General features: G+C 71.8%; 104 protein-coding genes, 4 tRNA genes and 1 pseudogene (1 of these 109 cut by a window edge). 51 read left to right on the forward strand and 58 right to left on the reverse strand.

Features of this window, described 5'->3' with window-relative positions:
- Window positions 1-49: 49 nt before the first annotated feature.
- Window positions 50-520 (reverse strand): hypothetical protein, encoded by a 471-nt coding sequence (locus AB0K10_RS08250; RefSeq protein WP_363681155.1) that lies wholly within the window; start codon window positions 518-520, stop codon window positions 50-52.
- A 126-nt stretch (window positions 521-646) separates the two neighbouring features.
- Between AB0K10_RS08250 and AB0K10_RS08255 the strand changes: the two genes are divergently transcribed.
- Entirely contained in the window at window positions 647-1,351 is a 705-nt protein-coding gene (locus AB0K10_RS08255) for a DUF2786 domain-containing protein (RefSeq protein ID WP_363681157.1), read from the forward strand.
- 43 nt (window positions 1,352-1,394) lie between these two features.
- Here the strand turns inward: AB0K10_RS08255 and AB0K10_RS08260 are convergent, their stop codons facing one another.
- From AB0K10_RS08260 to AB0K10_RS08305, 10 genes are all read right to left on the reverse strand, one after another.
- Complete coding sequence (locus AB0K10_RS08260; RefSeq protein WP_363681159.1) at window positions 1,395-1,922, reverse strand: SRPBCC family protein; 528 nt, start codon at window positions 1,920-1,922, stop codon at window positions 1,395-1,397.
- A 400-nt stretch (window positions 1,923-2,322) separates the two neighbouring features.
- Window positions 2,323-3,537: a hypothetical protein gene (locus tag AB0K10_RS08265; RefSeq protein WP_363681161.1), complete on the reverse strand. Its 1,215-nt coding sequence runs from the start codon at window positions 3,535-3,537 to the stop codon at window positions 2,323-2,325.
- Between the two features lie 232 nt (window positions 3,538-3,769).
- A tRNA-Phe gene (locus AB0K10_RS08270) sits at window positions 3,770-3,843 on the reverse strand.
- Window positions 3,844-3,942: 99 nt separating this feature from the next.
- Window positions 3,943-4,016: transfer RNA gene (locus tag AB0K10_RS08275), tRNA-Asp, on the reverse strand.
- A 31-nt stretch (window positions 4,017-4,047) separates the two neighbouring features.
- A tRNA-Glu gene (locus AB0K10_RS08280) sits at window positions 4,048-4,120 on the reverse strand.
- A 154-nt stretch (window positions 4,121-4,274) separates the two neighbouring features.
- Window positions 4,275-5,066, reverse strand: a complete 792-nt coding sequence (locus tag AB0K10_RS08285; RefSeq protein WP_363681163.1) for a polysaccharide deacetylase family protein — start codon at window positions 5,064-5,066, stop codon at window positions 4,275-4,277.
- A 75-nt stretch (window positions 5,067-5,141) separates the two neighbouring features.
- Window positions 5,142-6,086 carry a MerR family transcriptional regulator gene (locus AB0K10_RS08290; protein ID WP_363681431.1) on the reverse strand — a complete coding sequence of 315 codons (945 nt, stop codon included), beginning with the start codon at window positions 6,084-6,086 and terminating at the stop codon, window positions 5,142-5,144.
- Entirely contained in the window at window positions 6,076-6,696 is a 621-nt protein-coding gene (gene idi / locus AB0K10_RS08295; RefSeq protein ID WP_363681165.1) for an isopentenyl-diphosphate Delta-isomerase, read from the reverse strand. The genes AB0K10_RS08290 and idi overlap by 11 nt, the downstream gene beginning before the upstream one ends.
- On the reverse strand, window positions 6,693-8,174 hold the full coding sequence (gene crtI, locus AB0K10_RS08300) for a phytoene desaturase family protein (RefSeq protein WP_266247882.1): 1,482 nt from the start codon (window positions 8,172-8,174) through the stop codon (window positions 6,693-6,695). Before crtI ends, idi begins: the two co-directional genes overlap by 4 nt.
- Before the next feature lie 28 nt (window positions 8,175-8,202).
- Window positions 8,203-9,345, reverse strand: a complete 1,143-nt coding sequence (locus tag AB0K10_RS08305) for a polyprenyl synthetase family protein (protein ID WP_363681167.1) — start codon at window positions 9,343-9,345, stop codon at window positions 8,203-8,205.
- Between the two features lie 64 nt (window positions 9,346-9,409).
- Between AB0K10_RS08305 and AB0K10_RS08310 the strand changes: the two genes are divergently transcribed.
- Window positions 9,410-10,333: a phytoene/squalene synthase family protein gene (locus tag AB0K10_RS08310; protein WP_363681169.1), complete on the forward strand. Its 924-nt coding sequence runs from the start codon at window positions 9,410-9,412 to the stop codon at window positions 10,331-10,333.
- A complete protein-coding gene (locus AB0K10_RS08315; protein WP_363681171.1) occupies window positions 10,330-11,655 on the forward strand; it encodes a deoxyribodipyrimidine photo-lyase in 1,326 nt (441 codons plus the stop codon). The genes AB0K10_RS08310 and AB0K10_RS08315 overlap by 4 nt, the downstream gene beginning before the upstream one ends.
- On the opposite strand, the gene AB0K10_RS08320 is transcribed toward AB0K10_RS08315, so the two are convergent.
- Window positions 11,656-12,732 carry a serine hydrolase domain-containing protein gene (locus AB0K10_RS08320; protein ID WP_363681173.1) on the reverse strand — a complete coding sequence of 359 codons (1,077 nt, stop codon included), beginning with the start codon at window positions 12,730-12,732 and terminating at the stop codon, window positions 11,656-11,658.
- A 90-nt stretch (window positions 12,733-12,822) separates the two neighbouring features.
- Between AB0K10_RS08320 and AB0K10_RS08325 the strand changes: the two genes are divergently transcribed.
- From AB0K10_RS08325 to AB0K10_RS08360, 8 genes are all read left to right on the forward strand, one after another.
- Complete coding sequence (locus tag AB0K10_RS08325) at window positions 12,823-14,298, forward strand: FAD-dependent oxidoreductase (protein WP_363681175.1); 1,476 nt, start codon at window positions 12,823-12,825, stop codon at window positions 14,296-14,298.
- 95 nt (window positions 14,299-14,393) lie between these two features.
- Window positions 14,394-15,398, forward strand: a complete 1,005-nt coding sequence (locus AB0K10_RS08330; RefSeq protein ID WP_363681177.1) for a LacI family DNA-binding transcriptional regulator — start codon at window positions 14,394-14,396, stop codon at window positions 15,396-15,398.
- A 335-nt stretch (window positions 15,399-15,733) separates the two neighbouring features.
- Entirely contained in the window at window positions 15,734-17,113 is a 1,380-nt protein-coding gene (locus AB0K10_RS08335; RefSeq protein ID WP_363681179.1) for an extracellular solute-binding protein, read from the forward strand.
- 81 nt (window positions 17,114-17,194) lie between these two features.
- Window positions 17,195-18,151, forward strand: a complete 957-nt coding sequence (locus AB0K10_RS08340; protein WP_358097000.1) for a sugar ABC transporter permease — start codon at window positions 17,195-17,197, stop codon at window positions 18,149-18,151.
- An 11-nt stretch (window positions 18,152-18,162) separates the two neighbouring features.
- Entirely contained in the window at window positions 18,163-19,050 is an 888-nt protein-coding gene (locus AB0K10_RS08345) for a carbohydrate ABC transporter permease (protein WP_007454379.1), read from the forward strand.
- A gap of 142 nt (window positions 19,051-19,192) precedes the next feature.
- Entirely contained in the window at window positions 19,193-20,818 is a 1,626-nt protein-coding gene (locus AB0K10_RS08350) for a glycoside hydrolase family 13 protein (protein ID WP_363681181.1), read from the forward strand.
- Between the two features lie 160 nt (window positions 20,819-20,978).
- Entirely contained in the window at window positions 20,979-23,885 is a 2,907-nt protein-coding gene (locus AB0K10_RS08355) for a discoidin domain-containing protein (protein WP_363681183.1), read from the forward strand.
- Window positions 23,886-24,071: 186 nt separating this feature from the next.
- Entirely contained in the window at window positions 24,072-27,788 is a 3,717-nt protein-coding gene (locus AB0K10_RS08360; protein WP_363681185.1) for a discoidin domain-containing protein, read from the forward strand.
- A 30-nt stretch (window positions 27,789-27,818) separates the two neighbouring features.
- Here the strand turns inward: AB0K10_RS08360 and AB0K10_RS08365 are convergent, their stop codons facing one another.
- Window positions 27,819-28,589 carry a crotonase/enoyl-CoA hydratase family protein gene (locus tag AB0K10_RS08365; protein WP_363681187.1) on the reverse strand — a complete coding sequence of 257 codons (771 nt, stop codon included), beginning with the start codon at window positions 28,587-28,589 and terminating at the stop codon, window positions 27,819-27,821.
- 185 nt (window positions 28,590-28,774) lie between these two features.
- Between AB0K10_RS08365 and AB0K10_RS08370 the strand changes: the two genes are divergently transcribed.
- Window positions 28,775-29,629 carry a DUF2231 domain-containing protein gene (locus tag AB0K10_RS08370; RefSeq protein ID WP_363681189.1) on the forward strand — a complete coding sequence of 285 codons (855 nt, stop codon included), beginning with the start codon at window positions 28,775-28,777 and terminating at the stop codon, window positions 29,627-29,629.
- 593 nt (window positions 29,630-30,222) lie between these two features.
- Here the strand turns inward: AB0K10_RS08370 and AB0K10_RS08375 are convergent.
- From AB0K10_RS08375 to AB0K10_RS08430, 12 genes and pseudogenes are all read right to left on the reverse strand, one after another.
- Window positions 30,223-31,245: pseudogene (locus tag AB0K10_RS08375) on the reverse strand (LysM domain-containing protein); the annotation flags it as partial.
- Between the two features lie 14 nt (window positions 31,246-31,259).
- Window positions 31,260-31,694 carry a pilus assembly protein TadG-related protein gene (locus tag AB0K10_RS08380; RefSeq protein WP_363681191.1) on the reverse strand — a complete coding sequence of 145 codons (435 nt, stop codon included), beginning with the start codon at window positions 31,692-31,694 and terminating at the stop codon, window positions 31,260-31,262.
- Entirely contained in the window at window positions 31,691-32,158 is a 468-nt protein-coding gene (locus AB0K10_RS08385) for a TadE/TadG family type IV pilus assembly protein (RefSeq protein ID WP_363681192.1), read from the reverse strand. Before AB0K10_RS08385 ends, AB0K10_RS08380 begins: the two co-directional genes overlap by 4 nt.
- Window positions 32,155-32,607 (reverse strand): TadE/TadG family type IV pilus assembly protein, encoded by a 453-nt coding sequence (locus AB0K10_RS08390; RefSeq protein WP_363681194.1) that lies wholly within the window; start codon window positions 32,605-32,607, stop codon window positions 32,155-32,157. The genes AB0K10_RS08385 and AB0K10_RS08390 overlap by 4 nt, the downstream gene beginning before the upstream one ends.
- Window positions 32,608-32,612: 5 nt before the next feature.
- Complete coding sequence (locus AB0K10_RS08395) at window positions 32,613-32,819, reverse strand: hypothetical protein (protein WP_363681196.1); 207 nt, start codon at window positions 32,817-32,819, stop codon at window positions 32,613-32,615.
- 24 nt (window positions 32,820-32,843) lie between these two features.
- Complete coding sequence (locus AB0K10_RS08400) at window positions 32,844-33,713, reverse strand: type II secretion system F family protein (RefSeq protein WP_363681433.1); 870 nt, start codon at window positions 33,711-33,713, stop codon at window positions 32,844-32,846.
- Window positions 33,714-33,759: 46 nt separating this feature from the next.
- The gene (locus AB0K10_RS08405; protein ID WP_363681198.1) at window positions 33,760-34,662 is read right to left on the reverse strand and encodes a type II secretion system F family protein; all 903 of its coding nucleotides are present in this window, start codon (window positions 34,660-34,662) and stop codon (window positions 33,760-33,762) included.
- Window positions 34,663-34,666: 4 nt separating this feature from the next.
- On the reverse strand, window positions 34,667-36,208 hold the full coding sequence (locus AB0K10_RS08410; RefSeq protein WP_363681200.1) for a CpaF/VirB11 family protein: 1,542 nt from the start codon (window positions 36,206-36,208) through the stop codon (window positions 34,667-34,669).
- A complete protein-coding gene (locus tag AB0K10_RS08415; protein WP_363681202.1) occupies window positions 36,198-36,998 on the reverse strand; it encodes a ParA family protein in 801 nt (266 codons plus the stop codon). The genes AB0K10_RS08410 and AB0K10_RS08415 overlap by 11 nt, the downstream gene beginning before the upstream one ends.
- A 2-nt stretch (window positions 36,999-37,000) precedes the next feature.
- Window positions 37,001-37,660: an SAF domain-containing protein gene (locus AB0K10_RS08420; protein ID WP_363681204.1), complete on the reverse strand. Its 660-nt coding sequence runs from the start codon at window positions 37,658-37,660 to the stop codon at window positions 37,001-37,003.
- Window positions 37,661-37,706: 46 nt separating this feature from the next.
- Complete coding sequence (locus tag AB0K10_RS08425) at window positions 37,707-38,609, reverse strand: hypothetical protein (protein ID WP_363681435.1); 903 nt, start codon at window positions 38,607-38,609, stop codon at window positions 37,707-37,709.
- Window positions 38,610-38,656: 47 nt separating this feature from the next.
- The gene (locus AB0K10_RS08430; protein ID WP_363681206.1) at window positions 38,657-39,223 is read right to left on the reverse strand and encodes a hypothetical protein; all 567 of its coding nucleotides are present in this window, start codon (window positions 39,221-39,223) and stop codon (window positions 38,657-38,659) included.
- A 723-nt stretch (window positions 39,224-39,946) separates the two neighbouring features.
- Between AB0K10_RS08430 and AB0K10_RS08435 the strand changes: the two genes are divergently transcribed.
- Window positions 39,947-40,672: an A24 family peptidase gene (locus tag AB0K10_RS08435; protein ID WP_363681437.1), complete on the forward strand. Its 726-nt coding sequence runs from the start codon at window positions 39,947-39,949 to the stop codon at window positions 40,670-40,672.
- A 66-nt stretch (window positions 40,673-40,738) separates the two neighbouring features.
- On the opposite strand, the gene AB0K10_RS08440 is transcribed toward AB0K10_RS08435, so the two are convergent.
- Window positions 40,739-41,365 (reverse strand): phosphatase PAP2 family protein, encoded by a 627-nt coding sequence (locus AB0K10_RS08440; RefSeq protein ID WP_363681208.1) that lies wholly within the window; start codon window positions 41,363-41,365, stop codon window positions 40,739-40,741.
- A 169-nt stretch (window positions 41,366-41,534) separates the two neighbouring features.
- On the opposite strand from AB0K10_RS08440, the gene AB0K10_RS08445 reads away from it, so the two are divergent.
- Window positions 41,535-43,934, forward strand: a complete 2,400-nt coding sequence (locus tag AB0K10_RS08445; protein ID WP_363681210.1) for a glycosyl hydrolase family 65 protein — start codon at window positions 41,535-41,537, stop codon at window positions 43,932-43,934.
- Between the two features lie 15 nt (window positions 43,935-43,949).
- Here AB0K10_RS08445 and AB0K10_RS08450 read toward each other — a convergent pair whose 3' ends face one another.
- Window positions 43,950-44,417 (reverse strand): hypothetical protein, encoded by a 468-nt coding sequence (locus AB0K10_RS08450; RefSeq protein WP_363681212.1) that lies wholly within the window; start codon window positions 44,415-44,417, stop codon window positions 43,950-43,952.
- A 144-nt stretch (window positions 44,418-44,561) separates the two neighbouring features.
- Here AB0K10_RS08450 and AB0K10_RS08455 point away from each other — a divergent pair, with 144 nt between their 5' ends.
- Window positions 44,562-45,359, forward strand: coding sequence for an SAM-dependent methyltransferase (locus AB0K10_RS08455; RefSeq protein ID WP_363681214.1), 798 nt, complete (start codon window positions 44,562-44,564; stop codon window positions 45,357-45,359).
- A gap of 72 nt (window positions 45,360-45,431) precedes the next feature.
- On the forward strand, window positions 45,432-46,595 hold the full coding sequence (locus AB0K10_RS08460; RefSeq protein ID WP_363681216.1) for a low temperature requirement protein A: 1,164 nt from the start codon (window positions 45,432-45,434) through the stop codon (window positions 46,593-46,595).
- Window positions 46,596-46,609: 14 nt separating this feature from the next.
- Here the strand turns inward: AB0K10_RS08460 and AB0K10_RS08465 are convergent, their stop codons facing one another.
- The 3 genes from AB0K10_RS08465 to AB0K10_RS08475 all read right to left on the reverse strand — a co-directional run bounded on the left by AB0K10_RS08465 (window position 46,610) and on the right by AB0K10_RS08475 (window position 51,245).
- Window positions 46,610-48,646 (reverse strand): ABC transporter permease subunit, encoded by a 2,037-nt coding sequence (locus AB0K10_RS08465; protein WP_363681218.1) that lies wholly within the window; start codon window positions 48,644-48,646, stop codon window positions 46,610-46,612.
- On the reverse strand, window positions 48,643-50,073 hold the full coding sequence (locus AB0K10_RS08470; RefSeq protein WP_363681220.1) for an extracellular solute-binding protein: 1,431 nt from the start codon (window positions 50,071-50,073) through the stop codon (window positions 48,643-48,645). The genes AB0K10_RS08465 and AB0K10_RS08470 overlap by 4 nt, the downstream gene beginning before the upstream one ends.
- A gap of 401 nt (window positions 50,074-50,474) precedes the next feature.
- A complete protein-coding gene (locus AB0K10_RS08475; RefSeq protein ID WP_363681222.1) occupies window positions 50,475-51,245 on the reverse strand; it encodes an IclR family transcriptional regulator in 771 nt (256 codons plus the stop codon).
- A gap of 256 nt (window positions 51,246-51,501) precedes the next feature.
- Here AB0K10_RS08475 and AB0K10_RS08480 point away from each other — a divergent pair, with 256 nt between their 5' ends.
- From AB0K10_RS08480 to AB0K10_RS08505, 6 genes are all read left to right on the forward strand, one after another.
- Entirely contained in the window at window positions 51,502-52,113 is a 612-nt protein-coding gene (locus tag AB0K10_RS08480; RefSeq protein WP_363681224.1) for a dihydrofolate reductase family protein, read from the forward strand.
- Window positions 52,114-52,316: 203 nt separating this feature from the next.
- Window positions 52,317-52,868, forward strand: a complete 552-nt coding sequence (locus AB0K10_RS08485; RefSeq protein ID WP_363681226.1) for a sigma-70 family RNA polymerase sigma factor — start codon at window positions 52,317-52,319, stop codon at window positions 52,866-52,868.
- Window positions 52,865-53,671, forward strand: coding sequence for a zf-HC2 domain-containing protein (locus tag AB0K10_RS08490; RefSeq protein ID WP_363681227.1), 807 nt, complete (start codon window positions 52,865-52,867; stop codon window positions 53,669-53,671). The genes AB0K10_RS08485 and AB0K10_RS08490 overlap by 4 nt, the downstream gene beginning before the upstream one ends.
- Window positions 53,672-53,682: 11 nt before the next feature.
- Window positions 53,683-54,483, forward strand: coding sequence for an ATP-binding cassette domain-containing protein (locus AB0K10_RS08495; protein WP_363681229.1), 801 nt, complete (start codon window positions 53,683-53,685; stop codon window positions 54,481-54,483).
- On the forward strand, window positions 54,480-55,802 hold the full coding sequence (locus tag AB0K10_RS08500; protein WP_363681231.1) for a hypothetical protein: 1,323 nt from the start codon (window positions 54,480-54,482) through the stop codon (window positions 55,800-55,802). Before AB0K10_RS08495 ends, AB0K10_RS08500 begins: the two co-directional genes overlap by 4 nt.
- Window positions 55,799-56,371, forward strand: a complete 573-nt coding sequence (locus AB0K10_RS08505; protein WP_363681233.1) for a hypothetical protein — start codon at window positions 55,799-55,801, stop codon at window positions 56,369-56,371. Before AB0K10_RS08500 ends, AB0K10_RS08505 begins: the two co-directional genes overlap by 4 nt.
- A gap of 13 nt (window positions 56,372-56,384) precedes the next feature.
- Here the strand turns inward: AB0K10_RS08505 and AB0K10_RS08510 are convergent, their stop codons facing one another.
- Window positions 56,385-57,359 carry a hypothetical protein gene (locus AB0K10_RS08510; RefSeq protein WP_363681235.1) on the reverse strand — a complete coding sequence of 325 codons (975 nt, stop codon included), beginning with the start codon at window positions 57,357-57,359 and terminating at the stop codon, window positions 56,385-56,387.
- A gap of 267 nt (window positions 57,360-57,626) precedes the next feature.
- On the opposite strand from AB0K10_RS08510, the gene AB0K10_RS08515 reads away from it, so the two are divergent.
- Window positions 57,627-57,701 (forward strand) — tRNA-Lys (locus AB0K10_RS08515).
- Window positions 57,702-57,781: 80 nt separating this feature from the next.
- Here AB0K10_RS08515 and AB0K10_RS08520 read toward each other — a convergent pair.
- The 3 genes from AB0K10_RS08520 to AB0K10_RS08530 form a co-directional block, all read right to left on the reverse strand.
- Window positions 57,782-58,288 (reverse strand): cupin domain-containing protein, encoded by a 507-nt coding sequence (locus AB0K10_RS08520; RefSeq protein WP_363681237.1) that lies wholly within the window; start codon window positions 58,286-58,288, stop codon window positions 57,782-57,784.
- A gap of 176 nt (window positions 58,289-58,464) precedes the next feature.
- Window positions 58,465-59,409: an NADP-dependent oxidoreductase gene (locus AB0K10_RS08525; protein WP_363681239.1), complete on the reverse strand. Its 945-nt coding sequence runs from the start codon at window positions 59,407-59,409 to the stop codon at window positions 58,465-58,467.
- Window positions 59,410-59,526: 117 nt separating this feature from the next.
- On the reverse strand, window positions 59,527-60,381 hold the full coding sequence (locus AB0K10_RS08530; RefSeq protein WP_363681241.1) for a helix-turn-helix transcriptional regulator: 855 nt from the start codon (window positions 60,379-60,381) through the stop codon (window positions 59,527-59,529).
- Between the two features lie 220 nt (window positions 60,382-60,601).
- Between AB0K10_RS08530 and AB0K10_RS08535 the strand changes: the two genes are divergently transcribed.
- Window positions 60,602-61,684, forward strand: coding sequence for an NAD-dependent epimerase/dehydratase family protein (locus AB0K10_RS08535; protein ID WP_363681243.1), 1,083 nt, complete (start codon window positions 60,602-60,604; stop codon window positions 61,682-61,684).
- A 92-nt stretch (window positions 61,685-61,776) separates the two neighbouring features.
- Here AB0K10_RS08535 and AB0K10_RS08540 read toward each other — a convergent pair whose 3' ends face one another.
- The 7 genes from AB0K10_RS08540 to AB0K10_RS08570 form a co-directional block, all read right to left on the reverse strand.
- On the reverse strand, window positions 61,777-62,973 hold the full coding sequence (locus AB0K10_RS08540; protein ID WP_363681439.1) for a hypothetical protein: 1,197 nt from the start codon (window positions 62,971-62,973) through the stop codon (window positions 61,777-61,779).
- Window positions 62,974-63,087: 114 nt separating this feature from the next.
- Entirely contained in the window at window positions 63,088-63,837 is a 750-nt protein-coding gene (locus AB0K10_RS08545; protein WP_363681245.1) for a ZIP family zinc transporter, read from the reverse strand.
- A 54-nt stretch (window positions 63,838-63,891) separates the two neighbouring features.
- Entirely contained in the window at window positions 63,892-65,082 is a 1,191-nt protein-coding gene (locus tag AB0K10_RS08550) for a GNAT family N-acetyltransferase (protein WP_363681247.1), read from the reverse strand.
- 92 nt (window positions 65,083-65,174) lie between these two features.
- Window positions 65,175-65,867 carry a hypothetical protein gene (locus AB0K10_RS08555; protein WP_363681249.1) on the reverse strand — a complete coding sequence of 231 codons (693 nt, stop codon included), beginning with the start codon at window positions 65,865-65,867 and terminating at the stop codon, window positions 65,175-65,177.
- Window positions 65,864-66,709 carry an ATP-binding cassette domain-containing protein gene (locus AB0K10_RS08560; RefSeq protein WP_363681251.1) on the reverse strand — a complete coding sequence of 282 codons (846 nt, stop codon included), beginning with the start codon at window positions 66,707-66,709 and terminating at the stop codon, window positions 65,864-65,866. Before AB0K10_RS08560 ends, AB0K10_RS08555 begins: the two co-directional genes overlap by 4 nt.
- Window positions 66,706-67,044 (reverse strand): PadR family transcriptional regulator, encoded by a 339-nt coding sequence (locus tag AB0K10_RS08565; protein WP_363681253.1) that lies wholly within the window; start codon window positions 67,042-67,044, stop codon window positions 66,706-66,708. The genes AB0K10_RS08560 and AB0K10_RS08565 overlap by 4 nt, the downstream gene beginning before the upstream one ends.
- Window positions 67,045-67,145: 101 nt before the next feature.
- Window positions 67,146-67,865, reverse strand: coding sequence for a protein phosphatase 2C domain-containing protein (locus AB0K10_RS08570; RefSeq protein ID WP_363681255.1), 720 nt, complete (start codon window positions 67,863-67,865; stop codon window positions 67,146-67,148).
- Between the two features lie 62 nt (window positions 67,866-67,927).
- Between AB0K10_RS08570 and AB0K10_RS08575 the strand changes: the two genes are divergently transcribed.
- On the forward strand, window positions 67,928-69,001 hold the full coding sequence (locus AB0K10_RS08575; protein ID WP_363681257.1) for an AAA family ATPase: 1,074 nt from the start codon (window positions 67,928-67,930) through the stop codon (window positions 68,999-69,001).
- Between the two features lie 7 nt (window positions 69,002-69,008).
- Here the strand turns inward: AB0K10_RS08575 and AB0K10_RS08580 are convergent, their stop codons facing one another.
- On the reverse strand, window positions 69,009-69,569 hold the full coding sequence (locus AB0K10_RS08580; protein ID WP_363681259.1) for an XRE family transcriptional regulator: 561 nt from the start codon (window positions 69,567-69,569) through the stop codon (window positions 69,009-69,011).
- Window positions 69,570-69,624: 55 nt separating this feature from the next.
- Between AB0K10_RS08580 and AB0K10_RS08585 the strand changes: the two genes are divergently transcribed.
- Window positions 69,625-70,863, forward strand: coding sequence for a benzoate/H(+) symporter BenE family transporter (locus AB0K10_RS08585; protein WP_363681261.1), 1,239 nt, complete (start codon window positions 69,625-69,627; stop codon window positions 70,861-70,863).
- Here AB0K10_RS08585 and AB0K10_RS08590 read toward each other — a convergent pair.
- The 5 genes from AB0K10_RS08590 to AB0K10_RS08610 form a co-directional block, all read right to left on the reverse strand.
- Entirely contained in the window at window positions 70,857-71,426 is a 570-nt protein-coding gene (locus tag AB0K10_RS08590) for a GNAT family N-acetyltransferase (RefSeq protein ID WP_363681263.1), read from the reverse strand. The genes AB0K10_RS08585 and AB0K10_RS08590 overlap by 7 nt on opposite strands.
- A gap of 141 nt (window positions 71,427-71,567) precedes the next feature.
- On the reverse strand, window positions 71,568-71,939 hold the full coding sequence (locus tag AB0K10_RS08595) for a hypothetical protein (protein WP_363681265.1): 372 nt from the start codon (window positions 71,937-71,939) through the stop codon (window positions 71,568-71,570).
- Between the two features lie 114 nt (window positions 71,940-72,053).
- Window positions 72,054-72,305 carry a hypothetical protein gene (locus AB0K10_RS08600; protein WP_007454456.1) on the reverse strand — a complete coding sequence of 84 codons (252 nt, stop codon included), beginning with the start codon at window positions 72,303-72,305 and terminating at the stop codon, window positions 72,054-72,056.
- Between the two features lie 81 nt (window positions 72,306-72,386).
- Window positions 72,387-72,848, reverse strand: a complete 462-nt coding sequence (gene mscL / locus AB0K10_RS08605; RefSeq protein ID WP_363681267.1) for a large conductance mechanosensitive channel protein MscL — start codon at window positions 72,846-72,848, stop codon at window positions 72,387-72,389.
- Between the two features lie 48 nt (window positions 72,849-72,896).
- Window positions 72,897-73,571: an FCD domain-containing protein gene (locus AB0K10_RS08610; RefSeq protein WP_363681269.1), complete on the reverse strand. Its 675-nt coding sequence runs from the start codon at window positions 73,569-73,571 to the stop codon at window positions 72,897-72,899.
- A gap of 176 nt (window positions 73,572-73,747) precedes the next feature.
- On the opposite strand from AB0K10_RS08610, the gene AB0K10_RS08615 reads away from it, so the two are divergent.
- Complete coding sequence (locus AB0K10_RS08615) at window positions 73,748-74,905, forward strand: MFS transporter (protein ID WP_363681441.1); 1,158 nt, start codon at window positions 73,748-73,750, stop codon at window positions 74,903-74,905.
- A gap of 13 nt (window positions 74,906-74,918) precedes the next feature.
- Here AB0K10_RS08615 and AB0K10_RS08620 read toward each other — a convergent pair whose 3' ends face one another.
- Window positions 74,919-75,275, reverse strand: a complete 357-nt coding sequence (locus AB0K10_RS08620; protein ID WP_196920593.1) for an STAS domain-containing protein — start codon at window positions 75,273-75,275, stop codon at window positions 74,919-74,921.
- A 165-nt stretch (window positions 75,276-75,440) separates the two neighbouring features.
- On the opposite strand from AB0K10_RS08620, the gene AB0K10_RS08625 reads away from it, so the two are divergent.
- Genes AB0K10_RS08625 through AB0K10_RS08650 form a run of 6 tightly spaced genes read left to right on the forward strand, consistent with a single transcriptional unit; the run spans window position 75,441 to window position 81,033 of the window.
- Entirely contained in the window at window positions 75,441-76,301 is an 861-nt protein-coding gene (locus AB0K10_RS08625) for an STAS domain-containing protein (protein WP_363681271.1), read from the forward strand.
- A complete protein-coding gene (locus tag AB0K10_RS08630) occupies window positions 76,301-76,711 on the forward strand; it encodes an STAS domain-containing protein (protein WP_363681273.1) in 411 nt (136 codons plus the stop codon). The genes AB0K10_RS08625 and AB0K10_RS08630 overlap by 1 nt, the downstream gene beginning before the upstream one ends.
- A complete protein-coding gene (locus tag AB0K10_RS08635) occupies window positions 76,708-77,127 on the forward strand; it encodes an anti-sigma regulatory factor (RefSeq protein WP_363681275.1) in 420 nt (139 codons plus the stop codon). The genes AB0K10_RS08630 and AB0K10_RS08635 overlap by 4 nt, the downstream gene beginning before the upstream one ends.
- Window positions 77,124-78,131: a SpoIIE family protein phosphatase gene (locus AB0K10_RS08640; RefSeq protein WP_363681443.1), complete on the forward strand. Its 1,008-nt coding sequence runs from the start codon at window positions 77,124-77,126 to the stop codon at window positions 78,129-78,131. Before AB0K10_RS08635 ends, AB0K10_RS08640 begins: the two co-directional genes overlap by 4 nt.
- Window positions 78,128-79,489, forward strand: a complete 1,362-nt coding sequence (locus AB0K10_RS08645) for a sensor histidine kinase (RefSeq protein WP_363681277.1) — start codon at window positions 78,128-78,130, stop codon at window positions 79,487-79,489. Before AB0K10_RS08640 ends, AB0K10_RS08645 begins: the two co-directional genes overlap by 4 nt.
- The gene (locus tag AB0K10_RS08650; protein WP_363681279.1) at window positions 79,486-81,033 is read left to right on the forward strand and encodes a SpoIIE family protein phosphatase; all 1,548 of its coding nucleotides are present in this window, start codon (window positions 79,486-79,488) and stop codon (window positions 81,031-81,033) included. The genes AB0K10_RS08645 and AB0K10_RS08650 overlap by 4 nt, the downstream gene beginning before the upstream one ends.
- 20 nt (window positions 81,034-81,053) lie before the next feature.
- Here the strand turns inward: AB0K10_RS08650 and AB0K10_RS08655 are convergent, their stop codons facing one another.
- Entirely contained in the window at window positions 81,054-81,920 is an 867-nt protein-coding gene (locus AB0K10_RS08655) for an AraC family transcriptional regulator (RefSeq protein ID WP_363681281.1), read from the reverse strand.
- A 31-nt stretch (window positions 81,921-81,951) separates the two neighbouring features.
- Here AB0K10_RS08655 and AB0K10_RS08660 point away from each other — a divergent pair, with 31 nt between their 5' ends.
- The 4 genes from AB0K10_RS08660 (at window position 81,952) to AB0K10_RS08675 (ending at window position 85,492) form a co-directional block, all read left to right on the forward strand.
- Window positions 81,952-82,536 carry a TIGR03086 family metal-binding protein gene (locus tag AB0K10_RS08660; protein ID WP_363681283.1) on the forward strand — a complete coding sequence of 195 codons (585 nt, stop codon included), beginning with the start codon at window positions 81,952-81,954 and terminating at the stop codon, window positions 82,534-82,536.
- A 201-nt stretch (window positions 82,537-82,737) separates the two neighbouring features.
- Window positions 82,738-83,274 carry a PadR family transcriptional regulator gene (locus AB0K10_RS08665; protein ID WP_363681285.1) on the forward strand — a complete coding sequence of 179 codons (537 nt, stop codon included), beginning with the start codon at window positions 82,738-82,740 and terminating at the stop codon, window positions 83,272-83,274.
- On the forward strand, window positions 83,271-83,972 hold the full coding sequence (locus tag AB0K10_RS08670) for an ABC transporter ATP-binding protein (RefSeq protein WP_358096848.1): 702 nt from the start codon (window positions 83,271-83,273) through the stop codon (window positions 83,970-83,972). Before AB0K10_RS08665 ends, AB0K10_RS08670 begins: the two co-directional genes overlap by 4 nt.
- Complete coding sequence (locus tag AB0K10_RS08675) at window positions 83,969-85,492, forward strand: FtsX-like permease family protein (RefSeq protein WP_363681287.1); 1,524 nt, start codon at window positions 83,969-83,971, stop codon at window positions 85,490-85,492. Before AB0K10_RS08670 ends, AB0K10_RS08675 begins: the two co-directional genes overlap by 4 nt.
- 19 nt (window positions 85,493-85,511) lie before the next feature.
- Here AB0K10_RS08675 and AB0K10_RS08680 read toward each other — a convergent pair whose 3' ends face one another.
- Together AB0K10_RS08680 and AB0K10_RS08685 are read right to left on the reverse strand one after the other, a co-directional pair.
- A complete protein-coding gene (locus AB0K10_RS08680; protein WP_363681289.1) occupies window positions 85,512-85,697 on the reverse strand; it encodes a hypothetical protein in 186 nt (61 codons plus the stop codon).
- 114 nt (window positions 85,698-85,811) lie between these two features.
- Complete coding sequence (locus tag AB0K10_RS08685; protein ID WP_363681291.1) at window positions 85,812-87,908, reverse strand: S9 family peptidase; 2,097 nt, start codon at window positions 87,906-87,908, stop codon at window positions 85,812-85,814.
- 95 nt (window positions 87,909-88,003) lie between these two features.
- Between AB0K10_RS08685 and AB0K10_RS08690 the strand changes: the two genes are divergently transcribed.
- A complete protein-coding gene (locus tag AB0K10_RS08690; RefSeq protein ID WP_363681293.1) occupies window positions 88,004-89,362 on the forward strand; it encodes an FAD-binding oxidoreductase in 1,359 nt (452 codons plus the stop codon).
- A gap of 19 nt (window positions 89,363-89,381) precedes the next feature.
- Here AB0K10_RS08690 and AB0K10_RS08695 read toward each other — a convergent pair whose 3' ends face one another.
- On the reverse strand, window positions 89,382-91,451 hold the full coding sequence (locus tag AB0K10_RS08695; RefSeq protein ID WP_363681295.1) for a SpoIIE family protein phosphatase: 2,070 nt from the start codon (window positions 91,449-91,451) through the stop codon (window positions 89,382-89,384).
- 327 nt (window positions 91,452-91,778) lie between these two features.
- On the opposite strand from AB0K10_RS08695, the gene AB0K10_RS08700 reads away from it, so the two are divergent.
- The gene (locus AB0K10_RS08700; RefSeq protein WP_363681297.1) at window positions 91,779-96,146 is read left to right on the forward strand and encodes a HAMP domain-containing protein; all 4,368 of its coding nucleotides are present in this window, start codon (window positions 91,779-91,781) and stop codon (window positions 96,144-96,146) included.
- Window positions 96,143-96,697, forward strand: coding sequence for a response regulator (locus AB0K10_RS08705; protein ID WP_363681299.1), 555 nt, complete (start codon window positions 96,143-96,145; stop codon window positions 96,695-96,697). Before AB0K10_RS08700 ends, AB0K10_RS08705 begins: the two co-directional genes overlap by 4 nt.
- Window positions 96,698-96,706: 9 nt before the next feature.
- Here the strand turns inward: AB0K10_RS08705 and AB0K10_RS08710 are convergent, their stop codons facing one another.
- The gene (locus AB0K10_RS08710) at window positions 96,707-97,204 is read right to left on the reverse strand and encodes a helix-turn-helix domain-containing protein (protein WP_363681301.1); all 498 of its coding nucleotides are present in this window, start codon (window positions 97,202-97,204) and stop codon (window positions 96,707-96,709) included.
- A 92-nt stretch (window positions 97,205-97,296) separates the two neighbouring features.
- Here AB0K10_RS08710 and AB0K10_RS08715 point away from each other — a divergent pair, with 92 nt between their 5' ends.
- The gene (locus tag AB0K10_RS08715) at window positions 97,297-98,193 is read left to right on the forward strand and encodes an ABC transporter ATP-binding protein (protein WP_363681303.1); all 897 of its coding nucleotides are present in this window, start codon (window positions 97,297-97,299) and stop codon (window positions 98,191-98,193) included.
- Complete coding sequence (locus AB0K10_RS08720) at window positions 98,190-99,803, forward strand: ABC transporter permease (protein ID WP_363681305.1); 1,614 nt, start codon at window positions 98,190-98,192, stop codon at window positions 99,801-99,803. Before AB0K10_RS08715 ends, AB0K10_RS08720 begins: the two co-directional genes overlap by 4 nt.
- A gap of 162 nt (window positions 99,804-99,965) precedes the next feature.
- On the opposite strand, the gene AB0K10_RS08725 is transcribed toward AB0K10_RS08720, so the two are convergent.
- Complete coding sequence (locus AB0K10_RS08725; protein WP_007454492.1) at window positions 99,966-100,301, reverse strand: STAS domain-containing protein; 336 nt, start codon at window positions 100,299-100,301, stop codon at window positions 99,966-99,968.
- 164 nt (window positions 100,302-100,465) lie between these two features.
- On the opposite strand from AB0K10_RS08725, the gene hemL reads away from it, so the two are divergent.
- From hemL to ccsB, 6 genes are read left to right on the forward strand one after another with little or no spacing between them, the layout of a single operon-like run.
- Window positions 100,466-101,821 carry a glutamate-1-semialdehyde 2,1-aminomutase gene (gene hemL, locus AB0K10_RS08730; RefSeq protein ID WP_363681307.1) on the forward strand — a complete coding sequence of 452 codons (1,356 nt, stop codon included), beginning with the start codon at window positions 100,466-100,468 and terminating at the stop codon, window positions 101,819-101,821.
- 45 nt (window positions 101,822-101,866) lie between these two features.
- Window positions 101,867-102,514 carry a histidine phosphatase family protein gene (locus AB0K10_RS08735; RefSeq protein ID WP_363681309.1) on the forward strand — a complete coding sequence of 216 codons (648 nt, stop codon included), beginning with the start codon at window positions 101,867-101,869 and terminating at the stop codon, window positions 102,512-102,514.
- Complete coding sequence (locus tag AB0K10_RS08740) at window positions 102,514-103,080, forward strand: TlpA disulfide reductase family protein (protein WP_363681311.1); 567 nt, start codon at window positions 102,514-102,516, stop codon at window positions 103,078-103,080. The genes AB0K10_RS08735 and AB0K10_RS08740 overlap by 1 nt, the downstream gene beginning before the upstream one ends.
- A complete protein-coding gene (locus AB0K10_RS08745; protein ID WP_363681313.1) occupies window positions 103,080-103,895 on the forward strand; it encodes a cytochrome c biogenesis protein CcdA in 816 nt (271 codons plus the stop codon). Before AB0K10_RS08740 ends, AB0K10_RS08745 begins: the two co-directional genes overlap by 1 nt.
- Window positions 103,895-105,550 carry a cytochrome c biogenesis protein ResB gene (locus AB0K10_RS08750; RefSeq protein WP_363681315.1) on the forward strand — a complete coding sequence of 552 codons (1,656 nt, stop codon included), beginning with the start codon at window positions 103,895-103,897 and terminating at the stop codon, window positions 105,548-105,550. Before AB0K10_RS08745 ends, AB0K10_RS08750 begins: the two co-directional genes overlap by 1 nt.
- Window positions 105,550-106,527, forward strand: coding sequence for a c-type cytochrome biogenesis protein CcsB (ccsB, locus tag AB0K10_RS08755; protein WP_363681317.1), 978 nt, complete (start codon window positions 105,550-105,552; stop codon window positions 106,525-106,527). The genes AB0K10_RS08750 and ccsB overlap by 1 nt, the downstream gene beginning before the upstream one ends.
- 70 nt (window positions 106,528-106,597) lie before the next feature.
- Here ccsB and AB0K10_RS08760 read toward each other — a convergent pair whose 3' ends face one another.
- From AB0K10_RS08760 to AB0K10_RS08770, 3 genes are all read right to left on the reverse strand, one after another.
- Complete coding sequence (locus tag AB0K10_RS08760; RefSeq protein WP_363681319.1) at window positions 106,598-107,956, reverse strand: hypothetical protein; 1,359 nt, start codon at window positions 107,954-107,956, stop codon at window positions 106,598-106,600.
- A 104-nt stretch (window positions 107,957-108,060) separates the two neighbouring features.
- Complete coding sequence (locus tag AB0K10_RS08765; RefSeq protein WP_363681321.1) at window positions 108,061-108,309, reverse strand: hypothetical protein; 249 nt, start codon at window positions 108,307-108,309, stop codon at window positions 108,061-108,063.
- 559 nt (window positions 108,310-108,868) lie between these two features.
- The gene (locus AB0K10_RS08770) at window positions 108,869-109,345 is read right to left on the reverse strand and encodes a MarR family winged helix-turn-helix transcriptional regulator (protein ID WP_363681323.1); all 477 of its coding nucleotides are present in this window, start codon (window positions 109,343-109,345) and stop codon (window positions 108,869-108,871) included.
- A 97-nt stretch (window positions 109,346-109,442) separates the two neighbouring features.
- On the opposite strand from AB0K10_RS08770, the gene AB0K10_RS08775 reads away from it, so the two are divergent.
- Entirely contained in the window at window positions 109,443-109,997 is a 555-nt protein-coding gene (locus AB0K10_RS08775) for a carboxymuconolactone decarboxylase family protein (protein WP_363681325.1), read from the forward strand.
- A gap of 124 nt (window positions 109,998-110,121) precedes the next feature.
- Here AB0K10_RS08775 and AB0K10_RS08780 read toward each other — a convergent pair whose 3' ends face one another.
- Window positions 110,122-110,997: an alpha/beta hydrolase gene (locus AB0K10_RS08780; RefSeq protein WP_363681327.1), complete on the reverse strand. Its 876-nt coding sequence runs from the start codon at window positions 110,995-110,997 to the stop codon at window positions 110,122-110,124.
- Window positions 110,998-111,220: 223 nt separating this feature from the next.
- Here AB0K10_RS08780 and AB0K10_RS08785 point away from each other — a divergent pair, with 223 nt between their 5' ends.
- Entirely contained in the window at window positions 111,221-112,681 is a 1,461-nt protein-coding gene (locus AB0K10_RS08785; RefSeq protein ID WP_363681328.1) for a menaquinone biosynthesis decarboxylase, read from the forward strand.
- On the forward strand, window positions 112,681-113,449 hold the 5' portion of the coding sequence (gene mqnP, locus AB0K10_RS08790; RefSeq protein WP_363681330.1) for a menaquinone biosynthesis prenyltransferase MqnP. It continues 143 nt past the right edge of the window; the window shows 769 of its 912 coding nt (coding positions 1-769); the start codon lies at window positions 112,681-112,683; its stop codon lies off the right edge, out of view. The genes AB0K10_RS08785 and mqnP overlap by 1 nt, the downstream gene beginning before the upstream one ends.

A 113,449-nucleotide genomic window follows, 5' to 3' on the forward strand; every position in this document is an offset into this window, starting at 1 on the left:
CCTCGGCGGGCGCGGCGCCCCGGCGGGGTGCCGCGCCCGCACGGACAGCTCAGAAGGCGTGGTACGCGACCAGCGGCTCGTACTCGTAGCGGACGGTTTCGAAGCGGACCCGGAAGTTGACCCCGTCCCGGACGTTCGTCGCCACGGTGATCCAGCCGGAGTTGGCCGGCAGGTAGGTCCAGTAGTTGCAGTTGCCGGTCTTGTCGATGAAGATCACGCAGGCGTCGGTGCCGTACGCGCTGGCGTTGCGCACGTTGATGTCGCGGCACCGGCTGGTGGTGCGGTACGGGCCGGCCTGGCCGCCGTAGCCGCCGGTCTGGAAGAACGAGCGCACCGCCCCGCCGTAACAGGTGGCGAGCGGGGCGAAGAGGTTCGGCCCCGAGGTGAAGTCGGTGGAGTCGGCGGCCTGCGCGGCCGGTGCGGCGGCCTGAGTGGCCTGAGCCGCCTGGGCGGGTGCGCCGGTTGCGAGCAGCGCGGCGGCAGTGGCGACGGCGAGCAGGCGGGCGGTCGGGGATGACATGCGTGCCTCCGGAAACGGTTAACTGACAGTCCGTATTGGACGGTCGAGCTGGCCGTGACGATGATACTGATCGATCAATGTGGCCGTGGTCCCAGATCGTCCGCCGTGTGTGATAGCTCTGTGGGCATGTCCGAGGCCATGCTCAGCAAGGTGCGCAAGCTGCTCGCCCAGGCCGAGGACCCGGCCTGCACGCCCGCCGAGTCGGCGGCCTTCACCGCCAAGGCGACGGAGTTGATCGCCCGCTACGGCGTCGACAGGGCGTTGCTCGCCGTACGGGACCCGACCACCGACCCGGTCGGCGACCGGGTGCTCGACATCGTCGCCCCGTACGCCCGGGACAAGGTAGGCCTGCTCGCCGCCGTCGCCGAACCGCTGCGATGCCGCTGCGTCCGTCGCCGGCAGGGCAACGGGTTCGCGGTGCACCTCTTCGGCTTCGCCAGCGACCTGGAACGGGTGGACCTGCTCTTCACCTCACTGCTCGTGCAGGCCGCGCACGGTCTGGCGGCCACGGCGGTGCCCGCCGACGACCATCCGGCCGCCTTCCGGCGGTCCTGGCTCGCCGGCTTCGCGGAGGTGATCGGGGGTCGGCTCTGGGCGGCCGAGACGGCGGCGGCCGGCGAGTCGGGTGGCCCGTCGGTGGCGCTGGTGCTGGCCGACCGCTCCGACCGGGTGCAGCGGCGACTCACCGAGGAGTACCCGCGACTGCGAACCGCACCGGCGCGCCGGCTCGGCGGCACGGGCTTCGGCTCCGGGGCGGAGGCCGGGAGCCGCGCGCAGCTGGGCGGTCGGGGCCTGGATGGCAGCCGGGCCGGTCGACAACTCGACCGCTGACCGCTGACTGCCGCTCGGGATCGGGATCGGGCCCGGGCGACGCTCAGGCCGGATCGGCGGGATAGGGGCGGGACACCGTCGTGAGGTAGCGGGTGAGCAACTCGTGCCAACCCGCCGTGAGCGCCTTGCGGTATCCCTCGGCCGCTTCTCCGTGCCGATCGAAGTGTCGGTGCTCCAGTTCGACGCGGGTCCGTTCGGGCCCGTCGGGAAGGAACAGCACCTCGACCTCGCTCGCCTTCGCCGGGTCCGGCACCGGCACCCGGTCCGGACCGATCTGCCAGGCGAAGACCAGCCGTCGCGGCGGATCCCACGTGAGCACGCGTCCCCAGTCGGCGCGGAAGCCGTACGGGCCGATCTCGTAGAGCATGCCGCCGGCCCGTGGCTCCATGCCCAGCTCGGCGAGGGCCTCCGGACCGGACCACGTGTACTCGGTGACCCACCAGTCGGTCAGCTCATCGGTGAAGACCGCGAACGCCCGCTCGGCGGGACCCGGGGCGAGGAGACTGCACCGCAAGGAGAACCGCTCCAGGTCCTGCCGGATGTCGGCCGGATCAGCCATCCCCTGTCCCATAGGCCCGGACCATACCGGCTGATGCCTCGGTGTGCAGCTTCGCGAGGTGCTCTGTTCCAGACAGTGGGTTGCCGAGCCGTCACGGACGGGATGCCCCGCCGGAAAGCGGGTAACCGCGCCGAACGGCCCGGAGGACCGGGTCCGCGTACGGGAGCGGGAGAGCATGAGCGAGAACGCGCAGCAGCGGAGTCCGAACCGGGACGTCGACGCCGGGGATCCGGACGTCCTGCTCGACATCCCGAACGTCTCGGTCGACTCGATCCGACTCGCCGTGGACGGGCTCGACGCCGACATCTCGCTGCGCGTCCGGTTGGCCAACCTGCTCCAGCTCGACGCCGGCGTACGGGTCCACCTGCACGGCGTCGAGTTGGACATCGACGGGGTGCACGCCGAGGCGCAGCTACGGGTACGGCTGGAGTCGTTGGTGGCACTCCTGGGCCGGGCACTTGACACGATCGACAACAACCCGCAGGTCATCGAATCCCTGTCCCGAGCTGCCAGCGGCGCGCTCGAGGACGTCAATCGCGGTACCGAGCAGTTGACCGCCGCCGGCGCCGCCGGGGTCACCGCCCTGGCACAGCACTCCGGGGTACGCGACGAACTGGCCCGACAGGCGGGCCTGCCAGGCGAACTCGGCGACCAGACGCGAGCGCAGCGCGCCCGCCCGGCGGAGTCCCGGCCGGCGGAGGGGCAGCCGCCGGAGTCGCGTCTGAAGGGCCGGTGGCCTGTCGATCGGGGCTCCGCGCAGGCGCACCCGAACTCGGCGGGGCAGGGGTCCGAGGGGCAACGGCCGCCTGAGGCCCAGGGCCGGCAGCAACCGGAAGGCGGTCCGCGGCAAGACCGGCCCGCACCGGCTGGTTCGTCGACCGGTAAGCCCGCCGATCAGCAGGGTGGCTCGCCACCCTCCGGTCCTGGCGGGTCCCGGGGTCCCGCCAGCGAGGGTCAGGGCGGTCAGGGCGGCGGTGGTGGCAGGCCTGCCGGACAAGCCGCCGGCGGTCACGGCAGCGGCAACCGGGCTGGCGGCAGCGACCAGGGCGAGGCCCGTCAGGCCGGTGGTGCTCGGGGCGGTGGTGGTCAGGCCGGTGGTGGTCAGGCTGGCGGTGCTCAGGCTGGCGGTGCTCAGGCCGGTGGTGCTCAGGCCGGTGGTGGTCAGGCCAGTGGTGGTCAGGCCGGTAGTGGTCAGGCCGGTAGTGGTCAGGCCGGCAGTGGTCAGGCTGGCGGTGCTCAGGCCGGTGGTGGTCAGGCTGGCAGTGGTCAGGGCGGTGGTGGTCAGGGCGGTGGTGGTCAGGCCGGCAGCGGTCAAGGCCGTGGTGGGCAGAGTGGCGACGGTCAGGGCGGCATTGGTCAGGCCCGTGGTGGTCAGGCCGGCAGCGGTCAAGGCCGTGGCGGGCAGAGTGGCGACGGTCAGGGCGGTGGTGGTCAGGCCGGCAGCGGTCCAGGCCAGGGCGGCGGTGGCCAGGGCGAGGGTGACCAGGGCGGCGGTGGTGTGTCGGGTGGGGCGTATGCCGCAGCTCAGAGCGCGGCGCAACTCGCCGAGCAGGCCGGGGAGACCCTGCGGCAGGCGGGACGCAGCGTGTGGGAGGCGATCCAGGGCGGGATGGCCCAGCACCGTCACCAGGGCCGCCGCGATCAGTGATCACGGCCGGCGCAGGCCGTCGTACGCCTTGGGCTGCGGTGATCGACTCGAGTTCGGCGATATCGCGGTATCCCGGTCGCTGCGATACCGCAATATCGCCGAAACCGAGTGGATCAAGGACGGGCCGGGCGATCACGGCGCGGGCAGAAAAAGCAGAACGCCGACCGCGTTTCCGCTGGTCGGCGCTCCTGTAGCCCGGCGAAAGGCTATGTGGCCAGGGGCGGGGTCGAACCGCCGACCTTCCGATTTTCAGTCGGACGCTCGTACCAACTGAGCTACCTGGCCGTGTTGCTCGGCTCATGCTACCTGCCAACCGGACGAACCGCCGGCAGGGTCACCTGCTCCGATACGCAGAACGCCGCGCAAGGCGCGGCGTCAGCGCTGCGGTCCTGACGGGACTTGAACCCGCGACCTCCGCCTTGACAGGGCGGCGAGCACTCCAACTGCTCCACAGGACCTAGCTTGTGTTGCTCCGGCTTGCGCCGGTCGTGCCCCCAACGGGATTCGAACCCGTGCTACCGCCTTGAAAGGGCGGCGTCCTGGGCCGCTAGACGATGAGGGCGGCCCCGCCATCATTGCACATTCGCAACTTCAAGCGGACTTGCTCCCATCCGGCCCCGCCGGAGGCTTGGAAAGCATACGTGATGCCTGGCGGGACGACAAAATCGGTATCGCTGAAGCCGTTGTGAACCGCATAACCGCAGGTCAGGCCCAATCTAGCGGAGTCGGGTGATCCCGAAGCGGTGCTTCAGGTCGGCGATCAGGCGCGGGCAGGCGGCGAGGGTCGCGCCCCGGTTACCGCCCCCGTCGTGCAGCAGCACGACGGAACCGGGACGCGCGGCGTTGTGGACCCGCCTGGCGATCGTGTCGGCGGTCGGCTTGTCCCAGTCCTGCGGGTCGACGGCCCAGTGCAGCGGGTGCATGCCGAGATCCTTCGCAACGGCCAGGACCTCGGGCGTCCACCGACCACCGGGCTGCCGGTAGAAGGACACCGGCGTGCCCGGGGAGGCCGTCTGGATGGCCTTGTTGGTGCGGGCCAGGTCGGCCCGGATCTCGGCCTCCGGTCGGCGGGCGAGGTCGAGGTCGTGCCGCCAACTGTGGTTGCAGAGCTGATGGCCTTCCCGGACGATCCGCCGGATCAGCTCCGGGTGCCGCTGGGCCTCGAAACCGATCACGCAGAAGGTGGCCGTCACGTGGGCCGCCCGCAGCTGGTCGAGCACCTTCGGCGTCCAGGCCGGGCTGGGCCCGTCGTCGAAGGTCAGCGCGACGGGACGTACGCCTGTGTTGCGCCGTAGCCCGGCCGGGAGCTTCGCCGGCAGCGGTCGCAACGGCGGCTTCGGTGGCTTCGTGCGGGTGGGCTTCGGCGTCGGGGTGGGCGGGGTGGGCGGGGTGGTCGACTCGACGGGTTGCGGCCCGCCAGCGGCGTGGACGGTGCTGTCTGGCTGAGCGCAACCGGACAAGACCAGCACCACGGCGAGGACGGACGCCAGGGCGGCGCGGGCTTGCATCTGTTCGCTCCCGGGGGTCTGGGCAGGCGGACTTCCTCGACGGTAGTGGAAGCGGCCCGGGGACCGACAGGCCGGTCACGCCTCCCGCGACTGGTCCAGCGAGTCACGGACCGCCACCGCGAGGGAGACCGCCTCGGCCAGGTCGACAGGCCGGACCACCCCGGCGGGGAGCGTGTCGGCCCGCCAGCCCGGGCCGGCGGCGAGGATCAGCAGCGGGCGGCGGGGTGCCGCGAGCAGCGCGCTGAGCTGGGCCGGGTCGGCGGTGGGTCGGGTGTGGGACCAGAGCACCACGGCCGCCGGACCGGTGCGGTTGACCGCCTCGACGAGGGCGGCCACCGGCACGCGGGCACCCAGCATCCGGTAGCTCACCCCGGCCTCGGCGAGCGCGGCGGCCAACGCTTCCAGGGGGAGGGTGTGCTGCTCCTCGTCGGAGCAGGAGAGCAGGATCCGGGCGGGGCCGCTGGGCGCTTTGGCCTGGCTGGCTGCGGCGAAGGCCTCCGACACGCAACGGGAGACCAGGTGTTCGACCTCGATCAGGCCGGCGGTGGTGGCGTGCCGGTCACCGATGCCGGCGAGTACGGGGCGCAGCAGGGTCTCCCAGGTGGCGACGACGCCGCTGGCGGCGATCGTGTGCGCGATGGTCTCGTTGATCGCCGCCGCGTCCAGGCGCATGGCGGCGCGGGCCAGGCCTCGGGCGGCCGGGCCGGCGCGGCCCACCGGGATGGCGCCCCCGCCGTCGCGTCCGGGCGGGCGGATCCGGCTCCGGGCGACGGCGTCCACGGACGTACGGTCCGGTGCCTGCCGCGCCCACCGGGCCGCCTCGGCGGGGCTCACGCCCTCGGCGGTCAACCGCCGCATGGTTTCGAGGCGGGCCAGGTCGGCCGGGGTGTAGCGGCGGTGGTGGCCGGGCACGTGCTCGCTGGGCCCGAGCCCGTAGCGCTGGTGCCAGGTACGCAGCGTGGTGACCGCGACCCCCAGCCGGCGCGCGACGGCGCCCGCGCTCAGCGCCTCATCGGCCACCCGACCGCTCCGCCGCGTCATCCGCCGACGATCCGGACGGGATCATGGTCGAGCCGGGGGCGCCCGACGGAGCACCCGAGGGGCGCAGCAGACGGTTCACCACCCCGCCCAGCCAGGGTGCGTACGACCGGGGGTCGCGGTCGAGTTCGGCCTCCAGGGCGGCCGGGTCGGCCCAGCGCAGCTCGGCCACCTCGTCCGGGTCGGGGCGCAGCGGCGCGGCGGGCAGAAACTCGCCGCGCAGCACGTGGTCGTACTCGAACTCGACCCGCCCTGTGGTCGGGTCCTCGGCGTAGTAGACGTAGACGCCGACCTCGGTCAGCTCGACCGGGCCGGTGCCCAGCTCCTCCTTCAGCCGTCGGTTGGCCGCTTCGGCAAGCGATTCGCCGGGTCGGGGGTGGCCGCAGCAGGAGTTGGCCCAGCGCAACGGGAAACGGGTCTTGACCGCCGCCCGTCGTTGCAGCAGCACCTGGCCGTCCGGGTCCATCAGCAGCACCGAGAAGGCCCGGTGCAGTTGCCCGGGCGGTTGGTGGGCGGCGGCGACCGTGGTGTCGCCGTGGGCTCGTCCGGCGTCGTCGACCAGCTCGACGAGGTGATCCTCGCGACTGGTCATCGGCCTTCTCCGGTGATCCGGCCGGCGGCCAGCTTGCCGGAGATCAACACCATCGGTACGCCCACACCCGGCTGGGTGCCGGAGCCGACGAAGACGACGTTCGACAGGTCGCGGTGCAGGTTCGACGGGCGGAACGGCCCGGTCTGGAAGAGGGTGTGCGCGGCGGCGAACGGGGTGCCGGCGGCCATCCCCTGCTCGGCCCACTCGGCGGGGGTGATCGCCTGCAACACCTCGACCCCGGCGCCGAAGCCGACGTACCCGCGCTCCTCCAGAGTGCCGATCAGTTGATCGCCGTAGCGCCTGGTCAGGTCGCCCCGCCACTCGAACGGTGCCCGGTCGAGATTGGGCACGGGTGCGAGCACGTAGTAGGTGTGCCGATCGGGTGGGGCCACCGACGGGTCGGTCCGGCTGGGGTTGGTCACCAGCAGCGACGGATCGGTCATCAGCTCGCCCCTGCGGATGACCTCATCGAAGGTGCCCTTCCACGCGCGTCCGAAGTGGATGTTGTGGTGGGCGATCTTCGCATATCCCTGCCGCGAGCCGACGTGCAGGACGACACAGGAGGGTGAGTAGGTGAGGCGTCGCGCGGGCGCGGCGGGGAGCAGGTCCCGGTAGGCGACCGGTAGGTCCGGGTTGAGTACCACGACGTCCGCGGGCACGAGCTCGCCGTCGGCGGTGAGCACGCCGGTGGCCCGGCCGTTCGCGGTCTGGACCCGGGTCACTGTCGTGTCGTACCGGATCTGCACGCCGTGCTTCTCGGCCGCGCCGGCCATGGCCCGGGAGACCGCGTGGATGCCGCCGCGCGGGAAGTAGACCCCGGCCACCGAGTCGAGGTACGCGATGACCGCGTAGATGGCCAGCGCGTCGTGCGGGGCGAGCCCGGCGTACATCGCCTGGAAGGAGAAGATCCGCTGGGTGCGCGGGTCCCGGAAGAACTGGTTGATCTTCGTCTGGAGGCGGCGGAAGGCCCCACCGGTGAGCAGCTTCAGCAGGTTGCCGGTGATGAGGTCGGTGGGCGCGTCCAGGTTGCGCTCGATGAAGTCGGCCCGTTCCAGCCGCCACAGCTCCCGGGCGTAGTCGACGAAGCGCAGATAGCCGTCGGCCTCCCGTGGCCCGCAGACCCGGGAGATCTCGGCCGCCATCCGCGTGGTGTCGGTGAGCACGTCGAGGGTCGAGCCGTCCGGGTAGTACGCCCGGTAGGCCGGGTCGAGCGGCGTGAGGTCGAGCCAGTCGTGCAGCTCCTCGCCGACCGCCCCGAGCGCCTCGGCGATGAGGTCGGGCATCGTGAGCACCGTCGGGCCGGTGTCGAACTCGTACCCGTCCACGGAGAGCCGGCCCGCGCGCCCGCCGGGGACCGGCTCGCGCTCCAGCACGGTCACCTGGCGGCCACTGCCGGCCAGGTGCAGTGCGCAGGCGAGCCCACCAAGCCCGGCGCCGACGACCACCACCCGGTCCGTCCGTCCCGTCACCGTCCGCACGTGACCACCTCCTCGAGAAGATCGCTCATCAGGCCCGCCGGCTGGTGGCGGCGGTGGCCAACCCGGTCAGCGCGGTGCGCGCCGTCCGGTCCACGGGTGCGCTGTCGAGCGCGGCCAGGGCGTCACCCACCCGCTCGGCGATCATCCGCTCCACCCGGGCCACCGCGCCGGTCTCGGCGACCAGGTCGGCGAGCCGGTCGATCGGCTCGCCGTCGGCCTGCTCCAGGGCCTTGAGCTGGCCGGGCGTGGCCAGTTGCCGCGCCAGCATGAGCAGCGTGGTCGGCTTGCCGGTGCGCAGGTCGTCGCCGGCCGGCTTGCCGGTCGCCGCCGGGTCGCCGTAGACGCCGAGCAGGTCGTCGCGGAGTTGGAACGCCTCGCCGACGGCCAGGCCATAGCGGGTGTACGCGGTGACGAGCGCGGCGTCCGCGGTCACCCCGGCCAGGAAGGCGCCGAAGAGCAGCGGTCGCTGCACCGTGTAGCTGGCGGTCTTGTAGCGGGCCACGCGCAGCGCCCGGTCGACGGACCAGCTGGTCGGGTCGTTCTCGCCGAGCACGTCCAGGTACTGACCGGCGACGGTCTCGACGCGCATCTGGTCGTAGCAGCGGCGGACCTCGAACAGCCGGGCCGGGGTGATGGTGGCGCGGGCGAGCAGCTTGTCGGCCCAGACCATGCAGAGGTCGCCGATGAGGACGGCGCCTGCCTCGCCGAAGCGGCCGGGGTCGCCCCGGTGGCCGGCGGCGACGTGCTGCGCGGCGAGCGCGACGTGTGCCGTGGGCCGGCCGCGGCGGGTGGTGGAGGCGTCCATCACGTCGTCGTGCACCAGCGCGAAGGTGTGCAGCAGTTCGAGCGCGGCCAGCGCGGGCAGAACCGGTGGGAGGGGCTCGGTGCCGCCGACAGCTCCGCGCCAGCCCCAGTAGGCGAACGTGGAGCGGATCCGCTTGCCGCCGACCAGCACGGCCTCGCGTGCGGCGGACGCGAAGCCGCCCATGGCCGCGTCGATCTCGGTGAGTGCGTCGACCTCGGCGGTGAGGAAGGTGGAGAGGGTCTCGTCGACCGCCGTGATCAGGTCCTGGGTGTACGCGGCCAGGACGGCGCGGACGGGATCGTCCCTGTCGCCCTGGGCCGCCGGCGCCACACGGGTCGCGTTGCCCGCAACTGCGTCGTTGGCCATGTGGGCGAGCGTACCCTAGGGTACGAGTTGCGTCGATTGGTGCGTCGATAATTGAGGAGGGCCGGTGGACACGGATCTCACCGCTGCCTATGACCGGTGTCGTGAGCTGCACAAACGGCACGGGCGTACCTACTATCTCGCCACCCGGCTCCTTCCCGCGTGGAAACGACGACATGTGCACGCCCTCTACGGATTCACGCGGTACGCCGACGAGATCGTCGATCGCACCGAGGACCTGCCACCGGCCGAGCGGGCCGCTCGTCTCGACGACTGGGCCAGCCGTTTCGTGGCCGGTCTGCGCGGCGCGCCTGTCGACGACCCGCTGCTGCCGGCGGTGCTGCACACGATCGCCGTCTTCGATCTCGACCGGGACGACTTTGCGTCGTTTCTGAAGAGCATGGCGATGGACCTGACCGTCACCTCGTACGCGACCTACGACCACCTGCTCGACTACATGGAGGGCTCGGCGGCGGTGATCGGCACGATGATGCTGCCGATCCTGGGCAGCAGCGATCCGTCGGCGGCCCGTGAGCCGGCCCGGCAGCTCGGCTTCGCCTTCCAGCTCACCAACTTCATCCGCGACGTTGCCGAGGACCTGGACCGGGGCCGCACCTACCTGCCCGACGAGGACCTGGCGAAGTTCGGCGTCACCCGCGACGAGCTGGCTGAGGCCAGCGCCCGCGGGCGCGGGACGCCCCGGACGCGCGAGCTGATCGAGTACGAGGTGACCCGGGCCCAGGCGCACTACGCCGCCGCCGCGCCCGGCATCACCATGCTCGCGCCGGCGTCGCAGGCGTGCATGCGCACGGCGTACGCGCTCTACGGCGGCATCCTCGACGAGGTGGCAGCGCAGGACTACGACGTCTTCACCCGCCGGGCCCTGGTGCCGCAGCGGCGGCGGATGGCGGTGGCCGCCCGCGCTCTGCTCACCTCGACGGGTACCCCGGTCATGATCCCCGGGCCGACGGTCCAGCCGGCGGCCCGGTGACGGCGGGCACCGCGATCGTGCTCTTCACCCGCGACCTGCGGGTGCACGACCACCCGGCGCTGGCCACCACCTGCGCGGCGTTCGACCGGGTGGTGCCGCTGTACGTGCTCGACCCGGCGCTGGCCGGGTTGTCGGCCAATCGCACCCGGTTCCTGCACCAGGCGCTCGCCGACCTGCGCGACGCGCTGCGCGAGCGCGGCGGTGACCTGGTGGTGCGGCGCGGCGACCCGGTGGCCGAGACGATCCGGCTTGCCGGTGAGGTCGGCGCGACAGCCGTGGCGCTCTCCGCCGACGTCAGCCGCTACGCCGCCCGGCGGGAGCGGCGACTGCGCGCCGAGTGTGAGCGGCACCGGCTGCGCCTGCGGCTCTTTCCGGGGCTGACGGTGGTCGAGCCGGGCGCGTTGCGTCCCGGGGGCGGAGGCGACCACTATCGCGTGTTCAGCCCGTATCACCGGGCGTGGGCTGCCACGAAGTGGCGCGACGAGTTGGCAGCGCCCCGCCGGATCGCGCTGCCCGACGGGGTGCGCGTGGGTCGGGTGCCGACGCCGCCGGCCGGGGAGTCACCGGACGCGGCCACCGGTGGCGAGCGGGTCGCCCGCCAGCGGCTCACCGACTGGCTGCCCGAGCTGGGCCGGTACGACGACCAGCACGACGACATGGCCGGCGACGACACCTCCCGACTCAGCCCGTACCTGCGTTTCGGCTGCGTGTCCCCGCTGTCGGTGGCCAACCGTGCCGGCGACCGGTCCGGGCCCTTCGTTCGGCAGGTCTGCTGGCGCGACTTCTACTACCAGGTCACCGCCGCGTTTCCGGAGATCTCGACGGCCGCCTACCGCCGGGGCGCCACCGAGCAGTGGCGCTACGACGACGATGCCCTGGCGGCCTGGGCCGAGGGGCGGACCGGGATGCCTGTCGTCGACGCCGGGATGCGGCAGATGCGGGCGCAGGGTTGGCAGCACAACCGGGCGCGACTCATCACCGCCGGCTACCTGACCAAGCACCTGGGCCAGGACTGGCGGGGCGGTGTCGCTGTCTTCTTCCGCTGGCTGCTCGACGGGGACGTGGCCAACAACTCGGGCAACTGGCAGTGGGTCGCCGGCACCGGCAACGACACCAAGCCGTACCGGGGTTTCAACCCGGTCCGGCAGGCCGAGCGGTACGACCCGGCCGGCGACTACGTGCGCCGCTGGGTCCCGGAGCTGTCGACGGTGTCGGGAAAGGCGATCCACCAGCCGTGGAAGCTGCCCGAGGCCGTCCGCCGCACGCTCGACTATCCGCCGCCGCTCGCCGTGCCCGGCACCGACCCGGTCTGGCTGCGCTGATCAGAGGCAGGAGTGGACCACCTCGGCCAGTTCCTCGACGCGGTCGTGGTCGGCGAGCCGCGCCGTGACGTACGCGAGGGTGTAGCCGCGTCCGGGGTCGGCCCACGCGCTGCTGCCGCCGAGCCCACCCATGCCCCAACTGCCGTCCGGCTCCCACTGCATGCCCAGCGTCCACCGGACCTGGCGGTCCAGCAGCACGTCCGTCCCGTCGTACTGGACCCGTGTCGCCTCGGCCACCAGTTCGGGGCTGAACAGCCGTACGCCGTCGAGGACGCCACCGGCGAGCAGGCCGGCGTAGAGCCGGGCCAGGCCGCCGGCGGTGGCGTGCAGGTTGACCGCCGGCATCTCGGCGCCGCGCCAGAGCGGGCTGTTCAGCACTGCCAGGTCCAGCCCGCCGGCCGGATTGCCCATCGCCCGTGCCCGCAGCGAGCCGGGCTCGCCGAGCTTCCGGATCGGCCACTGCGGGTCGCCGTAGCGCAGGTCCGCGCAGCGGCGCTGGTCGGCGTCGGCCAGTCCGAAGCCGAGGTCGAGCTGCCACGGACCGGCGATCTCGTCGGCCAGGAAGCGGCCCACGCCGCGGCCGTCTACCCGGCGGACCAGCTCGCCCACCAGGTGCCCGTACGTCCAGGCGTGCTCCGCGGCAAGCGACCCCGGCGTCCACTCGGGGTCGGCGGCCGCCAGGTCGCCGGCGAGCAGCGCCCAGTCGGCGACCGCGGTGGCCGGCCGGGGCACCGGGAAGGCCGGTAGCCCGGCGGTGTGCGACAGGACCTGCCGCACGGTGGCCGGGGTGCGGAACTCCGGCCAGTACCTCTCGACCGGCGAGTCGAGGTCGACCCGCCCCCGGTCGACGAGCAGCAGCAGGCAGAGCGCGACCACCGGCTTGCTCACCGAGTAGACGTTGACAAGCGTGTCCGGCCGCCACGGTTGGGCCAAGGGCCCGTCGCCGGTCCGGGAGCCGCCGACCAGGTCGAGCACGGGCCGGCCGTCGTACCAGACGGTCAGGCTGGCGCCGGACTCCCGGCCGGTGGCGAGCAGGTCGTGGAAGTGGTCCCGGACGGGTTCGAAGCGTGCGTGCATCCGATCACCGTAGGCGGTGGGGCGCGCTGACCGTGCCGACTTTTCCGGACCCCGGTGGTCGGGGCGAGGCCGCTGGGGGATGCTGGTCCGATGGCGGAGCCGGAGCTGGTGGATGTGGTCGTGGTGGGGCTCGGGGTCGGTGGCGAGGAGGTGGCCGGGCGGCTCGCCGAGGCCGGCCTGAGCGTCGTCGGCATCGAACGGGACCTCGTCGGTGGCGAGTGCCCGTACTGGGGCTGCATCCCGAGCAAGATGATGATCAGGGCGGCGAACGCGCTGGCCGAGGCGCGTCGGGTCGACGGGCTCGCGGGCACGGCGCAGGTCCGTCCGGACTGGGCGCCGGTGGCGAAGCGGATCCGCGAGGAGGCCACCGACACCTGGGACGACAAGGTCGCGGTCGAGCGGTTCACCGGCAAGGGCGGCCGGTTCGTCCGGGGCAGTGGTCGGCTCGACGGCCCGGGGCGCGTCCGCGTCGGTGACCAGGTGTTCCAGGCCCGGCACGGCATCGTCCTGGGCACCGGCACCCGGGCGTCGGTGCCGCCGATCGACGGCCTGGCCGGCACGCCGTACTGGACCAACCACCAGGCGATCGAGGTCGAGCAGCTGCCCGAGTCGTTGCTGGTGCTCGGCGGCGGCGCGATCGGGCTGGAGCTGGCCCAGGTCTTCGCGCGCTTCGGCGTCCGCGTCACTGTGGTGGAGGCGCTGGACCGGGTGCTGGCCGTCGAGGAGCCGGAGGCGTCCGAGGTGGCCGCCGCGGCGCTGCGCGCCGACGACGTTGAGATCCACACCGGTGTACGCGCCGAACGCGTCGCGTACGACGGCGACCGGTTCACGCTGCACGGCGTCGGGGGCGCGCAGTTCACCGCCGAGCGACTGCTCGTGGTGACCGGCCGTCGGGCGCACCTGGAGGAGTTGGGGCTGGACACCGTAGGTGTGGACGCCAGCCAGCGTTACCTGCCGGTCGACGACCGGCTGCACGTCACGGACGGGATCTGGGCGGTGGGTGACCTGACGGGGCAGGGCGCGTTCACCCACATCGCCATGTACCAGGCGGGAATCGTGGTGGCCGACCTGCTGGCCCACGCTCGGGAGGCGACGGCGGGGGCCGACGCCAGCGGGACCGCGAGCGTCGTCGGTGGTGCGATGGGCGCTTCCAGCTCGCTGGCCGCCAGCGGGTCGAGTGGGTCGGCCGGCACCGTGCCGCGCGCCGACTACCGCGCGCTGCCCCGGGTGACCTTCACCGATCCCGAGGTCGGGGCGGTCGGGCTGACCGAGCAGCAGGCCCGTGAGCGCGGCATCAACGTGCAGGTCGGTTTCACCAAGCTTGGCAGTTCGACGCGGGGGTGGATTCACCGCGTCGGTGACGAGGGGTTCATCAAGCTCGTCGCGGACGCCGACCAGGGCGTGCTGATCGGCGCGACGTCGGTCGGCCCGGCCGGCGGTGAGGTGTTGTCCGCGCTGGTGGTGGCGGTGCACGCGGCCGTGCCACTGAGTCAACTGCGACACATGATCTACGCGTACCCGACGTTCCACCGTGCCATCGAGGACGCGCTGCGCAACCTGTCCTGACGACGTGGAACGGCGACAAGCCACGACAATCTGACAGCAAGATTTGCCCGTCCGACTGTTCAATTCTTTCATTACGGTGACGTACGATTGCGGCCGTGACCAAGAGGTTGACCGAAGTTGCCAAGAAGGCGGGCGTCAGCGAGGCCACCGTCAGCCGGGTGCTCAACGGCCGGGACGGTGTCTCCGAGACGACCCGGACAGCGGTGCTCACCGCGCTGGACGTGCTCGGCTACGAGCGGCCGACAAAGCTGCGCGGCGAGCGTGCCCGGCTGGTCGGGCTGGTGCTGCCGGAGCTGCAGAACCCGATCTTCCCGGCGCTCGCCGAGGTGGTCACCGGCACCCTCGCCCAGCGGGGCTACACCCCGGCGCTCTGCGCCCGCACCATCGGCGGCGTGTCCGAGATGGACTACGTGGAGATGCTGCTCGACCACCAGGTGTCCGGCGTGATCTTCGCGGGTGGCTCGTACGCGCTCACCGACGCGCGGCACGACCACTACCGGCGGTTGACCGACCGGGGCCTTCCCGTGGTCCTGGTCAACGCAGGCGTGGACGAGTTGGGCTTTCCGCGGGTCTCCACCGACGACGCGGTGGCGGTGGAGCAGGCGTACGGGCACCTGCGGTCGCTCGGCCACGAGCGGATCGGGATGGTGCTCGGCCCGGAGGGGCACGTGCCGTCCCGTCGCAAGCTGGACGCCATGGTCCAGGTCGCGGGCTGGGGCGAGGCCGACGCCGAGTGCGTCGAGCGTTCGAGCTTCTCGATGGAGGGCGCGCGGGTCGCCGCGACGAAGCTGGTCGAGCGTGGGGTTACCGGCATCATCTGCGCCAGTGACGTGCTGGCCCTGGGGACCATCCGGGCCGCCCGGCGGCTCGGGCGCGCGGTGCCGACGGACATCTCGGTGGTGGGCTTCGACGACTCCGCGTTCATGACCTGCACCGACCCGCCGCTGACCACCGTGCGGCAGCCGATCGAGACGATGGGGCAGGCCGCGGTGGACCTGCTGGTCACCCAGATCGAGGGTGCCGGCGTCCTGCAGGACGAGCTGCTGTTCGAGCCGGAGCTGGTGGTACGCGGCTCCACGGCGCCCGCGCCCGGCCGCTGAGCGCGCCCCTGCCGTACTGACCGACCGCCTCCACCGGCCGTCGACCGCTTCCCGCGGTCGGCGGCCGGTTTTTCGTGGTCGCTCACCGTGCGCCGCCACCGCCGGACCAGATGGGACCGAAGGCCGGCAAAACGGGCCTAAAACACGTTCCTGTCGGTGTCTGTCGTAAGGATGTCGAGTCTTTTCAGAACACAGTCGACACCTTGCTGAAATGAGTCGTCCTCGTTACAGTGACTCCACTCACACCTGGCTCCGGCGCAGCTACTGGGCGTCAGGTCGCATCACCGCAGATCAGCGCATCTCATGGAGACACCCGTTCCCGAAGGGATGGACAGATGTCCGTACCGCAATACCGAAGGGCTGCGGCGCTGGCGCTCGTGGCCGGCCTGGGGTTCAGCCTCACGGCATGCTCCACGAAGAGCGACGACAAGGGCGCGACCGCCGGCGGCAAGGTCACCATCACGGTCGACTGCCAGCCGGTCGGCGCCCAGAAAGAGCTGTTGAAGAACTGGAACGACGACGTCGTCGAGTTCCAGAAGCAGAACCCCGACATCGTCGTCAAGAGCGTGAGCGTCGGCGAGCAGTGCAACAACCCGCCGGACTTCACCGCCCGCCTCGCCGGCGGCACCGTGACCGACGTGTTCTACGGGTACATGACCGATCTCCAGCAGGTGCTCGACTCCGGTCAGGCGATGGACATCACCGGGGTCGTCAACAAGGACACCATCCCCACCTGGGACAGCGTCGACCCGGCGCTCAAGGAGGCATTCACCGACGGTGGCAAGCTCTACGCCGTCCCGGTGAAGAACTACTCGATGGGCCTGGTCTACAACAAGGTCCTGTTCCAGAAGGCCGGGCTCGACGTCAACAACCCGCCCAAGACCTGGGCCGAAGTCCGGGCCGCCGCCAAGAAGATCTCCGCCCTCGGCAACGGCATCGCCGGCTACTCCGAGTACAGCGCCGGCAACACCGGCGGCTGGCACTTCACCTCGCTGCTCTACTCGCAGGGTGGCCAGGTGCTGACCCCGGACGGCAAGAAGGCCGACTTCAACAACGCGACCGGCAAGCAGGTCCTGCAGAACATCAAGGACATGCGGTACGGCGACAACAGCATGGGCTCCCGCCAGCTGCTGCAGTGGGGTGACCTGCTGACCAACGCCGGCGCGGGCAAGGTCGGCATGTTCATCGGCGCGCCGGACGCCACCCAGGCGATCGTCAGCCAGTTCCAGGGCAAGTTCCAGGACTGGGCGATGGCCCCGCTGCCCGGCCAGGACGGTCCGGCGAAGGGCACGCTCGGCGGCGGCGAGGGCTACTTCTTCAAGAAGGACCTCTCTCCGGAGCAGGTCAAGGCCGGCCTGAAGTGGATCGCGTACCAGAAGCTCACGCCGGGCAAGGGCCAGTTCGACTACGTCCGGGCCAAGCCGCAGAACTACCCGGTGGGTCTGCCCCAGCCGCTGCTGTTCGCCAACGGCAGCGAGGCGCAGAAGCAGGAACTCGAGCTGCGCAAGGCGAACGCGAACGTCGACACCGCCAACTTCGCGATCTTCGAGGCGACCCCGGTGCCGATCAAGGGTGAGCCGCGCAACGCGCAGGCGATCTACGCGGTCCTCGACGCCGCGATGTCCGGGGTACTGACGAACCCGAACGCCAACATCGACGCGCTGCTCAAGACGGCCGAAGAGAAGGTCAACCAGCTCCTGGCCGCCGAGAAATGACCGGCAGGTGTGGGGGCCGACCCGACGGCCCCCACACCCCGCGCCGCACCGTCCGCGTCACTGACTTCCGCAGGAGTTGCCTTGGCGATCACCGCCGTCCCGCAGGCCCCCAGGAAACCGGGTCGCCCGATGTCGCCGTACGCGACAGGGCCGCAGCGCACGAGCCTCGGCCGCAAGGTACGGGACAACCTCACCGGGCACGCGTTCCTGATCGGCGCCGTGCTCTGCTTCGTGGTCTTCTCCTGGTACCCGATGATCCGCGGCATCGTCATGAGCTTCCAGCGGACCAGGCGCGGCGAGACGACCTGGGTCGGCTGGGACAACTACTCCCGTCTCATCGCCGACCCCAGCTTCTGGCCCGCCTGGAAGAACACGCTCTACTTCACGGTGCTCGCGCTCGTGCTCGGGTACGCGGTGCCGTTCTTCGTGGCGATCCTGCTCAACGAGTTCCGCCACGCCAAGGGCTACCTGCGCGTCCTGGTCTACCTGCCGGTCATGCTGCCGCCGGCCTCGGCGCTGTTCCTCTTCAAGTTCTACGCGTACGACCCCAGCGAGGCCGGGCTGTTCAACGCCGTCCTCAAGGCGCTGCACCTGCCCACGTCGCAGTGGATGCAGTCGCCGGACATGACGATGCCGGCCATGGTGATCGCGTCCACCTGGATGAACATGGGTGGCGCCGTGCTGATCTACCTGGCGTCGTTGCAGAACATTCCCGGCGAGCTGTACGAGGCTGCTGAGCTCGACGGCGCGGGGATCTGGCGGCGGATCCGCCACGTGACGATCCCGCAGACCCGGCTGATCCTCGCGCTTTTGGCGATGCTGCAGATCGTCGCCACGATGCAGCTCTTCATCGAGCCGCTGATCCTCGCCAACGGCGCGGGCGCGGAGGATTCCGCGACCTCGGTGGCGTACCTCATCTACCAGCACGGGTTCTTCCAGAACGACCTCAACGGCGCCGCCGCGCTCGGCGTGATCATGCTCGTCGTGCTGGCCGGCTTCTCCGCCGTGTACGTGCGGCTGACTGCGAAACAGGACTAGGACGGCGAGGAATGGCACAGGATTCCGGAACCCGGACCCTCATCTCCCACTCCCAGCTCAGCAGGGGGCGCGGCAAGGTCATCTACTGGACGCTGCTGATCGTCGTCGTCACCGGCTTCACGCTCGTCTTCCTCGGGCCGCTCTACTGGATGGTCACCGGCGCGCTCAAGTCCGGTCAGGAGATCGCGCAGACCCCGCCTTCGCTGTTCCCGAAGGACCCGCAGCCGCAGAACTACATCGACGCGTGGAACAACCTGGCCCTCGCCAAGCTGCTGTTCAACACGTTCTACTACGCCATCGGGGCCGTGCTGTTCCAACTCGTCCTCGACAGCGCGGCCGCGTACTCGCTGTCCAAGCTGCGACCGATCTTCGGCAACGTGATCCTCGGCCTGATGCTGGGCACCCTGATGATCCCGGCGATGGTCCTCATCGTTCCGCAGTACGTGACGGTGCTCGACCTGCCGATCCTGCACATCAACCTGCTCGACTCGCCGTTCGCCATCTGGCTGCCGATGGTCGCGAACGCGTTCAACATCTTCCTGTTGAAGCGGTTCTTCGACTCGATCCCGGAGGAGCTGATGGCCGCTGCCCTGATGGACGGGGCGTCGTCGCTGCGCACGCTCTGGTCGATCATCCTGCCGCTGTCGCGTCCCATCCTCGGCGTCGTGTCGATCTTCGCGGTGACGGCGGTCTGGAAGGACTTCCTCTGGCCCAAGCTGGTCATGCCGTCGCCGGAGACCCGGACGGTGAGCGTCGGCATCTACACCTTCGCGGGTGGCACCCCGATGAACGTGGTGATCGCCGCGTCGGTCATCGCCGCCATCCCGACTGTCATCATCTTCCTGATCTTCCAGCGGAACATCATGTCCGGTCTGACCACGGGCAGCATCAAGGGATAGCCCACGACCGCAGTCAACCGCGCGGCGAACAACGACCGTTCGCCCCGACACATAACCAGGTCCGGCGAACCCGCCGACGTACTGACGCAGAAAGCAGGTGCTCGTGTCCACAGCTGACAGAAGTCCGTGGTGGCGTGGAGCCGTGATCTACCAGGTGTATCCCCGGAGCTTCGCCGACGGTAACGGCGACGGCATCGGTGACATCGCCGGCATCCGGTCCCGGCTGAACCACCTGTCCGCGCTCGGCGTCGACGCGATCTGGTTCAGTCCCTGGTACCCGTCGCCGATGGCCGACGCCGGCTACGACGTCTCCGACTATCGCGACATCGACCCGGTCTTCGGCACCCTGGCCGAGGTCGAGGCGCTGATCGCGGAGGCGCACGACCTCGGCATCCGGACCATCGTCGACGTGGTACCCAACCACTGCTCCGACGCGCACCCGTGGTTCCAGGCCGCGCTGGCCGGTGGCCCGGGAGCTCCCGAGCGGGACCTGTTCTGGTTCCGTCCCGGCCGGGGCCCGAACGGCGACGAACGACCCACCGACTGGATCGGCGAGTTCGGCGGCGAGACCTGGACCCGCACCACCAACCCGGACGGCACGCCCGGCGACTGGTACCTGCACCTGTTCGCTCCGCAGCAGCCCGACTTCAACTGGGAACACCCCCGGGTACGGGCCGAATTCGAGGACATCCTGCGGTTCTGGTTCGACAGGGGCGTGGACGGCATCCGGATCGACTCCGCCGGTCTGCTGGTGAAGGACGGAGAGCTGCCGGAGGTTCGACCGGACCACCAGCACCCGTTCCACGACCTCGACGGGGTGCACGACATCTACCGGGGCTGGCGGCGGGTTGCCGACTCCTACCCGGGCGAGCGTGCGCTGATCGGTGAGGTGTGGTTGCCGGACCGGCAGCGGTTCGCCAACTACCTGCGCCCGGACGAGCTGCACGCCGCGTTCAACTTCGACTTCCTCGGCTGCGCGTGGGACGCCGCGGCGCTGCGGGAGAGCATCGACGGCACGTTGAGCGCGCACGCGCCGGTCGGCGCGCCGGCCACCTGGGTGCTCTCCAACCACGACGTCACCCGGCACGTCACCCGCTACGGCAGGGCGGACACCACGTTCAGCTTCGCCGCCAAGCGCGAGGGGATCCCCACCGACCTGGAGCTGGGCACCCGCCGGGCGCGGGCCGCCGCGCTGCTGTCGCTGTCGCTGCCCGGCGCCGCCTACGTCTACCAGGGCGAGGAGCTGGGGCTCTGGGAGGTGGAAGACATCCCGTACGCGCTGCGCCAGGACCCGATGTGGGAGCGTTCCGGCCGGGTCGATCCCGGTCGCGACGGCTGCCGCGTGCCGCTGCCGTGGGCCGGTGAGGAGCCGCCGTTCGGGTTCAGCCCCGACGGCGCGGCGGCGCCCTGGCTGCCGCAGCCTGCCGACTGGAAGGACCGGACGGCGCTGGCGCAGACCGGCGACGCGGCCTCGATGCTGGAGCTGTACCGCGCGGCGATCCACCTCCGGCGGGCCGAGTCCGCACTCGGTGACGGCGAGCTGAGCTGGCTGCCCGCCCCGGACGGCGTGCTTGCCTTCAGCCGTGGCGGTGGCTTCCGCTGCCTGGTCAACCTCACCGACGCGGCGGTGCCGCTGCCCGCCGACGGGGAGTTGCTGCTGGCCAGTGGCCCACTCGACGACGGTCTGCTGCCCTCGGACACGGCCGTCTGGCTGCGTACCCCCGAAGCGGTGGACGGACCGCGCGCGGACGCGGCCGCCCTGACCTGATCCGACCGACGTGGGGCCGGCGGCCCCGTCCCGCCGCCGGCACCACCCACCCGCGCACCGCGCACGACGCAGAGGAAGGAGGAACGAGGGGGATACACCGCCACGCCGCAGCACCGCAACGGGGGACCTGGCCTGCCTGACGAAAGGGAGAGCGCAGCTCATGGCCAACCACACCACCGCCACCCCGCACCACCTCCGACACCCGGCACGCGTCGGGCTGGCCGCGATCGCCGCCACCCTGCTCGCCGCCACCACGGTGACCGCCCTCGCGGTCACCGGCACCGCCACCCCGGCCTCGGCGGCCGGGTTGTCCCCCTTCGACATCTCCGGCCGTGGCGCGACAGTCCCGTTCGTCGAACAGGAGGCGGAGAAGGCCGCGCACAACGGCACGAAGATCGGCCCGGACCGTCGCTACGGCACGCTGCCGTCGGAGGCGTCCGGCCGCGAGGCGGTCACCCTCGACTCCGTCGGCGAGTACGTCGAGTTCACGCTCACCGCCCCGGCCAACGCGGTCACCTTCCGGCACAGCCTGCCGGACAGCTCGGCCGGCACCGGGCGGGACGCCGCCCTCGACCTGCGGGCCAACGGCACCCTGCTGAAGTCGGTGCCGGTGACCTCGCGGTACGGCTGGTACTACGGCGGATACCCGTTCAACAACAACCCGGGCGACACGAACCCGCACCACTTCTACGACGAGACCCGGGCGATGTTCGGCACCACCTACCCGGCCGGTACGAAGATCCGGTTGCAGGTCTCCTCGACCGCCCAGTCGCCGACGTTCACCATCGACCTGGCCGACTTCGAGCTGGTGGGCGCACCGATCAGCAAGCCCTCCGGTGTGCTGGACGTGGTCACCGACTTCGGGGCCGACCCGAGCGGCGCGACGGACTCCACAGCGAAGTTCCAGGCCGCTGTCGACGCCGGTAAGGCCCAGGGCCGGGCCGTCTGGATCCCGACCGGCACGTTCACCCTCTGGGACCACGTGGTGGTCGACGGGGTGACCCTGCGCGGCGCCGGTCCCTGGTATTCGGTGCTCGGCGGGCGGCACCCCACCGACCGCAAGCGGGCCGCCGGCATCTACGGCAAGTACGTCTCCGGCGGCGGATACACGGGTGAGATCCGGTCGCACGAGGCCGGCGGGCCGAGCCGCAACGTCACACTGCGGGACTTCGCCATCATCGGTGACATCCGCGAGCGGGTGGACGAGGACCAGGTCAACGCCCTGGGCGGGGCGATGACCAACTCGGTGGTGGACAACCTGTGGTTGGAGAACACCAAGGTCGGGGCGTGGATGGACGGCCCGATGGACAACTTCACCATCCGCAACAGCCGAATCCTGGACCAGACCGCGGACGGGGTGAACTTCCACACCGGCGTCACCAACTCGACTGTGACGAACACGTTCGTGCGCAACACCGGCGACGACGCCCTGGCGATGTGGGCGCAGAGCGTGCCGAACGTCAAGAACTCCTTCACGCACAACACCATCGGCGTGACGCTGCTGGCGAACCACCTGGTCAGCTACGGCGGTCGGGACATCACGATCTCCGACAACGTGACTGCCGACTCGATCACCAACGGCGGTGGCATCCACGTCGCCAACCGCTACCCGGGTGTGCAGGGCGACACAGCGGTCCGGGGCACCTGGACGATCGCCCGGAACACGTTGATCCGCAACGGCAACTCGGACTACAACTGGAACTTCGGCGTCGGGGCGATCTGGTTCTCCGCCCTCAACGAGGCGTTCCAGCAGGCCACCATCAACATCACCGACACCGACATCCTGGACAGCTCGTACGCCGCGCTGCACTGGATCGAGGGCCAGACCAGCGGGATCAACCTCACCAACGTACGGATCGACGGCGCCGGCACGTACGCGCTCCAGGTGCAGGCACCCAGCCAGGTGTCCTTCACCAACGTGCGGGCCACAAACATCGCGCAGAGCAACCCGATGCACAACTGCGTGGGCGGCGGCTTCCAGATCACCCAGGGCAGCGGCAACTCGGGCTGGTACACGTCCACCCCGTACTGCGGGCCGTGGCCGGAGCCGCAGTGGGGTGGCGGTCCCAGCACCCCGCCGACGACCGGCCCCACCACCGCGCCACCGACCACCGCGCCACCCACCACCGCACCCCCGACCACGCCGCCACCCAGCGGCGGAAACCTGGCGCTGAACCGGTCCACGACCGCGACCAGCACCAACCAGAACTACACGGCGGGCAACGCGGTGGACGGCAACGCGGGCACCTACTGGGAGAGCGCCAACAACGCCTTCCCACAGTCGCTGACGGTGGACCTGGGCGCGGCCCGCTCGGTCGACCGGGTGGTGCTCAAGCTGCCCGCCGGCTGGGAACGCCGCACCCAGACCCTGTCCGTCCTGGGCTCCACCGACGGGTCGTCGTACGCCACCCTGGCGTCGTCCGCCGGCCGGGTCTTCGACCCGGGCAGCGGCAACGCCGTCTCGATCGGTCTGCCCTCCGGTGACCGCCGCTACATCCGGGTCACCGTCACCGGCAACACCGGCTGGTCGGCCGCCCAGCTCAGCGAGATCGAGGTGTACGGCGGCAGCGCCACCACGGCACCGCCGACCACCGCACCTCCGACGACGGCGCCGCCTACCACCGCCCCGCCGACCACGCCCCCACCCAGTGGGAACCTCGCGGCCGGACGGTCGGTCACCGAGACCAGCCACTCCGACGTGTACGCCGGGACCAACGCGGTGGACGGCAACGCCAACACCTACTGGGAGAGTGCCAACAACGCCTTCCCGCAGTCGCTGACCGTGGACCTCGGCGCCACCCGTTCGGTGTCCCGGGTCGTGCTGAAGCTGCCGCCGTCGTCGGCCTGGCAGACCCGTACGCAGACGCTGTCGGTGCTCGGCTCCACCACCGGCTCGTCGTTCACCACCCTGAAGGCGTCCGCCGGCTACACCTTCAACCCGGCCAGCGGCAACACGGTCACCGTTACCTTCACGGCGACCAGCCAGCGGTACCTGCGGCTGACCGTCACCGGTAACACCGGCTGGCCCGCCGGTCAGCTCAGCGAGTTCGAGGTCTACTCCAGCTAGGCCGACGGCCCCCGCCCGAGCTGGGCGGGGGCCACCGGTCGGACGCCCGGCGCAGCGCGGCGCCGGGCCCGAGGGCACCCGTCCCACACCGCACCGTCCCCCACCTGTCGCGGCACGACGGGCGTACCCCTGCACCCGTCACCGGGCAACGCACCCACACCACCCCCGAAAGAGGTGTAGCCACCCATGTCGAGAAACGGCCCCACCCGAGGCACCCCGCGTACCGGCTCGCCCGGTCCCGTCCCCCGACCGGACCGAGCCCACCGAGCCGGCCGACTGCCGGTCCGGCTGCTCGCCGGCGCGGTCGCCGGACTGCTCCTCGCCGCCGTCCCCGCCCTCACCCCCGCGACCGCGGCCCCGGCGGCGAAGCCGGCGCCGGCCCCGGCCGGGTCCGCCCGCGCGGCCCTGCTCGCCGGGCTCTCCGCCACCATGAGCGCCAGCAGCTACAACCAGAACTACGTGGCGAGCAACGCCAACGACGGCAACGCCTCGACCTACTGGGAGAGCGCCAACAACGCGTTCCCGCAGTGGATCCAGGCCGACCTCGGCGCCACCGTCAGCGTGGACCGGGTGGTGCTCAAACTGCCGCCGTCGTCGGACTGGCAGACCCGTACGCAGACGCTGTCGATCCTCGGCTCCACAAACGGCTCGTCCTTCACCACCCTGAAGGCGTCCGGCGGCTACACGTTCAACCCGAGCACCGGCAACACCGCGACCGTCAGCTTCACCGCGGCCAGCACCCGCTACGTACGGGTCCAGGTCACCGGCAACACCGGCTGGCCGGCCGCCCAGCTCTCCGAGGTCGAGGTGTACGGCGCCAGCGGCAGCACCGACACCCAGGCCCCCAGCGCCCCCGGCAACCTGGCCTACACCCAGCCGGCCAGCGGTCAGATCCGGCTTACCTGGTCGGCGTCCAGCGACAACGTCGGCGTGACCGGGTACGACATCTACGCCGGTGGCGCGCTGCGCGGGACCGTCAGCGGCTCGACGCTGACGTACACCGACAGCCAGTCGGACAGCGCCACCGTCTCGTACTACGTGCGGGCCAGGGACGCGGCCGGCAACCAGTCGTCGAACAGCAACACCGTGACCCGGACCGGCACCGGCACCCCGCCGACCGGCACCAACCTCGCGGTCGGCAAGCCGATCACCGCCTCCGGGTACGTGCACACGTTCGTGGCCACCAACGCCAACGACAACAACGTGGCCACCTACTGGGAGGGCAACGGCAACCCGAGCACGCTCACCGTGCAGCTCGGCGCGAACGCCAGCCTCAGCCAGGTCGTGCTGAAGCTCAACCCGGACTCCTCCTGGGGTGCGCGTACCCAGAACATCACGGTGCTGGGCCGGGACCAGGGCTCGTCGAGCTTCACCACCCTGGTCGGCGCGGCGAACTACACCTTCAACCCGAGCAGCGGTAACACGGTGACCATCCCGGTCCCCGGCGCCGCGGCCGACGTACGGCTCTCGATCGCCTCGAACAGCGGCGCACCGGCCGGGCAGGTGGCCGAGTTCCAGGTCATCGGCACTCCCGCGCCGAACCCGGATCTCACCGTGACCGGCATGTCGGTCAGCCCGTCCGCACCCGTGGAGACGAGCACCATCACCCTCTCGGCCACCGTGCGCAACGCCGGCTCGGCGGCCTCCGGCGCCACCAATGTCAACTTTTACCTGGGCTCCACCCGGGTCGGCACCGCGTCGGTCGGCGGCCTGGCGGCGGGCGCCTCGACCACTGTCAGCACCAGCATCGGCACCCGCGACGCGGGCAGCTACCCGCTCAGCGCGAAGGTCGACGAGGCCAACGCCGTCGTCGAGCAGGACGACACCAACAACAGCTACTCCAACCCGAGCCCGCTCGTGGTGAGCCCGGTCGCCACCAGTGACCTGGTCGCCTCGGCGGTGGCCTGGTCGCCGGGCAACCCGTCGGCCGGCAACACTGTCACCTTCTCCGTGTCGATCCGCAACGCCGGCAGCGTGGCGTCCGCGTCCGGGTCGCACGGCATCACGCTCACCGTGCTCAACGAGTCGGGCACCGTCGTGCGTACCCTGACCGGCTCGTACTCCGGTGTGATCAACGCCGGGGCCACCGTCGGCCCGGTCAACCTGGGCACCTGGACGGCCGCGAACGGCAAGTACACAGTCCGGGTTGTGCTCGCCGCCGACAGCAACGAACTGCCTGTCAAGCAGGGCAACAACACGAGCGACCGTCCGCTCTTCGTCGGGCGCGGCGCCAACATGCCGTACGACATGTACGAGGCCGAGGACGGCGTGGTCGGCGGCGGCGCGGCTGTCGTGGGCCCGAACCGGACCGTCGGCGACCTGGCCGGCGAGGCGTCCGGCAGGCGTGCGGTGACGCTCAACTCGACCGGCAGCTACGTCGAGTTCACCACCCGGGCCAGCACCAACACGCTCGTCACCCGCTTCTCCATCCCCGACGCGTCGGGCGGCGGCGGGATCAACTCGACGCTGAACATCTACGTCAACGGCACGTTCCACAAGGCCATCGACCTGACGTCCCGCTACGCCTGGCTGTACGGCAACGAGACGAGCCCGGGCAACACGCCGAGCGCTGGCGGGCCGCGGCACATCTACGACGAAGCCAACGTCATGCTCAACTCGACGGTGCCGGCCGGCAGCAAGATCCGCCTCCAGAAGGACGCGGCCAACACCACCAACTACGCGATCGACTTCATCAACACCGAGCAGGTCTCGCCGATCGCGAACCCGGACTCGGCCCGCTACGCGACGCCGGCCGGTTTCACCCACCAGGACGTGCAGAACGCCCTGGACCGGGTGCGGATGGACACCACAGGCAACCTGATCGGGGTGTACCTGCCCGCAGGCACCTACTCCACCTCGTCGAAGTTCCAGGTGTACGGCAAGGCGGTCAAGGTGACCGGCGCCGGGCCCTGGTACACCCGGTTCACCGCCCCCTCCGGCCAGGAGAACACCGACATCGGCTTCCGGGCCGAGAACTCGGCGGCCGGATCGTCGTTCGCGAACTTCGCCTACTTCGGCAACTACACCTCGCGCATCGACGGGCCGGGCAAGGTGTTCGACTTCGCCAACGTGTCGAACATCGTGATCGACAACATCTGGGCCGAGCACCAGGTCTGCCTCTACTGGGGCGCCAACACCGACTACATGACGATCAAGAACTCCCGGATCCGCAACCTGTTCGCCGACGGCGTCAACATGACCAACGGCAGCACCAACAACCTGGTCAGCAACAACGACGCCCGGGCCACCGGCGATGACAGCTTCGCGCTGTTCTCGGCGATCGACGCGGGCGGCGCGGACATGCGGGACAACATCTACGAGAACCTGTCCTCGACCCTGACCTGGCGGGCCGCCGGTGTGGCCGTCTACGGCGGCTACGGCAACACGTTCCGCAACATCTACATCGCGGACACGCTCGTCTACTCCGGCATCACCATCAGCTCGCTCGACTTCGGCTACCCGATGAACGGCTTCGGCGCGAGCCCGCCGACCCGTTTCGAGAACATCTCGATCGTGCGGGCCGGTGGGCACTTCTGGGGTGGGCAGACCTTCCCGGCGATCTGGGTCTTCTCCGCCTCGAAGGTGTTCCAGGGCATCCGGGTCAGCGACGTGGACATCGTCGACCCGACCTACAGCGGCATCATGTTCCAGACCAACTACGTCGGTGGGCAGCCGCAGTTCCCGGTCACCGACACGGTCTTCACCAACATCTCGATCAGCGGCGCCCGCAAGAGCGGTGACGCCTACGACGCCAAGTCCGGCTTCGGCATCTGGGTCAACGAGATGCCCGAGTCCGGGCAGGGGCCGGCCGTCGGGTCGGTGACCTTCAACAACCTCCAGTTGAGCAACAACGCGGTGGACATCAGGAACACCACGTCGACCTTCACCATCAACCGCAACTGACCCAGGCCGTACCGGATGCCGCCGGGAGGTTCACCCTCCCGGCGGCATCGCGCCGTGCCGGCCCTCGCCGGCGGCGAACCGGGCCGCCCCGGCCGCCGCGTCGGTGGTCAGCGAATCCATCCCGTACGCCAACTCGGTCGCCAGTGCCTCCGCCTCGGGTCGTCCGGCGCCGGCCAGCACGGCCGCCCGGTCGTTGCGCAGGCAGGTCTGCGGATGCCGGGCGATCTCCGCCGCCAGTTCCTCGGCCGCCGCCCGCGCCTGGCCCGGCGGCACCACCCGGTTGACCAACCCCATGGCGTACGCCTCGTCGGCGTGCACCGCCCGCCCGGTGAGGATCAGGTCCAGGGCGCGGCTCTCACCGATCAGCCGGGGCAGCCGGACCGTGCCCCCGTCGATGAGCGGCACTCCCCAGCGTCGGCAGAACACCCCGAGCGTGGCGTCGGACTCGGCGACCCGCAGGTCGCACCAGAGTGCCAGCTCGAGGCCGCCGGCCACCGCGTACCCGGAGATCGCCGCGATCACCGGCTTGCTCAGCGCCATCCGGGTCGGACCCATCGGGCCGTCGCCCTCCGGCTCGACGCGGTTGCCGCTCGGCGTGCCGATCGCCTTGAGGTCGGCACCTGCGCAGAACGTGCCACCGGCCCCCCAGAGCACGGCCACCGCCGCCTCCGGATCGGCGTCGAACGAGCGGAAGGCGTCCGCCAGCGCGCGCGCGGTCGGCCCATCCACGGCGTTACGTGCGGCCACCCGGTCGAGCACCACTGTGGTGACCGCACCGACCCGCTCCACCCGCACACCCATCGAACCAGCATGCCCGCCCGGCCCCACCCCCACAATCCCCACCGATCTTGCACTTCCGGTTGCCGGTTCGCGGCTTGTGTCCCGGATTCTCGGAGCAGAACGGGCGCGATCGACGGCGTGGGCGGCGCGGCGGATTTGTCGCCGCCGACCGGTTTGCGACGGCGATCGCCGGGAAGTCGGTACTCGTGCGAGCACTTTTGACGAAAGTCGAGCAGGACTCCCGGCTGGACCGCGCGGGTGACCGGTTGCAGAAGGTGGTCCTCGGCACGCTGCGACCGCGGCGGCTGCGGGACCTGCTGCACGGCGTGACGCTGGGGCATCCGCTGCATCCGGCGATGGTGCAGGTGCCGGTCGGCGCCTGGATCAGCGCCGCCGTGCTGGACCTGATGCCTGGTCAGCGCCGGCCGGCCACCGTGCTTGTCGGCCTGGGCACCGTCAGCGCGCTGCCGGCGGCGGTCGCCGGTCTGAACGACTGGGCGGCGCTCTCTCGGGACCAGCGCCGGGTCGGCCTGGTGCACGCCGCCGCGAACACCGTCGGCGTCGGCCTCTACGCCGGCTCGCTGGCGGCGCGGCTCTCTGGGCGGCAGGGCGTCGGGCGGACGCTCGGCTTCCTCGGCCTCTCCGCAGTCAGCCTCGGCGCGTACATCGGTGGACACCTGGCGTACAAGCAGGGTGCCCAGGTCAACCAGAGCGTGTCCGAGCTGCACCGAATGTCCGACGGCTGGCACTCGCTGGCCGACATGGCCACCCTGCCGCAGCGCACACTGATCACCCGGGAGGTCGACGACGACATCTCGGTGATCCTCTACCGCCACGGTGACGAGGTCACCGTGATGCTGGAGCGCTGCCCGCACCAGAGCGGGCCGCTCGGCGAGGGCGAGGTCCAGGAGATCGACGGCCACGCCTGTGTGGTCTGCCCGTGGCACGGCAGCGCGTTCCGACTCAACGGCGGCGAGGTCATGCAGGGGCCCTCCGGCAACGACCAGCAGATCCTGCCCACCCGCATCCAGGACGGCGTCCTGCAGACCCGCCTGCCCTGACACGCTCTGCCGAGCACGACCGGGCGGCGCCAGTGTTCGCGGGCCGTCGGGTTGGCGTCGTTCACCGGACGCCGCCGGTGTTTCCACTCTGTCGGGCCGGTGTTGCTCTCAGGCGATATGACTCACAGTCATAGATATACCTCTCAGGTATATCGCTCTCCGGACCATCCGCCGCCGCGTGCCCGCCGCGCGACCGGTCAGCCGCGTCGGTGCCGACCGGTCGACGGCTCGTCCGGCACGTGCCGTCGCCCGACGGGTCAGCCGCGTCGGTGCCGACCGGTCGACGGCTCGTCCGGCACGGCATCCCAGCCGGGCCCGCCGGCGGCCAGTCCGCGCTGGTCACCGCCGGTCCAGCCATCCTCGCCTGTCCAGCCCTGGTCGCGGACCCAGCCTTCGTCGCCGGTCGAGGCTGGCGCGCCGCTGAGGGTTGGGCCTCCGGTCGGCGGCGCCGTGCTCGCGGTGGCGGCTGCCGCACGGCTGGCGGCCCACGCGGCGCCGCTGCTCCGACGACCGGTGCGGGAGCTGCCGCTGCTTCGACCCGCGCCGCCTCGGGGCGCGCGGGTGGTCGTCGTCAACCGAGGGGCGGCACCGGCGGTGGCCGGTCGGCGGCGCAGCCCGAGAACCGCGCCGATCTGCGCACCGACGATGCTGGCCACGGCCAGCACTGCGGAGACCGCCAGTGGCCGGTTCACCCGGTCGGTGGTTCCGGCACGTGCCGCGCCGACGGTCATCGTGGGTGCCTGACCCGTCGACTCCGTACCGCCGGGGGGTGCCTGTTCCGCCCGTTCCGGGGCGGCCGGCTGCGGTGACGGTCGTGGGGCCGGCGGCTTGGGCGCGGCGGGCCGGCCGACGAGCTTGCCTGTGGCGTGCGTGCGGGCGCCCTGGTCGGTGGCCTCCGCCGGCAGCCGGAGCAGTTGGCCGGGGAGAATCCGGTCCGGGTCGTCCAGCCGGTTCAGCTTGGCGAGCTGTCGATAGTCGCCGAACTCGTCGAGGTACCGCTCGGCCACCTCGCCGAGATAGTCGCCCCGCGCCACGCGATACACCGGAGCGGCCTGGTCGCCGGCGCCCGGCCCAGGTGGCGCGACCAGCCCGAGCGGTCCGCTGCCGGCCGTTCTGATCGGCCCGCTCCCGGTCGTCGCGAGCGGCCCACTTCCGGGCAGTCGGGCGGCGCTGGTCGACGTGCTCGGCTGGGCGTACGCCGGACCGGTGTAGATCGCGGCGGCGCTGGCGGCGGCCGGACTGGCCGCGAGGATCAGCGCGACCGAACCGACAAGCGCGGCGGCGGCCTTCTGCTGGCGGCTCATCCCCGGCAGCCTCGGCGCTGGTCGGCGCAGGGTCTGCGCACCCAACTCGACCACGACGGAGAAGGCGAACGTGGCCCAGCCGAACCAGCCGGCCAGCGCCAGGGCCCGCAGAAAGAGCTGCCCATCGTCGCGGCTGGTCAGAGCGGTGCCCACCTCGGCGAGGGTGGGCAGATGGTCGGGCAGGGGATTGCCCGCGAAGGCGAGCAGCGCGACCGGCGCGCCAAGCACCAGAGCGCAGAGCACGACGAGCGCGCCGACGCCGGTGAGGACACGTCCGGTCCGCCGTACGACGGACCGACCCGATGCGGACATGGCGGCCTTCCTTCCTACGGTCCTGCGGTGATGGCCCGCGCGGTCGCCTCGCCGGTGACGGTGACCTGGTCGGCCAAGCCGAACAGCCCGAGCATCGAGCGGCGGTAGGTGATCGTGACGCGTACCTGGACGACGGTCTCCCCGGCGATCTGCGGGAAGGTGACGGTGTGGCCTGTGGTGGCGCCGGCGGCGGTGAGGTAGTCGGCGACGGCGACGCGGGCCTGCGGCTGGTTGATCCGCGTCGGCCCACCCTCGATCGCGGTGGCCCGGTCGATTGCCTGCCCGCCCGCGCGGGCGGCCTCGGCGGCCAGGTTGTCGGCGCGTTGCAGCGTGCGCAGCTGCCCGGCCCCGTCGAAGGAGAGCCCGACGATGGCCAGTACGCCTACCATCGCCACCGCCAGGAAGATGCTGATCCGCCCGTGGTCGCCGGACAGCGGACGGGCGTTCATCCCCGGCTCCGGTAGCGGTCCAGTGGCGAGGTGAACCGCGCCACGATCCGGTTCTCGCTGGGCATTCCGGGCACGGCGGCGAGCCGCAGGTCGCGGAGGGACACTCGACAGGCGATCTCGACGGTGACCGTCGCGTTCTGCCCGAGCGCGCTGCGGTAGGCGTTGTCGAAGCTGGTTTTCCTGCCGCCAACCGAGCCGGTGAACCGCAGCGTCGGAGCGTCGGTGCAGGCCAGACCCCGCCAGTCCAACTGTTGGCGTGCCGCGTCCCGGGCCGCCTTCCGGGCATCGCCCGCCGTCCGGGAGATCGAGGCGGCGCGGGCCGCGTCGTGCGCGGCGGTGTCGAGCGCCTCGGCCGCCACCGCGCTGCGTCCGGCCACGCCGGCCAGCACCATCAGCGCGATGAACGCGGGTGCGAGCACCGCCACCTCGATGGAGACCGAGCCCCGCTCGGCGGCCCGGGTCACGGGGGCGTCACCGGGGTCACCCGCTCCACCGGCCCGTGCGCGGTCTGCCGGATCGCGAAGTCCACACCGGGCACCACCGACAGGGACCGGCCGGTCACCGTGCAGGTCACGTCGACGTCGGTGGTCACGCAGGTCGGGCCCGTCGTCTCCCAGCCCACCAGCCAGCCGCCGGTGGCCTTCAGGAACCGGGTGGCGCTGGCCTTCCCGGAACCGTCGGACGCGTCGTACAGCCGCTGGGCGTTGACCCCGTTCTGCGCGGCGTGCAACGCGGTGGAACGGGCGAGGAAGACGGCCGCAATCTGGATCGAGGCGAAGAGCAGCACCAGGATCAGCGGCATCACCACGGCCAACTCCACCGGGTTGGCGCCCCGCTGCGGGTCGACGGCCGCGAGGCGGCGCCGGGCGGCGTTGACCGCTCGGCGCAACCTCGACAGCACGACTCGACGCATCCCGGCTACGGGCCGGGCTTCGTGTAGTTCGGGATGCCGTCCATCCAGTTGTTGGCCTTGGTCAGGGCCAGAGCGGTGACGGCCATGGCGACGACGACCAGGCCGGCGATGATCACCGCGGTGGGCACCGGGCTGTCGCCGCGCTCACCGTCCCGGCGCAGGTCGGCCAGGCGCGTCGTCAGCACGACGTGCAGGTAGCTGAGTATGGACATGAGGTACTCCTTCGGGGGACGGGGTCAGACGCGGGAGATGAACGGATAGAGAACGAAGCCGAGCAGCACGAAGACGAGCAGCGCGCCCGGGATGTCGAGCTTGCTGGTGACCCCCTCCGCACGGGCGAGGTTGTCGGTGCGGATCTGGTCGCGCAGCGAGTCGGCCCGGCTGCGCAGCGTCTCGTGCACCTGCGCGCCCTCGCTGCCGGAGGAGCGCATGATCGCGCCGACGTCGCCAAGCTCCGGGATACCGATCTTGTCGGCGAGGTCACGCAGTTCCTCCCACGGCGCGTGCATCTGCATCTGGGCGATCCGCAGCGACTCCTGAAGCCTGTCGAACACCCAGCCGTCGCAGACCGCGGCGGCCCGCTCCAAGGACTGCACCGGCCCGTGCGCCGCCGAGAGTTGCAACGCCACCAGGTCGAGATAGGTGCAGACCGCCTGGCGGAACTCGTCGCGGGCGGTGGCGGCCTTGGTCAGCACGGCGCGGTGTGCCAGCAGGCCGCCCAGCAGCGCCAGACCGAGGCTGCCGAGCACCGGCACGACAAGCGGAAACGGGACGCCGAGCAGCCACAGCGCCGCCCCGAGCAGAGTCGGCGTGGCCAACCCGATCAGGGCGGAGAGCAGCACCGACAGCGCGTACTGCTCGGAGGTCTGACCGATCAGGGCGAGCTGCATCTGCGGCGGCCGCAACCAGCGGGACATCCCGCTCAGCCAGTCGAGTCGCCGGGACGCGGGCGTGGCCACCCGGCCGGTGCCCGGCGGCTGATGCAGTCGGCGCAGCGCCGGCCCGAGCGCCGGTGCCGCAGGCACCAGCTCTCGTATCACCAGGAACAGGCCCAACCCGATCGTCGCCCCGCCACAGACCGCGACGGCGAGGTGCCAGTTGAGGATCAGCACGGCCGCCTCCTCGGGGCGTGCCGCGCCACGCTGTCCACGCTCACGCGATCACCTCCCGGGGGTCGGGCGCCGGCAGGAACCGGGCCGGCCGCTGCGGCTGGCTCATCGACCGCACCCAGGCCAGCAGGCCGATGAAGGCGGCGCCGAGCGCGGCCATCACCACCTGACCCGTCGGTGTGCCGTACGGCTTGATGTATTCGGTGTTGACCAGCCCGTACGCCAGCGTCGCCAGCGTCATGCCGGTGAGGAAGCGGACCGCGAACCGGGGCTGGGTGCGTTTGGCCTCGATCTCCCGGCGGGTCGCCACCTCCGCGGCCGCCGCGCCGGCGATCGAGCCCAGCACGTCGCCCAGCCGCTCGCCCCGGTCGGCGAGGTGCAGGATCAGCGCCGCCACCACCTGGTCGCAGACCGGGTCGCCGATCTCGTCGGCGAACGCCAGCAGTGCGGAACGGGCCAGCCAGCCGGCCTGCAACCGGGCGGCGAGCAGCCGTACCTCGTCCTCGATGCCGGGTGGCACGCTGCCGATCGTGCTGATGATCGCCTGTTGGAGGCCCTGACCCGTGCCGGAGACGTCCTTGAGTCGGCGGGTCCAATCGCCAACCGCCTCGATCCGGGCGATCGCCCGCTGCTCGGCCTTGCCCACCGCGAACAGCCACGGCGCGCCGGGCACCGCCACCGCCACCAGCAGGCCCACCACCGGCAGCCCGGTCAGCAGGAAGGCAAACGCCCCGGCGACCACCGCGGTGAGCAGCAGCATCTGGTAAGCCCGCCGCTCGGCGGGAGTGGCGCCGGAGCCGCGCCAGAGGCGGCTCAGGCCAGGCCCCGCTCCCGGGCCGGACTTGGCAGGGCGGCGGGTGCCCACCAGCGCGACGACCGCCAGCAGCAACCCGGCCACACAGGCGGCCCCGGAGATCACCGCGATCAACTCAAGGGTGTTTCCCATCAGGTCACCGCCGAGCCAGTCGGGTCTGTCGGGGTCGCCGCCATGCACCCGTGCCGGCCTCGATCCAGCGGGTCAGCAGTCGGACGTCGTACCCCACCCGCAGCAACTGGTCGCGGACCCGTTCGGGTAGGTGCCGGGGGACCGCGCGACCGTCCGGGCCGGGACCGAAGACGGTGGTGGTGGTGATCCGTCCGGCCTCACCGGCCCCGATCACCTCCTCCACGTGCGAGACGAACCGGTGCTTACGGCCGCCGATCGCGCTTTCGTCCTCGACTGTGACGTAGACGATCAGGTCGAGGGCGTTGCCGGCCATCCGGCGGGCCTGGTCGACTGTCATCTCCCGGCCGTGCGCCAGCGCCAGCTCGACGATCCGCTCACCCACCCCGGCCGCCGTACGGGCGTGGATGGTGCACATCGAGCCCCGGCTGGTGGTCATCGCCTGGAGCATCGGCACGATCTCCCGGGACCGCACCTCACCCACGATGATCCGCAGCACGCCCATGCGCAGCGAGAGCGGAATCAGGTCCGCGATCGTCACCTCGCCCGCCGGCCGGCCGTCGAAGCCGCGCTCGCCGTGCCCCTCCCGCGACTCGAAGCTCATCACCGCCCGGTGCCGATCGCGGCGGCGCGCCGGCAACAGTTCCCGGCTCTCCTCCAGCAGCACGTACGGCTCGTCGGGCGGGATCTCGTTCATCAACGCCCGGATGATCGTGGTCTTTCCGGCCCCGGCCAGCCCGGCGACCATGATGTTCAACCCGGCGCGCATCGCCGCACGCAGGAAGTCGCGCAGCAGCGGGTCGATCATCTCGTCCAGGTCACCCCGGGCGCCGGCCACGTCGTCGAGGCTCACGTCCAGGGTGTTGTGCTTGCGGATCACCGCGTACGGCCGGTGGCTGACCAGGAACACCGCGGCCAGTCGGCTGCCGTCGGGCAGTTGCAGGTCCAGGGTGGGCTTCACGGTGGACAGGGACCGTTCGGTCGCGCCGGCCCGCCGCGCCGCCGCCTGGAGGATCTCCACCAGCTCGGCGTCGCTGTCGGCGATCGGCTCGGCCCAGTCCACTCCGCCGCCGTGCCGGGTGATCCGCACCACGTCGCAGCCGAGGATGTGCACTTCCTCGATGGTGTCGTCGACAAGCAGGGTCTGCAGCCGGCCCAGGCCGACCAGCTCGGCTGTCACCTGGTCGAGCAGCAGGCGCTCCTCGCCGGCGGCCATCGGTGTCCCGGCGCGACGGACCGCGTCCGCGTACTCGGCGATCACCGTGACGGCCAGTCGGGCACGCTCGGTGTCCTCCTCGTCGACTGTGAACTCCCGGCCGCGCTGCCACAGGGTGAGCCGTTCGGTGAGTTCCCGGCGCAGCTCCCGGACCAGCTGGAAATCGATCCGGGGTCGCGGCGCCACCTCCGGCGCAGGCGGGGCCGTGGGCGCCGGCTGCGGTGTCGCCGTCAACTGGTGGTGCCGGCCGTTCGGCGGGGTCAGCGGGGGGGCGGTGGACGTCGCGTTCGGCGGCTGCTGACGCGGGTCGGTGGAGACGGGTTCAAACCGCATCCGGCACCCCCTGCTGCACCGGCCAGGCCAGCCGTGCGCGCCGGCGTTCCAGCAGCGCACCGACCGGTACCTCCAGCGCGGCGGCCGCGCGCAGCAGCGGCCGTCCGGACCGGACGGTCCCACCGAGGCCGAGCACCCCTGCGGTACGCGAGTCGTGCGGCAGCCGGGCGATCACCGGCAGTTTCAGCCCTCGACTGATCTCCGCGCGCCCGTGCCCGTCGCCGACCAGCAGCAGCCGCAGGGTGCCCGGCGGCACCCGGTGTTCGGCGAAGTCCCGCTCGATCGTCGTGACCACCGCCCGCGTGCCGGACAGGTCGGGCAGGTGGGCCCGGGTCACCAGCAGCACCACCGACGCGGCCCGCAGCAGTGGCCATGGTGGGCCTGTGACGTGCAGCCGGCCACAGTCGACCAGCACGTCGTAGCCGGGGCTGCCCCGGTCCAGCGCGTTGAAGTAGTCGGCGAAGCGCTGCCAGAGCGGGGTGACGCTGCCGGCCTGCGCCGGGTCGACCAACCCGGGTAGCAGCAGCCGTTCCCGGCGCGGCGCGTCCAGGTCGACCAGCTGGGACCAGAAGGCGCTCTCCAGGTTGCCGTCGCGCAGCTCCCCGACGGCCAGCTCTCCGATGCCGCGCGGCCCGTCCAGCTGACCGCCCAGGTAGCCGGCGAGGATCGACCCGCCGGCCGGGTCGCACTCGGCGAGGACCAGCCGGCGGTGCCAGGTCAACGCGCAGGCCAGCGCCGAGGTGGTCACGCCGGGTGAACCCTTCGCCGACACCAACGCGATGATCGCCATGCTCAGGCCGCCTCGGTCAGCACGACGGCGATCCGCTCCTGCGCGGACAGCGCCACCACGGCGGGTACGTCCCGGACGAGCAGCGCCAGGTACAGCACCCTCTCGTCGTCCGTCGGACTGACCATGTCGATGACGGTGGCCGTGAACCGGGTGCCCGCACCGGCGGCCGCCCCGGTGGCGTTGTCGTCGGGGGTGCTGACCAGCAGCACCTTGTCTCCGGGGTGCAGCGCACGGGCCGGCACCTGGGCGGTCTTCAGGCCGAGCGCGATCTGCTGCTGACCCGGGCCGAGCAGCGGGTCGTCGGTGACCTGCCCGAGGGTGAGCAGGGTGCCGGGCACCAGCGCGACCGCGGCCCGCTTGCCGACCACCTCGTCCAGCCGGCCCGCGGGCACCGGGCGCAACCCCCGGCCGCCGGCGACCTGCACAGTGATCAGATCGGAGGCGCTGACCTCCCGACCCACCTCCACCGGCCGGGCCACCGCGAGGTAGCTGCCGGTGGCCCGGACCGAGGTGACCGCGAACGCGGCCCCCAGCCCACCGAGAGCGATCAGGAGTACGGCGAGACCCAGCAGCCCCGGGCGGACGCGGCGTTGCCGGACCACCTTGGGCGGACTGACCGGCGCGTCCACCGGCCCGGTCGCGTTTCGCGTAGCCAGACTCACCGTTCGATCTCCATTCCCGACTGTGGGGCTCGCAGAATCGGCTCGCTCACCTGGTCACCACCTGGAGTTCCTTGATCACGACCGGCACAGTGCCGCTGGTCCGTGTCTGCGCGATCGGGTCACCCTCGTCGCCGTCGCCGGTCCACCAGCGCACCGTCCAGTACGTGGTGGCGCCCACCCGGTAGGTGCCGGCCTTCGGGTAGCCGCTGTCGTAGCCGCAGTCCGGGGAGGTCCTGCCGGCGCGCTTGCCCTTCGCGTCGTACGGGGTGCCGGCCTTGGTGCAGGTGACCGTGTCGCCGTTGCCCATGCTCCAGACGATCCGGTCGACAGTCGCCTCGATGGAGACGCGCAGCCCACGGTCTTCCGCGGAGGCGTTCAGCGGCCCGAAGTAGCTCGCGCTCGGGGTGGCCCACATCCACACCGGGAGGCCGACCAGGCCGGGGCCGATGTCCTTGCGAGGCGCCACCCTGAGCCGTGCCGGCAGCAGCTTGATCGACGCGAGGGCCCGGCGGGCCAGCTCCTCCGGGTCCGGCGGAGCGCCGAAGCCGGCCGGCGGCCCGTCGAGCAGCACCGTGACCTGGGTGCCGACGGCGCCCCCGTTGCAGGTCTGCACGTACCACTGCTGACCCTCGGCTGCCGGCTTCTGCGGCACGGCGAGCTTGTAGTAGCACCCGTCACCGTTGTTGAACCAGCCCAGCAGGTCGTCGTAGCAGGGGATCGTCCGCCCGCCCCACTGGCAGACACCGCCGCCGCCACCTCCGCCGGAGTCGCCACCGCCGTTGTCGCCACCGCCGCCGGGGCCACCCGGCGTGCCGGGCTCGTCGTCCCAGACGTTGCAGTCCGGTTGGTCGGGCGGGCACTCGACCCCCGGGTCGGCGCGTCGGGCGGCGGCGGCCGGCAGGGTCGCGCCGACCACCAGCAGCAGCGCCAGTCCGACTCCGGCGAGCATCCGCCGGGCCGCGCCGACCTCGCGGGTACGGGCTCTCCGCCCCCGGGTCAGCACGGCTGGTCCGGGTGCGCCGAGCCGGAGCTGATCAGCCAGCGACCGTCGGGATATCGGGTGGCGGTGGCGGTGGCCAGGTGCCTGCCGCCGCCGCTGCCCGGGACGATCCGCTGATCCTTGGTGTTGACCAGCCGGTAGCCGGTCGCGTCCAGGCAGTCCTGGATCTCCACGGTGGCCGGGTCCGAGTCCAGGCTGACGATTGTCACGCTGGGATCGGACGCCAGCGTCCCGGTACGCACGGCGCCGTGCTTCTTCGCGTCGCGAATGGACAGTTGCACCCGGGTCAGCAGCGGATCAGCGAGGAACCGGGACAGTTCCGGCGCGTGTGGATCGCTGCGTCGACTCGCCGTTCGCGAGGCCGCGAGATAACCGGAGTACGCCTCGAGCGCCGCCTTTTCGGCAGCTTCCCGTGCGGCGCTCGAATCCGTCCGCACGCCGTCGTCCCGCGTCGTCGCCGGTCGATCCACCGCCTCCTGCCCGCTGCCGCAGGCGGTGACCGGCACCACCGCCACGATCACCAGCAGGCAGATCGCCGCTCGCCTGAGCTGCCGTCCGCGCACCGTCGAGCCCTCCTTGTGATCGCCCGACGTGGCGACGAAGCACCGCCGCCGAGCATGCGGAAGCGCGTCCGGATCAGTGTCTCCGGAGCTGTTCATTGCGCTTCTGCATTCACCGTTACGGATCTTCTACAAATGCAGGGTCCCGTATCTTCCGGTTGTTGCTGTGAGGCTTGCGTCACACCCAAGGGGCGAGCATAGGCTGACGGTCGCCGATGCAACAGAGGCAAGTCATGTGAACACTCTCAGTGATGATGGGTGGTGGTGGCGGGTGCCAGTGCCGCAGTCCGGACGAGGGTCGGTTGAGGGATCGCCGACGGTCCGGCCGCGCCCGCTCGGGCGAATCCGTCGCCACGGCTGTGGTGGCCCCGAGAGTGGGACATCGCGCCCCCATCCCGGCATCCGGACTGTGCCCGGGAGTGGCGGACGGACCGCCCCGGCTACCGGGCCGACCGGCCGGATCCCCAGCCAGGAGATCGCCACGCGGCCGGTGGGCGACGTCGTTTTCCGCGCCATCCGCTACACCCGCGCGAACCTTCAGTCACGATCCGTGTTCACCTTCGCGGGGGACGCCCGACGTTCGGCGGGGTCGACGTGGCGCTGACCGGCCCCCCGGCACCCGCGCCCGGTCGGCGTGACCCGACCGATCGGGCCGAAGCGGGGTCCGTCGCGGGTACTGGCAGTCGTCGACGCGCAACTCGCCGCTGGGCAGGGTCGACCCGCTGGCTGGACGGCGGCGCCGTGCTGGCGACACTGACGGTCAGTCCGCTGCTGCGCCTGGCCGTCCTGCGTCACGCCGTACCCGCGGGCATTCCCAGCCGGACCGGCTGCGACGCCTGCGGCGCGGCGGTCGGCCTGACCCGGCCCTGGCCGGCGCTCGGCCCGCTCGGCCGGTGCGGCAGATGCCGGGCCCGGGTCGGGCCGCCGCCGGGCTCGGTCGAGGTGGCCGTGATCGCCGCCATGGCCGTGTTGGCGCTGGTCGGCCCGTCGGGCGGGGTGTTGCCGGCGTTGGCCTGGTGGCTCGCCTGGACCGTGCCGGCGGTCCTCGTCGACCTGGCCGTGCACCGGCTACCCGACCGGCTCACACTGCCCGCGGCGGCCGGAACCTGGCTGCTGCTGGGCGCGGCGGCGCTCGCCGCAGCCGAGGTGGGCCCGTGGCTGCGGGCCGTCGCCGCCGGTGCTGGGCTGGCGCTGTTCTTCGCCTCCAGCACCCTGCTGCTCGGCCGCCGGGGCTTCGGGTTGGGCGATGCCAAGCTGGCGCTCAGTGTGGGGGCGCTGCTCGGCTGGTACGGCTGGTCCGTCCTGCTCCTCGGGCTGTTCCTCGCGTTCGGGCTGTCCGCGCTTGTGAGTCTGGGACTGCTGGCCGCCCGACGGGCACGGTGGAGCACCCACCTGCCGTTCGGCCCCTTCCTGCTGCTCGGCACGGTGGGCGCCCTCCTCCTGATCTCCTGACCGCAGCGCCACAGCGCCACAGCGCCACAGCGGCCAGCGCCCCCAGCGCCGCAGCGGCCGGCGAGGTCAGGAGCGGGGTCGGCTGGCCAGGTCGGGTACCGGGTGCCGGGCATCCGCCCGGCGGCGTAGCGCCTCGGCGGTCGGGCGGGCCAAAAGTGGGGTCGCCACCGCGGCGACTAGGGCGCCGAGCAGCAGGCCTGCGGCCACGTCGTGCGGGTAGTGCACGCCCACGAAGACCCGGGAGAAGGCGGCCAGCACGGCCAGCGGCAGCGCGACCAATCCGAGTCGGCGGGAGAGCAGCAGAGTGGTGAGCGCCAGCGCGCCGGCAAGCGTGGCGTGGTTGCTGGGGAACGACCAGTCGCCCGGTGGCGGGCAGGTGCCGGCGATGATCGCCCGGCCCGCCGCCCGGCACGGCCGGTCCTCGTCCACCACGGTCTTGAGCCACTCGCTGCTCGCGTACGCCAGAAGGGTCGGCAGCGGCGCGACCAGGGCGAGTGCCCGGTCGTGCGGGCCGCCGGCCAGGCGGCGCAGCGCGGCCACCACCAGCAGCGCACCGAGCAGCAGGATCACCCCCTCGGTGGCGTGCCCGACGAACCACCGCACCGGGTCGGGGCTGCCGGCGGCGGCATCGACGATGTCGCGGTACCACTCGGCGCTGATCTCTGGAACGTCAGTACTGCCGTTGTCGGCCATGAATCACCTCACTACACGTTCATACCTCGTTCATCTTGGAGACACCCTAGGAACGCGGCAGGGGGCAGTACAGGAGCCGAAGGTCGAGCCGGCCGCACGACCTTCGTCCAGGGATCGCACAGGCGCCTCTGCTTGGCTGGTGAGGGCTGTCGGCACCACAGGAGGCTTCGTGCACACCGGTTCGGCCACCGACCAACCGCCGCCCGCCGCCGCGACGGCCGAGGACGAGAGCTGGCGGATCCGGCGTACGGCGGCCGACCTGGAACGGCTGGGCGAGACCGAGTCGATCTTCGCGTTGAGCAACGGGTGGGTCGGCTGGCGTGGCGTCCTCGACGAGGGTGCGCCGTGCGGGATGCCGGGCAGTTACGTCAACGGCTTCCATGAACGGCGGGAGCTGAGCTACCCCGAGGAGGGGTACGCGTTTCCGCAGGCCAGCGACACCGTGATCAGCGCGCCGAACGCCGCGCTGATCCGGCTCTGGGTCGACGACGAGCCGTTGGACATCCGAACCGGGACGCTGCGCGGTCACGAGCGGGTGCTCGACCTGCGCAGGGGCGTGCTGCGCCGGCAGACGGAGTGGATCTCGCCGGGCGGGCGGAGGGTGCTCCTGCGCAGCACCCGGCTGGTGTCCCTGCCGCGCCGCCCGGTCGCCGCCGTCCACTACGAGGTCGAGACGCTGGACGGCCCCGCCGAGCTGCGGGTCTGCTCGGACCTGCTGGCCAACGAGCGGGTGCCGGAACTCTCCGACGACCCGCGCGCGGCGTCGGTGCTCACCGACCCGCTGACCGCCGAGGCGCACCGCACGAGCCGCCTCGACGGGGTGCTGGTGCACCGCACCGAACGCAGCGGGCAGCGCGTGGCGGTGGCGGTCAGTCACCTGGTGGACGCACCGGACACGGTGACCACCACCAGCGACGGCGGGCCGGACCGGGTGCGGCTGACCGTGGCCGGCCGGTTGCACCCGGGTGAGCGGCTGCGGCTGACGAAGTTCGCCGCGTACGAGTGCGCGCCTGTCGACGCGGTGCCCGCCGACGAGTTGGCCGACCTGGTCGTCGCGGAGGCGGACGCCGCCCGCGCCGACGGCTTCGACGCGCTGCTGGCCGACCAGCGGGCCAGCCTGGACGCGGCCTGGCAGGTCGCCGACGTACGACTCGACGGCGACCGGGAGCTCCAGCAGGCGGTCCGGTTCGCGATGTTCCACCTCATCCAGGCGGGTCGCCCGGACGGCGACCGGACCATCTCGGCCAAGGGGCTGACCGGCAACGGCTACGACGGGCACGTGCTCTGGGACACCGAGACGTACGTGCTGCCGGTGCTCACCTACCTGGCGCCGGCGGTGGCCCGCTCCGCGCTGACCTGGCGACACGCCCACCTGCCCGAGGCCCGGGAGCGGGCCGCCGAGCTGCGGTTGACCGGTGCCACGTTCCCGTGGCGGACCATCGGCGGGCGGGAGTGCTCCGGCTACTGGCCGGCCGGCACCGCCGCGCTGCACGTCAACGCCGACATCGCCGACGCGGTGCTGCGCTACGTGGCGGCCACCGACGACACGCGGTTCCTCGCGGAGGTGGGCCTGGAGCTGCTGGTGGAGACCGCCCGGCTCTGGCACGGCTTCGGCCACTGGTCGGCCACGGGCGCGTTCCACCTGCACGGGGTGACCGGCCCGGACGAGTACGCCGCGCTTGTCGACGACAACGTCTTCACGAACCTGATGGCCCGCCGCAACCTGCGGGGCGCCGCGGACGCCGCCGAGCGCCATCTGGACCGGGCCGACCGGCTCGGCGTAAGCCCGGCCGAGATCACCGGCTGGCGGGCGGCCGCCGACGCGATCGTCGTCTCGTACGACAGCGAGCGTGGGGTGCACCAGCAGTCCGCGGGGTTCACCACCCAACCGGAGTGGGACTTCGCCACCACCGACGAGGCCGACTACCCGCTGCTGCTGCACTTCCCCTACCTGGAGCTGTACCGCAGGCAGGTGGTCAAGCAGGCCGACCTGGTGCTCGCCATGCAACTGCACCCGGGGGAGTTCACCGCCGACGAGAAGGCCCGCAACCTGGCCTACTACGAGGCCCGCACGGTCCGCGACTCGTCGCTGTCGGCCGCGCCGCAGGCGGTGCTGGCCGCCGAGGTCGGGCACCTCGACCTGGCGTACGACCTGTTCGCCGAAACCGTCTCGCAGGACCTGGCGGACCTGGGGGACAAGACCGCCGACGGGCTGCACCTGGCGTCGCTGGCCGGGGCGTGGCTGGCGCTGGTGCAGGGCTTCGGCGGCCTGCGCGACGACCGCGGAGTGCTCTCCTTCGATCCCCGGCTGCCCCGGCGGATCGACCGGCTGGCCTTCAGCCTGCGGTGGCGGGGGCACCGGCTGCGGGTCACGTTGACGTCCACCGAGGCCCGCTACGAACTGCCCGACGCCTCCCACGACGCCGAGGTCGAGCTGTGGCATCACGGTGAGCGCCTGCGGGTCACCGCCGCCGAGCCGGTCATCCGGGCGATGCCGCAGGTGCCCGACCCCGGGCCCGAGCCGGCGTCCCCGCCGGGCCGCCGCCCCACCCGCCGCTCGGCCGACTGACCGGCCGATCCCAGCTCAGACCGGCGCGGCGCCGCCGCCGGCCATGCGTTCGCGGACGGCCTCCAGCGCCTCGAAGGCGTACGCCCAGTTGTGGCACTTGAAGCTGCGCAGGCCCTCGATGGCGGTGTGACAGTCGGCGCAGCGCACCCCGGGGATGGCCTCCGGCACCTCGGTGTTGACGTACCTCTGTTCGCCGAGGATGACCGTGGCGATCATGTTCTTGTCGTGCAGGCCGGTGAGTGCCGACGAGACGATGTCGTACCAGGTGATCCGCCGGCCGCACTTCGGGCAGTCCGGCTCGTCGCCGCTTACCCACAGCGGGGCGCCGATGCTGCGCGCCGGCATGCCGAGCAGCTTTTCCAGACGCCTGACGTCCGCCTCCGGTGTGGTCCACCGGTGCCGGCCGGGCAGCGACGCGGGTGAGTCGTACACGGCGCGGAACAGGTCGTGGTCGACCCGCACGGTTTCCCGCTGACCGGTCATCGGCGTCCCCCTCGGTGATTCGGTGCCCCCCACCGTGGTCGGCGTTGACCAGGGGCGCAGCCGGATCAACGACACGAGGGGTCAGCGGGTCGTCGCTCCGGGTGCTAGACATCGAGATCCGACCGCGCGTCGAAGGGACCCCTCGTGACCGAGCAGCCGGCAACCGACACCACAGACGTCACCGCCCGACCCAACGTCGCCCGGATGTACGACTACTTCCTGGGCGGCAGCAACAATTTCGCCGCCGACCGGGCCGCCGCCGAGCGGGTGTTGGAGATCTTCCCGGGCACCGGGTTCGCCGCGCAGACCAACAGGCACTTCCTGCGCCGGGCCGTCCGGTACGCCGCCGCGCAGGGCATTCACCAGTTCCTGGACATCGGCGCGGGTCTGCCCACCCAGGGGACCGTGCACGAGGTGGTGCGGGCCGTGGCGCCCGACGCCCGGGTGGTCTACGTCGACTACGACGAGGTGGCCGTCGCGTACGCCCGTCGGTTGTTGACGGACGTGCCCGGCACGGCCGTCGTGCGGGGCGACCTGCGGCGGCCGGACGAGCTGCTGGCCCACCCGGAGGTACGCGGCACGCTCGACCTGGACCGCCCGGTGGCCGTGCTGCTGCTCGCGGTGCTGCACTTCGTGCCGGACGACGACGACCCGTGGGCCGCCGTCGCCCGGCTGCGCGACGCCACAGTCCCCGGCAGCCACCTGGTGCTGTCGCACCTGACGCTGGACGGCGTCCCGCCGGAGGTGGCCGAGCGCGGACAGGCCGTCTACCGCACCAGCAGCGCCCCGCTGGTACCCCGCACCCACGCCGAGGCGCTGCGCTTCTTCGACGGCTACGACCTGGTGGAGCCCGGTCTGGTCGAGACCACCCGGTGGCGACCGGACGACGAGCAGGAGGCCGGGGACGCGCACGGCTACGCCGGGGTCGGCGTCCGCCGCTGACGCGCTTTCGCCTCCGGTGGCGGGCCTCGGGTGGTACGACGGACCCAGCGCCGGCCACCGGGAGGAGCGCCGATGGCGAGCAGACCCGAGCGCCTGCTGCGGGGAGACGACGCGCCGCTGAGCGCCTCGTTCCTGGAACTGTTCTTCGACCTGGCGTTCGTGCTCGCCCTCAGCCAGTTGGCCGAACACCTGCTCAACGACCTCACGTGGGGTGGGACGCTGCGCACCGCGCTGCTGCTGGCGGGCGTCTGGTGGATCTGGGTGACCACCACCTGGACCGCAGACTGGTACGACCCGGAGACCCCGGCCATCCGCGGAGTACTGGTCGCCGCCACGATGGGCAGCCTGCTGGCCGGGGTGGCGATCCCGCAGGGGCTACACGGACGGGCGGGCCTCTTCGCCGGCGCGTACGTCGGGGTCCATCTCGTCCGGGGCGTCGTCACCGTTGCGGCGCTGCGCGGTCATCCACGGCAGCGCCGGGCGCTGCGGATCCTCTGCTGGTACACGGTCACCGCCGTGCCGTGGCTGGCCGGCGTGTTCCTGCCGCAGTGGCGGGTGCCGCTCTGGGTGCTCGCCCTCGCGGTCGACCTGTCCGGACCACGGCTCGGCTGGCCGACGCCGATGCTGGGTCGCGCCCGTCAGCAGGAGCTGCGCCTCGCCGGCGCGCACTTCGCCGAGCGCTACCAACAGATCATGATCATCACGCTCGGTGAACTCGTGCTGGTCGCCGGCCTGTCGTACGCCGGCACCGACCTGGATCCCGCCGAGACCGCCGCCTTCCTGCTGGTCTTCGCCACCGCCGTGCTGATCGGCCTGCTCTACGTGACGCCCGCCGGCCGGCACCTGGGCTCGGCCATCGAGCACGCCGACCCGTCCCGGCTCGGTGTCGTCACCGGTTACCTGCACCTGGTGATGGTCGCCGGCATCGTGGTCACGGCCGTCGGGGCCGAACTGAGCATCGCCCACCCAACCGAGGCCGGCGACATGAGGGCCATCATGGCCATCCTGGGCGGGCCGACGCTGTTCCTCGTCGGGCGGATCCTGTTCTCACTGGCGATCCACCGGCGGTTGTCCTGGCCCCGGGTGGCTGCCCTGTTCGTGCTGGCCGGCGCGGCCGCCGCTCTGCGGTTGCCGCTGGTGGCGGTGAGTGCGGTCGCCACCTTCGTAGTGCTCGTGGTGGCCGTCCTGGACCACGCCGCCCTCTTCACCTATCGCCGCCCCGGAACTGCCGACTGACTCGACGTACCCGGTCAGCCCTTCACCGCGCCGGCAGTGAGCCCTTCGGTGAGGAAGCGCTGTCCGAGCGCGTACATGATGACCACGGGGATGCTGACGAGCAGCGACGCCGCGGCGAGTTGTCCCTGCGGAACGACGTCCCCGGCGATCATCGACTGCATCCCCACCGGCAGCGTCTTGTACTCGTCCTTCGTGATGAACACGAACGCGAAGAGGAACTCGTTCCAGGCGTTGGTCAGGGTGAAGAGCGCCACCGCCAGCAGCCCGGGCTTGGCCAGTGGCAGCACCACCCGGCCGAACGCCTGGATGCGGCTGCAACCGTCGACGAGCGCTGCCTCCTCCAGCTCGACGGGGATCGACGAGAAGTACCCCACCAGCAGCCAGGTGGCGAACGGCAGCGTGAAGGTCGGGTACGTCACCACCAGGGACCACAACGAGTCGGTGAGGCGCGCGCCGATGAGCATCTGGTACAGCGGGATGAACAGCAGCGCGCCCGGCATCACGTAGGTGAGCAGCACCGTGACGGTGAAGCCCTGCGCGCCCCGGAACCGCAGCCGGGCCAGCGCGTAGCCCGCCAGGGCGGCGCAGACAAGTGCCACCGCCGTGGACGCCGCGGACACCAGCAGCGTGTTGAGGTACCAGCGTCCGAACGGCTGGTTGTCGAACAGGGCGCCGAACTGTTCCAGGGTCCACGGCGTCGGCCACAGGTCGTCGGTGCGCATGACGACCTGACCCTCGGACTTGAAGGCCGTGACGGCGATCCAGTACAGCGGGCCCAGCACGAAGAAGAGCAACCCGGCCAGCGCGACACCGGATCCCAGGCCCGACACCACCGACGACGAGCGGCGGCCGCCCCGCGACGAGAGGGTCGAGACCACCCGGCCGACCCCCGCCGCGATCAGCAGGATCACCCCGAGGACAACCGCCGCTTTCCAGAAGATCTGCGGAGAGGCCCAGGCCAGCAGACCGGTCACCACGGCGGTGACGATCCACGGCAGTGCCCTGCGCGCCGGTGCCGCCCAGCTCCGCGTCCCGATCCACCGCGCTGCCCGACGTCGTCCGGGCAGCTTGATGCCGCTGTCCTGACGCAGCAACCGCACCAGGACGAACACCAGGCCGCCGATGACCGGCAGCATGACCAGCGTGACGGCCGCACCGGCGCCGTACTGCAACTGCAGGATCGCCTTCGAGTACGCGACGAGCACGTACGGCGCTGTCACGTCGCCCGGGCCGCCCTGGGTCAGCAACCAGACGAGGTCGAAGTTGTTGAACGTCCAGATCGACGACAGGGTCACCGTCACGGTGATCACGTGGCGCAGTCCGGGCAGCGTCACGTGGGCGAACCGCTGCCAGGACGAGGCGCCGTCGATTGTCGCCGCCTCGTAGAGGTCCGCCGGGATGGCCTTCAAGCCCGCGAGGAAACACACGGTGAAGAAGGGCACGCCCTTCCAGACGTTCACGAGGATCACCGACGGCATGGCCAGCGACGGATCGGACAGCCAGCCCGCGGGCCAACTGTCGACCAGGTGCGCGTCGGCCAGCAGCGGCCCGATCCCGGTGGCGGTGAGCAGCGTGTTGACGCTGCCGAAGATGGGGTCGAGCAGCGCGCGCCAGCTGAACGCCGTCACCACCGTCGGCACCACCCACGGCACCAGGAGCAGCCCGGCCAGCACCGCCCGCCCGCGGCGTCGCTGGTGCAGCAGCAGGGCCGCGGCCAACCCCAACACGACCTTGAAGACCTCGGCGTACGCGGTGAAGACGAACGAGTTCACCACGCCGGTGTGGAACTGGTCGTCGCCGACGAGCGCGAGGTAGTTGTCCAGGCCGACGAACACGGTGTCCTGCCCGTGCCGTTCGGTGGTGCTGGTGATGATCGACCGGGCGATCGGCACGAGGACGAGCCCGCCGACCAGCACGGCCATCGGCGCCAGGAACAGCGCGGCCAGCCGCCAGTCCCGCCCCAGCCGCCGCTGGACCGCCGTGAGAGAGCCGGGTCCCGACGGCGGGGACTTCCGCGCCGCCGGGACCCGTGCCTGACGGACCGAGCTCACTGCCGCAGCCCCTGCTGGTTGAAGATCTGCACCATCTTCGCGTGGGCGTCCGTCACGGCCTGCGCCGGCGCGGTGCCCTGGACGACCTGCTGCATCATGTCGGTGAGCACGTAGGCCGACCCCACCGCCTGCTGGCCCGCGCTGGCCTTCTGCGGGAAGGCCAGGCCGTTCTTCGTGTTCAGCGGCAGCTTCAGTTCGGTGATCCTGCGCAGCATGGGGAACGCCGGGTCGCCGCTTGTGAAGAACGGGTCGGCGTCCCAGACCTTCTCCCAGGCGGGCATCACCAGACCGGGTGCCTCCTTCGCCACCCCGAGCAGCGCGGGCGCGCTGACCAGGTACTGCGCCAGGAGCTTGGCGAGCGCCGGGTTCTTGGCACCCTTGAAGACGACGAAGCCCTGCGACTGGCCGAGCAGCAGCGGGTTGTTCGTCGCCGGCCCGATGCAGTCGGAGAACACGTGGGTGTTCGCGTGCACCGGGTTCTTCTTGGTCCGGGAGTCCGCGTAGACGCTGAACTGGTTGCGGGTGTAACCGAGGATCCCTGCGAGCCAGTTCTCGTTGTTGCTGGTGTCGGTCCAGCTCGCGATCCCCGGCGGCAACATCGGCTTGTACTTGGAGTTGGTGTAGATGTCGCCCAGGAAGGTCACCGCCTGCACGGTCTCGGGGGAGTTGAACGTGACCTTCCGGCCGTCGTTGGAGGCGATGGAGCCGCCATAGGCGTTGATCAGCGCCTCGATCATGCCGTTGCCGTCACCGGACCGGTTCACAGTCATGCCCCAGCCGAACCGGCGCTTGGTCGGATCGGAGATCTCCAGGCACAGATCCCGCAGCTCCTCCCAGCTGTAGATGTCCTTGGGGGAGATGCCCTTGTCCTGCATCCAGTCCTTGCGCAGGAACGACCCGATCCCGATGAAGTGGTACGGGATGGCGAACCACTTGCCGTCGAAGACGCAGTAGTTCGTCGCCTCGGCGGAGGGTTGGCCGTACTTGGCGGTCAGGGCCTGGACGACGTCCGTCACGTCCTCCAGGTCGCCGAGCGCCTGGAACTGCGCGACGAACCGCGAGTCGGTCATGAACGCCAGGTCGCGCGCCACGCCGCCCTTGACCTCGGCGTCGATCTTGGCCACCACGTCACCGGCGTCGGCCTGGACCAGACTGTTCTCGATCTTCGTTCCGGTGGTGTCCGCGAACTTCTTGATCGAGCTGTCGAGGGCCTCGTTCGCCGCCGTCGAGTACAGCTTCTGCGACAGCATCCCCATCGAGGAGCCCTTCATCGACGCCGCGGCGTCGATGAGCTCCTGTGGAACTTCGGGCTGCACCTTGCTGGGCGAGTCGGAGCTGCCCCCACACGCGGCCAGGCCGGCCGCGCCGAGCACCCCCGCTCCCATCCCCAGAAAGCCGCGTCGAGACCAGGCTGGATTGTTCTCCATGGACATTCGCCTCCTCAGAGTCCCGCACCACTGCACGCGGTACGCGTGCCTGACGAACACCGCGATCCTTGTGTTCCAGGTGTGTCTCGTGCGGCGACCACGAACGGGCCGCCCGCACAGATCAGTGCGTTCGCGAACCCGCCGGGGGAGTTGGCGGGGTTGCGACGGCGCGCGAGAGAATCCGCGTGCCGCTTACCGGGTAGCGCGACGAGGTTGAGGCGATCGGCGACCGGGCCGAGAGGGTGCCTCTGGCGTTCCAGTTCGGTCGGGTCACGGGACCACCGCCGTTCGAGATTTCGAACTGAGTTCGAGATACCGGATCGAGTGGTCGCGACGCTAGAGCAGCATCGTGAGAAATGTCAATGTTTCGATGGTGTTTCGAGCCGAAAACAGGAGGCCGGCTATCGAGGCTGGGCCCGGTAGCCCATGCGGGCGGACAGCGCGACCGCGCCCTCGCGAACCAGCCCGGTCCACTCCATCTGCACCTGAGACGTCCAGCGGATGATCGGCGCGGACAGGCTCATCGCGGCGATGACGGCACCAGAATGGTCCCGGATCGCCGCCGCGACGCAGCGCATCGCGCTGTCCGACTCGCCGACGTCGACAGCGACGCCCTCCGCCCGGACATGTTCGAGATGAACACGGAGAAGGTCCGGGTCGGTGATGCTCTCCGGCGTCATCCCCGGCAGAGCGTCCTTCGACAGGACGGCGTCCAGGTCCTCCTGATCGAGGGCCGACAGCAGCACCTTGCCCACCGCAGTGCAGTGCGCCGGCAGCCGCAGCCCGACACCGGAAACCATCCGGACGGGGTGCGTACTGTCGAACTTGACGAGGTAGATGACATCGGCGCCGTCGAGCACCGCCACGTGCACCGCCTCGTCACACTTCGAAGCCACGTCCCGCGCGACCCCCTGCGCCTCGCGTACCAGATCGAGCCGACCGGCGAACGCCGCGCCCAGCTGGAAGAGCGGCATGCCGAGCCGATACTGCACCGGCTGGCCCGGTACGGAGATCAGGTACGAGCGAGCCTCGAGCGTGACGAGCAGCTCGTGGACTGTGGTGCGGGGCAGGTCGAGTCGCTCCATCACCTGACGGGCCGACAGTTGGGGGCAGTCCAGGAACAGTTCGAGGACGTCGAGTGCGCGGATGACTGCCGGTACGACACGGGGCATGTCGAAAGTCCCTTCGCAGTGCCGGACACGTGCTAACGATCTCCACACGGACCAGCACCTGAAGAGGATAGCCACGTCAGCCTCGGCTCAGGTCGTTGCTGGCCTCTCGGAGCCGCGGCCCGCAGCCGGCTGAAGGCGACGTCGAAGTCGACATGCCTGAGCCGCACCTGACAAGCTACAGGGATTGATCTTGTAGTCCGGACGTCTCCGCGCAGGCCGCGGGCACCATCCGGGTGACTCGAGCAGGGAGATGGTCGTGCGCAAGCTCGTGTATTACATCGCCTCCACCCTGGACGGCTTCATCGCCGGTCCCGACGGCGCCGACCCCACCGGCCCGGGTGGGTTCTGGCCGATTCCGGACGACTACCTGCGCCACCTCGTCGCCGAATATCCGGAAACCCTGCCCGGACCGGCGAGGCAGGCGTTCGGCATCACCGACGAGGGCAGCCGGTTCGACACCGTTCTGGAAGGGCGCCACTCCTACGAGGTGGGGTTGCAGGCCGGTGTGTCCGACGCCTACCCGCACCTGCGCCACCTGGTCTTCTCGCGCACGATGGACGGAAGTCCCGACCCGGCCGTCGAGGTCGTGTCCGAGGACCCGATCGCCACCGTACGGGAACTGAAGCGGCACGACGGCAAGGACATCTGGGTGATCGGCGGCGGCACCCTCGCCGGCGCCCTCTATCCCGAGATCGACCAGCTGATCGTGAAGCTCGCTCCGTTGACCGTCGGCACCGGCATTCCGCTGTTCGGCCGCGACGCCATCTTCGCTCCACGTACCTGGCACCTGACCGAGCACACGGTCCTCGACAGCGGCGCGCTGTTCCTGACCTACGCCCGCACGTCGACCGGAACCGAGTCCGCATGACCGGTCGCACATCCCGTCGACGCCGTATGCCGAGCAGGTAGAGCCCCTGCTCGAGCATCCGTGCGGTCAGGTCGCAGAGCACCAGCGGCTCTCCCGGACCGGACCCTCGGCCCGCAGCCATTGCCGCCCGACCGGCCGACAATGGTGACGGCCGTCACACCGGCTCGGGACCCGATCGCGAGGGGGTCGTCGTCTTACCCCATGTGAGACGAAGTCTGGACGCGGCCGACGAGCAGGAACTCGTACGCCGCGTGGCCCGCGGTGACCGGCGGGCCTTCGACGAGCTCTACCGGCGTACCGCGCCCTGGCTGGAGGTGCGGCTGCGGCGTCGGTGCGCCGACCCGGACGTGGTCGCCGACGTCCTCCAGGAGACCTACCTGACCCTCTGGCGGGCGGCCGGCAGCTTCGCCGGCGACCAGGTCAGTGGCAGCGCCGTCGGCTGGTTGTGGACCATCGCCGCGCACCGCCTGGTCGACGCGTTCCGCCGTCGCGCCCGGCAGGCCCGGATGCCGCAGGTGCATCCGGTCGAGACGGTCGCGCCCGCCGCCGAGGACGAGGTGCTTGCCGGCCGGGTCGGGCAGGAACTCGAACAGGCCCTCGCCGTGCTGCCGCCCGAGGTCCGCGCGGTGCTGCGGGCAACGGTCCTCGACGGGTTCACCGTCCGCGAGACGTCCGTGCTGCTGGGCGTACCCGAGAACACCGTCAAGTCCCGGATCCGCCGCGCCCGGATCGTCCTGCGGGAGGCCCTGTCATGACAGTCCATCCCACCCTGAACGAGATCGACCGCTACGCCGACGGCGACCCCGGCCTCGACGAGGCGACCGTCTGGTCCATCGAGGTGCACCTGGAGAGCTGCGCCGACTGCCGCGCCCGCCTGGCCGGCAGTACCACTGCCGAGTCGCGCGCCCTGATCGTCGAGGTCGCGGCAGCCGTCGACAGCGCGATCGCCGCCGGCCCCACCCCACGACCCAGGACCCTCTTCCGTACGCCGGTGCGGCAGCGCTGGTTCGTGGCCGCGCTGCTGCCGTGGGTCGCCATGACCGCCGGCGTGCTCGGCACCGCGACCCTGCTCTCGTACTCCCTGTCCGAGTTGCCGTCGATCGTGTTGCTGCTCGCGCCCCTGGCGCCGCTGCCCGGAGTCGCGGCCGCCTGGAGCAGACGCGGCGACCCGGCCTGGGAGCTTGTCATCGGCACCCCCTCGGCCGGTCTGACGATGCTGCTGCGACGTACCGCAGCGGTGCTCGTCCTCGTGATCCCGGTGCTCGCCGCGTTCGCCGCCCTCGGGCCCGGCCGGGCGAACCCCGCGCTGCTGCTGCTGCCGTGCCTGGCCTTCACCGCCGCGACGCTGCTGCTCGGCTCCCTCGTCGGCGTCCGCCGCGCCGCGATCGGTCTGATGGCGGCCTGGGCCGCCGCCGTGGTCGCGCCCAGCCTCGCCACCGCCGAACTGCCGGTGCTCCTGCGGCCGACGGCCACCGGCGGGTGGGCCATCGTCACTGTGGTGCTGGCCGCCCTGACCGTCCTGCGCGCCAACAGCTTCCGGCGCCTCACCTCGTTCTGAAGGGAACCACCATGCGAGCGGTGAGCACTGCCGAAACGGCCCCCACCATCCACCCCTGGGCCATCCACGCCGAAGCCCTGAAGGTGCGGGCCGGCCGCCACCTGGCCGTCGACGGGCTCGACCTGAGCCTGGGCGCCGGCGTCCACGGCCTGCTGGGGCGCAACGGGGCGGGCAAGACGACGCTGATGCGTGCCCTCGCCACGGTCCTCAAGCCGGCCGGAGGTCGACTCACAGTGCTCGGCAATTCAGTCGACGGTCGCGCCGATCTGCGCCAGGCCCGCCGATCCCTGGGCTACCTGCCGCAGCACTTCGGCTACTACCCGCGGTTCACCGTGCGTGAGTTCGTGTCGTACCTGGCCTGGTTGAAGGAGATGCCGAAGCCCGACATCCCGGCGGCCACGCAGCGCGCGATCGACCGCGTCGGGCTCAGCGCCAAGGCCGACGCCCGCCTCAGGACACTCTCCGGCGGGATGCTGCGTCGGGCTGGCGTCGCCCAGGCCATCGTCAACGACCCGCAGGTGCTGCTGCTGGACGAGCCGACCGTCGGCCTCGACCCCGAACAGCGCCTCGACCTGCGCGAGCTGTTGCGTGACCTGGGCACGGACGCCTGCGTGCTGGTCTCCACCCACCTCGTCGAGGACGTGGTCGCCGCCTGCACCGAGGTCGTGCTGATCAACGAGGGTCGGCTGGTGTGGCAGGGCACACCCACCGCCCTGGCCGCCCAGGGCGACGAACGCCACCCGGGTGACAGCCCCGCCGAACGCGGCTACTCGGCGCTGCTCCGCGGCCACGACGCGGAGGTCGTCCGATGACCGTCCTGGGGATCGAACTGCGGCGCTCCGCCGCGGCCGGCGCGGCCCTGATCGCGTTGGCGGTCGGCGTCGCCGCCCTCTACATCGCACCGGGACGCTGGTCGGCGGGCTGGATGGACCTCGCGCTGGCCACGAAGGAGTACATGGTCCTGCTCTGGCCGATCGCGCTGGCCGCCGGAGCGTGGCAGGGCCGCCGCGAGCACCGGGCCAAGGTCGGCGAACTGTTTGCCACCACACCCCGGTCCCGCGCCCGTCGGATGTTGCCGGTCCTCGTCGCGATGGGGGCCTCGGTCGGGCTCGCCTTCCTGCTCGTGGTCGGCGCGGGCGGCATGCGGATCGCCTCGACGGCCGCGTACTTTCCGCCGGACGTGGTCGCCATCATGCTTGTCGGCGCGCTCTCCCTGGCCGCGGCGGCCTGGCTCGGCCTGGGCCTCGGGCGACTGCTGCCCGCCCTGGTGACCGCCCCCGTGCTCGCCGTGGCAGGTGTGCTGCTGGTCTTCTTCACCGCGATCATGCGGCCGGACTGGATGGGCGCGATCATGTCCCCCGCCTACGGCAGCACCCCGTTCTACCCGTTCCAGACCATCGACCCACGGGTCACCGCCGTACTCGCCATCTTCATGGGCGGGCTCGCGCTGACCGGCGTACTGCTGCTGGTCGCCCGCGGCCCCCGGGCCTTCGCGGCCGCCGCGCTGCCGGTGCTGCTCGGCTTCGGTGCCGCGGCGGCGATCGTCCCCCGCGACGAGGCAGCCCTCGTCGCACCGATCGACCCGGTCGCCCGCGAACTCGTCTGCACCGACGACGCGCCGAAGGTCTGCGTCACCCGGGTCCACGCAAACGTGCTGGACGCGCTGACCCCACTCGCCCGCCAGGGCCTGTCCACCCTTGCCAAGATGCCGCATGCCCCCACGCAGGCGCACGAGGACAGGCGTGCCTACCTCATTGGGGACGTGCCCGGCCTCGACGCCGACATCGTCACGATCGACGTCCGGATCGACGACCACGGCGGCCTGGCCCATCCCGACGCTGTGGTCCCCGAGATGGTGTTCGGCCTGGGCGCCGGGTACGGCGGCCCGGACTGCGAGCGCGACGCGGCTGTCGAACGTGCCGCCGCCTACCACCTGCTCGGCCGCGAGCCGGTCTCCGACGTCGGTGTAATCCCCGGGATGATCGAGGAGGATCCGCAGCTCAACGCCGAGGCGGTCACGCTGTGGCAGGGCCTGCAGAAGCTGCCCGCACCGGAGGCGCTGTCCCGCGTGACGGCGGTACGCGACGCGATCCTGGCCTGCCGGGACACCACCGGACTGCTGTCCCGATGACCCTGCACCTCCGCGCACGACGCGTACCCCTGGCACTCGCCGCGTCCGTCGGCGGCGCAGCCCTGATCTGGGCGCTGTGGCTGACCCTCTCCCCGGAGCGCGACGCCATCCTCCTGCTCGTCGTACTGACGGTCATGCTGATGGTGGCGGTCCTGTCGACCACGCTGGCCGGCCCGGACGAAGACCTGGAACGCACCGCCGCACTGCGCTGGCCATGGCGCCGAGCCGTGCATCTGCTGGCTGCGCTGGCGCTCGTACTCGTCGTGCTGCTCGCCACCCAGCCGACCGGCGCCCGTTTCGGCCCGGCCGCCCTGGTGGTCCGCGACTCCGCCGGCCTGCTGGGACTCACCGCACTGTGCGCGACGGTCGCCGGCGTGACCCGCGCCTGGTTCCTCCCCCTCGGCTGGGCGGTCGTCGCCGCCATGTTCCCGCAGTCGAGCACGTGGGGCGCCCTCGCCACCTGGCCGGGCCAGCCCCACACCAGCCGTCCCGCGGCGGTGGCCGCGGCCGTCCTCGCGGTCACGGGCCTTGTGACGTACGCCTTCCGCGGCCCCGCCCGCCGCGAATGACGCGATCTCCGGATCACGCCGGCGCGGCTTGCCCGGCACGAATCGGCAGGAGGAACGTCGCCGTGGTCAGTGCCGGGGCGCCGAAGCGGAAGTACGCGAAGAAGATCGCGTGCAGCCACGCGGCCGGCCCGCTCAGGCGCAGCGGCTCGCTGTCGGCGAACAGGAGCACCACGCCGTGCGCGTCGAGGTGGTATTCGATGACGCCGGTGTGGTCGAACGACAGCCACCGTCCGAATGAGTAGCACCAGGTCCTGGAGGGGGTCAGCACGACCCGGGTGAGTTCGTGGTCGCGCCACTGTGGACGGGCCAGGCGTTCCGCCCGGGAGCGGGCGCTGCTGTTGCCGATGGCGTTGGCGAGCAGGGCGCCGGTGACAAAGGCCGTTGACCCGAACGCCAACGCGGAGGTCTGCTGGTAGGTGACCGCTGCGCCGTAGTGCCGCGCGTAGTGCAGCCGGGCATCCAGGTAGACCGGCTCCTCGGTGAAAAATCCAGGAGTGGGCACAGCGCCCGGCTGTCCGCCCTGCGCGAGGAATTCGAGGGTACGACGCGCGGCGTCACGACCGTCCGCCCACGAGGTGTCGACGGCCGGGGGCCGGAGCAGCCGGCCGATGCCGTAGCCGACGGCGTAGGTGGCCAGCGCCCACGGAGCGGCGACACCGACGACGGTGACGGTGAGCCAGCGCCGATGGCCGAAGCCGCGCCGACGGCGCCCCTCCGCTATCCCCACACACAACCCGGTGATCGCCGTCGCCGCCACATAGGCGCCGGCGATCAGCACCAGCAGGGTCAGGAGCGCGCTGGTCCCCGAGCACGCGTCCGGAATATTGCCCTCCGGATCGCCCATCGACGATCCGTGCGCCCGCAGGCACCGGTCTGTGGACCGGTACAACCGGTCGACGCCCCACACCAGAGCCGGCGTGCCGAGCGCGGTGGCGATGGCGGTGAAGGTCCAGTGGCGGCTCGTCGGCGGTGGGGGCACGAAGGACATGACGGTTCGTTGCTCCCTCTGTCACCGCACCACTGCGCTCCGACGCGCGATGCTACCGCTCGATCGATACGCCGTGGGGCCCGCAAGCGAGTCGTCGATCCCTGGTCTCCAACAGTGCACCCGATGCGCCGTGACTCCGAGTCAGTGGGCGAGCGGCTGCCGCCCAGAACGGCTCGGGAGTTGCGGCGGGCGTAGATCAGCATCGCTCGTCTGGGCGGGGGCGGACATCAACCCGGGCACAGGAGGTCGGGTAGCCTGAAGCGCAGCGGGCCGTTAGCTCAATGGCAGAGCTGAGGACTTTTAATCCTTAGGTTCTGGGTTCGAGTCCCAGGCGGCCCACCAACGGCATGTGAGCTGGGAGAACGCGGACTTCTCCGGTCGCACCGTGCTCGGACAATGGCGGTCGAGTGTGCCCCGGCTGGTCACAGGAACTCGCTGCGGTAGGTCGAGGCCAGCTCGGCACCGCGGCGGCGGCGTTCGGCGAGTTCGTCCGGTGAGAGCTGCGGCGGCGGGGCGTCCTTGCCCGCGACGACGTCGCCGATCCGGGTGAAGTACTCGTCCTGCCCGGCCGGGGTGCACATGCAGAGCATGTGGGCCGGCGCACCGGAGGTGTTGCGGAAGTTGTGCGGTGCGTTGGCGGGGATGTTGATCGTGGAGCCGGCCCGCACCACGTGCTTCTCGCCGCGGAAGGTGAACTCGATCTCGCCCTCAAGGATCGTGAACATCTCCTCGAAGTCGTGCCGGTGCGGCGGCGGCCCGCCACCGTCGGGGACGCGCATGTCGATCAGGCAGTACGCGCCGTTGGTCTGCTCTCCCGTGATCAACATCCCGTAGGTGTTGCCCACCAGGGAGATGTAGGTCGTGTCGGGGTCGTCGGGGTTCGCCACGGTCAGCGAGCGAGTGGGATCGTCGTCGGGAATCATCGTCATCGTCTCCTGGGGTGTGTGGTCGGTTGGTTCGATCGGCCCGGCGGCGGCGCCGCTCGTCTGATCCTCGTGGAGAGCCCCGCCGCCTCGCGCGCTTTCCCGTGGCTGGCCGGGACTGCTACGGCCGCGGTGATCTCGGGATCAGATACCGGGACATGACTGAACCACCGGTGAACGGGTCAGGCAGTCGGCGGGAGGACGACGGTCTTGCCCGGCAGCTCACCCGCGCCGGCCCGGGCGTGGAGTGCGGGCAGGTCGGCCAGCGCCACCCGCTGGGCAACCTCGACGCGCAACTCGCCGGTGCCGATCCGAGCGGCCAGGTCGGCGAGCTGGTCGGCGTCGCTGCGGACGAACAGGTCGATGCCACGCACATCGCGCGCCTCGTCGGAGGGAGCCGGCATCCAGACCGTGGTGTTGACCAGGGTGCCGCCGTCCCGGACCAGGGTGACCAGCGCGGCCAGCTGTTCCGGGGCGACGGGCGCGAGGTTGAGTACGAGGTCGACCGGCTCGGTCACCGCCGCGGTCACGTCGGTGGTGGTGTGGTCGATCACCTCGTCGGCGCCGGCAGCCTTGGCCCGCTCGGCGCTGCGTGGGCTGGCCGTGGCGATCACGTGGGCGCGGACCTCCTTGGCCAGCTGCACCGCGTATCCGCCGACCGCTCCGCCAGCGCCGTTGATCAGCACCCGCTGGCCGGCGGTCAGCTTGCCGTGGTCGAACAGCGCCTGCCATGCGGTCAGGCCCACCAGCGGGAACGCCGCCGCGTCGGCCAACGGGATGTTCCTGGGTGCCCCCGTCAGGATCTCCGCCGGCGCGATCACATACTCCGCGGCCGCCCCGGTCCCCGTCATCGGCAGGAAGCCGACGACCGGGTCGCCGACCGCGATGTCGTCCACGCCGTCACCGAGCGCGTCGACCGTGCCGGCGACATCGAGACCGGGAGTGTGCGGCAGCTCCACCGGGATGGGGCCCTGCATGTAGCCCGCCCGGATGTTGCCGTCGACGCCGTTGAACGACGTCGCGGCGACGCGGATCCGAACCTGCCCGGCGCCGGGTGTGGGCTGCTCGACGTCCTCGTAGCGGAGAACCTCGGGACCGCCGAACTCGTGGAAACGCACTGCCTTCATTGCTGAACCTGCCTCTGTGAGCGACGTCGATGTACTTCGAACTCGAAGCAGGTGCGACGCAGAGATGCTCCCTGCGGTCCGCTTCGACGTCACTCACCTTCACAGGATCCGGCGCGGTTAGCCTGGGCCGGGCTGGCCCACCTTGATGATGGTCGGTGCCCCGGCGACGCCGACGATCTCCGTGAGACGTGCCGCATCGGCCGAGCCGGGCGCCGCGGTGAGCATGAGAGCCGCCAAGTCGTCGCCCGGAATGGCGAGCAGGCTGCCGACGAGCGTGACGGCGCCGACGTCCGGATGAATGAACGCGGCACTGCTCTCGTAGGCCGCCACCGGCCGCGGCGCACGCCACAGGGTGTCGAAAAGGCGGCTTCGGCTGCGCATCTCGTCCACCAGTGCGGCGAGCGACGCGTCGGCGGGGTAGCGCAACAGCGCGCTCCGCAGGCGGGCGGCGAGGATCGCTTCATGATCGGTTGCGTCATCAGTGGATTGCTTGAAGCCGTCGAACGGGTCGCAGAACGTACGCCACGCGATGTTCCACTCCCAGGGTTGCCCGGTGAGTTGCCAGTGCCCCAACGCCAGGAACGCGCTGTTCACGGCGACGAGATTCATCGCCGCGTCGGAGACGAACATCGGAGTGTCAGTGAACCGCTCCAGCAGCCGCATCGCACCCGGACCGACCTCGTTCGGCACCCGCCCGTCCGCGGCGGCGTACCCGGCCAGCGCGCAGAGCCGCTCGTACTCCGCCCGCCCGACCCGTAACGCGCGGGCGATGGCGTTCACCACCCCGGCCGACGGATGGCTGCGCCCCTGCTCCAACCGGCGCACGTAGTCCGCGGACATCCCCGCCAGCTCGCCGAGCTCCTCCCGCCGCAACCCCTGCACCCGCCGACGACCGATCGGCAGCCCGACAGCCGCGGGCGCCGTGCTCTCCCGCAACTGGCGCACCGCGGCACCGAAATCGTGACGTTCCACAGCCCAATTGTGCCCGGACGGCCCGGACAGCCCGAGGTGGCGGGCTTCTCGGCGTTCAGTGCCCACTCGACCTCGGCCCTCGGCCTTGATCGACTCGGGTACCAGGAAGTCGGGCCGTCCCGCCCCCAGAAATACCCCGACTTCCAGTAAGCCGAGTGGATCAAGAGCGTCCCGCGGCGCGGGGCGGTTGACCGGCTGCTGGGCGGGTACGGGGTCGGGCATGCGGATCGTGGTGGTGGGGGCGAGTGGCAACGTCGGTACGGCGGTGCTGCGGCGGCTGCGCCGGGAGCGGGGCGTCGAGCTGGCCGGGGTGGTCCGGCGGTTGCCCGGTCCGGATGCCGGTACACCGTACGACCAGGTGGAGTGGCACTCCTGCGACATCGGGGCGCCAGGAGCTTCGGTGCAGCTCGCCGAGGTGTTCGCGGGAGCGGACGCGGTGGTGCACCTGGCCTGGCAGATCCAGCCAAGTCACGACCAGCGGGTGCTGCGCCGGACGAACGTCGACGGCAGCCGGGCGGTGTTCGAGGCGGTGGTGCGGGCCGGGGTGCCGGCACTTGTGTACGCCTCGTCGGTCGGCACCTACGCGCCCGGTCCGAAGGACCATCCGATCAGCGAGCGGTGGCCGGCCACCGGGGTCTCCGGCTCGTCGTACAGCGAGCACAAGGCGGAGGTCGAGGCGCTGCTGGACGGGCTGGAGCGGGACCATCCCACGCTGCGGGTGGTGCGACTGCGGCCCGGTCTGATCTTCCAGCGGGACGCGGGCGTGGAGATCACTCGCTATTTCCTCGGCCCGTTGGCGCCGGTGCGGCTGCTGCGCTTCGGCCGGATACCGCTGGTGCCGACGAACCGGCGGCTGCGGATGCAGGCGGTGCACGCCGACGATGTGGCTGACGCGTACGCCCGGGCGGTTCTGGGTGATGCGCGCGGCGCGTTCAATCTCGCCGCGGACCCGGTGCTGAGTCCGGAGCTGGTGGCTCGGCACTTCCACGGCTGGACGGTGCCGGTCGCGGCGCCGGTGCTGCGGGTGGCGGCGGCGCTGACCTGGCGGGCGCGGCTGCAACCGGTGGACGCGGGCTGGGTCGAGTTGGGCCTGAACGCGCCGCTGATGTCCAGCGAGCGGGCGGAGACCGAGCTGGGTTGGGTACCCAAGATCGACGCGTTGACCGCGCTCAAGGAGTTGTTCGCCGGCATGGCCGGTGGCGATCACACGCCCAGCCCGCCGCTCTCCGCGGCGCGCACCCTGCCCGGCCGCCCCGCCGGCCTCCTGCACGCCCACCCGCCGGGCGAGAAGAACCCCTACTGACGCGGTGATCAAGAGGTTCGAATCCGAAAGCACGGCCTCGGTGACCCGAACCTCTTGATCGCCGGCGGCAGGAGGCCTCGGCGGCAGGCGGTTCAGGCCGGCTTGGGGCCGATCACCTCGGGGTTGCGGGCGCCCAGGAAGAAGATGCCGCGGTAGCCGGGGGTCTCGAACTTGCCGCTCGGGTTGCGGCGTAGCGTCGAGTTCTCGATCTTCATCGTCCCGGTGCGGTTGTTGCTGACGAAGAAGATCGCGCCGCCGCCCTCGTTGGCTTTGTTGTTCTCGATGACGGTGCCGGAGATCCGTACGGTGAACTCGTTGCCGTCGCAGTAGATCGCGCCGCCGCTGCCGCCACCGGGCGTGCCGGACTTGGCCGGGTTGGCGCCGCTGCCGATCGCCTCGTTGTTCTTCAGCAGGCTGTTGAGCACCACCCACGACACGCCGATGCTGCTCAGCGCTCCTCCGTTCGAGCAGGAACCGCCGTCGAAGGTGCTGCTCACGACGTACACCGGCTTGTTCTCGTACTGGCTCAGCACCCGCACGGCCGCGCCCCCCAGGTCCGGGCCGGTACGGTCGCAGCGGTTGCGGACGAAGCGCGAGTTGACCACCTTGAGCCGGCCGCCACGGACGAAGATCGCGCCTCCGCCGCCGCCCTCGGCCTTGTCGCCCGTGGAGTTGCCGTCGGCGAAGGTCAGGTTCTGCACGGTGAGCTGCGGGTGGTCCTGGTTCTGGCAGTGCGAGGTGGTCCAGCCCTGGGCCTCGTCGCAGGTGTTCATGTAGAGGATGCGGCGCTGCCCCTGGCCGCTCAGCGTCACCCTGCCGCCGCCGTCGAGCACCACCTTCGGACCGTTGGCGTTGCGCACCTTCGCGGTGGCGGTCATTTTGATCGTCACCGGGGCCGGTCCGCAGTTGAACGTGATGACGCCGCCGGCGGCGACGGCCTTCACCACCGCCGCGGAGGTGCAGCTCGCCGGGGTGCCGCTGCCGATGGTCCGGGTCGGCTTCGACGTGTCCAGCGCGCGCGCCTCGGCCGGCACGCTGGCATGGCCGTTCGGGTTGCCGGCCGCGAGCGCCTTGGCGGCCGGGGCGGTCGGCTTCGGGCTCGCGCTGACCCCGGGGCCACCGAGACCGTCCCGACCCGCCGCGACGACACCCGGGTCACCGCTCGGGAGGGCATCCGGCGTGGCCGACGGGCTGGCCTGTGAGCCGGCCGGCGCCGGATCGGTGGACCCGCAGGCGGGCAGGGTCGCGGTGGCGACACCGAGGACGAGTAGAGCGGCAAGCGACGTCATGCGCACCCCGTGATGCTAGGAGCCGCGACGGGGCGGGGGCGAATCCGCCGTGCCGGCTTAATGCGCCGCTAAGCAACGCCGTGCAGGAAGGACTCGCGGCTGCGGCTGGCGCGTTCAGGCGTGGGACAGCGCGAAGGCCGTCAGGAAGCCGGCGACAGTGATGAGGCCGACCAGCAGGTGGGCGTTCTCGAACGCCTCCGGCACCATCGTGTCGGTGATCATGGCGAGGATCGCGCCGGCGGCCAGCGCCGTGATGGTGGCCAGCACCTCCGGCGGCGCGCCGCCCAGCAGGGTGTTGCCGACCAGCGCGGCCACACCGCTGATCAGCGCGATGCCGGTCCACAGCAGGAAGACGTACCGCCGGCTGCGGCCGGCCTGGCGCATTCCGGCCGCGCTGGACAGCCCCTCCGGAACGTTGCTGAGGAACACCGCCGCCACGGTGACCAGGCTGACCGCGCCGCCGCTGAGCAGGCTGGCGCCGATCACCACCGATTCCGGTACGCCGTCGAGCAGCGCGCCGACGGCGAGCGCCGACCCGGAGCCGGGCTGCTCGTCCTCGGAGGGCTGCTGGTCACCGGACCGCTTGCGGTGCCGTGCACCGTGGCGGGCGAGAGCCACGTTGGCCAGGGTGTAGACGACCGCACCCCCGGTTGCGCCCAGCACGGTGGGCAGCATCCCGCCCTGCTCGTGCGCCTCGGCGATCAGCTCGAACGACACGGCGGAGAGCAGCACCCCCGCCCCGAACGCCATGATCGACGCGATGATCCGCTGGGGCACCCGGGCGTAGAAGCCGACCGCCGCCCCGACCAGCAGGGCCGACCCGGCCAGCAGTCCCCATCCACCCGCCTGCAACCACTCCGGCATTCCGCGGACCGTACCCACGCCAGCCGGGCCGACAAACCCCCGTGTGAGACAGGCTCAGAAGTCGGCGAAGAGGTACGGCACCTGGCGCGGGAAGAGACCGCGCAGCTCGGCGGCGGCGTCCGCCGGCACGTCGCCGAGCCCGCGCAGCGGCAGCTCGACCGGGTCCAGCACTCCGTACGCCACGGCGGACAATCCGGCCGCGCTCAACGTGGCCGTCGGCGCCGGGCCGCTGTCGCCGGCGACCAGTTCCAACGCCCCTGTCGTACCGTCGAGCAGGTGCGTGCCGGCCAGCCACCGGTCCCCGGTCAGCTCGACCCGGACCCGACCCGGCCCGGAGGGCAGGCCGCGCAGCGCGTCCAGCGACAGCAGCCGGGCCATCGGGGCGGACGAGCCCGGTCGACCCGCCCGCGCCTCGACGTGCACGTCCAGGTCGGTCAGCCACAGCTCCGGCAACTCGTCCGGGGGGACCTGGACGGTGACGCGCTCGACCTGGTCGACGTGCCGGGCGAGGAACTGGAGCAGCAGCGTACGGGCGAGGGGGTCGGCGACCAGCAGTTCGTTGCCGATCAGGGTGCCGCCGTGGTCGTCGATCCGGTAGGTGAGAGCGCCGGTGACCTCGCCGGCCACCCGAGCGGTGACCAGCCAGTGCTCGTCCCGGTCACGCAGGCCGGCTGCCCGGTAGTCCGGGAACACCGAGAAGCCGTGCCGGGTCTGGAGGCACCGTTCGGTGAACGCCCGCCACGTGGGATAACCGGCGGCGATCCGCTCCCAGCCCACCTCGCCGGGCAGCTCGGCGCGCACCAGCGACCCGAGGTCGGCCGGGGAGAACGCGACCGTACGCGGCTTGGGTAGCCCGACGTAGCCGAACCGGGCGTAGAAGCTGGGCCGGAACGGGTAGAGCGCGCTGAGCAGGTGCCCCTCGTCGCGCATCTCGTCGAGGAGCTGGTGCAGCAGCGTGCGGACGTGCCCCTGCCGGCGGGCCAGCGGATGGGTGGCCACCCCGGCGACACCGGCCATCGGCAGCACCGCGCCGCGCAGGTTCTGCCGCATGCCGATGGCCGAGGCGGACGCCAGGGTGGTGCCGGCCTCCTCCACGATCAGCGTCCGGTTGCCCTGGTTGTAGGGCAGGTAGTCGCGGAACTCCTCGACCCGGGCGGCACCGAGCGGCGATGCCTCGAAGGCGTACGCGGCCAGCGGGAAGCTCGTGGTGAGACGTTCGTCGGCGGTCACCCGTCGGATGCTCATCCGCCCATCTCAACCTGCCGGGCAGGTCCCAGCAACCGGATTGCTCCGATCCGTGGTGTCACGCGCCGACGTCAGCCGCCCGTCAGCTGTCCTCAGCCGACCGGCAGGTGCCGCAGGTGTCGACGGCGGCGCAGACGGACACTTGCCACGGCGGCCACGCCGAGGGCGAGCAGGGCGGTGACGACGATGCCGTGCAGCACCCCCCGGGCGAGGTAACCGCCGTCGGTGTGGTCCACCGACCAGGTGGCGATCTCCCTGGTCGACCAGAACGGCGTCAGCCTCGCGCCCGACCCGGCCGGGTCGATAAGCATCTGCACAGTCACCACGGTGAGCAGCAGCAGCGTCCCCTCCAGCTCGCGGGGCAGCAGCGCGCCGATCAGCATCCCGAACGGCGCGGCCACCCCGACGGCGCAGAGCAGCGCCGCCGCCAGGCCCTCGTACCGCAGGTCCGCGCCGTCGACCCAGGGGAGCAGGAAGAACGGGACGGAGATGACCAGCCCGACCGTCCACAGGCCGAGCATCCGGCCCAGGTAGAGGTGGTGCGGCCGGTAGCCGGCCAGCCGCAGCCTCGGCTCCAGCTCGCGCGCCGCCGTGGTGGCGAACAGTGCCGCGGTGCTCACGGCCCAGCCCACGCCGAGCAGCAGCGAGCGGACCGACTGCCCGAGGTAGGAGTCCCGCCGGATCAGGTAGAAGGTCAACGGCATCAACAACAACAGCAGGAGTACGCCCCGACGCCGCAGCAGCTCCCGCAGGGTCATCTCGGCGACGGTGACGAGCCGGTTCACGGGCGGCCTCCCTGAACGCCGGGCGCGTGCCACCCGGTCTGCTGTGCCGGGGTCAGGTCGAGCACGGTGTCCACCCGGTCGAGTTGGTTGAGCAGGTGGGTCACGACGACGATCGCGGTGCCCGCGTCGCGCAGTCGGCCGAGCTGGTCCCAGAAGTTGAGGTAAGTGCCCTGGTCGAAGCCCTGATACGGCTCGTCGAGCAGCAGCACGTCCGGGTTGCTGAGCGCGGACATCGTCAGATTGAGTTTCTGGCGGGTACCGCCGGAGAGGTGTCGGGCCTGTGTGGCCCCGCCCGCCTCCCAACCGAGCTGTCGGGCCGCCGCCCGGCCGGCGCGGCGGGCCGGCCCTCGGGCGACCCCCTGGCCGGCGCCGACCAGGACGAAGTGCTCGTCGGGGAGCAGGAAGTCGGCGGTGCCGCCGGACTGCGGGCAGTAGCCGAGCCGCCCGGAGACGGCCACCTCGCCGGCGTCCGGTGAGATCAACCCGGCGCAGATCCGCAGGAAGGTGCTCTTGCCGCAGCCGTTCGCGCCCACGACGGCGGCGATCTGTCCGGCCCGGACGGTGAGCGTGGCGTCGCGCAGGACGGTCTGTCGGCCGTACCGCTTGGTGATGCCTTGCGCGTGCAGCCGGACCGGTCCGGGGCGTGGCCCGGGTGCGGTGCCGATGCTCTCGACGATCGCGCCCGCGTACTGCTGGGGTGGGCCGAAGACGACCCAGGGGTCGCCGCCTCCCTCGCGCAGGTGTGTGGCGGCCTCGGCAACCACGTGCCGGGCGGCGTCCGCCGCGACCCGGCGCTGGTGCAGTTCGGCGGTGAGCGCGCGTAGCCAGTCGTCGGAGTTCACCGGGCGACCCCCTTCGTGACGATGTCGTTCACCGGCCGGACGAAGGTGAGCCAGGCGCTGCCGCCCTGGCGCAGCGCGGCGTGCCCGTCGTCGGTGAGCCGGTAGTACTTGCGGGCCGGGCCGGCGGTGCCCTCCCGCCACTGCGCGGTCACCAGCCCAATCTTCTGCAGGCGCAGCAGCACGGGATAGAGCGTGCCGCCCTGGATCGGCCCGACACCCGCCGCGTCGAGCGCCTGGGCGAGCTGGTAGCCGTAGGACTCGCGTTCGGCCAGCAGGGCCAGTACGCAGATGTCGAGCACCCCCCGCAGCCACTGCCCGCGCCGGTCGGATTCCACTCGCGGGACACTAGCGGCGCAAGCTAGGTAGCACAACTACCTAGTAGTGCCGACGATGACCGCACAGCCGGTCCCACGGACCGCCGAGCAGGCCGCAGGGGTCAGCGGGTCGTGACGTCGGAGACGACTACCGTCACGTTGTCCGGTGCGCCGGCGTGGTGGGCGAGCTTCACCAACTGCTCGCCACACTGCTGACGGTCGGCGTACATGCCAAGGGTCGTCGCGATGGCCTCGTCCTCGACGTAGTCGGAGAGCCCGTCGCTGCACAGCAGCAGCCGGTCGCCGGGGGCCACGGTGAGGACGCCGACGGCCGGCGGGGTGTCGGCGCCCTGCACGGCCCGGGTCACCAGGGACCGCTGCGGGTGGTACCGGGCCTGCTCCGGGGAGAGCGTGCCCTGGTCGACAAGCGCCTGGACGAACGTGTCGTCCCGGGTGAGCTGGGTCAGCTCCCGGTCGCGCAGCAGGTAGCAGCGAGAGTCGCCGACCTGCGCGAGCACCAGCGTCTCCCCGGCCAGCAGCGCGGCGGTGAGCGTGGTGCCCATCCCCTCGCGGGCCGGGTCGACGGTGATCGCGGCGTGGATGCGCTGGTTGGCGGTGCTGACCACGGCACGGAGCGCGTCGGCGGCGCCGTCCGGGTCGGTGGGCGGAGCCAGCTCGTCCAGGATCCGGATCACGATCTCGCTCGCCACCTCGCCCGCGGGCAGCCCGCCCATGCCGTCGGCGACGGCGATCAGGCGGTCACCGGCGAGGGCGGAGTCCTCGTTGTTGGTGCGGACCAGGCCGATGTCGTTGAGGATGACCGAGCGGAGGATCAGCGTCATGGTGCCAGCTTGCCAAGAACACCCTGCCTCCGTCTCTACGCACTACTGCGTAGGGTTGAGAAATGATGCCGGTGTCCATGGTCGGACGCGCCGGCGAGCTCGCCGAGCTCGACCGGGCGTGGTCCGCCGTGGCGGCCGCCCGCCGCTCGGCACCCGCCGTCGCGGTGGTCACCGGGGCGGCGGGAGTGGGCAAGAGTCTGCTGGTCGCGGCCGCTGTGGACGCCTTCACGCCGCGTCCCGCGCTGGTCCTCTCCGGCGCGGCCCGAGTGCACGGCCCGGCCCCGTACGACTGGCTGGCGGCGGTGCTCACCGGCCGGGACACCAGCCGGCTCGGCCTGCCGTCGGACGCGCTGGCCTGGTTGGCCCAGCAGCCCACCGCGCCCCGCGAGCGGTACGCCCCGGGCACCCTGCTCCGCCTCGCCGTACGGACCGTCCAGTTGTTGGTCGGCGCCGGTCCGGCGGTGCTGGTCGTGGACGACCTGCACGCGCTCGACCCGGCCAGCGTCAACCTGATCGGCGAACTGGCCACCGTCGCCGACCTGCCAGCCCTGCTCGTGGTGGCCAGTCGACCGCCGACCGACGCGGTGGCGCCGGACCTCACCCGCCGCGCGCTGGCCCGCCTCAGTGGCGTCCGCGGCGCCGTCCGCCAACACCTTGGTCCGCTGCGTCCGGCCGAGGTCGCGGAGGTGCTGACCCAGGTGTACGCGGACACCACCCCGTCCGACCGGCTGGTCACCTCCCTCTGGCGGTGCACCGGCGGCAACCCGTACGCGTTGACCGAAATGCTTGCCGCACACGCCAACGAGGGGCCGGAGGCGTTGCTGCGACGACTGCCCGGCCCGCGTCAACCGCGTCAACCAACCGCACCGACCGCACCGACCGTTCCGGCGGCGGCGGCCGATCCGGTCGTCGACGTGCCGCTCGACCCCGAGCTGACCGCCCGCGAGGTCGAGGTGCTGGGCTGCCTGGTCGCCGGGATGTCCAACAAGCAGGTGGCGAAGGCGCTCGGCATCTCGGTGCGTACGGTCACCGTGCACGTGTCGAACCTGCTGCGCAAGACCGGCTCGGTGTCGCGTACCGAGGTGGCGCTCTGGGCGGTCCGGCACCGGCTGCCGGTGCCCGCCCCGGTGGACTGAGGGCGGCTCAGCGGCGCGGATAGCGCATCAGCAGGGTCGCGGCGACCTCGTCGTCGCCCACCGCAGCGTAGCTGTGCGGCACGTCGGAGACCCAGCGGAGGTGACCGCCGGCCGGGGCGGTCAGCGGCGCGTCGGCCGGGCCGGCCCGCAGCACGCCGGCGAAGACGGTGACGTGTTCGGTGACGCCCGGCTGATGGGCGGGGGAGACCTGCACGATGCCGGGCGCGACGCGCATCCGGTACAGCTCGTAGGTCGCGTCGGTGTCGTCGAACACCTCCAGCAGGGTGGCGGTGACCGCGGTGCCGTGCACGGTGGGCTCGGCCGCCGGTTCGGCAAGCAGGGCGGTGAACGGCACGCCGAGCTGCGCGGTGACTGCCCAGAGCGTCTCCAGGGTGGGGTTGCGGGTGCCGTTCTCCAGGCCGGAGAGGGTGGCCTTTCCGACGCCGGCGAGCCGCGCCAACGTGGACAGCGAGATGCCCCGCTCCTCCCGCAGGGCACGGACCCGCCGGCCGACGACGGCGGGATCCACGTCGAGGCCCGGACGACGGGCTGGTGGTGGGTGCGGCACCCGGCTATCGTGCTACACGCTGTCGTTCCGTAAACGGAACACTTGGGAGGTCGGGATGGCGGGACGCGCGCAACCGGTGCTGGCCGGCGTCGTGACCGCGCTTGTCGGCTTCGCCAGCTCGTTCACGGTCGTGCTGGCCGGGCTCCGCGCGGCGGGCGCGTCGGACGCGCAGGCGGCCTCCGGCCTGCTGGCCCTCTGTGTGGCGTGCGGGCTCGCCGCCGCCTGGCTGGGCTGGCGGCACCGGATCCCGATGAGCGTGGCCTGGTCGACGCCCGGCGCGGCGCTGCTGGTCGCGACCGGGCCGCCGACGGGCGGTTGGCCTGTCGCGGTGGGTGCCTTCCTCGTCTCCGGGGCGCTGATCGTCGCGGCCGGGCTCTTCCCACCGCTGGGCCGGGCGGTGGCCGCGATCCCCAAACCGGTGGCCGGCGCGATGCTCGCCGGTGTGCTGCTGCCCCTGTGCACCGCCCCGGTCCGCGCGCTCGTCGAGCTGCCCAGGGTGGCCGGCCCGGTGGTGGTCGGCTGGCTGCTGCTGCACCGGTTCGCCCGCCGCTGGGCGGTGCCCGGCGCGCTGCTGGTGGCGGTGGTGGCGATCGCGCTGACCGCCCCGCCGGCCGGGCTGGACGGTGCCACGCTGATCCCGTCGGTCACCCTGACGACGCCCGCCTGGAACGCGTCCGCGCTGGTCGGGCTCGCCCTCCCGCTGTTCCTGGTCACGATGGCGGCGCAGAACGTACCAGGCATGGCGGTGCTGGTCGGCTACGGCTACCGGCCGCCGTTCGGGGCGGCGCTGCGGGCCACCGGCCTGGCCAGCCTGCTGGCTGCCCCGGCCGGCGGGCACGCCGTGAACCTCGCGGCGATCACCGCCGCGCTGGCCGCCGGCCCCGACGCACACCCGGACCCGGAGCGCCGATGGGTCGCCTCGGTCACCGCCGGCGTTGGACTGGCCCTGCTCGGGCTGGGTGCCGGCGTGGCCACCGCGCTGGTAGCGGTCGCGCCGCCGATCCTCATCGAGGCGGTCGCCGGTCTGGCCCTGCTGGGTGCGCTCGCCACCGCGCTCGCCGCGGCGGTGACTGACCCGGCGACCAGGGAGGCCGCCGTGGTCACCTTCGTGGTGACCGCCTCCGGGGTGACGCTGGTCGGCGTCGGCGGCGCGTTCTGGGGACTGGTGGCCGGCTGCGCGATGCTGCTGCTCTTTCACCAGCGCCGACCCGCGCCGCCCGCCGCGCCGGAGAGATCCACACCAGATCAAGGAAATCGCGGTGTCCCCGCCGACCAGACACCGCAACATCACTGATCCCGTGTCGATCTCCGCTGTTCGCTTCCCGCGACTCGGGCCAGCACCATGGCGTCCGCCCGACGAGTCGGGAAGGCCAGGAAGCTCCTCAACACGCCCTCCTCGACGAAGTCGGCCGCCGCGAGTACCCGCCGGGACGCCAGGTTGTCCGGCTCGACCCACGCCTCCACCCGGGCCAGGCCGGCGGTCTCCAGCGCCCACTCCGTGAGCAGCCGCGCCGCCCTGCTGGCCAAGCCCCGTCCCCGTCCGATTGGGGTCAGCCAGTAGCCAAGACCGGCCACACCCGACTGGGGCCGCAGCAGCAAGGTGACCGAACCGACCGCGACGTCCGTGTCCGCGTCGGCGATCGCCAGCGAGAGCCCAGCAGCGTCGGTGGTCCGACTCCACTGCCGGCGTACGAACGCACGGCCGGCCTCCTCGGTGAACCGAACCGGCACGGTGGTGGCTTCGGTGATCCGCCGATCCGCCGCGGCCTGCCGCACGCAGTCGAGGTCGGCCATCCCCCACGCCCGGAGCCGGACAACGCCGTCGGTCAGTTCCGGCTGCGGTGGCACCAGGGACATCCCGCGACGGTACGCGTCTCTCGTCTGGGCGCGTCTTCCCGCCTTGATCCACTCGCGTTCAAGGAAGGCGGGGGGTCCGGTCCGCTGGGATACCGCGGCTTCCTTGAACCCGAGTTGATCAGGGCGACGGGACCGACCGGGCTACTCCTCGGGCGGCAGATCGGCCACGCCCACGGCCAGGAGGACCCGGCCGTCGGCAACGGACCCGATCCGGTCGGCCGGTACGTAGACCGCGCCGGTGGAGGTCAGATCGGTGGACACCTTCAGGTAGCCGGTGTGCAGCAGCCGCGCCGCCAGGTCGGCCGGCACGTCCGGCTCCTCGACCGCCGTCGCCTCGATCAACTCGTCCAGGCTGCTGCCCGGGTCGGCGCTCGGCGTCTGCACGGTCACCGCGTTGGGGTCGCCCCGCTGGACGAGATCCACGGTCCCGACGGTGGTGCCGGCTGAGTCGATCACCGGCATCCCCGTGGTGATCCGCGAGATGGTCGCCTGCTGCTCGTCCTGCTGGTCCATCTCTCAGCGGTTCCCGGGGCGGCACGCCACTAAACGCCGTCACCGCCCCGCCGGGCTGAGCCAGCACCGCCGGCCCATTCGCCGCCCGCCGGCCCGTCTGCCCTGCCGGCCCGCTCAGTTGTTCGGGAGGGTCCAGCTGCCCGGTGGGCGCGGGGACAGTTCCCGCCAGGTGTCCGTGCCGTCGAGAAGCGCCCGGACCGTCTCTTCAGCCTCGTCCGCACTGCCGTACTCGTAGAACCGGGAAATGCCCTCGGCGCCGCCGGCCCGCTGCTCGACGTGCCACCGATCGGCATCGACCCGCAGGAAGACGTCCCGCCGGGCCAGCCGCCCCCACTTTCCGTTCCACCAGTGCTTGCGCTGCTCCATGGCGGGACTCTATCGAACACACGTACGAGAAGGTGCGGCCCCTGCGGGATTCCCGCAGGGGCCGATGTGCATCCGTTCGGGTCAGCGCTGCATCGGCGGGTCGGTGCGGCGACCCAGCACGTCGTCAAGCGCTCCACGCTGCTGGCCGGGGGTGGTGTGGCCGGCGGAGACGAGCGCGTCTCGGATCTCGGTGAGCAGCTTGACCTCCTCGCTCGGCGCCGCAGGCGGCGGCTCCTCGCCCCGCTGCCGGCGCTCGGCCAGCTTGTTCATCGGGAACACCACGAAGAAGTAGAGCACCGCCGCGGTGAGCAGGAAGGTGATCAGGGCGTTGATGAAAGCCGCCCAGTCCACGTAGTTACCCTCGGTGAGCTTCCACCTCCCGGCCGACAGGCCGGTGCCCCCGCCGACCGCCTTGATCAGTGGTTCGAGGAACGACTTGGTGAGCTGGGTGACCACGCCCGTGAACGCGGCGCCGATCACGATGCCGACCGCCAGGTCGACCACGTTGCCGCGCATGATGAAATCTTTGAAGCCCTTGAGCATCCGTACTCCCGAGGTGTCCGTTTTTCCGTCGCGGACAACCTATGCCCCTCAGGCGGCCTCCAGAAAAGCGCCGGCTTCGATCGCCGCCCGACTCGGATCACCGGCCCGGATCGCCTCGACCAGTCGGGTGTGGTCGACGTAGCGCTCGGGCGTGAGCGCGCTGCCCATCGCCTGGGCGACGGTGCTGCGCAGGGCGGTGCCGACCGAGGCGTACAGCTCGGCGAGCATGGTGTTGTGCGCGGCGGCGACCACCGCGACGTGCAGCGCCGCGTCGGCCTCGACGAACGCGTCGACCCGGCCGCCGCGCCAGGCCGCCTCACGGTCGGCGAGCGCACCGTCGAGCGCCGCCAGGTCGGCAGGTGTACGCCGCAGCGCGGCGAGCCGGGCGGCCTCCACCTCGAAGGCGCGCCGCACCTCGATGACCTCGGTCATCCGGTCGTCGCCCAGTCGGCGGGCCACCACCGGCGCCAGCTCGTCGGTGGACACCACGTACGTGCCGGAGCCCTGCCGGCACTCCAGCACCCCGGCGTGCACGAGAGCGCGGACGGCCTCGCGGACCGTGTTGCGCCCGACGCCGAGCGCGGCGACCAGTTGCGGCTCGGTGGGGATTCGCCCGCCGACCGGCCACTCGCCGCCCAGGATCCGGGCCCGGAGCTGCTCGATCGTCTGCCGGACGCGATGGCCGCGGGGCGGCACGGCGGGGGAATCGACCGACGGTGGCACTGGTTACATCACCGGCCCGAAATTCATCCCATGATTGTAGGTTAGAGACCATGACCCCGCCACCCGTCGCCGCTCCGGCCCCGCCCGCTCCCGCCGCCGTCGACACCCGCCCGACGCGCGGCCCCGCGGCCCGGCGGACGCACCCGGCGACCGGTGGCGCACTGGTGCTTGTCGGAATGCTGCTGGTCGCGCTCAACCTGCGGACCGCCGTCACCAGCCTCGGCGCCCTGCTCGACGAGATCCGTGACGGACTGGGCCTCTCCGGCACCATGGCCGGTCTGGTCACCACCCTGCCGACAATCGCGTTCGCGGGTCTCGGCGCGCTCACCCCGTGGCTGGTCCGCCGGGTCGCGCCGGCCCGGGTGCTGGTGGTCGCCATGATCGTCCTGGCTGCCGGCCAGGTGCTCCGGGCGGCCACCGACTCGGCCTGGATCTTCGTGCTCACCAGCGCGCTGGCCCTGGCCGGCATCGCCGTCGCCAACATCCTGCTGCCGATGCTTGTCAAGCAGCACTTCGGCCACCGGACCGGGCTGGTCACCGGGGCGTACACCATGGCGTTGACCCTGGGCACGACGGTGGCCGCGGCCAGCGCGGTGCCGATCGCGCACGCCTTCGGCTCCTGGCGGGCCGGGCTGGGCGTCTGGGCGGGGCTGGCGGCGGTGGCCGTACTCCCGTGGATTCCGCTGGCGCTGCGGACGCGGACGCGGGCGGGCGCGCGGCGCGCGACCCCGACGGCGGCCGTCGCCGCGCCGACGCGGGTCCGGCCGGCGCGGACCCGGCTGGGCTGGGCCATGGCGGTCTACTTCGGGGCGCAGTCGCTCAGCGGGTACGCGATCATGGGCTGGTTGGCCCAGCTCTTCCGTGACGCCGGCTACCGGCCGGAGGCGGCCGGGCTGCTGCTCGCCGGAGTGACAGCGCTAGGCGTGCCGATCGCACTGCTGATGCCCACCCTCGCCGCCCGGCTCGCCACCCTGCGTCCGCTGGTGCTCGGCCTGACCACCGCATCGGCGCTGGCCTACCTGGGGCTGGCGTTCGCTCCGCACGGCGCCGCGCTGCTCTGGGTGGCCCTGCTGGCGCTCGGACAGGGCGCGTTCCCGCTGATCCTCACCACCATCGGTCTGCGGGCGCGCACCGCCGAGGGAACCGTCGCGCTCTCCGCGTTCGCGCAGAGCACCGGGTACGTGATCGCCGCGCTCGGCCCGCTGATGGTCGGCATCCTCTACGAGGTCACCGGAGGCTGGACGGCGCCGATCGGGTTCCTGCTGGCCGCACTGGTCGTGCAGACGGCCGCGGGCATGGCGATCGCCCGTCCCCGCTACGTCGAGGACGAGTAGGGCCCGACAGCGGTCAGGAGGACGCCGGGGTCGATTCGCCCGCGACTGCCTCATCCACCGTCGGATAGGTGTGCAGCACCTCGACGAGCCCGCTCACCTCGAGGATGCGCAGCACCCCGCGCTGCGGAGCGGCCAGCCGCACCACACCGCCGGCCTCGTCACAGCTGTTCTTGGCGCGAACGAACACCGACAGCCCGGTCGAGTCGCAGAACGAGACGTCCGCCAGGTCGAACACCAGCCGGTTACGGCCCTTGTCGAGCAGGTCGGTGATCTGGTCCTGCAACTGCGGTGCGGTTGCCATGTCCAGCTCGCCCGCGACCGACACGACGACCACGTCGCCGCGTTGTTCCGTGTGCACCGTCAGGGACATTCGCCAGACCTCCTGTTATCGGGGGAACGGTATCCCACGACCGTCCTCCCACGCAGAACGGGAGCCGGCATCCGGTGGCCATCGTCATTCCGTTGCTACGGAGCAAGTAGTTGCGCAGTTCCCGGTGATAGAGTCCGGCCGGTCCAGGTCGAGGGGGGTTTCACGATGGCGTTGAACGCCGAGGAAAGTGGTCGGCTCGCCGCGCTGCTGAATGGTCGCGCCGAGCAGGTCACGCAGCGGTGGACCGACATCGTTGCCGGTTCGCTGCGAGGCCGACTGAGCCACGCCGAGCTGCGCCGGCAGGTCGAGGACCTGCACCGTGCCATCGTCGGCACCGGCGAGCAGGGCGCGATCGACCTGTCCACGGAGAGCGCCGGCGAACTGCGGGCGGCGCTCGCCGACCTGTCCCGGGGCAGGGCCCGGCAGGGCTTCTCCGCCACCGAGACGACTGTCAGCATCTTCGCGCTCAAGGACGTGCTGGCCGAGCTGGTGCAGGAGTCCGGCGGCGCGAACGCGCTGCACGACTACGTCGCCTTCTCCAAGCTGGTCGACGAGCTGGGTCTGTTCACCTTCGAGAGCTTCGTCCGCACCCGCGAGAGCCTGATCGCCGACCAGGCCGAGCAGTTGCTCGAACTCTCCACCCCGGTGGTCAAGCTCTGGGAGGGCGTGGTCGCCGTCCCGCTGGTCGGCACCCTGGACTCGGCGCGCGCCCAGGTGGTCATGGAGCGGCTGCTGCAGACTCTGGTCGACACCGGCTCCCCGTACGCGATCATCGACATCACCGGCGTCCCCGCGGTGGACACGCAGGTCGCCCAGCACATCCTGAAGACCGTGGTGGCCGCCCGGCTGATGGGCGCCGACTGCATCATCTCCGGCATCCGTCCGCAGATCGCGCAGACCATCGTGGCGCTCGGCATCGAGTTCGGCGACATCGCCACCAAGGCGAGCCTGGCCGACGCGCTGCGCCACGTGCTGCGGCTCAACGGGGTGGAGACCGCGCGTCGCCAGCCACGTCGGGACGTCTGATGGAGCGCGTGCCGATCCTCAAGATCGGCGACATCCTGCTCGTCTCCATCCAGCTCGACATGTCCGACCAGACGGCGGTCCAGCTCCAGGACGACCTCGCCGAGCGGATCGTGGCCACCGGCTGCCACGGCGTCATCATCGACATCACCGCGCTGGACATCGTCGACTCCTTCGTCGGGCGGATGCTCTCCGCCATCGCGTCGATCTCCAAGGTCCTCGACGCGGAGACGGTGGTGGTCGGCATGCGACCCGCCGTCGCCATCACCCTTGTCGAACTGGGGCTGTCGCTGAACGGGATCCGTACCGCGCTGAACGTCGAGCGCGGCATGGAGCTGATCGCGGCGGCCCGCGCCGATGAGCTCGACTACCAGCTCGACGACGATCCGGACGCCGAGACGGCCACGCCGTGACCGCGGGCGTCGACCTGGGCCAGCCGCAGGCGCAGTCGGTCCGCAGCGACGAGGACGTGGTCCGCGTCCGGCAACTGGTCCGCACGGTGGCGGTCGCCGTCAAGCTGTCGCTCGTCGACCAGACCAAGGTGGTCACCGCAGCGAGCGAACTGGCCCGCAACACCCTGGTGTACGGCGGCGGCGGCACCGTGGAGGTGACGACCGTGGACAACGGTCGTCGCAAGGGTGTCCGGATCGTCTTCGCCGACTCGGGCCCCGGCATCGCCGACCTCGACATGGCCCTGACCGACGGTTACACCACAGGCGGCGGGCTCGGCCTCGGGCTCAGCGGGTCCCGCCGGCTGGTCGACGAGTTCGAGATCGAGACGTCGGCGGGAACCGGCACGCGGATCACGGTCACCAAGTGGTCCAGGTGAACGGGGACCCGGTCACCGACAGCGGCATCTGGTTCCGCGTGGAGGCCAGCAGCTCGGCCAGCGCCGTACGACGGGCCGCGGAACGCCTCGGCGAGCAGATCGAGATGGGTGCGTCGCGCATCGCCGACCTGGCCATCGTCGCCGCCGAGCTGACCAGCAACCTCGTCAAGCACGCCGAGGACGGCGTCCTGCTGCTCCGGCCGGTCCGCCGCGCCGGGCAGGCCGGCGTGGAGCTGGTGGCCATCGACTCCGGGCCCGGCATGGCCGACCTCACCGTGTCGTCCCGGGACGGGCACTCCACCACCGGCACCCTCGGGATCGGCCTCGGCGCCATCGTCCGCCAGGCGAACTGGTTCGACGGATACTCCCTGCCCGGTCGGGGCACGGTCCTCGCCGTACAGGTCTGGCCGGCCGAACCGGCCCAGCCGTCCTGGGCCGGCGCGCTCACCCGGCCGATCACCGGCGAGACGGTAAGCGGCGACGGGTACGCCGTCCGGCTCGCCGACGGCCGGCACCAGGTGCTTGTCAGTGACGGGCTGGGGCACGGCCCGCTTGCCGCCGCCGCCACCGAGGCCGCGCTCGCGGCCTTCCGTGACGCTCCGGCCAGCCCACCGGCTGCGGTGGTCAGTCACCTGCACCGGAGCATGTCGCACACCCGCGGTGCCGCGCTCGCGGTCGCCGAGCTGGCGGGCGGCGTGCTGCACTACGCCGGTCTGGGCAACATCGCCGGGGTGATCGTCGAGGGTGACGGTCAGCGTCGCGGGCTGGTGTCGCTGCCCGGCATCGCCGGGCACCAGCGGCCGACGGTCCGCGGCTACGACTACCCGTTCGGGCCGGGCGCCCGGCTGGTGATGCACAGCGACGGCGTGGTCGACCGCTGGCGGTTGACCGACTACCCGGGCCTCGCCGAACGGTCCCCGTTGGTGATGGCGGCGACCCTGTTGCGTGACGCCGGAGTGCGGCGCGACGACGCCTGCGTTCTGGTCGCGAGGTCCTGGGCATGAGCGCGGAGCCGGCCGCGCCGCCGCTGCTGCAGATGGCGCTGCGGGTCGAGCAGGACATCTTCGTCATCCGCCAGCGCGGCCGCGAGGTGGCTGGCGTGGTGGGCCTCGAACACCAGGACCAGGTCCGGATCGCCACCGCGCTCAGCGAGGTGGCCCGGGACCTGCTGCGCCTGACCGGCGGCGCGGACGTCACGTTCCACATCGACGCCGGCGCCGACGGGCGGTTCTACCTCCGCGCCGACCTGGCCCCGGTGGCCCCACTGCCCGACGGCCGGTTCGAGCCGCAGTCGGGTGCGGTGTCCCGACTGGTCGACACACTGAGCGTGTCGACCGTCGAGGGGGTTACGGTCGTACGGATGTCCCGAAGAGTCCCGGCCAACGCGCCGACGCCGACCCCGGAGCGGCTGGTCGAGTTCCGCGCGGAACTCGGCCGTACCGCGCCGGGCAGCGCGCTGGACGAGCTGACCGTGCAGAACGGCCAGCTCATCGCGGCACTCGACGAGGTACGCAGCCAGCGCGACGAGTTGGCCGTGCTGAACGACGAACTGGCCGAGACCAACCGCGGTGTGCTGGCGCTCTACAACCAGCTGACCGAGGAGCTGGAGGAGACCAACAGGGGGGTCGTCGCCCTCTACGCGGAGCTGGACGAGAAGTCGGCTCAACTGCGGGCCGCGAGCGAGTCGAAGAGCCGCTTCCTGGCCAACGTGAGCCACGAGCTGCGCGCCCCGGTCACCGCGATCATCGGGTTGGGGCGTCTGCTCGCCGACTCCTCCTCCGACCCACTCACCGCCGAACAGGCCCGCCAGGTGGGCCTCATCCGCTCGTCGGCGGAGGACCTGCTCGGGCTGGTCAACGAACTGCTGGATCTCGCCAAGGCCGAGTCGGGCCGCATCGAGCCGGACTGGGCCGACGTGGATCTGCGATCGGTCTTCGGTCAACTGCGCGGCACCATGCGGGCACTTGCCACCCGGCCCCAGGTGGAACTCGTGGTGGAGGAACCGCCCGCCCCGGCCGCGCTCCGCACCGACGAGGTGCTGCTCGGTCAGGTACTGCGCAATCTGCTGCACAACGGGTTGAAGTTCACCGAGCGCGGCGAGGTGCGGCTGCGCGTCCGGCGTCGCGACGACAGGTGGAACTTCGAGGTCAGCGACACCGGTCCGGGCATCGCGACCGAGCTGCACGATCGGATCTTCGAGGAGTTCTACCAGGTGCCGGGCGCGACCCGGGTCGGCGGCACCGGCCTCGGCCTGCCGTACGCCCGGCGGCTGGTGACCCTGCTCGGCGGCACGTTGGAGCTGGCCAGCGAGCCGGGCCGGGGCAGCACGTTCACAGTCTCCCTGCCCACAGGCGGAGCGTGACGGTGGACGGCGGCGGCCCGGCGACCCTCCTGGTGGTCGACGACAGTCGTACGAAGCGCTATCTGCTGGTCAGCTGGCTGACCCGGGCCGGGTACACGGTGCTCGAAGCGGAGAACGGCGCCGAGGCGTTGGCCCGGGTCGAGACGGACCGGATCGACCTGGTGGTGCTCGACGTCCGGCTGCCCGACCTGAGCGGCTACGAGGTGTGCGAACGGATCAAGGCGTCCCACCCGGCGATGCCGGTGATCCACGTCTCCGCGCACGCCGTGGACGTCGCGGACCGGGCCCAGGGGCTGACCCGGGGTGCGGACGCCTACCTGGCCGAGCCGATCGAGCCGGAGGAGCTGATCGCCACCACCCGGGCGGTCCTGCGGTACTACCAGGCCCGGCAGCGTGCCGAACTGCTCGCCGAGCGGCTCCTCGGCCTCGCCGACACCACAGTGGCGGTGCACGCCGCGGCGACCTTCGCGCGGCTGCTCGAAGTCGCCGCGGAGGGTGCCGCGCAGATCTTCAAGAGCCCGGCGGCGGTGATCGCCGAGACGTTCGACGGTGACTGCCTCGCCGGGATCTGCGCCGGCCCGGGCGCCGAGGCGGCAATCGTGCCGTGGGTCGTCGACGACACCGGGGTGCCCACGGGCGCCACGGTCAAGGTGGAGGCCCCGGCGAACTGGGGGCTGCTCGCCTGGCCGGCGGACGACACGGTGACGGTGGCCGCCGCCCGGCTACGGGAGGACCGGGCCCCGCTGTACGTGGTGGTCCCCACCGCCACCCAGACCGCCCGCACGCCGGTGCTCGTGCAGCTCGCCCAGGCCGTCGCGGCGGCGGTCGAGGCGCAGCGCTCCTTCGACGAGGAGCACCGGATCGCCGTCACCCTCCAGCGCAGCCTGCTCCCGCGCAGCCTGCCCACGGTGGCCGGCCTGGACCTCGCGGTGCGCTACGAGCCGGCCAGCGCGCAGACCGAGGTGGGCGGTGACTTCTACGAGCTGGTGATGCTTGACGGGCACCTGCTGCTGGCGATCGGCGACGTTGCGGGCCACTCGCTGCACGCGGCCACCGTGATGGCCGAGCTGCGGCACGCGGTCCGGGCGTACGCGGTCGAGGGGCACCAACCCGGCGAGATCCTGCACCGGGTCAACGAGCTGATGCGGACCCTGCTGCCGAACGAGTTGGCCACGCTCTGCGTCCTGCTGCTGCACCCGCCGACCGGGCGGGTTCGGCTGGCCAGCGCCGGCCACCTGCCCCCGCTGCTTCAGCAGAACGGAAAGATCGAGTTCGTGCAGCACTCGGCGCCACTGCTCGGCGTCCGCGCGCCCCGACCGGCCGACCTGGAGTTCGTCCTGCCGGCCGGCGCCACCCTGGTGTTCTACACCGACGGGTTGATCGAGCGCCGGGACGCCACCATCGACGAGGGGCTGGCAGCGCTCGCCGCGGTGGCCGCCACCGTCGACGACGACCTGGACGAGTTCTGCGCCCGCCTGCTTGTGGAGCTGGCCCCGTCCAAGATCCAGGACGATGTCGCCGTGGTGGTCCTGCGCCGTCGCTGAGGGCCCGCTGCGGTGGCGGCTCAGTGCACCGAGCGCGCGTACGCGGCGGGTGACACCCCGGCGACGGCGGTGAAGTCGCGGACCAGGTGAGCCTGGTCGCTGTAGCCGAGGTTGGCGGCGAGCCCCGCCCAGTCGAGCGGAGCCCCGGCGGCCCGCTCGACGGCCTCCTGGAGGCGGTAGCGGCGGATCACCCACTTCGGGCCGACCCCCACGTACTCGGTGAAGAGCCGTTGCAGCCGGCGGACCGGAACGTCGTGCCGCGCGGCGAACTCGTCGACGCGCAGCACCGTCCGGTCGGCGCGGATGGACTCGGCCAGCCGGACGGCCTCCGCGGCGCCCGGGTCCGGGTCGGGCGCCCACGCGGTGAGCGCAGCGTCGAGCGCACGACAGCGGTCGTCGTCGCTGCCCGCGCAGACGGGATGGACCGGAGGGAGCAGCCGGCCGGCGGGCAGCGGCAGTCGACGTCCGGTCAACCCGGCCACGGACTGCCGCCAGAACGGGTGGAAACCACCGGGGCGGAACTGGACCCCGCAGACCCGGCCGGTGCCGGTGAGCGTGATCCGGAACAGGTCGCGGCCCACCCCGGCCACCTCGCCGGCCTCCGTCGCGTCGCCGTCGCGGTGGCTCCGGCCGTCGCTCCCGCCGTTGCCCTCGGTGCGCTCGTTGTCGCGGTCGGTCTCGCCGTCGCTCCGGAACACCACGTTCACCGCCGGGTGCGGCACGATCCGCTGCTCGAAGGGCGCGCTCAACGTCCAGTCGATCAACCAGTAGTGCTCGACCCACGCGCGCAACGGTTCGGCCGGCAGGTGCCGGCGGAACCGGACCTCGCGCAGCAACCGCCCCGGGTCGAGAATGCCCCGACTGTCGCCGCGCGGTCGCTGTCGCATTTCTTCAAGACCACCCTCATACGCTGGCCATATGGCCACTCAGACTAGCGATCTGCTGGCGGCTGCGGCGCCGCGAACCGTGGACGTGGTACGCGGTGTCGCCGACGACCAGCTCGACCTGCCCACTCCGTGCCGCGACTACGTGGTCCGTGATCTGCTCAACCACCTGTTCGAGGTGGTGGTGAACTTCCAGGACCTGGCCGAGAAGAGGCCTGTGGAGTGGGCCGAGAAACCCGACCACCTGGACGACGGCTGGCGGGACCGGTTCGTGGTCGAGACCGACCGCCTGGTCACCGCCTGGTCGGACCCGTCCACCCTGGATGGTGTCTCGCCGGGCATGGGGCTGCCGCAGACCGTCGTCGGCGGTATGGCGCTGCTGGACCTGATCGTGCACGGCTGGGACCTCGCCGTGGCGACCGGCCAGCCCTACCGACCTGCCCCGGAGGCGGTGGCCGAGCTGCACGCCCTGGTCGAGCAGCTGGGCCCGACCGCCCGCAAGATGGGCGTCTTCGCCGACCCACCCCAACCCCCGACCCCAACCCCAACCCAAACCCCCGACCTGGACCGCCTCCTGACCCAGACCGGCCGAACCCCCACCTGGCCCCAAACCCCCTAACCCCACCCCACCCCACCCCACCCCACCCCACCCGGCCGGGTCCCGATCGGCTGACCTCGTTGATCATGAAGTTATTGCCACGACACGCCGGTGCGGGTGGCAATAACTTCATGATCAACGCAGAGTCGCCGGGGGCCGGGGAGGAGTGGGGGTTGGGGATGGTGTTGACTTGGGGTATTCGCTCGGTGAATAGTGGGCCGGGTGTCCACGCCTCATGTGCTGCTCGGGTTGCTCGCTGGGGGCAGCCGGCACGGGTATGAGCTCAAGCGTGCACATGACCAGCGGTTACCGCGGGCTCGGCCGTTGGCGTTCGGGCAGGTCTATGCCACCCTCGGCCGCCTGGAACGGGACGGCCTGGTGGCCACCGCCGGCCAGGACCGGGCCTCCGGGCCGGACCGCACGACGTACGCGCTGACCGGTGACGGTCGCGCCACGCTGGACCAATGGCTGTCCACCGTGGAGCCACCGATGCCGTACGTGGCCAGCACGCTCTTCGCCAAGGTCGTGGTGGCGCTGCTGGTGGCCGACGTCGAGCGCGCCCGGTCGTATCTGGTCGCCCAGCGCGCCGCGCACACCGCGCGGCTGCGGGAGTTGACGGCGGTCAAGGCCGACCCTGCCGCAACCCTCAGCGACGTGGTCGCGGCCGACTTCGCGATCGCCCACCTCGACGCCGACCTGCGGTGGCTGCACACCACCCTGGGCCGGGTCGCCGACTGGCACCGGGAGGTGCATCCGTGACGCAACTCCAGGCTCGCGGCGTGGTTCGGGCGTACGGCCCGACGCCCGCCCTGCGCGGTGTGACGCTCGACGTGGCCGAGGGCGAGATCGTCGCGGTCACCGGTCCGAGTGGCTGCGGCAAGTCGACCCTGCTGCACTGCCTGGCCGGGATCCTCCGGCCCGACGCAGGCGAGGTCACCTGGCGCGGCCACCGGATCGACACCTGGTCGGAGGCTGCCCGGTCCCGGCTGCGGCGCACCGAGTTCGGCGTGCTGTTCCAGTTCGGTCAGCTGGTCGCCGAGCTGACCGCGGCCGAGAACGTGGCCCTGCCCCTGCTCCTCGCCGGCACGGGGCGGCGAGAGGCACGGACGGCGGCGCTCACCTGGCTGGAACGGTTCGGGGTGGCCGACCTGGCCGACCTCCGGCCGGGGGAGATGTCCGGCGGTCAGCAGCAGCGGTGCGCCACCGCGCGGGCGCTGGTCACCGAGCCGTGGGTGCTCTTCGCCGACGAGCCGACCGGCGCGCTGGACACGCTCACCGGCGAGCAGGTGCTCACCCAGCTGGTACGCCTCGCCCGCGAGCAACGTACCGCTGTCGTGCTGGTCACCCACGAGCCGCGGATCGCCGCGTACGCCGATCGGGAGATCGTGCTGCGCGACGGCCTGGTGGACCACACCGGCCTGGGGCTCGACGTGCCGTTGGCGGGCGGCTCCCGGTGAGGCCGGCGACGCTGGTGCGGCTCGCGCTGGCCGGCAACCGGACCGACACGGCACGGGTGGTGCTGACCGCGCTCAGCGCCCTGCTGGCGTCGTTGGCCGGGATGGCGGCGCTCACCGTGCTGGCCATCCAGACACCGGCCGGCGAAGCGTGGGCGGAGTCCGAGCAGTACCGCAACGAGTTGCTGCGGGAGCCGGGGTTGCGCGGGGGGACGGCGTTCGCGCTGCTGATGCTGGCCGTTCCGGTGCTGGCGCTGGCCGGCCAGTGCGCCCGGCTCGGCGCGCCGGCCCGGGACCGACGACTCGCCGCCCTCCGGCTGGCCGGCGCCACCCCCGGTCAGGTCACCCGCCTGGCGGTGCTGGAGACCGGCCTGGCCAGTCTGCTCGGCACCCTCGCCGGGCTGGGCGTCTACCTGGTCGGCCGCCAGCTGCTGCACCGGCCGGACGAGCGGGGTCGCCTGGCCCTGCCCACCGACGTGCTGCCGTCGACGGGCGCGCTGGTCGCGGTGGTGCTGGGGCTGCCGGTGCTCGCGGCGGCAGCCACCGCCCTGATGCTGCGTACGGTCACGACCAGCCCGCTCGGGGTCAGTCGCAGGACCGTCCGCGAGCGGGGTCCGCGCCCCTGGGCCGGGCTGTTGATCGGCCTGGGCCTGGCCTCCTTCGTCGCCGTACGCCCGGTCGCCTACCGGTTCGACGGGAACGACGCGGTGCTGGGCTGGCTGGTACCGCTGCTGTTCCTGGCGGGTGGGCTCGCCGCGATGATCGGGGTGGTCATCGGCACCGGTTGGATCTCGCACACCTGTGGCCGGTTGCTGCACCGGCACGCCCGCGGCGCGTCGGCGCTGCTCGCGGCGGGCCGGCTGCTGGCCGACCCGTGGGCGGGCAGCCGGACGTTCGCCGCGCTGCTGGCCGCCGTGATCTTCGGTGCCGGTGCGGCGGTGCAGCGGGCGTACTTCGCCACGCAGGACCAGGTGGAACGGGAACAGAGCCGCCTCGCCGGGGTGGCGGCGGACATCAACCCCTTCTACCTGTCGACAATGGATCTGGTCGACGCCGCGGTGGCCGTGGCGATGCTGATCGCGGCGGGCGGGCTGATCGTCGCGCTGGTCGAGGGGATCGTCGCCCGCCGACGTGCCTACGCCGCGCTTGTCGCCACCGGCGTGCCCCGTGCCACGCTGAGCGGATCGGTCGCCTGGCAGGCGCTGACCCCGGCGGTGCCGGCGATACTGCTGGCGCTCACCGTGGGAACGATGCTCGGCCGAGGACTCTTCCCGAGCGTCAGCACGGGCGGGTCGTCGACGGTGGTGTGCGACGCCACGGCCGCGCTCTGTGACGATCCGGCGACCCGCGACCAGTACACCCGGATCGTGCAGATCGCCGAGGCGGAGCGGGCGATCCCCGTACCCCTGGAGCAGCTGGCCTGGCTCGGCGCCGGCGCCCTGGCGGCGGTGCTGGTGACGGTCGGTGTCGGCCTGCTCTTCCTGCGGGTGAGTACGGCGGCGGACGAGCTGCGGACGGCCTGAGCCGGGGCAGCAGACCCTGTCAGGCGCTGAGCAGGCCGGCGGAGAGCGCGATCAGCGCGCCGACGACGGCCGAGCAGCAACACACCAGGAGACCGGCGACCACGGCGAGGATCAGCCAGACACGGCGGTCCCGGGCGAGCACCGCGATGCTCGGCCGGCGGACCTCGTCGGCCGACCCGCCGTCATCCTCAGTCGCCGCGGTCACGTCGGAAGTCTAGGTCGTGACCTCTCCAGCTCGGCCCGAGCCGCGCCTGAACGGCTCATGATCGCGCCCGATCCTGGAAGCGTCCAGGGTCGGGCGCGATCATGCCGGGGTCGGTCAGGCGCGACCGAGGCGGTCCAGGATCCAGGCGTTGATGAACGCCTCCTCGCGCCACGCGTCGTAGCGCCCGCTCGGGCCACCGTGCCCGGCACCCATCTCGGTCTTGAGCAGGTAGTCGCCCTGTGGAGCGGTGGCCCGGAGCCGCGCGATCCACTTCGCCGGCTCGGAGTAGAGCACCCGCGTGTCGTTGAGGCTGGTCACCGCGAGGATCGCCGGGTAGTCCACAGCCGTGATGTTCTCGTACGGCGTGTAAGACTTCATGTACGCGTAGACCTCGGGGTCGTCGAGGGGGTTGCCCCACTCCTCCCACTCGGTGACGGTGAGCGGCAGCGACGGGTCGAGGATCGAGGTGAGCGCGTCCACGAACGGCACCTGCGCCACGATCCCCGTGAACGCGTCCGGGGCGAGGTTGGCGACCGCGCCCATCAGCAGCCCACCGGCCGAGGCGCCCCTGGCCACCAGGCGGTCGCTGGCCGTCCAGCCGGCCTTGACGAGGTGCCGGGCGCAGGCGACGAAGTCGGTGAACGTGTTCTTCTTGGCCAGCATCTTGCCCTGGTCGTACCAGCGCCGGCCCAGCTCACCACCGCCGCGCGTGTGCGCCACCGCGAAGACCACACCCCGGTCCAGCAGGGACAGGCGGGCCACCGAGAACCAGGGGTCCATGCTGGCCTCGTACGAGCCGTAGCCGTACAGCTCGCAGGGCGCTGAGCCGTCCCGGGGTGTGCCGACGCGGCAGACCAGCGAGATCGGCACCCGCGTGCCGTCGTCGGCGAGCGCCCAGTCGCGGTGCTGCTCGTACTCCGCCGGGTCGTACGGCCGCCCGTCCGGCCCGGGCAGCACCGGCTTCTGCTTGCGCAGCACCATCTGCCGGGTGACCAGGTCGTAGTCGTACACCGAGTCGGGGGTGACAAGCGACGAGTACCGCAGCCGAATCTGCCCGGTGCGGTACTCCGGGTTGGCGTCCAACCCGACGCTGTACAGCGGCTCGGGGAAGTCGATGTCGTACGAGTCGTCGCTGCCGACCGGCAGCACCCGCAGGCCGGTGAGCCCCTCGGTGCGCAGCGACACCACCAGGTGGTTCGCGAACGCGTCGACCGCCTCCAGGCGGGTGCCCGGGGTGTGCTCGATAAGCGGCACCCAGTCGCCCGGTGCGTCGGCCGAGGTGAACGCCAGCGCGAAGTCCTCCGCGCCGTCGTTGTGCAGGATCAGGAAGCGGTGGCCGTGGTGCTCCACGGCGTACTCGACGCCCTGCCGGCGGGGCGCGATCACGGCCGGTGCCCCGGTGGGGTTGCCGGCCGGGATCACCAGCACCTCGCTGGTGACCTTGCTGTGGATGTCGACCAGGATGAACTTCTCCGACCGGGTCAGCTCGACGCCCACCCAGAACCGCTCGTCGTCCTCCTCGTGGACCACCACGTCGTCGCCGGCGGCGGCGCCGATGGTGTGCCGCCAGACCCGGTTCGGCCGCCAGGCGTCGTCGACGGTCACGTAGAACAGCACCGACGCGTCGGCAGACCAGGCGGTGCCGTAGAACGTGTCGGGCACCTCGTCCGGCAGCAGCTCGCCGGTGCTCAGGTCCTTCACGCGCAGGGTGAACCGCTCGTCGCCGGAGAAGTCGGTCGAGTATGCCAGCCAGCGCCCGTCCGGGCTGACGTCGAACGCGCCCAGTGAGAAGAAGTCGTGCCCCTCGGCCAGCAGGTTGCCGTCGAGCAGCACCTCTTCGCCGTCGAGCGGCGCGCCGTCCGCGCTGACCGGCGGGTCGGTCTCGCCGTCGCGGACCGCTCGCCGGCAGTGCACCCCGTACTGCTGGCCCTCGATCGTCCGGGTGTAGTACCAGTGCCCGCCCTTGCGGGTGGGCACGGACAGGTCCGTCTCCCGGGTGCGCTGGCGGGTCTCCTCGAACAGGTCCGCGCGCAGGGCGGCCAGGTGCGCGGTGCGCTCCTCGGTGTACGCGTTCTCGGCGGTCAGGTAGGCGATCGTCTCCGGGTCGTCCTTGGCGGCGAGCCAGGCGTACTCGTCGACGACCGTGTCGCCGTGGTGGGTGCGCTCGGTGGGCACCCGCTTCGCCGCGGGCGGGGCAGTCTCGGTGGTCACGCGGCCACGTTACCGGCCGGCTCACCCCGTGCGCCGGACCCGCGGCATCCCGAAGGCCGTCACCACGACTTTCGAACACATGTACGATAGCCGGCATGGCGGCAGCAGCGAGTTCCCTCGGCCGGTCCGGAGCCCTCGATATCACCCGGCGACTGACCGCGATCTGTGGTCCGCCGTTCGCCCGACTCGCCGGCCCGGCCGACGAGGTGGCCGGGCGTCCGGCCCGCTGGGTGGCGGTGCCCGGTGGCCCGCACGCCGCGGCCGAGGTGCTGCGGCTGGCCGCCGCGCACGATTTGGCGGTGGTGCCCCGGGGCGCCGGCACGAAGATCGACTGGGGTGCCACCCCGACGCAGGTCGACATCATGCTCGACACCGGCCGGCTGGCGGGCATCGGCCACGAGCCGGTCGGTGCGCCGGTGGCCGAGGTCGGCGCGGGCACCCCGCTGCGGGCGGTGCAGGCCACACTGGAGCGCACCGGCCAGCGGCTCGCGATGGACGCCCCGTCACCGGGCGCGACGCTTGGCGGGGTGCTCGCCGCCGGGGAGGCCGGGCCGCTCCGGCACCGCCACGGCAGCCCCTGTGACCAGCTCCTCGGCGTCCGCTACCTCGCCGCCGACGGTGAGCTGGTAAGCGCCGGCGGTGGGGCACCCGGGCTCGACCTGGCCCGGCTGCTGTGCGGCTCGCAGGGCGCCCTCGGCGTGCTGGTCTCGGCGAGCCTGCGGGTGCAGCCGGTGCCGGCCAGCCGGCTCTGGGTGTCTCGTCCGGTGTGGACGCCGCTGGAGGTCCACGACCTGGTCCGGGCGATCCTCGCCGCCCGACTGGAGCCGGCGGCCATCGAGCTGGACCTGCCCGGTGGGCCGCCCCGGCCGCGCACTGCCTACCCGCCCGGCCACCCGGCCGCCACCGCCCGCGAGCGCCACCCGTCGATGTCCGGCCGACCCGGCGCCCCGTCCCGGGCGGGCAGCCTGGTCGTGCTGCTGGAGGGCGGCCCGGCCGAGGTCACCGAGCGCGCCGAGCGGCTGGTCGGCCTGCTGCACGGCGAGGCGACCGTCGCCCACTCCGCCCCGCCGTGGTGGCGGCGCTACCCGTTCGCCCCCGGCGACACGGCACTACGCCTGGAGGTGCCGATCAGCGACCTGCACGCCGCCGTCTACGCCCTGCGGGACGCGGCAGGCGCTCCCGTGCCGGTGCGGGGTTCGGCCGGGCTGGGCGTGGTGCACGCGGCCCTGCCCGGCGCGGTGGCACCCGACCGGGTGGCGTCCATCCTGGCCGCCGTCCGTGGCGTGCTGCTGGCCCGGCAGGGTCGCTGCGTCGTCGTCTCCGCGCCCGCTGCGGTGCGCCAGGCCGTCGACCTCTGGGGCGAGCTGGCCGGCCTGGCCCGCCTGCGGGCGGCCAAGGAACATCTCGACCCGGAGCACCGCCTCGCCCCGGGCCGCCTCCCCGGCGGCCTGTGACCCGGCTCTGCCGCCTCGGTCAGACCGCGTCGTTGCGGAGCACCAGCACGGCGATGTCGTCCCGGGGCGGCTCGACCGAGAAGTTGATCGCGGCAGCCCGCAGGCGGGCGGCGACCACGTCCGCCGAGTAGCCGGCCAACGGCGCTGCCGCGTCCCGCAACCGGTCGGTGCCGAACAGCTCCCGGCCGCGCCGCCGCTCGGTGACCCCATCGGTGTAGAAGATCAGCGAGTCACCCGGCGCGAGCGTGATCTCCGCCGTCGGCGAGGTGATCGTGTCGAGCAGGCCCAGCGCGGTGCCCCCGGTGCCGACGAACCGGGCGCCGCCCCCACCGGCCAGCAGCACCGGTCTGTCGTGCCCCGCCAGGTGCAGCGAGACGTCGAGGCGGTCACCGTCACCCGGCCCGACCGCCGCCAGGGCCAGCGTGCAGTACCGGCCGCCACCGCGCTCGACAAGCGTTTCGTTGAGCCGGGCCAGCGCCTCCGGCAGCGGCTTGCCGTCGCCGACCAGCACCCGGATCACGTCACGGACCAGCCCGGTGACCGCGGCGGCCTGGACGCCCTTGCCCGAGACGTCGCCGATCACCACGAGCCAGCGCCCGTCGGGCAGCGGCACCACGTCGTAGAAGTCGCCGCCCACCTCGGCGTCGTCGCCCGTCGGCACGTACTCGGCAGCGAAACCGATGCCGTCGACCACCGGCAGCACGGGCGGCAGCAGGGACTGCTGGAGCGTCTGCGCGACCCGTCGGCGCTCGGCGTGGATGCGGGCGTTCTCGATCGCCAGCGCGGCCCGCCGGGCCACGTCCTCCAGCACCGCCACCTCGTCCGGGTCGTGCCGGTGCCGCTGGTGCCGGCCCACCGCGAGGGTGCCGAGCCGCTGGCCGCGGGCGATCAGCGGGACCGCGAAACCCTCCATCGGGCCGCCGAGCGGGATCTGCGCAGCGCTGCGGGACGCCTCCCGCAGCCGGGCCTGGACCGAGTCCGGGCCGGTCTCCGCCAGCACCTTGTGCAGTTGCGGCAGCATCGACTCGTCGGCGTGGCTGGCGGCCGCCAGGCGCAGCCGGCCCCACTCGTCGGCGGTGTGCACCGCGCACCACTGGCCGAGGCGGGGCACCACCAGCTGCGGGATCAGCGCCATGGTCAGCTCGACGTCCAGCGACTGGGCGAGCAGCTCGCTCGCCTCGGCCAGGAACGTCAGCCACGCCTGCCGGCGTACGTCCGCCCGGCGCAGCCGGTCGTTCTCCAGGTGCAGTGACAGGCGCTCGGCGGTGAGCACCGCCAGCGGCCGGGCGTACGCCGACGGCGCCGCGTCCAGCTCCAGTTCCCCGGCGTACGGGCGGTGCACGGTCAGCGGCACTCGCAGCAACTCGCTGTCCGGGCGGGGCTGCCGGCCGAAACGCGCCAACAACTGTCGGCCCTGACCGTCGCCCCGGTCCAGGCGGATCGCGCCACCGGCCGCGCCGACCATCTCGGCGACCCGGCTGAGCAGGCTGGCGGCGAAGTCGGGCAGCGGGTCGTCCGCGTACACGTCGGGGGCGGTCTGCATGAGTTCGCTCATCGCGCCGGCGCTCGGAGCGGAACCGTCGACGGCCCCGGGGTTGCCCGCCATCGACGTGCCGCCGGAGCCGGTCCCGGCCGCAGGCTCCGCCCCGGGTCGGTCCAGCCGGAACCAGACGCCCTTGCCGGTCGGCAGGTACGTGGTGCCCCAGCGGCTGGCGAAGTGGTCGACGAGCAACAGGCCGCGACCTCGCTCGGAGACCTCGTTGATCTCGGTGGCGTCGTTGCGGGTGCCGACGGTCAGCTCGTCGTTGCCCGGACTGGCCGCGAAGTCGGAAACGGTCACGGAGAGGCCGAAGTCGTCCGCGACGACCTCGATGTCCAGTTCGGTGCCGGCGTGCTCGACGGCGTTGGTAGTCAGCTCGGTGGTGAGCAGCAGCGCCTCGTTGACCAGGTCGTCCAGGTGCGCCTCGGCGAGGACGGAGCGGACGACCGCGCGGGCGGCTGCGGGCGTACGGCGGTCGGCGGGCAGCCGGACACGCCGGACGGCTCCGCTCCCAGCCCCGGCCGTCGCGGCCCCCGCCTCGGCTGACATTCCCGTATCCTCCACCGTTCCCCCGCCAGGTGCCAAGCCGATGCAGGATCATCCCCGCAGCCCGCAGCCCGCAGCCCGCAGCCCGCAGCCCGCAGCCCGCAGCCCGCAGTGGGTCGGCCGGCCCGAGGGCAGCGGCGGTCGCGAGTCACCCGTGATCAGCGCCACTCGGCGAGGTCTGTGCCGGGTTGGGTGTCGCCGGGGGGGATCGCGGAGGCCACCAGGGCCGACCGGCGGGTCGCGCACCCTGGCACTACGGCGCGCGCGGGCACAATATGGGGTGCCGGTGTGTCCGTACGGGCACGGCGCCCCCGAGTTGAGCGAGGAATGATGACCACGGCGAAGCAGTCGGTCGCGGACCCGTCCGCGCCCGACCACGAGGCGCTCCTCGGTGAGTTGACCGAGGCGCTGCGACGAATCGGTCGCGGCGACCTGAAGGTCCGGCTTCCCCGCCGCGCCGGCGCTGCCGGTGAGGTGGCGGACGCCTTCAACGAGGTGGTCTCGCTCCAGGAGCGGCAGTACCTGGACCTGCGGCGGATCTCCCGGATCGTCGGTCGGGACGGCCGGCTCACCGAGCGGCTCGACGACGAGGGGCTGGACGGCTCCTGGGCGGAGGGGCAGCGGGCGATCAACTCGCTGATCGACGACCTGGGCCGGCCCACCACCGAGATCGCCCGGGTCATCGTGGCGGTCGCGGACGGCGACCTGTCCCAGCACATGGCGTTGGAGATCGACGGTCGGCCGCTGCGCGGTGAGTACCTGCGCATCGGGCGCACCGTGAACACCATGGTCGACCAGCTCTCGTCGTTCTCCAACGAGGTGACCCGGGTGGCCCGCGAGGTGGGCACCGAGGGCAAGCTGGGCGGCCAGGCCGACGTCCGGGGCGTCGCCGGCACCTGGAAGGACCTCACCGACTCGGTGAACACCATGGCGTCGAACCTGACCGGCCAGGTGCGGTCGATCTCGCAGGTGGCGACGGCGGTGGCCAAGGGCGACCTGTCGCAGAAGATCACGGTCGGCGCGCGCGGTGAGGTCGCCGAGTTGGCCGCCACGATGAACTACCTCACCGACACGCTGCGGCTCTTCGCCGAGCAGGTGACCCGGGTGGCCCGCGAGGTGGGCACCGAGGGCAAGCTCGGCGGCCAGGCCGAGGTGCCGAACGTGGCGGGCACCTGGAAGGACCTGACCGACAGCGTCAACTCGATGGCGTCGAACCTGACGGCCCAGGTCCGCAACATCGCCCAGGTGTCGACTGCGGTGGCGCGCGGTGACCTCTCGCAGAAGATCACCGTGGCGGCGCAGGGCGAGATCCTGGAGCTGAAGGACACCGTCAACACGATGGTGGACCAGTTGTCGTCGTTCGCCGACGAGGTGACGCGGGTGGCCCGTGAGGTGGGCATCGAGGGCAAACTGGGCGGTCAGGCGCAGGTGCGCGGCGTTTCCGGCACCTGGCGGGACCTCACCGAGAACGTCAACCAGTTGGCCGGCAACCTGACCAGCCAGGTCCGCAACATCTCCCAGGTCTCCACGGCGGTGGCGAAGGGCGACCTGAGCCAGAAGATCACCGTGGACGCGCAGGGCGAGATCCTGGAGCTGAAGAACACCGTCAACACGATGGTCGACCAGTTGTCGTCGTTCGCCGACGAGGTGACGCGGGTGGCCCGCGAGGTGGGCACCGAGGGCAACCTGGGCGGTCAGGCCCAGGTCAAGGGCGTCAGCGGTACGTGGCGGGATCTGACCGACAACGTGAACTCGATGGCATCGAACCTGACCAGTCAGGTCCGCAACATCGCCTCGGTGACCACGGCGGTGGCGAAGGGTGACCTGTCGCAGAAGATCACGGTGGACGCGCGGGGCGAGATCCTGGAGCTGAAGTCGACTGTCAACACGATGGTCGACCAGTTGTCGTCGTTCGCCGACGAGGTGACCCGGGTGGCCCGCGAGGTGGGCACCGAGGGCAAGCTCGGCGGCCAGGCGCAGGTACGCGGGGTCGCCGGCACCTGGCGGGACCTGACCGACAACGTCAACTCGATGGCCTCCAACCTGACCGCCCAGGTCCGCAACATCGCGCAGGTCTCCACGGCGGTGGCGAAGGGTGACCTGTCGCAGAAGATCACGGTGGACGCGCGGGGCGAGATCCTGGAGCTGAAGTCGACTGTCAACACGATGGTCGACCAGTTGTCGTCGTTCGCCGACGAGGTGACGCGGGTGGCCCGCGAGGTGGGCACCGAGGGCAAGCTGGGTGGCCAGGCGCAGGTGAAGGGCGTCTCCGGCACCTGGCGGGACCTGACCGACAACGTCAACTCGATGGCGTCGAACCTGACCAGCCAGGTCCGCAACATCGCCTCGGTGACCACAGCCGTGGCGAAGGGCGACCTGAGCCAGAAGATCACCGTGGACGCGCAGGGCGAGATCCTGGAGCTGAAGTCGACCGTCAACACGATGGTCGACCAGCTGTCGTCGTTCGCCGACGAGGTGACGCGGGTGGCCCGCGAGGTCGGCATCGAGGGCAAGCTGGGCGGTCAGGCGCAGGTCAAGGGCGTCTCCGGCACCTGGCGCGACCTCACCGAGAACGTCAACCAGCTCGCCTCGACGTTGACCACGCAGTTGCGGGCCATCGCCCAGGTGTCCACGTCGGTGACCCGCGGTGACCTGACCCAGCGGATCGCGGTCAAGGCGCAGGGCGAGGTCGCCGAGCTGAAGGACAACATCAACCAGATGATCGTCACCCTCCGGGAGACGACGAAGAAGAACGCCGAGCAGGGCTGGCTCGACTCCAACCTGGCCCGCATCGGTGGCCTGTTGCAGGGCCAGCGGGACCTGGGCGAGGTCTGCCGCATGATCATGACGGAGGTGACTCCGCTTGTCGACGCCCAGCTCGGCGCCTTCTTCCTGGCCGACGACACGGACGGCAGCATGCGGCTGCGGTTGACCTCGTCGTACGGGTACGTGGCGCGCGGGCACGACGTCACCTTCGGGCCGGGTGAGGGGTTGGTCGGCCAGACCGCCCTGTCGCGCCGGACGATCCGGGTCAGCGCCTCCCCGAACAGCCGGCTCACGCTGCGCTCCGGCCTGGCCGAGACGCCACCGTCCGACCTGGTGGTGCTCCCCGTGCTGTTCGAGGGCGAGCTGCTCGGGGTGATCGAGTTCGCAAGCGTGGCCGCCTTCTCCGAGCTGCACCTGTCGTTCCTGGAGCGGCTGGTGCTCACCATCGGCATCGCTGTCAACACCATTCAGGCGAACCGTCGTACGGAGGAGCTGCTGGCCCAGTCGCAGCGGCTCGCGCACGAGATGCAGGAGCAGTCGGCGGAGTTGCAGCGCACCAACGCCGAGCTGGAGGAGAAGGCGACGCTGCTCTCCGAGCAGAAGGGCAACATCGAGACCAAGAACCGGGAGATCGAACTGGCTCGGCTCGGCCTGGAGGAGAAGGCGCAGCAGCTCACGCGGGCCTCGGCGTACAAGTCGGAGTTCCTGGCCAACATGAGCCACGAGCTGCGTACGCCGCTGAACTCGCTGCTGTTGCTGGCCCGGCTGCTGGCGGAGAACTCGGAGCAGAACCTCAACCCGAAGCAGATCGAGTTCGCCCGGACCATCCACAGCGCCGGCTCGGACCTGCTCTCGCTCATCGACGACATCCTGGACCTGTCCAAGATCGAGGCCGGCCGGATGGACGTCGAGCCCACCGAGATCCGTTTCACGGAGATCCGCGGCTACGTCGAGCAGGCGTTCGCCCCGCAGGCCGAGGAGAAGAACCTCGACTTCCAGGTACGCGTGAGCAAGGACCTGCCGCCGGCGTTGGTCACCGACGCGCAGCGGTTGCAGCAGATTCTGCGCAACCTGCTGTCCAACGCGGTGAAGTTCACCGACAACGGCGCGGTGACGTTGCGGATCGCCCCGGCGGCGGAGAACGCGGTGTTCGACGTGCCGGCGCTCACCAACGCCCAGCAGGTGATCGCGTTCACCGTGATCGACACCGGCATCGGCATCTCCGACGACAAGCTGTCGATCATCTTCGAGGCGTTCCAGCAGGCGGACGGCACGACCAGCCGCCGCTACGGCGGCACCGGCCTGGGACTGTCGATCAGCCGTGACCTGGCCCGCCTGATCGGCGGCACCATCACCGTGTCGTCGGCGCCCGGGCAGGGTTCGACGTTCACGTTGTTCGTGCCGCAGGTGCTGGCGCCGGACGCGGTGGTCGCGCCCCAGTCGCCGTCGCCGCAGCGTGCCGGCCTGCCGTCGTCGCTGCTGATGCCGCCGCTGGAGCTGCTTCCGGCCCGGCCGGAGGCGCCGGCCACCCGCCAGTTGGACGGCGCCACAGTGCTGATCGTGGACGACGACGTCCGTAACGTCTTCGCTCTGACCAGCGCGTTGGAGCTGCACGGCATGACCGTGCTGTACTCGGACAACGGGGCGGACGGCGTCCGCCTGCTGGCCGAGCACCCGGAGGTGGACATCGTGCTGATGGACGCCATGATGCCGGACCAGGACGGCTACGAGACGACCCGCCAGATCCGCCGTAACCACCGGTTCGCCGACCTTCCGGTCGTGTTCCTGACCGCGAAGGCGATGCCTGGTGACCGCGAGTCCGCGCTCGCGGCCGGGGGAAGCGACTACATCACCAAGCCGGTCGACCTGGACGACCTGATCGAGCTGATGTCGTCCTGGATCAGTGGCAGCCGGACCGAGGAGACTTCGTGACCCAGATGGCCAAGGCGCTGCTCGTGGACGACCGCCGGGAGAACCTGATGGCCCTGGAGGCGATCCTCCAGGGCCTGCCGGTTCAGTCGGTGGCGGTGGAGAGCGGCGAGGCGGCGCTCAAGCAGCTGCTGGTGGACGACTTCGCGGTGATCCTGCTGGACGCGCAGATGCCGGACATGGACGGCTTCGAGACGGCCGGCCACATCAAGCGCCGGGAGCGGACCCGGCACGTGCCGATCATCTTCCTCACCGCCGCCGACCGGGACGCCCAGCTCGCGCTCCGGGGCTATCAGGTGGGCGCGGTGGACTACCTGACCAAGCCGTTCGATCCGTGGGTGCTGCGGGCCAAGGTGTCGGTCTTCGTCGAGCTCTGGGTGAAGACCCGGCAGTTGGCCGCCCAGTCGGACCTGGTCCGGGAGCGCGACACGCAGTGGCGGCGGCTCACCGACGCGGTCGACGAGGCGACCACCCTGCTCCGCTCCGATGACCAGGAGTCGCGGGGCCGTGCGGTGGAGCTGCTTGAACAGGCGCGCTGGGGCAGCTCCGCCTGACCGGGCCGATCAGGCCTCGCCGGGGCGTAGGTGGCCGGTCTGGGCCCGGCGGATCCGCCAGCGCTCACCCAGCGAGTCGATCTCCTCCTGCACGAAGATGAAGAAGTCGCGCATCTCGGCCACCCGCTCGCCGGCCGGCGTCTCCGGGCCCTTCAGGGCGACCACACCGCCCTCGGCCGCATCGATGAACGTCTTGTAGATCGCGGTCTTGGTGATGGTCCCCTCGTACCAGGGATTGTCGGGCATCCGGTAGCGATCGCGGCGGGACCTGGGGACCGGCTCGCGGATCAGCATGCCGAACTGGGTGAGATAGCGGACCGCGCCGCTGACCGCCGCCGCGCTGACCCCGAGCCGCTCGCCGATCTCCGCGGCCGTGAGTGGGTCGTCCGCGCTCATCACGGTGAACAGCACCCGGGCTGCCATTCGCGGGAAACCGACCTCGGCAAAGGTCAGGGCCATCCGCTCGACGAAGAGGTGCACCGGGTCGTGGCCGTCGCCGGTTGCCATGGTGGTCCCCTCCTGCGTGGTGGTGTGAGCCTCGATGCTGCCCAGATCTCACTGTCTTCACAACTTTGTGAAACGAGTGTAGCTTCCGATATATGGAAACTCCGATTTCGGTGTCCGGCCTGGTCAAGACCTTCGGCCGGACCCGGGCGCTGGACGGCCTGGACCTGACCGTCCGCGCCGGCGAGGTGCACGGCTTCCTCGGCCCGAACGGCGCCGGCAAGTCGACGACGATCCGGGCACTGCTCGGCCTGCTGCGGGCGGATGCGGGCGACGTCCGCCTGCTCGGCGGCGACCCGTGGCGCGACGCGGTGGCCCTGCACCGCCGGCTGGCGTACGTGCCGGGCGACGTGACGCTCTGGCCCAACCTCTCCGGCGGCGAGGTCATCGACCTGCTCGGCCGGATGCGCGGCGGCCTCGACCCGGCCCGCCGAGCCGAACTGCTCGACTCCTTCGAGCTGGACCCTCGCAAGAAGGGCCGGGCGTACTCCAAGGGCAACCGGCAGAAGGTCGGCCTGGTGGCCGCCCTCGCGTCGGACGTCGAACTGCTCATCCTGGACGAGCCGACCTCCGGTCTGGACCCGCTCATGGAGGAGGTCTTCCAGCACTGGGTACGCCGGGCCAAGGCGGACGGCCGCACCGTGCTGCTCTCCAGCCACATCCTGGCCGAGGTGGAGGCGCTCTGCGACCGGGTGACGATCATCCGCAACGGGCGGGACGTGGAGACCGGCACCCTGAGCGAACTGCGGCACCTGCGCCGCACCTCGATCGAGGCCGAGCTGACCGGCCCGGTGGACGGGCTGGGTCAGCTCTCCGGCGTACACGACCTGCGGGTGGACGGGCAGCGGGTGCGCTTCGACGTGGAGGACGTCGCGCTGGACGTCGCTTTGCGTCGGCTCACCGAGATCGGCGTACGGAGCCTGGTCAGCCAGCCGCCGACGCTTGAGGAGTTGTTCCTGCGGCACTACCAGGCCGAGCAGGTGCGGTCATGACCGCGTTCACAGGCACCCGGCACCTGGTGCGGCTGATCCTGCGGCGGGACCGGGTCGTGCTGCCGATCTGGGTCCTCCTGCTTGCGGTGCTGCCGGCCAGCTACGCCGCCACGTACGCCGAGCTGTACCCGACCGCCGCCGAGCGCGCCGCGTACCTGGCCGGCACGGCGAGCAACCCGTCGATCGTCGCCCTGCTCGGGCCGGTGTTCGGCGACAGCGTCGGCGCGCTCACCGTCCAGCGGGCCGGTCTGCTGGTGTTGATCGCCGCGCTGGTAAGCGTGCTGATGGTGGTGCGGCACACCCGCACCGAGGAGGAGGCCGGCCGGCGGGAGCTGCTCGGCGCGACGGTCCTCGGCCGGTACGCCGGTCTGACCTCGGCGCTGCTGGTGACGTACGCCGCGAATGTGCTGCTCGGCCTGCTCATCGCCGGCGGTCTGGTCGCGGCGGGTATGCCCGGCGCGGGTTCGCTGCTCTTCGGCGGCGGGTTGGCGCTCACCGGCGTCGCCTTCGCCACGGTCGGCGGCCTGGCCGCTCAGCTCACCGAGAGCGCCGGTGGCGCGCGCGGCATCGGCCTGGGTGTGCTCGGGCTGGCCTTCGTTCTGCGGCTGGCGGGCGACGCCGGAGGGTCCGGCGGCGCCGCTGGAAAGGCCGAGTGGCTGAGCTGGCTCTCACCGCTGGGCTGGGCGCCCCGGGGGCGGGCCTTCGCCGGTGAGCGCTGGTGGGTGCTGCTGCTGCCGGTGCTGTTCGCCGCGGTGGTCGCGCTCGTCGCGTACCCCGTCTCGGTGCGCCGGGACCTCGGCGCGGGGGTGCTGCCGCAGAGGCTCGGCCCGGCCGCCGCCGGTCCGGGGCTCGCCGGTCCGTTCGGCCTGGCCTGGCGGCTGCACCGGGGCCAACTGCTCGGCTGGACCGTCGGCTTCGGGCTGCTCGGTCTGGTGCTGGGCGGCGCGGCGGACGCGGCCGGCGAAGCGGTGCAGGGCAATGAACAGATCGCCGAGATCATGGCCCGGCTGGGTGGCACGTCGGCGCTCGCCGAGGCGTACCTCGGTGGCACGTTGAGCCTGACCGCGCTGGCCGCAGCCGGATATGGCATCCAGGCCGCGCTGCGAGCGCGGGCGGAGGAGACCGCCGGCCGGGCCGAACCGCTGCTCGCCACGGCGGTGAGCCGGACCCGCTGGCTGGCGGCGCACCTGCTCTTCGCGCTGCTCGGCCCGGTGGTGGTGCTGGCCGTGGCCGGCCTGACGACCGGGCTGGCGTACGGCCTCAGCGTGGGCGACGTCGGCGGGGAGCTGCCCCGACTGGTCGGTGCCGGGCTGGCCCAGGTGCCGGCGGCGTGGGTGCTCGCCGGGCTCGCGGCGCTGCTGGTGGGCTGGCTGCCCCGGTTCTCCTCGGCGGCCTGGGCGGTGCTCGCCGGCTGCCTGCTGCTCGGTCAGCTCGGCGCGGTGCTGAAACTGAGCCAGTGGGCGCTGGACCTGTCCCCGTTCACGCACACCCCACAGGTCCTCGGCAACAACTGGACAGCCACCCCACTGGCCGTGCTGACCGCCCTGACGGCGGCCCTGCTGGCCCTGGCCCTGCGCACGTTCCACACCCGGAACATCCCCACCCCCTGACCCGGCCTCCGGGCCTGTGGAGCAGGTTGATCATGAAGTTATTGCCGACAAATGGGACGGAAGTTGGCGATAACTTCATGATCAACCCCAGGGCCGGCGGGGTCAGGCCGGGGTGGGGAGGGGTGGGGTGGGGTGGGGTGGGGTGGGGTGGGGTGGGGTGGGTTAGCCCGTTGGTTGGTCGTTGCGGATCATCAGGGCGCTGCGTAGGCCGGTGATGTCCAGGACGCGGATCAGGAAGTCGCCCACGTGGGTGAGCATCAGCAGGCTCTGCGCGTGACTGGCCTTGCGGCTGAGCACCACGAGCGTCCCCAGGCCCTGCGAGTCGCAGAAGGTGACGCCGCCGAGGTCGAGCACGATCCGCGGAGGCGGGTCGGCCAGCACCTCGTTGACCACGGTGCTGAGCTGGGCGGCCGTGAGCATGTCGATCTCACCGGCCAGGCGCAGCACTGCTTCGTCGCCCGTCCGGTGTAGCGTGATGGACAGTTCGGCACGATCCACCCGGTCAGCCTAGCGCGATCCAGCCGACCCGGCCTGTTGAGGCCGCGAGCCGCCGCCCAACCGGTGTTCGGGCTGGTGACGGGCACCGGCAGTGGGTGAGCCTGGTAACCCCGGCCCGGGGTGGCTGCCGGTTGACCGTCCGGCGCTGACACAATGGCGGCATCGTGACCGACATCGTTTCCGCCGGAAGTGGCCGTTACCCGGCCGACGCGCCGGCTTCCGAGGCCCTGTTCGACCGCGCCCGCGCCATCGTGCCGGGCGGGGTGAACTCCCCCGTGCGCGCCTTCCAGGCGGTCGGCGGCACCCCGCGATTCATGGTCCGTGGCGAGGGCCCGTGGCTGTACGACGCCGACGGTCGCCGCTACGTCGACCTGGTCTGCTCATGGGGGCCGCTGATCCTCGGGCACGCCCACCCCGAGGTGGTGGAGGCCGTCCAGGCCGCCGCGGCCCGGGGCACCAGCTTCGGCACGCCCACCCCGGGCGAGGTGGAGCTGGCCGCCGAGCTGGTCGACCGGACCCCGATGGAGCAGGTGCGCCTGGTCAACTCCGGCACCGAGGCCACCATGTCGGCGATCCGGCTGGCGCGCGGCTTCACCGGCCGCTCCAAGATCGTCAAGTTCGCCGGCTGCTACCACGGGCACGTCGACGCGCTGCTCGCCTCCGCCGGGTCCGGCGTGGCCACCCTGGGCCTGCCCGACTCGCCCGGCGTGACCGGCGCGGCGGCCAGCGAGACGATAGTCCTCCCGTACAACGACATCCGGGCCGTCGAGGAGGCGTTCGCCGCCGAGGGCCCGCACATCGCCGCGGTGATCACCGAGGCCGCCGCCGGCAACATGGGCGTGGTGGCGCCCCGCGACGGGTTCAACCAGCAGCTCGCCCGGATCGCGCACGCCCACGGCGCCCTGCTCGTGGTGGACGAGGTGATGACCGGGTTCCGGGTCTCCCGCGCCGGGTGGCACGGCCTCGACGCCTCCGATGCCGACCTGTGGACGTACGGCAAGGTCATGGGTGGTGGCCTGCCGGCCGCGGCCTTCGGCGGGCGCGCGGACATCATGGCGCGTCTCGCGCCGGCCGGCCCGGTCTACCAGGCCGGCACGCTCTCCGGTAACCCCCTCGCGTGCGCCGCCGGTCTGGCGACCCTGCGGCTCGCCGACGACGCGCTGTACCGCAAGCTCGACGACACGGCCGCCGTCGTGGGCAAGCTGGCGTCCGACGCGCTGGCCGCCGCCGGGGTCCCGCACCGACTGTCGTACGCGGGCAGCATGTTCTCGATCTTCTTCACCGACGCCGACGTCGTGGACTACGACAGCGCCCGCACGCAGCAGGTGCCCGCGTTCAAGGCGTTCTTCCACGCGATGCTCGCCGCCGGCGTCTACCTGCCGCCGAGCGCGTTCGAGTCGTGGTTCGTGTCGGCGGCGCTCGACGACGCCGCTCTGGAGCACATCGCCGCGGCGCTGCCCACGGCGGCGAACGCGGCGGCAGCGGCGGGTCACGGGGGTTGGCGTGCGCGCGAGGAGTGAGCCGGTTTTGCGAGCCCCGCAGTCGCGAACAAAGGGGACACAGCCTTGAGCAAGACGGTGGTCCACGTGCTCCGGCACGGCGAGGTGCACAACCCCGACCAAATCCTGTACGGCCGGCTGCCCGGTTTCCGCCTGTCCGAGCTGGGTGTGCAGATGGCCAAGGCCGCCGCGGAGGGCCTCGCCGAGCGGGAGATCGTGCATGTGGTGGCCAGCCCGCTGGAGCGCGCCCAGCAGACGGCCGAGCCGATCGCGGCCCAGTTCGGGCTGCCGGTCGGGGTGGACGAGCGGCTGATCGAGAGCGCCAACTGGTTCGAGGGCAAGAAGGTGTCCCCGGGTGACGGGTCGTTCCGCGACCCACGCAACTGGTGGGTGCTGCGCGACCCCGTGACCCCGTCCTGGGGTGAGGCGTATCGGGTGATCGCCGAGCGGATGTTCGCCGCCGTGCACGCCGCCCGGGTCGCCGCCGAGGGGCGCGAGGCGGTGTTGGTGTCGCATCAGCTCCCGATCTGGACGCTGCGTCGCTACGTGGAGCGCAAGCGGCTCTGGCACGACCCGCGCAAGCGGCAGTGCGGGCTGGCGAGCCTGACGTCGTTCCACTTCGACGGCGCCAAGGTGGCGGGCATCGGCTACAGCGAGCCGGCCGCGCACCTGATCGCCCTCTCCGCGACAGCCCGGACGGCCAAGGGGGCCTGATGACCGCCCGGAGGTGGACCGCGGGTCTGCTCGCCACCGTCGCCGCGGTGGCGCTGGCCGGCTGTTCCTCCGGGGGCGGCGAGGAGAAGCGCTGCACCAGCGACGGCCTCACGATCACCTGCGCTCCGGACCAGCGGTCGAAGACCCCGAAGATGAGCGGCGACCTGCTCACCGGCGGCCAGTACGACGTCTCCCAGGCGCGCGGCCAGGTCGTCGTCGTCAACTTCTGGGGTTCCTGGTGCGCGCCCTGCCGTGCGGAGGCCGACGATCTGGAGGCCACCTACCAGGCCACCAAGGCGTCCGGGGTGACCTTCCTGGGGGTCAACGTGCAGGACAGCAAGGACAAGGCGATCGCCTTCGAGCAGGGGCGAGCCACCTATCCGAGCATCTTCGACCCGTCCAGCCGCCAGGCCCTGAACTTCGACATCCCGCCCAACACCACACCGGCGACAGTGGTCCTCGACCGTGACGGCCGGATCGCCGTGGTGATCCGTCGTGCCGTGACGCAGGACGAGCTCAGGCCGATCGTCGAACGGATCGCGGCCGAGAAGCCGGCGTCGAACTGATGGGCGAGACCTTCCAGGAGCTGGCCCTGAGTGGGCCGCTGGTGCTCGCCATCGGCGCGGCGGCGCTCGCCGGGCTGGTCAGCTTCCTCTCCCCGTGCGTGCTTCCCCTCGTTCCCGGCTACCTCTCGTATGTCACAGGTCTGGCCGGCGCCGACCTGGAGGGCCGCCGGCCGGCTGTCGATCCTGCACCGGCCACCGGCGGCGTCGCGGTCAGGGAGCGGACGGCGTCGGTCGCGGTCAAGGGTCGGGTGCTCGCCGGGACCCTGCTCTTCATCGCCGGCTTCACAGTGGTCTTCGTCGCCACCGCGATCCTCTTCGCCGGGATCGGTCGGATCTTCTTCGACTACAAACGCGAACTGCAGATCGGCATCGGCGCGCTGATCATCCTGCTCGGCCTGGGCTACCTCGGCATGATTCCGGCGCTGCAACGCGAGTTCCGCATCTCCCGGCTCCCGTCGGCCGGCCTGCTCGGCGCACCCGTGTTCGGCGCGGTCTTCGCGCTCAGTTGGGTGCCGTGCACCGGTCCGACGCTCGGCGCGGTGATGGGCATGGCCGCCACCAGCGGTCAGAGCGACCGCGCCGTGGTGCTCGCCGTGGCGTACTGCCTCGGACTGGGGATACCGTTCGTCGTCTTCGGGCTGGGCTTCGAGCGCCTGCTCGGAGTCTTCCGCGCCATCAGGCGCAACAGCCGCTGGGTCACCCGGGTCGGCGGCGCCCTGCTCATCCTGATCGGCCTGGCGCTCGTCACAGGCGGATGGCAGAGCTTCGTGATCTGGTTGCAGACCACCGTCGGGGTGGGCGAGGTGAGCATCTGATGACTGTCGTCGACGACCGACCGGAGACCGTGGCCCCGGCGCCCCGGCGCCGGCCCAACCGGCTGCTGGCCCTGCTGCGCAACTCGTGGCGGCAGCTCACCAGCATGCGTACGGCGCTGATCCTGCTCTTCCTGCTGGCGATCGCCGCGATCCCCGGTTCGGTGCTGCCGCAGCGCGGGATCAGCCCGGAGAAGGTCAACCAGTACTTCACCGACCACCCGGACTGGGCGCCCCGACTGGACCGGATCGGCGCGTTCGAGGTCTTCGGCTCGGTCTGGTTCTCCGCGATCTACCTGCTGCTGTTCGCGTCGCTGATCGGCTGCATCACGCCCCGGCTGCGCGACCACTTCCGGGCGCTGCGTTCCCGGCCACCTGTCGCGCCGAAGCAGTTGGCGCGACTGCCGCAGCACGCCGTACTGCCCGCCCCGGCCGGTGGCGCTGCCGCCGTCGCCGAGGTGCTGCGCAAGCGCCGCTGGCGGGTCGAGGTCCGCGGCGACGAGGTCTCCGCCGAGAAGGGCTACCTCAAGGAGACCGGCAACCTGCTGTTCCACACCTCGCTGATCGCGGTGCTGATCGGTGTGGCGCTCGGCTCGTGGTACGGCTGGAGCGGCAACCGGCTGCTCGTGGCCGGCGCGGACAACGCGTTCTGCAACACCCGCCAGCAGTACGCCGAGGCCAAGCTCGGCCCCCGCGTCGACAGCGCCGACCTGCCCCGCTTCTGCCTGCGGCTGGACGACTTCCAGGCCCGGTTCCTGCCGTCCGGCCAGCCGGAGTCCTTCAACGCCCGGGTGACAGTCGACGGCCCGGACGAGCCGACCCGCAGCGCGGACTTCTCGGTGAACTCGCCGCTGCGCCTCGCCAACGCGAGTGTCCACCTGCTCGGCCACGGGTACGCCCCGGTGATCCGCTACACCGACCGGTTCGGCAACAGCCAGGTCAGTGACGAGCCGTTCCTGGCGACCGGTGACAGGGGCCTGACCGGCGAGGGAGTGGCCCAGTTCCCGGACGCCAACGTCGACCCGGCCACCGGCAGGCGGGCACCGGACCAGCAGGTGGCGTTCAGCGGCATCTACCTGCCCACGGCCCCGCAGCAGGGCCCGTTCGTCCGCTCGGAGTACCCGACCGAGCGCAACCCGGTGCTGAACCTGGTCGCCTACCGGGGCAATCTCGGCCTGGACGCCGGCATCCCCGGCTCGGTCTACCAGCTCGACCAGCGGCAGGTACGCAACGGCAAGGTCAAGGAGATCGGCAGCAAGCTGCTCCGCAAGGGCGAAACCTGGACGCTTGACGACGGCAGCAGTGTCCAGTTCCTGGGCACCGAGCGGTACGTCACGCTCTCCATCCGGCACGACCCCGGCTCGCTGCCGCTGCTGCTGAGCTGCGCCACCCTGCTGGTCGGGCTGATGGGCTCGCTGTTCGGTAGGCGTCGCCGGGTGTTCTTCCGGGTGGCGTCGACCGACCCCGGGAACGGATCTCCGACGGGCGGTAGTAGCTTGATGGAGGCCGGTGGGTTGCCGCGCACCGACTATCCAGGGTTCGCCGACGAGTTCGCCCAGCTCGTCACCGCCGTGAGCGGTGCCGACCGGGCTGCCGAGCGGGCCGGCACCGACGCTGACTCCAGCGACCGGGCCGGCGTGCGAGAAGGGACCGAGTGATGTCCGCGCTCTCCGACAATCTGGTGACCTTCGCGATCCTGACGTACCTGATCGCGATGATCAGCCATGCCGTCGAGTACGCGCTGGGCAACGCGCGTACCCGGGTCGCCGTGGCGTCGCCCGCCCGCGAGCTGGTGGGTGCGGGGGTCGGCGGTGGCGGCGGCGTCACCCCGGAGCCACCCGCGCCGGTCCCGCCGACCGCCGATGCCTCGACACGTCGGGCACGAATCGCCGGCCTGATCGCGGTGGGGGCCACCGCGCTCGCCGCCGTGCTGCACCTCGCGGCGCTTGTCACCCGCGGTCTCGCGGCGCACCGGATGCCCTGGGGCAACATGTACGAGTTCGTGCTCACGGTGACGTTCATCGGGGTCGCGGCCTGGCTCGTGGTGCTCTGGAAGCGCCCGGCGCTGCGCAAGCTCGGGCTGTTCCTGACCCTGGTGATGGTGCTGCTGGTGGCCACCGCCGAGCTGGTCCTGTACGTGCCGATCGTGCCGCTGGTGCCGGCCCTGAACTCGTACTGGTTCGTCATCCACGTCTCGACGATCGTCTTCGCGTCCGGCATCTTCCTGCTCGGCGCGGTGCCGGCGGTCGGCTTCCTGATGCGCAACGGGTACGAGCAGGGCAAGCGGAGCTTCCCGTACTCCCTGGCGAAGCGGCTGCCCGGCGCTGTCGGCCTGGAGCGGTTGACCTTCGCGCTGCACGCGTTCGCGTTCCCGGTCTTCACGTTCGCGGTCATCGCCGGCGCGATCTGGGCCGAGGCGGCCTGGGGCCGGCCGTGGGGCTGGGACCCGAAGGAGACCTGGGCGTTCATCTCCTGGGTGGTCTACGCCGGCTACCTGCACGCCCGCGCCACGCCCAGCGTCAAGCGCAACGTGGCCACCTGGCTCGCGGTGCTCGGCTTCCTCACCATGCTGATGAACCTGTTCGGCGTGAACATCTTCTTCACCGGCCTGCACTCGTACGGCGGGCTGAGCTGACCCGACCAACGAAAATCGGGCCGGCCACGGAGTTCTCCGTGGCCGGCCCGATCTCGTTGTGGTGACTTGGTCAGCTCAGCGTGACCGGGGCGATGTCGTTGCCCGGGTTGTCGTCCACCCGGGGGTAGCGGCCGTACGGCTGAACCTCTCCGGCTGATCCGGTGTTGCTGTCGATCCGCAGATCGAAGGTGACAGTGATGCTGGTCCCGGCGGGGAACACTGCTCTCGGGCCGTAGCAGAACCAGGTGCGCGTGGGTGCTTCCCCGTCCTCCTCGCCGCCGGTCGGCGCGCAGCCGGGGTGAGCCAGCACGGTTACCCCGGTGGGCGGGGTGAAGTAGAACGACCCGACCGTGTCGCCGGAGTTCGTGCCATCCGGCACGCCCGGCCCCTCGTTACGGATGCCCACGGTGACCCGGACGGTGTCGCCGACGGCACCGGTGACAGCGGCCCCCTGGGCGACGATGTCGAAGGCGCCCCGGATTTCGCGCAGGTAGCTCTGCCCGCCGGCGCCGGCCACCTCGACCGGAATCACGCCGAGCGGCTTTCCGACCGGCCGCAGCCGCAGCGCCTGGTCGGCCTCGCGGTGCTTGAGCCGCACACCGCTCGGGAGCGGCCCGGCGGTCGCCAACGGCTCCACGAGCTGGGTGATCCGCTTGTCGCCGAGCGTGGCTGGGCCGACAGTGGTGGCGAACCCGTCACGCAGCTCGTGCCGCTGACCCGCCGCGAACGTGCCCCGCACGGTGCAGACGACCACTGTGGCGAGCACCTGGTCGGTGCCGTACCGGCAGTTGCGGTAGCTCGCGGGAACCAGGCCCACCGCGAAGCGCATGGTGAGCCGCAGGTCGACGGCCGGCTGGTCACCGGCGTTGACGACGGCCACCGGAACGGGGCGCGTGTCGCCCACCTCGACGCCGCTGACGTACTCGTCGACCATGTCGAGCAGGTCGGGACCGGACCGGACGGTGATCGTCGCCTGCTGGGCGTACGCCTCGGTCTGCTCGCCGAGCGCCGTGTAGTCGAGGGTGCCGCTGGCGCCGTCGGCGGCACCGGGAGCGGCCCGGAACACCACAGGCACGACGCCGGTGAGCGTGCCGTCCTCGTCGACGGCGCTAGGTGGCATCGGGCAGGTGACCGAGGTGCCCGCGGTGACACACCACTCGGGGAAGCTTGCCGTCGCGACTCCCGCCAGGCCGGTCAGGTCGATCGTCACCCGGGGCTGGGTGGCCCCGGTGCTGCGGAGGTCGAGCGGCACCGTGCGGCCGGGAGCGCCGGGGCCGCCCACAGTGACGTCTCCGAGCCAACCGCTGACCCAACCGGGGTCGTCGCCCGCCGCGGCGGGCGATGCCGCCACGCCGACCCCCGCAGAGGCCACGACGAGCGCGGCCAGGCCGCGCAGGAACCGGCCACGCGTAACGCGCACAGATCTCATCGATCTCCTTGGTGAGGGATGAACCGGTCGGAAGAAGCCGGGGCTGCTCGCCCACGGCCCGACCGGCACCCCTGATCCTAGAGATCACCTGTGACAGTTTTCGATCAGTCGACAGGACCGCGATGGCCGTCGGAAAGCCGCTCTATTGGGGACGGACGCCCGGGTCGCCACGCGCGCAGCGCCCGCTCGACCTGGATCGTGACCTGGTACGACACCTCCGGCAGGTCGGCCAGCTCGATCCGTTCCCCGCGCAACGCCACCTGCGCGTGCAGCTCCCGGGCGATGGCGTCGCGCAGCGCGACCAGCAGGGGCGACAACCCGTCCGGGTCGCCGACGACGTACGCGTCCGACATGGATCCACCTTGCCCCGAGCCGGTGTGGCACGCCAGGGCTGGTGAGATGTGCCCGCCGCGCTTGACCCGGACACGGTCGGCCCGCACGTCGGCTTCGGCTTCGGCGTCCGCGGCAATGGCGCGGTGCCTCGCGCCCGGCGCCCGTTGATCCACTCGACTTTCAGGAAGTCGTGGTGTCCGCGCCCGGTCGGCGTTTGATCCACTCGGTTTCCGTGAACTCGCGGTGTCCTGCTGACCGGAGGCACCGACTTCAAGGAACCCGAGTGGATCTTGTCGTGGCGGCCTCCGAATTGAGGAGTCGGGCCGGGTGACGCCGACGCGGCGGTCGTGCTGGGTGGTCGGGTGCGGCGGTCGGGCTGGGTGGTCGGGTGCGGCGGTCGGGCTGGGTGGTCGCGGTGCGGCGGTCGGGCTGGGTGGTCGGGTGCGGCGGTCGTGCTGGGTGGTCGGGTGCGGCGGTCGGGCTGGGTGGTCGCGATGTGGCGGTCGGGCGTCGGGCAGGCGCTGGCGCGGCGGTCGGTCCGGGTAGACGCCGGCGCGGCGGTCGGTGCGGCAATCGCGGTCAGCCGCCGAACCAGCCGGGCACGTCGAGGCGGAACCAGTTCGCCGCTGCCATGGTGCGCAGGTCGTCCTCCAACGCGTCGACCCGGTCCGCGCCAAGGGTGTCGGCCCACCGCTCGCGCAGCCGGTCGAAGACCTCGGCCGAGCGGCGTAGCCCGTCGGCGCCGCGCGGGGTCACCCGGACCAGCCGGCGACGGGCGTCGGAGGGGTCGTCGACCCGTTCCAGGTAGCCGACGGCGACCAGCCGGTCCACCGTCTTGCCGGCGGCCTGCTTGGAGATGCCCAGCCGCTGACCCAGCTCAGTCGCGGTGGTGCCGTCGGCGCCGACGGCCTGGAGCACGAAGCCGTGCAATGGCCGCAGCTCAGGATGCCCCTGGCGGGCCAACTCGGCGTGCAGGTCGTCGATCAGGGTGCGGAAGCCGGCCAGCAGCAGCAGGGGCAGCACGAAGCCGGGCCGGGCGGGCTCAGGGGTTGCCATATTCGACAACCACGTTTACTATTTCGTCAACCACGTTGACTATCGTACGGGATGCGGCACCGGCCCTCCCGACCGACGCTGCCGAAAGCAGGTACCCATGTCCGTCTTCACCGAGCACACCGCCGAAACCGCCCCCGCCGCCGCACGTCGGGCCGTCGAGGGGGTGCAGGGCCGGTTCGGCTGGCTGCCGACCCCGGTGGCGCTGATGGCCGAGTCGCCGCAGCTGCTCACCGGCTTCCTCACCGCAAGCGCGGGCTTCGAGCAGACCGACCTCGCACCCCTGGAGCGGGAGGTGGTCATCCTGGCCGTCGCCACCACCCACGAGTGCCACTTCTGCGTGGCCCTGCACACCGGCAAGCTCACACGGATCGGGGCGTCCGACGAGCTGATCGCCGCGCTGCGTTCCGCCACCGAGCTGCCCGAACCGCGGCTGGAGGCGCTGCGCCGGTTCACGCTGGCCGTCCTGGAGTACCGGGGCGCGGTGCCTGACGACCAGTTGGACGACTTCCTGGCCGCCGGCTACCAGCCCCGGCACGCGCTGGACGTGGTGCTTGGCGTCGGGGCGTACACGATGTCGACCTTCGCCAACCGGCTCACCCGCGCCCCACTCGACCCGCCACTGGCCGCCCACGCCTGGACTCCCGCAGCCTGACCGGGATGGCCGAGGGTCGGGTAGCGCCGGCCACGCCCGGACGCCTCCCGCCCGACCGGGGATGGCCGAGGGTCAGGCGGCACTGCCCGCCTGGACGCCGCCGCCTGATCCGAGTGGTCCAGGATCAGGCGGCCTGCAGGAAGTCGCGCAGCAGGGCGAGCATCTCGTCCGGGCGCTCCTCGTACAGCCAGTGCCCGCAGTCCTCGATCACCTCGCCGCGGACGGTGTCGGCGTACCTGCGGACCTGTTCGGCGATCTGTCCACCGAGGCTGGCCGCCGCGCCGACGGCCAGCACGGGCATCTCGAGCTTCATCTCCCGGTACGCCGCGTTGTCGGCGACGTCCTGCTCGAACGCCCGGAAGTGGGCGAAGCTGGCCCGCAGATGCGCCGGATCACGCAGGTGGCTGGCGAACTCCTCGATGTCGGGCGCGGCGATGCTGCCCTTGCGCACCATCAGCGCGTCGGTGAACCGGTCCACCCAGAGCGACTCCCGCCCACTGACCATGTCCTCCGGGAGCCCGTTGCCGAGGGAGAAGAAGCCGAAGTTCCACACCCCCGGCCCGGCCTGGGTGAGCGCGGGGAAGGTGTAGATGCTCTCGTCGGGGATCGGCGCCTCGCTGAGCACCAGTCGACTCACCCCCTGCGGATGGGCGGCGGCGTAGGCGTACGCCACCATGGTCCCCAGGTCGTGCCCGACCAGCCGGAGGTCGCCGACCAGGCCGAGTTGGTCGAGCAGGCCGTGCAGGTCGGCGGCGACGGTCTTCTTGTCGTACCCGCCGGCCGGTGCGTCGCTGCCCCCGAAGCCGCGCAGGTCGGGCGCTACCACCTCGAAGGAGCGGCCCAGCTCGGGCAGGAGGTGTCGCCACATGTACCAGCACTGCGGGTAGCCGTGCAGCAGCACCAGTGGCGGGCCACTGCCGCCCCGGACGTAGTTCATGGTGATCTGGCCGACCCGCGCCCGTTGCTCGGTGAACCCCGCCGGAACCCGCTCGCCGCTCATTGCCGCCTCCGTCCGCCGGCTGCCCGGCTACCCGCTCAACCGCCCGCCAATCCCGAGAGGTGTGGGTTGATCCACTCGCCTTCCTTGAAGTCGCGGTGTCCTGCGGCCGGGGACACCACGGTTTCCTGGAAGCCGAGTCGATCAAGGATGCTGGCCCGGTCATCGCGGGTGTCACACCACCCGGCCTGGGCCGTGCGGGAGCCGGTGCGGGAGACTGGGCGACATGGCGGCTCGTGGCTTCCCGTACACCGATCTCAAGGACTTCCTCGCGGCGCTGGAGCGCGCGGGGGAGCTGCGGCGGGTCGACGTCCCCGTCGACCCCACCCTGGAGATCAGCGAGGTGGTCACCCGCACGGTGCGCGCCGGCGGGCCGGCGCTGCTCTTCGAGCACCCCACCCGGGGTGAGATGCCGGTGGCGATCAACCTGTTCGGCACCGAGAAGCGGATGGCGATGGCCCTCGGCGTCGACTCGTTGGACGAGATCGGCGCCCGCATCGGCGCGCTGGTCAAGCCGGAGCTGCCGGTCGGCTGGTCCGGCATCCGCGAGGGCCTCGGCAAGGTCATGCAGCTCAAGTCGGTGCCGCCGCGCAAGGTGAAGACCGCGCCCTGCCAGGAGATCGTCTACCGCGGTGACGACGTCGACCTGAACCGGCTGCCCGGGTTGCAGGTCTGGCCCGACGACGGCGGGATCTTCCACAACTACGGGCTGACCCACACCAAGCACCCGGAGACCGGCAAGCGCAACCTGGGCCTCTACCGGCTCCAGCAGCACGGCCGCAACACGCTGGGCATGCACTGGCAGATCCACAAGGACTCGACAGCGCACCACGCGGTCGCCGAGCGGCTCGGGCAGCGCCTGCCGGTCGCGATCGCGATCGGTTGCGACCCGGTCGTCTCGTACGCGGCCAGCGCGCCGCTGCCCGGTGACATCGACGAGTACCTGTTCGCCGGGTTCCTGCGCGGCGAACGGGTGGAGATGGTCGACTGCCTCACCGTCCCACTGCAGGTGCCGGCGCACGCGCAGATCGTGCTGGAGGGCTACCTGGAGCCCGGCGAGCGGCTGCCCGAGGGGCCGTTCGGCGACCACACCGGCTACTACACCCCTGTCGAGCCGTTCCCGGTGCTGCACATCGAGGCGATGACCATGCAGCGCAAGCCGGTCTACCACTCGATCGTCACCTCGAAGCCGCCGCAGGAGGACCACGGCCTCGGCAAGGCAACCGAGCGGATCTTCCAGCCGCTGCTCAAGCTGATGATCCCGGACATCGTCGACTACGACCTGCCGGCCGCCGGGGTGTTCCACAACTGCGCGATCGTGTCGATCCGCAAGCGCTACCCGAAGCACGCGCAGAAGGTCATGAACGCGATCTGGGGCGCGCACCTCATGTCGCTCACCAAGTTGATCGTGATCGTCGACGAGGACTGCGACGTGCACGACTACAACGAGGTCGCCTTCCGTGCCTTCGGCAACGTCGACTACGCCCGCGACCTGCTGCTCACCGAAGGCCCGGTGGACCACCTGGACCACTCGTCGTACCAGCAGTTCTGGGGCGGCAAGGCCGGCGTCGACGCGACCCGCAAGCTGCCCACCGAGGGCTACACCCGCGGTTGGCCGGAGGAGATGAGCATGGCCCCGGAGGTCACGGCCCTGGTCGACAAGCGCTGGAAGGAGTACGGGATCTGATGGCCGTCATCGACGCACCCGTGGAGAAGCCGGGCCGGGTCAAGTCCTTCCTCAAGCTCGTCACGATCGAGCATTCCGTGTTCGCGTTGCCGTTCGCGTACCTGTCGGCCCTGACCGCCATGCAGGTCAACGGCGGGCACGTACGGTGGCTCGACCTGCTGCTGATCACCGTGGCGATGGTCGGGGCGCGGACGTTCGCGATGGCCGCCAACCGGATCCTCGACCGGCGCATCGACGCCCGGAACCCGCGTACCGCCGGACGGGAGCTGGTCACCGGGGCGGTGAGCGTGCGGACGGCCTGGACCGGCGCGGCCGTCGCCCTGGTCGTCTTCCTCGCCGCCGCCGCCCTGCTCAACCCGCTCTGCCTGGTGCTGGCGCCGCTCGCCGTGGTGCCGCTCGTCGTCTACCCGTACGGCAAGCGGTTCACCAACTGGCCGCACGCCATCCTCGGGATCGCCCAGGCGGTCGGCCCGGTCGGCGCCTGGCTGGCCGTCACCGGCACCCTGGACGGCTCCTGGCCGGCCTGGCTGCTCGGCTTGGGGGTCGGGCTGTGGATCGGCGGCTTCGACCTGATCTACGCCTGCCAGGACTCCGAGATCGACCAGGAGATCGGCGTGCACAGCGTGCCCGCCCGGTACGGCAGGCGCTTCGCCCTGCACGCCTCCACCGTCGCGCACGTGGTGACGTTCGGGCTGTTCATCTGGTTCGGCGCGCTTATCGGGTTCGGCTGGCTCTGGTGGATCGGGCTGGCGTTGACGGCTGTCGCGT

The sequence above is a fragment of the Micromonospora sp. NPDC049274 genome, assembly GCF_040678875.1.
In the GTDB taxonomy this organism is placed as follows: Bacteria; Actinomycetota; Actinomycetes; order Mycobacteriales; family Micromonosporaceae; genus Micromonospora.

Coding starts and splice junctions, on each gene's coding strand:
- AB0K10_RS08250 (WP_363681155.1), bottom strand. CDS start 520: ATGTCATCCCCGACCGCCCGCCTGCTCGCCGTCGCCACTGCCGCCGCG.
- AB0K10_RS08255 (WP_363681157.1), top strand. CDS start 647: ATGTCCGAGGCCATGCTCAGCAAGGTGCGCAAGCTGCTCGCCCAGGCC.
- AB0K10_RS08260 (WP_363681159.1), bottom strand. CDS start 1,922: ATGGGACAGGGGATGGCTGATCCGGCCGACATCCGGCAGGACCTGGAG.
- AB0K10_RS08285 (WP_363681163.1), bottom strand. CDS start 5,066: ATGCAAGCCCGCGCCGCCCTGGCGTCCGTCCTCGCCGTGGTGCTGGTC.
- idi (WP_363681165.1), bottom strand. CDS start 6,696: ATGACCAGTCGCGAGGATCACCTCGTCGAGCTGGTCGACGACGCCGGA.
- AB0K10_RS08305 (WP_363681167.1), bottom strand. CDS start 9,345: ATGGCCAACGACGCAGTTGCGGGCAACGCGACCCGTGTGGCGCCGGCG.
- AB0K10_RS08320 (WP_363681173.1), bottom strand. CDS start 12,732: ATGCACGCACGCTTCGAACCCGTCCGGGACCACTTCCACGACCTGCTC.
- AB0K10_RS08325 (WP_363681175.1), top strand. CDS start 12,823: ATGGCGGAGCCGGAGCTGGTGGATGTGGTCGTGGTGGGGCTCGGGGTC.
- AB0K10_RS08335 (WP_363681179.1), top strand. CDS start 15,734: ATGTCCGTACCGCAATACCGAAGGGCTGCGGCGCTGGCGCTCGTGGCC.
- AB0K10_RS08345 (WP_007454379.1), top strand. CDS start 18,163: ATGGCACAGGATTCCGGAACCCGGACCCTCATCTCCCACTCCCAGCTC.
- AB0K10_RS08355 (WP_363681183.1), top strand. CDS start 20,979: ATGGCCAACCACACCACCGCCACCCCGCACCACCTCCGACACCCGGCA.
- AB0K10_RS08360 (WP_363681185.1), top strand. CDS start 24,072: ATGTCGAGAAACGGCCCCACCCGAGGCACCCCGCGTACCGGCTCGCCC.
- AB0K10_RS08365 (WP_363681187.1), bottom strand. CDS start 28,589: ATGGGTGTGCGGGTGGAGCGGGTCGGTGCGGTCACCACAGTGGTGCTC.
- AB0K10_RS08380 (WP_363681191.1), bottom strand. CDS start 31,694: ATGAACGCCCGTCCGCTGTCCGGCGACCACGGGCGGATCAGCATCTTC.
- AB0K10_RS08390 (WP_363681194.1), bottom strand. CDS start 32,607: ATGCGTCGAGTCGTGCTGTCGAGGTTGCGCCGAGCGGTCAACGCCGCC.
- AB0K10_RS08395 (WP_363681196.1), bottom strand. CDS start 32,819: ATGTCCATACTCAGCTACCTGCACGTCGTGCTGACGACGCGCCTGGCC.
- AB0K10_RS08405 (WP_363681198.1), bottom strand. CDS start 34,662: ATGGGAAACACCCTTGAGTTGATCGCGGTGATCTCCGGGGCCGCCTGT.
- AB0K10_RS08410 (WP_363681200.1), bottom strand. CDS start 36,208: ATGCGGTTTGAACCCGTCTCCACCGACCCGCGTCAGCAGCCGCCGAAC.
- AB0K10_RS08415 (WP_363681202.1), bottom strand. CDS start 36,998: ATGGCGATCATCGCGTTGGTGTCGGCGAAGGGTTCACCCGGCGTGACC.
- AB0K10_RS08425 (WP_363681435.1), bottom strand. CDS start 38,609: ATGCTCGCCGGAGTCGGACTGGCGCTGCTGCTGGTGGTCGGCGCGACC.
- AB0K10_RS08440 (WP_363681208.1), bottom strand. CDS start 41,365: ATGGCCGACAACGGCAGTACTGACGTTCCAGAGATCAGCGCCGAGTGG.
- AB0K10_RS08450 (WP_363681212.1), bottom strand. CDS start 44,417: ATGACCGGTCAGCGGGAAACCGTGCGGGTCGACCACGACCTGTTCCGC.
- AB0K10_RS08460 (WP_363681216.1), top strand. CDS start 45,432: ATGGCGAGCAGACCCGAGCGCCTGCTGCGGGGAGACGACGCGCCGCTG.
- AB0K10_RS08470 (WP_363681220.1), bottom strand. CDS start 50,073: ATGGAGAACAATCCAGCCTGGTCTCGACGCGGCTTTCTGGGGATGGGA.
- AB0K10_RS08475 (WP_363681222.1), bottom strand. CDS start 51,245: ATGCCCCGTGTCGTACCGGCAGTCATCCGCGCACTCGACGTCCTCGAA.
- AB0K10_RS08490 (WP_363681227.1), top strand. CDS start 52,865: ATGACAGTCCATCCCACCCTGAACGAGATCGACCGCTACGCCGACGGC.
- AB0K10_RS08495 (WP_363681229.1), top strand. CDS start 53,683: ATGCGAGCGGTGAGCACTGCCGAAACGGCCCCCACCATCCACCCCTGG.
- AB0K10_RS08500 (WP_363681231.1), top strand. CDS start 54,480: ATGACCGTCCTGGGGATCGAACTGCGGCGCTCCGCCGCGGCCGGCGCG.
- AB0K10_RS08505 (WP_363681233.1), top strand. CDS start 55,799: ATGACCCTGCACCTCCGCGCACGACGCGTACCCCTGGCACTCGCCGCG.
- AB0K10_RS08510 (WP_363681235.1), bottom strand. CDS start 57,359: ATGTCCTTCGTGCCCCCACCGCCGACGAGCCGCCACTGGACCTTCACC.
- AB0K10_RS08520 (WP_363681237.1), bottom strand. CDS start 58,288: ATGACGATGATTCCCGACGACGATCCCACTCGCTCGCTGACCGTGGCG.
- AB0K10_RS08525 (WP_363681239.1), bottom strand. CDS start 59,409: ATGAAGGCAGTGCGTTTCCACGAGTTCGGCGGTCCCGAGGTTCTCCGC.
- AB0K10_RS08535 (WP_363681243.1), top strand. CDS start 60,602: ATGCGGATCGTGGTGGTGGGGGCGAGTGGCAACGTCGGTACGGCGGTG.
- AB0K10_RS08540 (WP_363681439.1), bottom strand. CDS start 62,973: ATGACGTCGCTTGCCGCTCTACTCGTCCTCGGTGTCGCCACCGCGACC.
- AB0K10_RS08545 (WP_363681245.1), bottom strand. CDS start 63,837: ATGCCGGAGTGGTTGCAGGCGGGTGGATGGGGACTGCTGGCCGGGTCG.
- AB0K10_RS08550 (WP_363681247.1), bottom strand. CDS start 65,082: ATGAGCATCCGACGGGTGACCGCCGACGAACGTCTCACCACGAGCTTC.
- AB0K10_RS08570 (WP_363681255.1), bottom strand. CDS start 67,865: ATGACGCTGATCCTCCGCTCGGTCATCCTCAACGACATCGGCCTGGTC.
- AB0K10_RS08575 (WP_363681257.1), top strand. CDS start 67,928: ATGATGCCGGTGTCCATGGTCGGACGCGCCGGCGAGCTCGCCGAGCTC.
- AB0K10_RS08585 (WP_363681261.1), top strand. CDS start 69,625: ATGGCGGGACGCGCGCAACCGGTGCTGGCCGGCGTCGTGACCGCGCTT.
- AB0K10_RS08590 (WP_363681263.1), bottom strand. CDS start 71,426: ATGTCCCTGGTGCCACCGCAGCCGGAACTGACCGACGGCGTTGTCCGG.
- AB0K10_RS08595 (WP_363681265.1), bottom strand. CDS start 71,939: ATGGACCAGCAGGACGAGCAGCAGGCGACCATCTCGCGGATCACCACG.
- AB0K10_RS08600 (WP_007454456.1), bottom strand. CDS start 72,305: ATGGAGCAGCGCAAGCACTGGTGGAACGGAAAGTGGGGGCGGCTGGCC.
- mscL (WP_363681267.1), bottom strand. CDS start 72,848: ATGCTCAAGGGCTTCAAAGATTTCATCATGCGCGGCAACGTGGTCGAC.
- AB0K10_RS08615 (WP_363681441.1), top strand. CDS start 73,748: ATGCTGCTGGTCGCGCTCAACCTGCGGACCGCCGTCACCAGCCTCGGC.
- AB0K10_RS08620 (WP_196920593.1), bottom strand. CDS start 75,275: ATGTCCCTGACGGTGCACACGGAACAACGCGGCGACGTGGTCGTCGTG.
- AB0K10_RS08625 (WP_363681271.1), top strand. CDS start 75,441: ATGGCGTTGAACGCCGAGGAAAGTGGTCGGCTCGCCGCGCTGCTGAAT.
- AB0K10_RS08630 (WP_363681273.1), top strand. CDS start 76,301: ATGGAGCGCGTGCCGATCCTCAAGATCGGCGACATCCTGCTCGTCTCC.
- AB0K10_RS08645 (WP_363681277.1), top strand. CDS start 78,128: ATGAGCGCGGAGCCGGCCGCGCCGCCGCTGCTGCAGATGGCGCTGCGG.
- AB0K10_RS08655 (WP_363681281.1), bottom strand. CDS start 81,920: ATGCGACAGCGACCGCGCGGCGACAGTCGGGGCATTCTCGACCCGGGG.
- AB0K10_RS08660 (WP_363681283.1), top strand. CDS start 81,952: ATGGCCACTCAGACTAGCGATCTGCTGGCGGCTGCGGCGCCGCGAACC.
- AB0K10_RS08690 (WP_363681293.1), top strand. CDS start 88,004: ATGGCGGCAGCAGCGAGTTCCCTCGGCCGGTCCGGAGCCCTCGATATC.
- AB0K10_RS08695 (WP_363681295.1), bottom strand. CDS start 91,451: ATGTCAGCCGAGGCGGGGGCCGCGACGGCCGGGGCTGGGAGCGGAGCC.
- AB0K10_RS08700 (WP_363681297.1), top strand. CDS start 91,779: ATGACCACGGCGAAGCAGTCGGTCGCGGACCCGTCCGCGCCCGACCAC.
- AB0K10_RS08710 (WP_363681301.1), bottom strand. CDS start 97,204: ATGGCAACCGGCGACGGCCACGACCCGGTGCACCTCTTCGTCGAGCGG.
- AB0K10_RS08715 (WP_363681303.1), top strand. CDS start 97,297: ATGGAAACTCCGATTTCGGTGTCCGGCCTGGTCAAGACCTTCGGCCGG.
- AB0K10_RS08720 (WP_363681305.1), top strand. CDS start 98,190: ATGACCGCGTTCACAGGCACCCGGCACCTGGTGCGGCTGATCCTGCGG.
- AB0K10_RS08740 (WP_363681311.1), top strand. CDS start 102,514: ATGACCGCCCGGAGGTGGACCGCGGGTCTGCTCGCCACCGTCGCCGCG.
- AB0K10_RS08745 (WP_363681313.1), top strand. CDS start 103,080: ATGGGCGAGACCTTCCAGGAGCTGGCCCTGAGTGGGCCGCTGGTGCTC.
- AB0K10_RS08750 (WP_363681315.1), top strand. CDS start 103,895: ATGACTGTCGTCGACGACCGACCGGAGACCGTGGCCCCGGCGCCCCGG.
- ccsB (WP_363681317.1), top strand. CDS start 105,550: ATGTCCGCGCTCTCCGACAATCTGGTGACCTTCGCGATCCTGACGTAC.
- AB0K10_RS08760 (WP_363681319.1), bottom strand. CDS start 107,956: ATGAGATCTGTGCGCGTTACGCGTGGCCGGTTCCTGCGCGGCCTGGCC.
- AB0K10_RS08765 (WP_363681321.1), bottom strand. CDS start 108,309: ATGTCGGACGCGTACGTCGTCGGCGACCCGGACGGGTTGTCGCCCCTG.
- AB0K10_RS08770 (WP_363681323.1), bottom strand. CDS start 109,345: ATGGCAACCCCTGAGCCCGCCCGGCCCGGCTTCGTGCTGCCCCTGCTG.
- AB0K10_RS08775 (WP_363681325.1), top strand. CDS start 109,443: ATGTCCGTCTTCACCGAGCACACCGCCGAAACCGCCCCCGCCGCCGCA.
- AB0K10_RS08780 (WP_363681327.1), bottom strand. CDS start 110,997: ATGAGCGGCGAGCGGGTTCCGGCGGGGTTCACCGAGCAACGGGCGCGG.
- AB0K10_RS08785 (WP_363681328.1), top strand. CDS start 111,221: ATGGCGGCTCGTGGCTTCCCGTACACCGATCTCAAGGACTTCCTCGCG.